This is a genomic window from uncultured Polaribacter sp., assembly GCF_947495205.1.
Taxonomy (GTDB): Bacteria; Bacteroidota; Bacteroidia; order Flavobacteriales; family Flavobacteriaceae; genus Polaribacter.
Genome location: NZ_CANLXV010000004.1, coordinates 115,343 through 230,685, shown reverse-complemented (window position 1 = coordinate 230,685; position 115,343 = coordinate 115,343). Strand labels below are relative to the sequence as shown.

The 115,343-nt window shown below is 28.7% G+C and carries 105 protein-coding genes, 1 other RNA gene and 1 pseudogene (1 of these 107 cut by a window edge); 67 read left to right on the top strand and 40 right to left on the bottom strand.

The annotated features are described in order from the left end of the window. Positions 1 to 140 precede the first annotated feature (140 nt). From Q0762_RS05650 to Q0762_RS05585, 14 genes are all read left to right on the top strand, one after another. Entirely contained in the window at positions 141 to 1,253 is a 1,113-nt protein-coding gene (locus Q0762_RS05650) for an AI-2E family transporter (protein ID WP_298764650.1), read from the top strand. A 56-nt stretch (positions 1,254 to 1,309) separates the two neighbouring features. Further along, positions 1,310 to 1,864, top strand: coding sequence for an AraC family transcriptional regulator (locus Q0762_RS05645; RefSeq protein WP_298764646.1), 555 nt, complete (start codon positions 1,310 to 1,312; stop codon positions 1,862 to 1,864). 5 nt (positions 1,865 to 1,869) lie between these two features. Beyond that, positions 1,870 to 2,316 carry a response regulator gene (locus tag Q0762_RS05640; RefSeq protein WP_298764644.1) on the top strand — a complete coding sequence of 149 codons (447 nt, stop codon included), beginning with the start codon at positions 1,870 to 1,872 and terminating at the stop codon, positions 2,314 to 2,316. Between the two features lie 2 nt (positions 2,317 to 2,318). Then, positions 2,319 to 4,097, top strand: coding sequence for a CHASE3 domain-containing protein (locus Q0762_RS05635; RefSeq protein WP_298764642.1), 1,779 nt, complete (start codon positions 2,319 to 2,321; stop codon positions 4,095 to 4,097). Positions 4,098 to 4,375: 278 nt separating this feature from the next. Continuing rightward, positions 4,376 to 4,900, top strand: coding sequence for a hypothetical protein (locus tag Q0762_RS05630; RefSeq protein WP_298764640.1), 525 nt, complete (start codon positions 4,376 to 4,378; stop codon positions 4,898 to 4,900). 22 nt (positions 4,901 to 4,922) lie between these two features. Beyond that, entirely contained in the window at positions 4,923 to 5,069 is a 147-nt protein-coding gene (locus Q0762_RS05625) for a lmo0937 family membrane protein (protein WP_298764637.1), read from the top strand. A 36-nt stretch (positions 5,070 to 5,105) separates the two neighbouring features. Further along, positions 5,106 to 5,372 carry a YtxH domain-containing protein gene (locus tag Q0762_RS05620; protein ID WP_298764636.1) on the top strand — a complete coding sequence of 89 codons (267 nt, stop codon included), beginning with the start codon at positions 5,106 to 5,108 and terminating at the stop codon, positions 5,370 to 5,372. A gap of 10 nt (positions 5,373 to 5,382) precedes the next feature. Further along, the gene (locus Q0762_RS05615) at positions 5,383 to 5,769 is read left to right on the top strand and encodes a hypothetical protein (protein ID WP_298764633.1); all 387 of its coding nucleotides are present in this window, start codon (positions 5,383 to 5,385) and stop codon (positions 5,767 to 5,769) included. Further along, a complete protein-coding gene (locus Q0762_RS05610; protein WP_298764630.1) occupies positions 5,753 to 6,073 on the top strand; it encodes a hypothetical protein in 321 nt (106 codons plus the stop codon). The genes Q0762_RS05615 and Q0762_RS05610 overlap by 17 nt, the downstream gene beginning before the upstream one ends. A 12-nt stretch (positions 6,074 to 6,085) precedes the next feature. Further along, on the top strand, positions 6,086 to 6,985 hold the full coding sequence (locus tag Q0762_RS05605; RefSeq protein WP_298764628.1) for a mechanosensitive ion channel family protein: 900 nt from the start codon (positions 6,086 to 6,088) through the stop codon (positions 6,983 to 6,985). Positions 6,986 to 7,002: 17 nt separating this feature from the next. Continuing rightward, positions 7,003 to 7,509 carry a Dps family protein gene (locus Q0762_RS05600; RefSeq protein WP_298764626.1) on the top strand — a complete coding sequence of 169 codons (507 nt, stop codon included), beginning with the start codon at positions 7,003 to 7,005 and terminating at the stop codon, positions 7,507 to 7,509. A 216-nt stretch (positions 7,510 to 7,725) separates the two neighbouring features. After that, the gene (locus Q0762_RS05595) at positions 7,726 to 9,078 is read left to right on the top strand and encodes a potassium transporter TrkG (protein ID WP_298764625.1); all 1,353 of its coding nucleotides are present in this window, start codon (positions 7,726 to 7,728) and stop codon (positions 9,076 to 9,078) included. A 355-nt stretch (positions 9,079 to 9,433) separates the two neighbouring features. Further along, positions 9,434 to 9,904, top strand: coding sequence for a hypothetical protein (locus tag Q0762_RS05590; RefSeq protein WP_298764624.1), 471 nt, complete (start codon positions 9,434 to 9,436; stop codon positions 9,902 to 9,904). A gap of 137 nt (positions 9,905 to 10,041) precedes the next feature. After that, a complete protein-coding gene (locus Q0762_RS05585) occupies positions 10,042 to 10,491 on the top strand; it encodes a PA2169 family four-helix-bundle protein (protein WP_298764620.1) in 450 nt (149 codons plus the stop codon). 101 nt (positions 10,492 to 10,592) lie between these two features. Here the strand turns inward: Q0762_RS05585 and Q0762_RS05580 are convergent, their stop codons facing one another. After that, on the bottom strand, positions 10,593 to 11,096 hold the full coding sequence (locus Q0762_RS05580) for a hypothetical protein (protein ID WP_298764618.1): 504 nt from the start codon (positions 11,094 to 11,096) through the stop codon (positions 10,593 to 10,595). 71 nt (positions 11,097 to 11,167) lie between these two features. Between Q0762_RS05580 and Q0762_RS05575 the strand changes: the two genes are divergently transcribed. Both Q0762_RS05575 and Q0762_RS05570 read left to right on the top strand, forming a co-directional pair. Further along, positions 11,168 to 11,590, top strand: coding sequence for a PaaI family thioesterase (locus Q0762_RS05575; RefSeq protein WP_298764616.1), 423 nt, complete (start codon positions 11,168 to 11,170; stop codon positions 11,588 to 11,590). 8 nt (positions 11,591 to 11,598) lie between these two features. Continuing rightward, complete coding sequence (locus Q0762_RS05570; RefSeq protein ID WP_298764613.1) at positions 11,599 to 12,669, top strand: chorismate-binding protein; 1,071 nt, start codon at positions 11,599 to 11,601, stop codon at positions 12,667 to 12,669. Positions 12,670 to 12,802: 133 nt separating this feature from the next. On the opposite strand, the gene Q0762_RS05565 is transcribed toward Q0762_RS05570, so the two are convergent. After that, positions 12,803 to 13,171 (bottom strand): PUR family DNA/RNA-binding protein, encoded by a 369-nt coding sequence (locus Q0762_RS05565; RefSeq protein ID WP_298764612.1) that lies wholly within the window; start codon positions 13,169 to 13,171, stop codon positions 12,803 to 12,805. A gap of 73 nt (positions 13,172 to 13,244) precedes the next feature. Further along, positions 13,245 to 14,999, bottom strand: a complete 1,755-nt coding sequence (locus Q0762_RS05560; RefSeq protein ID WP_298764609.1) for an ABC transporter ATP-binding protein — start codon at positions 14,997 to 14,999, stop codon at positions 13,245 to 13,247. Positions 15,000 to 15,197: 198 nt separating this feature from the next. Here Q0762_RS05560 and nusB point away from each other — a divergent pair, with 198 nt between their 5' ends. From nusB to Q0762_RS05515, 9 genes are all read left to right on the top strand, one after another. Beyond that, complete coding sequence (gene nusB, locus Q0762_RS05555; protein WP_298764607.1) at positions 15,198 to 16,136, top strand: transcription antitermination factor NusB; 939 nt, start codon at positions 15,198 to 15,200, stop codon at positions 16,134 to 16,136. Positions 16,137 to 16,191: 55 nt separating this feature from the next. Next, the gene (locus tag Q0762_RS05550) at positions 16,192 to 16,656 is read left to right on the top strand and encodes a DUF1573 domain-containing protein (RefSeq protein WP_298764603.1); all 465 of its coding nucleotides are present in this window, start codon (positions 16,192 to 16,194) and stop codon (positions 16,654 to 16,656) included. A gap of 5 nt (positions 16,657 to 16,661) precedes the next feature. Next, positions 16,662 to 16,979, top strand: a complete 318-nt coding sequence (gene yajC / locus Q0762_RS05545; protein ID WP_298764601.1) for a preprotein translocase subunit YajC — start codon at positions 16,662 to 16,664, stop codon at positions 16,977 to 16,979. Positions 16,980 to 17,083: 104 nt separating this feature from the next. Next, a complete protein-coding gene (locus Q0762_RS05540) occupies positions 17,084 to 18,022 on the top strand; it encodes a hypothetical protein (RefSeq protein ID WP_298764598.1) in 939 nt (312 codons plus the stop codon). 1 nt (position 18,023) lies between these two features. Next, positions 18,024 to 18,614, top strand: coding sequence for a dephospho-CoA kinase (gene coaE / locus Q0762_RS05535; protein ID WP_298764595.1), 591 nt, complete (start codon positions 18,024 to 18,026; stop codon positions 18,612 to 18,614). A 120-nt stretch (positions 18,615 to 18,734) separates the two neighbouring features. Then, the gene (locus tag Q0762_RS05530; protein ID WP_366940984.1) at positions 18,735 to 20,294 is read left to right on the top strand and encodes a HAMP domain-containing sensor histidine kinase; all 1,560 of its coding nucleotides are present in this window, start codon (positions 18,735 to 18,737) and stop codon (positions 20,292 to 20,294) included. An 11-nt stretch (positions 20,295 to 20,305) separates the two neighbouring features. After that, positions 20,306 to 21,007 (top strand): response regulator transcription factor, encoded by a 702-nt coding sequence (locus tag Q0762_RS05525; protein ID WP_298764588.1) that lies wholly within the window; start codon positions 20,306 to 20,308, stop codon positions 21,005 to 21,007. A 96-nt stretch (positions 21,008 to 21,103) separates the two neighbouring features. Then, positions 21,104 to 21,721: an L-threonylcarbamoyladenylate synthase gene (locus tag Q0762_RS05520; RefSeq protein ID WP_298764586.1), complete on the top strand. Its 618-nt coding sequence runs from the start codon at positions 21,104 to 21,106 to the stop codon at positions 21,719 to 21,721. An 18-nt stretch (positions 21,722 to 21,739) separates the two neighbouring features. Then, positions 21,740 to 22,222, top strand: coding sequence for an SRPBCC family protein (locus tag Q0762_RS05515; protein ID WP_298764584.1), 483 nt, complete (start codon positions 21,740 to 21,742; stop codon positions 22,220 to 22,222). On the opposite strand, the gene Q0762_RS05510 is transcribed toward Q0762_RS05515, so the two are convergent. Together Q0762_RS05510 and fumC are read right to left on the bottom strand one after the other, a co-directional pair. Continuing rightward, positions 22,219 to 23,217: a glycosyltransferase family 2 protein gene (locus Q0762_RS05510; RefSeq protein ID WP_298764582.1), complete on the bottom strand. Its 999-nt coding sequence runs from the start codon at positions 23,215 to 23,217 to the stop codon at positions 22,219 to 22,221. The genes Q0762_RS05515 and Q0762_RS05510 overlap by 4 nt on opposite strands. 118 nt (positions 23,218 to 23,335) lie before the next feature. Continuing rightward, the gene (gene fumC, locus Q0762_RS05505; protein ID WP_298764580.1) at positions 23,336 to 24,736 is read right to left on the bottom strand and encodes a class II fumarate hydratase; all 1,401 of its coding nucleotides are present in this window, start codon (positions 24,734 to 24,736) and stop codon (positions 23,336 to 23,338) included. A 152-nt stretch (positions 24,737 to 24,888) separates the two neighbouring features. Between fumC and Q0762_RS05500 the strand changes: the two genes are divergently transcribed. Further along, entirely contained in the window at positions 24,889 to 25,062 is a 174-nt protein-coding gene (locus Q0762_RS05500; protein ID WP_298764578.1) for a hypothetical protein, read from the top strand. A 159-nt stretch (positions 25,063 to 25,221) separates the two neighbouring features. Here Q0762_RS05500 and Q0762_RS05495 read toward each other — a convergent pair whose 3' ends face one another. From Q0762_RS05495 to prfB, 3 genes are all read right to left on the bottom strand, one after another. Beyond that, entirely contained in the window at positions 25,222 to 27,684 is a 2,463-nt protein-coding gene (locus Q0762_RS05495; protein ID WP_298764576.1) for an outer membrane beta-barrel protein, read from the bottom strand. Between the two features lie 92 nt (positions 27,685 to 27,776). After that, a complete protein-coding gene (gene arsC, locus Q0762_RS05490; protein ID WP_298764574.1) occupies positions 27,777 to 28,118 on the bottom strand; it encodes an arsenate reductase (glutaredoxin) in 342 nt (113 codons plus the stop codon). Positions 28,119 to 28,270: 152 nt separating this feature from the next. Beyond that, a complete protein-coding gene (prfB, locus tag Q0762_RS05485) occupies positions 28,271 to 29,362 on the bottom strand; it encodes a peptide chain release factor 2 (RefSeq protein ID WP_298764571.1) in 1,092 nt (363 codons plus the stop codon). A gap of 86 nt (positions 29,363 to 29,448) precedes the next feature. On the opposite strand from prfB, the gene Q0762_RS05480 reads away from it, so the two are divergent. Next, on the top strand, positions 29,449 to 31,866 hold the full coding sequence (locus Q0762_RS05480) for a zinc-dependent metalloprotease (protein ID WP_298764568.1): 2,418 nt from the start codon (positions 29,449 to 29,451) through the stop codon (positions 31,864 to 31,866). A 30-nt stretch (positions 31,867 to 31,896) separates the two neighbouring features. On the opposite strand, the gene Q0762_RS05475 is transcribed toward Q0762_RS05480, so the two are convergent. Continuing rightward, positions 31,897 to 34,356: a hypothetical protein gene (locus Q0762_RS05475; protein ID WP_298764566.1), complete on the bottom strand. Its 2,460-nt coding sequence runs from the start codon at positions 34,354 to 34,356 to the stop codon at positions 31,897 to 31,899. A 133-nt stretch (positions 34,357 to 34,489) separates the two neighbouring features. On the opposite strand from Q0762_RS05475, the gene Q0762_RS05470 reads away from it, so the two are divergent. Further along, the gene (locus Q0762_RS05470) at positions 34,490 to 35,515 is read left to right on the top strand and encodes a GntG family PLP-dependent aldolase (protein WP_298764565.1); all 1,026 of its coding nucleotides are present in this window, start codon (positions 34,490 to 34,492) and stop codon (positions 35,513 to 35,515) included. Here Q0762_RS05470 and Q0762_RS05465 read toward each other — a convergent pair. Genes Q0762_RS05465 through Q0762_RS05455 form a run of 3 tightly spaced genes read right to left on the bottom strand, consistent with a single transcriptional unit; the run spans position 35,506 to position 37,113 of the window. Beyond that, positions 35,506 to 35,991, bottom strand: a complete 486-nt coding sequence (locus Q0762_RS05465) for a hypothetical protein (protein ID WP_298764564.1) — start codon at positions 35,989 to 35,991, stop codon at positions 35,506 to 35,508. The genes Q0762_RS05470 and Q0762_RS05465 overlap by 10 nt on opposite strands. Positions 35,992 to 36,001: 10 nt before the next feature. Continuing rightward, positions 36,002 to 36,616, bottom strand: a complete 615-nt coding sequence (locus Q0762_RS05460; protein WP_298764562.1) for a hypothetical protein — start codon at positions 36,614 to 36,616, stop codon at positions 36,002 to 36,004. A 2-nt stretch (positions 36,617 to 36,618) separates the two neighbouring features. Further along, complete coding sequence (locus Q0762_RS05455; protein ID WP_298764560.1) at positions 36,619 to 37,113, bottom strand: RNA polymerase sigma factor; 495 nt, start codon at positions 37,111 to 37,113, stop codon at positions 36,619 to 36,621. A gap of 118 nt (positions 37,114 to 37,231) precedes the next feature. Between Q0762_RS05455 and Q0762_RS05450 the strand changes: the two genes are divergently transcribed. From Q0762_RS05450 to Q0762_RS05420, 7 genes are all read left to right on the top strand, one after another. Next, positions 37,232 to 38,125 (top strand): MerR family transcriptional regulator, encoded by an 894-nt coding sequence (locus Q0762_RS05450; RefSeq protein ID WP_298764558.1) that lies wholly within the window; start codon positions 37,232 to 37,234, stop codon positions 38,123 to 38,125. 62 nt (positions 38,126 to 38,187) lie between these two features. Next, a complete protein-coding gene (gene crtI / locus Q0762_RS05445; RefSeq protein ID WP_298764556.1) occupies positions 38,188 to 39,654 on the top strand; it encodes an NAD(P)/FAD-dependent oxidoreductase in 1,467 nt (488 codons plus the stop codon). Position 39,655: 1 nt separating this feature from the next. Next, entirely contained in the window at positions 39,656 to 40,498 is an 843-nt protein-coding gene (locus Q0762_RS05440) for a phytoene/squalene synthase family protein (RefSeq protein WP_298764554.1), read from the top strand. A gap of 2 nt (positions 40,499 to 40,500) precedes the next feature. After that, entirely contained in the window at positions 40,501 to 40,953 is a 453-nt protein-coding gene (locus tag Q0762_RS05435; protein ID WP_298764551.1) for a sterol desaturase family protein, read from the top strand. Positions 40,954 to 41,048: 95 nt separating this feature from the next. Then, positions 41,049 to 42,527, top strand: a complete 1,479-nt coding sequence (gene crtD / locus Q0762_RS05430) for a 1-hydroxycarotenoid 3,4-desaturase CrtD (RefSeq protein WP_298764548.1) — start codon at positions 41,049 to 41,051, stop codon at positions 42,525 to 42,527. 1 nt (position 42,528) lies between these two features. Further along, complete coding sequence (locus Q0762_RS05425; protein WP_298764546.1) at positions 42,529 to 43,158, top strand: carotenoid biosynthesis protein; 630 nt, start codon at positions 42,529 to 42,531, stop codon at positions 43,156 to 43,158. Beyond that, positions 43,158 to 44,297, top strand: a complete 1,140-nt coding sequence (locus tag Q0762_RS05420; RefSeq protein ID WP_298764543.1) for a lycopene cyclase family protein — start codon at positions 43,158 to 43,160, stop codon at positions 44,295 to 44,297. Before Q0762_RS05425 ends, Q0762_RS05420 begins: the two co-directional genes overlap by 1 nt. A 70-nt stretch (positions 44,298 to 44,367) precedes the next feature. On the opposite strand, the gene argH is transcribed toward Q0762_RS05420, so the two are convergent. From argH to Q0762_RS05365, 11 genes are all read right to left on the bottom strand, one after another. Further along, positions 44,368 to 45,642 carry an argininosuccinate lyase gene (argH, locus tag Q0762_RS05415; protein WP_298764540.1) on the bottom strand — a complete coding sequence of 425 codons (1,275 nt, stop codon included), beginning with the start codon at positions 45,640 to 45,642 and terminating at the stop codon, positions 44,368 to 44,370. Positions 45,643 to 45,783: 141 nt separating this feature from the next. Then, a complete protein-coding gene (locus Q0762_RS05410) occupies positions 45,784 to 46,851 on the bottom strand; it encodes a M20 family metallo-hydrolase (RefSeq protein ID WP_298764537.1) in 1,068 nt (355 codons plus the stop codon). Then, positions 46,852 to 47,628, bottom strand: coding sequence for an acetylglutamate kinase (gene argB / locus Q0762_RS05405; protein WP_298764534.1), 777 nt, complete (start codon positions 47,626 to 47,628; stop codon positions 46,852 to 46,854). A gap of 34 nt (positions 47,629 to 47,662) precedes the next feature. Then, positions 47,663 to 48,604: an acetylornithine carbamoyltransferase gene (locus tag Q0762_RS05400; protein ID WP_298764532.1), complete on the bottom strand. Its 942-nt coding sequence runs from the start codon at positions 48,602 to 48,604 to the stop codon at positions 47,663 to 47,665. Positions 48,605 to 48,644: 40 nt separating this feature from the next. After that, a complete protein-coding gene (gene proB, locus Q0762_RS05395; RefSeq protein ID WP_298764529.1) occupies positions 48,645 to 49,421 on the bottom strand; it encodes a glutamate 5-kinase in 777 nt (258 codons plus the stop codon). A gap of 53 nt (positions 49,422 to 49,474) precedes the next feature. Further along, positions 49,475 to 50,644 (bottom strand): glutamate-5-semialdehyde dehydrogenase, encoded by a 1,170-nt coding sequence (locus tag Q0762_RS05390; RefSeq protein WP_298764526.1) that lies wholly within the window; start codon positions 50,642 to 50,644, stop codon positions 49,475 to 49,477. Positions 50,645 to 50,661: 17 nt separating this feature from the next. Continuing rightward, positions 50,662 to 51,807, bottom strand: coding sequence for an aminotransferase class III-fold pyridoxal phosphate-dependent enzyme (locus Q0762_RS05385; RefSeq protein ID WP_298764523.1), 1,146 nt, complete (start codon positions 51,805 to 51,807; stop codon positions 50,662 to 50,664). Between the two features lie 63 nt (positions 51,808 to 51,870). Beyond that, a complete protein-coding gene (gene proC / locus Q0762_RS05380; protein ID WP_298764520.1) occupies positions 51,871 to 52,665 on the bottom strand; it encodes a pyrroline-5-carboxylate reductase in 795 nt (264 codons plus the stop codon). Positions 52,666 to 52,765: 100 nt separating this feature from the next. Continuing rightward, entirely contained in the window at positions 52,766 to 53,746 is a 981-nt protein-coding gene (argC, locus tag Q0762_RS05375; RefSeq protein ID WP_298764517.1) for an N-acetyl-gamma-glutamyl-phosphate reductase, read from the bottom strand. Positions 53,747 to 53,815: 69 nt separating this feature from the next. Beyond that, positions 53,816 to 54,994, bottom strand: coding sequence for an argininosuccinate synthase domain-containing protein (locus tag Q0762_RS05370; RefSeq protein ID WP_298764514.1), 1,179 nt, complete (start codon positions 54,992 to 54,994; stop codon positions 53,816 to 53,818). Positions 54,995 to 55,033: 39 nt separating this feature from the next. Next, a complete protein-coding gene (locus Q0762_RS05365) occupies positions 55,034 to 55,645 on the bottom strand; it encodes a GNAT family N-acetyltransferase (RefSeq protein ID WP_298764510.1) in 612 nt (203 codons plus the stop codon). Between the two features lie 499 nt (positions 55,646 to 56,144). Between Q0762_RS05365 and Q0762_RS05360 the strand changes: the two genes are divergently transcribed. The 8 genes from Q0762_RS05360 to Q0762_RS05325 all read left to right on the top strand — a co-directional run bounded on the left by Q0762_RS05360 (position 56,145) and on the right by Q0762_RS05325 (position 63,116). Then, positions 56,145 to 56,558, top strand: a complete 414-nt coding sequence (locus tag Q0762_RS05360) for a DUF2141 domain-containing protein (RefSeq protein ID WP_298764508.1) — start codon at positions 56,145 to 56,147, stop codon at positions 56,556 to 56,558. 39 nt (positions 56,559 to 56,597) lie between these two features. After that, the gene (locus Q0762_RS05355) at positions 56,598 to 57,959 is read left to right on the top strand and encodes a 2TM domain-containing protein (RefSeq protein WP_298764505.1); all 1,362 of its coding nucleotides are present in this window, start codon (positions 56,598 to 56,600) and stop codon (positions 57,957 to 57,959) included. After that, on the top strand, positions 57,959 to 58,276 hold the full coding sequence (locus Q0762_RS05350) for a 2TM domain-containing protein (protein WP_298764503.1): 318 nt from the start codon (positions 57,959 to 57,961) through the stop codon (positions 58,274 to 58,276). The genes Q0762_RS05355 and Q0762_RS05350 overlap by 1 nt, the downstream gene beginning before the upstream one ends. 2 nt (positions 58,277 to 58,278) lie before the next feature. Next, positions 58,279 to 58,851 (top strand): 2TM domain-containing protein, encoded by a 573-nt coding sequence (locus Q0762_RS05345; protein WP_298764501.1) that lies wholly within the window; start codon positions 58,279 to 58,281, stop codon positions 58,849 to 58,851. 2 nt (positions 58,852 to 58,853) lie between these two features. Further along, entirely contained in the window at positions 58,854 to 59,168 is a 315-nt protein-coding gene (locus Q0762_RS05340; protein WP_298764498.1) for a 2TM domain-containing protein, read from the top strand. A gap of 87 nt (positions 59,169 to 59,255) precedes the next feature. Further along, positions 59,256 to 60,011, top strand: coding sequence for a LytTR family DNA-binding domain-containing protein (locus tag Q0762_RS05335; protein ID WP_298764495.1), 756 nt, complete (start codon positions 59,256 to 59,258; stop codon positions 60,009 to 60,011). A 197-nt stretch (positions 60,012 to 60,208) separates the two neighbouring features. After that, on the top strand, positions 60,209 to 62,089 hold the full coding sequence (locus tag Q0762_RS05330) for a sodium:solute symporter (RefSeq protein ID WP_298764492.1): 1,881 nt from the start codon (positions 60,209 to 60,211) through the stop codon (positions 62,087 to 62,089). A gap of 61 nt (positions 62,090 to 62,150) precedes the next feature. After that, positions 62,151 to 63,116 carry a Gfo/Idh/MocA family oxidoreductase gene (locus Q0762_RS05325; RefSeq protein WP_298764490.1) on the top strand — a complete coding sequence of 322 codons (966 nt, stop codon included), beginning with the start codon at positions 62,151 to 62,153 and terminating at the stop codon, positions 63,114 to 63,116. Between the two features lie 94 nt (positions 63,117 to 63,210). Here the strand turns inward: Q0762_RS05325 and Q0762_RS05320 are convergent, their stop codons facing one another. From Q0762_RS05320 to Q0762_RS05305, 4 genes are all read right to left on the bottom strand, one after another. Continuing rightward, positions 63,211 to 65,409 carry a DNA mismatch repair protein MutS gene (locus Q0762_RS05320; RefSeq protein WP_298764487.1) on the bottom strand — a complete coding sequence of 733 codons (2,199 nt, stop codon included), beginning with the start codon at positions 65,407 to 65,409 and terminating at the stop codon, positions 63,211 to 63,213. Between the two features lie 60 nt (positions 65,410 to 65,469). Beyond that, positions 65,470 to 66,210 carry a LytTR family DNA-binding domain-containing protein gene (locus Q0762_RS05315; RefSeq protein ID WP_298764484.1) on the bottom strand — a complete coding sequence of 247 codons (741 nt, stop codon included), beginning with the start codon at positions 66,208 to 66,210 and terminating at the stop codon, positions 65,470 to 65,472. Then, positions 66,207 to 69,014: a histidine kinase gene (locus Q0762_RS05310; protein ID WP_298764481.1), complete on the bottom strand. Its 2,808-nt coding sequence runs from the start codon at positions 69,012 to 69,014 to the stop codon at positions 66,207 to 66,209. Before Q0762_RS05310 ends, Q0762_RS05315 begins: the two co-directional genes overlap by 4 nt. A 132-nt stretch (positions 69,015 to 69,146) precedes the next feature. Beyond that, positions 69,147 to 73,838: an MBG domain-containing protein gene (locus Q0762_RS05305; protein WP_298764478.1), complete on the bottom strand. Its 4,692-nt coding sequence runs from the start codon at positions 73,836 to 73,838 to the stop codon at positions 69,147 to 69,149. Between the two features lie 213 nt (positions 73,839 to 74,051). Here Q0762_RS05305 and Q0762_RS05300 point away from each other — a divergent pair, with 213 nt between their 5' ends. From Q0762_RS05300 to Q0762_RS05280, 5 genes are all read left to right on the top strand, one after another. Continuing rightward, positions 74,052 to 74,717, top strand: coding sequence for a uracil-DNA glycosylase (locus Q0762_RS05300; protein ID WP_298764476.1), 666 nt, complete (start codon positions 74,052 to 74,054; stop codon positions 74,715 to 74,717). A gap of 230 nt (positions 74,718 to 74,947) precedes the next feature. Beyond that, a complete protein-coding gene (locus Q0762_RS05295; RefSeq protein ID WP_298764475.1) occupies positions 74,948 to 75,928 on the top strand; it encodes a glycosyltransferase in 981 nt (326 codons plus the stop codon). A 128-nt stretch (positions 75,929 to 76,056) separates the two neighbouring features. Next, positions 76,057 to 77,724 (top strand): MFS transporter, encoded by a 1,668-nt coding sequence (locus Q0762_RS05290; RefSeq protein WP_298764473.1) that lies wholly within the window; start codon positions 76,057 to 76,059, stop codon positions 77,722 to 77,724. Positions 77,725 to 77,733: 9 nt separating this feature from the next. Further along, positions 77,734 to 78,741, top strand: a complete 1,008-nt coding sequence (locus Q0762_RS05285; RefSeq protein ID WP_298764471.1) for a N(4)-(beta-N-acetylglucosaminyl)-L-asparaginase — start codon at positions 77,734 to 77,736, stop codon at positions 78,739 to 78,741. An 815-nt stretch (positions 78,742 to 79,556) separates the two neighbouring features. Further along, entirely contained in the window at positions 79,557 to 80,687 is a 1,131-nt protein-coding gene (locus Q0762_RS05280) for a LytTR family DNA-binding domain-containing protein (RefSeq protein ID WP_298764469.1), read from the top strand. A gap of 29 nt (positions 80,688 to 80,716) precedes the next feature. Here the strand turns inward: Q0762_RS05280 and Q0762_RS05275 are convergent. Continuing rightward, a pseudogene (locus Q0762_RS05275) lies at positions 80,717 to 81,013 on the bottom strand (IS982 family transposase); the annotation flags it as partial. A gap of 509 nt (positions 81,014 to 81,522) precedes the next feature. Between Q0762_RS05275 and Q0762_RS05270 the strand changes: the two are divergent. Both Q0762_RS05270 and Q0762_RS05265 read left to right on the top strand, forming a co-directional pair. Then, on the top strand, positions 81,523 to 81,777 hold the full coding sequence (locus Q0762_RS05270) for a DUF6364 family protein (protein WP_298764461.1): 255 nt from the start codon (positions 81,523 to 81,525) through the stop codon (positions 81,775 to 81,777). After that, entirely contained in the window at positions 81,767 to 82,189 is a 423-nt protein-coding gene (locus Q0762_RS05265) for a PIN domain-containing protein (protein ID WP_298764460.1), read from the top strand. Before Q0762_RS05270 ends, Q0762_RS05265 begins: the two co-directional genes overlap by 11 nt. A 29-nt stretch (positions 82,190 to 82,218) precedes the next feature. On the opposite strand, the gene rlmD is transcribed toward Q0762_RS05265, so the two are convergent. From rlmD to Q0762_RS05250, 3 genes are all read right to left on the bottom strand, one after another. Then, entirely contained in the window at positions 82,219 to 83,673 is a 1,455-nt protein-coding gene (gene rlmD / locus Q0762_RS05260; protein WP_298764457.1) for a 23S rRNA (uracil(1939)-C(5))-methyltransferase RlmD, read from the bottom strand. Positions 83,674 to 83,956: 283 nt separating this feature from the next. Next, positions 83,957 to 85,111 carry a mechanosensitive ion channel gene (locus Q0762_RS05255; protein ID WP_298764454.1) on the bottom strand — a complete coding sequence of 385 codons (1,155 nt, stop codon included), beginning with the start codon at positions 85,109 to 85,111 and terminating at the stop codon, positions 83,957 to 83,959. Positions 85,112 to 85,353: 242 nt separating this feature from the next. Further along, positions 85,354 to 87,732, bottom strand: a complete 2,379-nt coding sequence (locus Q0762_RS05250) for a type IA DNA topoisomerase (RefSeq protein ID WP_298764452.1) — start codon at positions 87,730 to 87,732, stop codon at positions 85,354 to 85,356. Between the two features lie 127 nt (positions 87,733 to 87,859). On the opposite strand from Q0762_RS05250, the gene Q0762_RS05245 reads away from it, so the two are divergent. Then, complete coding sequence (locus Q0762_RS05245) at positions 87,860 to 89,962, top strand: prolyl oligopeptidase family serine peptidase (protein ID WP_298764449.1); 2,103 nt, start codon at positions 87,860 to 87,862, stop codon at positions 89,960 to 89,962. 2 nt (positions 89,963 to 89,964) lie between these two features. Here the strand turns inward: Q0762_RS05245 and Q0762_RS05240 are convergent, their stop codons facing one another. The 5 genes from Q0762_RS05240 to lysA all read right to left on the bottom strand — a co-directional run bounded on the left by Q0762_RS05240 (position 89,965) and on the right by lysA (position 95,103). Then, positions 89,965 to 90,108 carry a hypothetical protein gene (locus Q0762_RS05240; RefSeq protein ID WP_298764446.1) on the bottom strand — a complete coding sequence of 48 codons (144 nt, stop codon included), beginning with the start codon at positions 90,106 to 90,108 and terminating at the stop codon, positions 89,965 to 89,967. Positions 90,109 to 90,126: 18 nt separating this feature from the next. Beyond that, positions 90,127 to 92,250 (bottom strand): Tex family protein, encoded by a 2,124-nt coding sequence (locus tag Q0762_RS05235; protein WP_298764443.1) that lies wholly within the window; start codon positions 92,248 to 92,250, stop codon positions 90,127 to 90,129. Between the two features lie 382 nt (positions 92,251 to 92,632). After that, positions 92,633 to 93,148: a GNAT family N-acetyltransferase gene (locus Q0762_RS05230; RefSeq protein ID WP_298764440.1), complete on the bottom strand. Its 516-nt coding sequence runs from the start codon at positions 93,146 to 93,148 to the stop codon at positions 92,633 to 92,635. Between the two features lie 9 nt (positions 93,149 to 93,157). Further along, the gene (locus tag Q0762_RS05225) at positions 93,158 to 93,769 is read right to left on the bottom strand and encodes a fumarylacetoacetate hydrolase family protein (RefSeq protein ID WP_298764438.1); all 612 of its coding nucleotides are present in this window, start codon (positions 93,767 to 93,769) and stop codon (positions 93,158 to 93,160) included. A gap of 95 nt (positions 93,770 to 93,864) precedes the next feature. Beyond that, positions 93,865 to 95,103, bottom strand: coding sequence for a diaminopimelate decarboxylase (gene lysA / locus Q0762_RS05220; protein ID WP_298764436.1), 1,239 nt, complete (start codon positions 95,101 to 95,103; stop codon positions 93,865 to 93,867). Between the two features lie 269 nt (positions 95,104 to 95,372). On the opposite strand from lysA, the gene Q0762_RS05215 reads away from it, so the two are divergent. The 4 genes from Q0762_RS05215 (at position 95,373) to Q0762_RS05200 (ending at position 101,232) form a co-directional block, all read left to right on the top strand. Beyond that, on the top strand, positions 95,373 to 97,232 hold the full coding sequence (locus Q0762_RS05215) for a DNA topoisomerase IV subunit B (protein WP_298764434.1): 1,860 nt from the start codon (positions 95,373 to 95,375) through the stop codon (positions 97,230 to 97,232). Between the two features lie 81 nt (positions 97,233 to 97,313). Then, positions 97,314 to 97,694, top strand: coding sequence for an ORF6N domain-containing protein (locus Q0762_RS05210; RefSeq protein WP_298764430.1), 381 nt, complete (start codon positions 97,314 to 97,316; stop codon positions 97,692 to 97,694). A 240-nt stretch (positions 97,695 to 97,934) separates the two neighbouring features. Beyond that, complete coding sequence (locus Q0762_RS05205; protein ID WP_298764428.1) at positions 97,935 to 100,673, top strand: DNA gyrase/topoisomerase IV subunit A; 2,739 nt, start codon at positions 97,935 to 97,937, stop codon at positions 100,671 to 100,673. A gap of 226 nt (positions 100,674 to 100,899) precedes the next feature. Then, a complete protein-coding gene (locus Q0762_RS05200; RefSeq protein WP_298764425.1) occupies positions 100,900 to 101,232 on the top strand; it encodes a DUF2834 domain-containing protein in 333 nt (110 codons plus the stop codon). Positions 101,233 to 101,264: 32 nt separating this feature from the next. Here Q0762_RS05200 and Q0762_RS05195 read toward each other — a convergent pair whose 3' ends face one another. Both Q0762_RS05195 and Q0762_RS05190 read right to left on the bottom strand, forming a co-directional pair. Next, positions 101,265 to 103,712 (bottom strand): carboxypeptidase-like regulatory domain-containing protein, encoded by a 2,448-nt coding sequence (locus tag Q0762_RS05195; RefSeq protein ID WP_298764423.1) that lies wholly within the window; start codon positions 103,710 to 103,712, stop codon positions 101,265 to 101,267. Between the two features lie 14 nt (positions 103,713 to 103,726). Further along, positions 103,727 to 105,439, bottom strand: a complete 1,713-nt coding sequence (locus Q0762_RS05190; protein ID WP_298764421.1) for a M23 family metallopeptidase — start codon at positions 105,437 to 105,439, stop codon at positions 103,727 to 103,729. A gap of 145 nt (positions 105,440 to 105,584) precedes the next feature. Between Q0762_RS05190 and Q0762_RS05185 the strand changes: the two genes are divergently transcribed. From Q0762_RS05185 to Q0762_RS05160, 6 genes are all read left to right on the top strand, one after another. After that, positions 105,585 to 105,875 (top strand): hypothetical protein, encoded by a 291-nt coding sequence (locus tag Q0762_RS05185; RefSeq protein WP_298764419.1) that lies wholly within the window; start codon positions 105,585 to 105,587, stop codon positions 105,873 to 105,875. Between the two features lie 16 nt (positions 105,876 to 105,891). Continuing rightward, entirely contained in the window at positions 105,892 to 106,182 is a 291-nt protein-coding gene (locus Q0762_RS05180; protein WP_298764416.1) for a cell division protein ZapA, read from the top strand. A gap of 54 nt (positions 106,183 to 106,236) precedes the next feature. Further along, a non-coding RNA gene (gene ssrS / locus Q0762_RS05175) (6S RNA) lies at positions 106,237 to 106,366 on the top strand. A gap of 48 nt (positions 106,367 to 106,414) precedes the next feature. Beyond that, entirely contained in the window at positions 106,415 to 107,980 is a 1,566-nt protein-coding gene (gene rny, locus Q0762_RS05170) for a ribonuclease Y (RefSeq protein WP_298764414.1), read from the top strand. A gap of 313 nt (positions 107,981 to 108,293) precedes the next feature. Then, positions 108,294 to 108,881, top strand: a complete 588-nt coding sequence (locus tag Q0762_RS05165) for a zeta toxin family protein (protein ID WP_298764409.1) — start codon at positions 108,294 to 108,296, stop codon at positions 108,879 to 108,881. Continuing rightward, complete coding sequence (locus tag Q0762_RS05160) at positions 108,865 to 109,017, top strand: hypothetical protein (RefSeq protein WP_298764406.1); 153 nt, start codon at positions 108,865 to 108,867, stop codon at positions 109,015 to 109,017. The genes Q0762_RS05165 and Q0762_RS05160 overlap by 17 nt, the downstream gene beginning before the upstream one ends. 223 nt (positions 109,018 to 109,240) lie before the next feature. On the opposite strand, the gene xerD is transcribed toward Q0762_RS05160, so the two are convergent. After that, the gene (xerD, locus tag Q0762_RS05155; RefSeq protein WP_298764403.1) at positions 109,241 to 110,146 is read right to left on the bottom strand and encodes a site-specific tyrosine recombinase XerD; all 906 of its coding nucleotides are present in this window, start codon (positions 110,144 to 110,146) and stop codon (positions 109,241 to 109,243) included. Positions 110,147 to 110,189: 43 nt separating this feature from the next. Between xerD and aroQ the strand changes: the two genes are divergently transcribed. From aroQ to Q0762_RS05140, 3 genes are all read left to right on the top strand, one after another. Continuing rightward, positions 110,190 to 110,603 (top strand): type II 3-dehydroquinate dehydratase, encoded by a 414-nt coding sequence (aroQ, locus tag Q0762_RS05150; protein ID WP_298764401.1) that lies wholly within the window; start codon positions 110,190 to 110,192, stop codon positions 110,601 to 110,603. Positions 110,604 to 111,064: 461 nt separating this feature from the next. Next, positions 111,065 to 111,235: a PIN domain-containing protein gene (locus Q0762_RS05145; RefSeq protein ID WP_298764398.1), complete on the top strand. Its 171-nt coding sequence runs from the start codon at positions 111,065 to 111,067 to the stop codon at positions 111,233 to 111,235. A 338-nt stretch (positions 111,236 to 111,573) separates the two neighbouring features. Beyond that, positions 111,574 to 112,647 (top strand): Fic/DOC family N-terminal domain-containing protein, encoded by a 1,074-nt coding sequence (locus tag Q0762_RS05140; RefSeq protein ID WP_298764396.1) that lies wholly within the window; start codon positions 111,574 to 111,576, stop codon positions 112,645 to 112,647. Positions 112,648 to 112,673: 26 nt separating this feature from the next. Here the strand turns inward: Q0762_RS05140 and Q0762_RS05135 are convergent, their stop codons facing one another. Further along, complete coding sequence (locus Q0762_RS05135) at positions 112,674 to 112,937, bottom strand: hypothetical protein (protein WP_298764395.1); 264 nt, start codon at positions 112,935 to 112,937, stop codon at positions 112,674 to 112,676. A 113-nt stretch (positions 112,938 to 113,050) separates the two neighbouring features. Between Q0762_RS05135 and Q0762_RS05130 the strand changes: the two genes are divergently transcribed. The 3 genes from Q0762_RS05130 to Q0762_RS05120 all read left to right on the top strand — a co-directional run. Further along, positions 113,051 to 113,923: an ABC transporter permease gene (locus tag Q0762_RS05130; protein WP_298764392.1), complete on the top strand. Its 873-nt coding sequence runs from the start codon at positions 113,051 to 113,053 to the stop codon at positions 113,921 to 113,923. A 72-nt stretch (positions 113,924 to 113,995) separates the two neighbouring features. After that, on the top strand, positions 113,996 to 114,343 hold the full coding sequence (locus Q0762_RS05125; RefSeq protein WP_298764390.1) for a four helix bundle protein: 348 nt from the start codon (positions 113,996 to 113,998) through the stop codon (positions 114,341 to 114,343). A gap of 57 nt (positions 114,344 to 114,400) precedes the next feature. Then, positions 114,401 to 115,343, top strand: the 5' portion of a protein-coding gene (locus Q0762_RS05120; protein WP_298764387.1) for an ABC transporter ATP-binding protein. It continues 335 nt past the right edge of the window; 943 of the gene's 1,278 nt are visible here — the first part of the coding sequence; the start codon lies at positions 114,401 to 114,403; its stop codon lies off the right edge, out of view.

Below are 115,343 nucleotides of genomic sequence, written 5' to 3'. Positions count from 1 at the left end.
GACGATTACTTTGCAATTTTGTTACGTTAAATAGCTGCATTTATAAAGATTAAAAATTGTATAAATAATTAAGAAAATTATGTAACAAAAAATATTGTTGTTGCAGTTAACTTTGTTGCACTAATCTGCCAATAAAACAAATGAATACACACTTGAAATCAAACAAATTATCTTCTCTAATAACATTAATAGCAACTGTTTTTATTTTATTTATCTTAAAATCTTTAATAGTGCCACTGGTTTTAGCTATTATTTTTGCAATAATGATTTTTCCAATACAGAAAAAATTAGAAAAGAAAATGAAATGCAACAGACTTTTAGCAACCATTATTTCTATAATTATAATTTTTGTAATTACTACCATTTTACTTTTTGTTATTGGTACGCAATTGTATTTTTTTGTTGATAATAGTGAAGTTTACATTTCTAAATTAGATGATTTATATACAAGAACAATTCTTTTTTTTGAGGATATAATGGGTGTAAAAAGAAATGCATCTTTATTAAATGATGAAATAAATTTTGGCGCATTAATAAAAGGTAATTTTGATAAATTGTCTTCTTTTATAGCGGGTTGGGGAACTTTAATGACCGATTTAGTTTTAATACCTATTTACATGTTTTTCTTTTTATATTACAGAAGATTTTTTAGGAATTTTAGTTACAAACTATTTAAAAATGAAACCAAAAGTTTCTTAAACTCAATAATAAGTAAGATTTACAATGTGCAAAGAAATTATCTTTTAGGATTAATAAAGGTAATTTTAATTGTAGGTACACTTAATAGTATTGGTTTGTTAATTTTAGGAATTAATAATGCTATTTTCTTCGGTTTTTTTGGTGCGTTTTTAATTATTATACCCTATGTTGGTGTTTTTATTGGCTCTATTTTACCAGCAGTTGTAGCTTTGGCAACTAAAGATTCTTATTGGTATGCTGTTGGTGTTATCTCAATGTTTGCAGCCATTCAGTTTATAGAAGGGTATTTTATTACGCCCAAAGTAATAGGCGCTGGAGTTAGTGTTAATGCATTTATTGCTATAGTAAGTCTTATTGTTTTTGCAATGCTTTGGGGCGTTTCTGGTATGGTTGTAGCTTTGCCAATAACAGCAACTTTAAAAGTTTTGTTTGATAATTCTAAAGATCATAAGGCATTAGGTTTTTTAATAGGTGAACCAGAAGATAAGTTTTTAAAAAGTACAGCTAGAGCGAGATTAAAAAAATGGAAACTGATTAGAAGCAAAAATAAATAGAGATAAAATTACCTTCTTAAGAAGATTAAAATTAAATTTACTGAAAATATGTAGTAATGAAAATTTTTGTAAAATTTAATTTTAATAAGGTTTGTTCCGCTGTTTTAACAGAACAATTAAATAAATTAGGTCTTAAATACAATATCGCTAATTTTGGTGAAGTAGATTTTTTAGAGCCCTTATCATCAGAACAAAAAAAAATGTTTAGTGAAGCTTTAGATGCTTATGATATAGAAATTGTAGAGGATCAAAAAACCATTTTAGTTCAAAAAATTAAAGATACAATTATAGATATGATTTATAATTTAGATACAGAAATTCAAACTAAAAGTTCCGTTTATTTATCCGAAAAATTAGAACACAGTTATCATTATTTGGCAAGCTTATTTTCTGAAGTTACCTACACTTCCATAGAAAATTTTATCATTTTGCAAAAAATAGAATATACCAAACATTTAATTTTAAATGAAAATTTAAGCTTAACAGAAATTGCGTTTAAATTAAATTATTCTAGTGTAGCACACTTAAGCACTCAATTTAAAAATACAACAGGCATTACACCATCTGCCTTTCAAAGAATTATAGCAAAAAGAAAATTACTAAATAATTAATACTTATGGCAAAAGATTACACACATATTATTTTGGCAGATGATGATGAGGATGATAGACTTTTTTTTACAGATGCTTTTGATGAGTTAAAAATTACAACTAAGGTTAGTACTTATAATGATGGTGCTTATTTAATGGAATATTTGTTAAGTGAAGATGCTGTTATTCCAGAAATTCTTTTTTTAGATTTAAATATGCCAAGGAAATCTGGTAAAGAGTGTTTGCATGAAATAAAAGCAAATTCTCGCTTTAAAAATATGGTTATTGCTATTTATTCTACATCTGCCTCTGAAGAAGATATAGAAGATACTTTTGTAAAAGGAGCAAATATTTATATAAAAAAACCAGATAGTTTTAAAAAACTAAAAAAAATATTAAACAATGTAGTAACTACAAATTGGCAATACCAAGCCAATGGTCTTAACAAAAACAACTTTCTTTTAAGACTTTAAGTATGAAACAGAATTACAAAAAATCTTGGTTTGTAAAAATTATATTTGTGGTAAGTCTTTTTGTAATCTTGTTTATTACTGGGGTAACTTACAAGCATATATCTGAGTTATCTAAAACACAACAAGAAGTTATACAAACGTATAAATTAAATGTAGAGTTAGAGCAAATTTTATCTTATTTAAAAGATGCAGAAACTGGGCAGAGAGGCTTTATAATTACGCAAGATTCTTTGTATTTAGAGCCTTTTTTTAAAAGTAGAAGTAAAATTAATAACACTTTTGCAGAATTAAAAGCATTAACAAAAAAGAATTCCAAACATCAACAAAGTTTAAAAGATTTAAATGGTTTAATTGAAGCACGCTTGCATAATTTTGAAGTAGCCAGTAAAATGGCGTTAAGAGATCAAACAGATGTAGAAAAGTTTAAACAAGTTTTTTTTGAAGGTAAAGCATATATGGATGCAATTCGAAAGAAACTAAATGGCATGTTAGCTTTAGAAAATAATCTTTTGGCAGAACGTAAAGAAAGTTATGAAAACACTATAAAATTTACACCAATATTTTTATATGGTTTAATCATATTAACTTTAGTATTGTTATACATAGCTTATGCAAAAATAAGTTCAGATTTAGACAAACTGCGCAAAACAAATCAACAATTAGAAACCTTTAAAGAAGCTACAAATCAAGCAGAAATTATAAATAAACATGGTAGTTGGAGGTGGAATGTTGAAGATGATAAATTTTATTTTTCAGATAATTTGTACAGATTATTAGGAGAAAAACCAAATGCTTTTAAAGCTACAATAGCTAACTTTAATAGCTATGTACATCCAGAAGATCGTAAAAAGTTAGAAGAGCAAGTTGCTCAAATGAAAATTGAAAAAGATTTACCTTTTATAAATTACAGAGTAGTGCATAAAAATGGTAACATTAAATATTTAAAAGCTTACGGAAAAAGTATTAGTAATTTAGAAGGTAAAGAACAATTAATTGGCACTACTACAGATATTACAGATGAAATTGATTATGCGAACACTTTAGAAACAAGAAATAAAGAGCTGGAATTAAACAATAAAGAATTACAAGCCTTTAATTATGTTGCCAGTCATGATTTGCAAGAACCTTTAAGAAAAATACAAACGTTTTTATCTCGATTAGAAGATAAAGAATCAGATAATTTTTCTGAATCTGGAAAAAAATACATGGAACGTATAAATTTTTCTGCAAAAAGAATGCGTAATTTAATTGATGATTTATTGCAGTTTTCTAGAACAAATAAATCTGACGAAATTCTTGTTGTTAAAGATTTAAATGAGTTGTTAGAAGACGCAAAACAAGAGCTGTCTGAAATTATAACCAAAGAAAATGCAATAATTACAGCAGATATTTTACCTAAAGTAAAAGTAATTCCATTTCAAATTGAGCAATTGTTTACAAATTTACTAAGTAATTCCTTAAAATATAAGGCAATAGATAAGCGTCCGCAAATAAAGATATCTTACGAACTAGTAGCTAAAAATAATGATTTTAGACTAAAAAATGGAACACATAAAAAATACCATTGTTTTGTTTTCAAAGATAATGGTATTGGTTTTGATGCACAGTACACCGAAAAAATATTTGAATTATTTAGCAGATTACATAATAAAAACGAATATTCTGGAACAGGAATAGGTTTGTCTATTTGTAAAAAAATAACAGACAATCATAGTGGTTTTATTTTCGCAAATGGAACGCCAAACCAAGGCGCTAATTTTACTGTGTTTTTACCAGCATAATTTCTTAAATCGCATTTATTAAAAAGCGTTATTAACTTAGTTAATAGCGTTTTTTTTATATCCAAAATTTTTAAATATTAAAATTATGTAACAATATATAAAAATGTTGTAACACAAATAATGCAATCCTGTTGCATCTTTGAAGTGTAATTACAAAAACCTATTTAAGTAAAAAAAAAATCAACTTAAAATTGTGTAATTATTTGTAAAAATGATGTAAGACAAATGCATGTAATTCTTTGCAACTTTGTAAAACAAAACAAAAAATAATTAAAATTTTGAAAAATATATACATTCTAATTGCGGCAATGCTATTTGTTTCTTGTGATTTAATTATCGTAAAAAAAGAAGAAAAAGATGTTTTGAGAGAAAGCATTATCAACGATAAAATAGAAGCATCTTTATTATCTAAAGCAACTCAAAAAAATTTAAATATTATAGAATTATGCAATCAGGTAGAAGATACCAACTTGAATTCAGAAATTATAACAGTAGCAAAAAAAATTAAAAAAGAGCAGCTAGAAATTTTAGAGAACTTGCAGAATATAGCAAAAGAAAATATGATACTAGTTGCCAATTCAACAAAAATAAAGCCCTTAAAGAATGATCTTTCTAGAGAGGAAAATGTCAGAAAAATCTTAATTCATCAAATTAAAGAAAATTTAGACATACAAAAAGAAGTTTTAGATTCTCTTTTAGAAAAGTCGGATAATAAAGACATTACGTTAGTAGCAGAAGAAAGTATTCAAAAATTAAAAGGGAATATAGATACAACGTTTAACACTTTAAAGCTACTAAAGTAAGTCAAATTAAAAGATAAGAAACATGAAAAATATTTTATACTTAGTAGCTGTAATATTAGTAATAGGTTGGGCATTTGGCTTTTTTGTATACAACACAAAAGGTATTGTGCATGTATTATTAGTATTCGCAGCAATTGCAATTTTGCTTAGATTAATAAGAGGTAAATAGTAAAAATTAAATAATAATTAATAATAAAAACAAATTATGAGTAAACAAAACACAATTTTAGGAATTTTAGGAGGAGCAATAGTAGGAGGAATAGCAGGAATTTTATTGGCACCAGATAAAGGAGAAAAAACAAGAGAAAAAATTGCAGGAAAAGCAAAGGAAACTAAAGAAGATGTAGTTGAAAATGTAGAAGCTGTTTTAGAAAACTTATCTAAAAAATATGATGTTGTTAAAAAGGCAAGTTCAGAAATTATAGATAAAAGTAAAAAAGAGCTTTCTAAAGTAAAAAAAGAAATAGCCTAAAAAGAATAAGATGCAAAACGTAGGAGAAAAATTAGAAAATTTATTTTCTAAAACAAAAAATTATGTAGAAACTAGTTTAGAATTATATAAACTACAAGCTATAGATTTTACGGCAGATATTATTTCTAATGTTATTAGTAAAACTGTTTTAATACTTATTTTTTCTATGTTTTTGCTTTTTCTTAATCTAGGGTTTGGCTTTTATTTTGCCAATAAATTTGGTTCATATGCATTAGGGTTTATTGTAGTTGCTGGTATGTATTTATTATTTGGGATTTTATTTTATCTATTTAGAAAAAAATTAATCGTTACGCTAATAAGTAATTTAATAATTACAGAATTAAATAGAGAACGAGAAATTATTGTAAACAACAAATTTAATGAAAATGAACACTAAGCCAACAACAAAAGAAGAACTACATCAACAGATTTATATCTTAAAAAATAAGCAACGGTATTTAGCAGAAGATGTAATAGTTGATTACCAAAATACGGTAACAGATTTTAGTTTTTCTAACATAGTTTCTTCAACTATTCAAAATCTTTTTAAAGAATTAGATTATACCAAACCAATACTTACTGTATTATCTGGTGTATTACTTAAAAAACTTAAATTAAGTAAATCTAACACGTTATTAAATTTAGTTTTAGGAGTCTTAACCCAATATTTCACAAAAAAAATAGTAACCCCAAAAAAATAGATAAATTTAAATATGACAATTAATACAGCAGATTTTAATGAAGCTTTTCAAGAAATGTATGTAAAGTTAAATACTTGGCTAGATACTTTTATACTTAACATACCCAACATAATAATAGCTATTGTTGTATTTTTATTTACGCTATTAATTGCTAAATATTTTAGCAAATTATTGCAAAAATTACTTAGAAAAACTAGCATACAAATTTCTATGAGAAGGGTGCTAGGAAGAGCAATTGCAATGGTAATTGTTGCTATAGGTTTGTTTTTAATTTTAGGAATTTTAGATTTAGACAAAACCTTAAAAACAATTTTAGCAGGTGCTGGTGTTGCAGGTTTAGCAGTTGGTTTGGCACTACAAGGGGCATTAACAAATACTTTTTCTGGGGTTGTTCTTTCTTACATTAAAAATGTAAAAAATGGCGATTGGATTAAAACCAATGGATATGAAGGTGCAATTGTAGATGTAGATTTTAGAGCGCTAACATTAAGGCAAAAAGATAATAACTTAGTGTATATACCAAATAAATTGGTAATTGAAAACCCTATTAAAAACTTTTCTGCAACAGAAAAATCAAGAGTAATTTTAGAAAATGGCGTAGCATATGGTTCTAATTTAGAAAAAGTAAAAGAATTAACTACACAAATTATTATAGATAATTTTGATGTTCCAGAAACACCAGAAGATGTATTGTTTTTATACAGAGGTTTTGGTAATAGTGCCATAACTTATGAAATCCGTTTTTGGATTAACTCCTCATCTGCCTTAGAAGTTGCTAAAGCAAAAAGTGAAGCAATTATGCTTATCAAAAAAGCATATGATAAAGAAGGAATTGGAATTCCTTTTCCAATTAGAACCTTAGATTTTGGGAATCAGTTGGATAAATATTTTCCACAACAACAAGAAGTATAACCTTAAAAATTAAAAAAATGAATTATTTAAATATAGATCAAAATAAAGTAAAACCAGTAGTAAATCAGTTAAACATATTATTAGCAGATTATCACTTATATTATCAAAACTTAAGAACTTTTCATTGGAATATTCTAGGAAAAAATTTCTTTGAATTGCACCAAAAGTTTGAAAACTTATACAATGATGCGCGCACAAAAATAGATGATGTTGCAGAACGTATTTTAACATTAAAATATCACCCAATTAGTAAGGCAAGCCAATATTTAGAAATTAGTAATATTAAAGAAGAAGAAATTTCTTTGGATGATGCTAAAATGATTACCTCAATATTAGAAAATCATAAACAAATTTTAAGTCAAATGGGTAATGTTATGCAAGCGGCAAGTAAAATTGAAGATGAAGGTACTATGGATATGATGGGAAGCTTTATAAACGAATTAGAAAAAGAAAGTTGGATGTTAAATGCATGGAGTCATAACACAGATGAAGAATTAATGTTAAGTGAAATGCCAATTCAATAAAACCTCATTGTAAGTAGTATACAATAATATATCAGAATTAAATTATACAAACAAACCTTAATTTATATTGAGGTTTTTTTACTTAAAAACAATTGTAACTAATGTAATAATTAAAATTTTGTAAGCTTTTTTAAAAATTATGTAATTTAAAATGAAGTGTACTATTCTAATTTTGTTGTGTAAAATAAGTTAATCACTATATAGAAACTCAAACTAATGAAAAACAATAGCATTCATAGATTTTTAATTTGGTATAAAAAATTTCAGTTAAGTAAATCTCCACAAATGAATTTAGTTTGGGGCTTTTTTCTTTATACGATAATAGGTTTTTTATTATTATCACTTCCAATATTTCATAAAGTAGAAATATCATTTATAGATAATCTTTTTATTTCTACATCGGCAATTTCTACAACGGGTTTAGTTACCATTAGTATTATAGATTCTTATACCTTTTTTGGGCAGTTTATTGTGATGCTTTTATTTCAAATAGGAGGAATTGGTTATATGACGCTAACCACATATTTTTTGTTATTTACAACAAAAAAAATTACACATTGGCATAAAAAAATTATTGGGGCAGAATTTACAATGCCAAAAACCATCAAAATAAACGATTTTTTAAAAAGTGTAATATTATTTACCATTGTTATGGAAACTTTAGGCGCAATTTGTTTTTACATAGCCTTTAAAGACACGGGTATGCAAACACTAGAAGCATTGTGGTATAGTGTTTTTCATAGTGTATCTGCTTTTTGTACAGCAGGTTTTGGTTTACTTAACAATAGTTTCGAAAACTTTCAAGATCATACTTTTATAAATACAATTATAGCTGTTTTAGCCATTGCAGGTTCTTTAGGTTTTATAGTAATTACAGATTTGTGGTATCGTATTTCTAGAAAATCTAACAAGTTATCTTTCACATCAAAAATTGTTATTTACGGTTTTATTGTGTTACTTACTTTGGGTACTGCTGTAACATATTTTACAGAACCTTTAGTAAATGAAACTGGTCAAAATGTTTTAATGAAATCATTTTTTCAAACCATGTCTGCTATGACAACTGTTGGTTTTAACACAATAGCAACAAGTAACTTATCTTTACCAACAATGTTATTAGTTATTTTTTTAATGTACGTTGGTGCTTCTCCATCTGGTACAGCAGGTGGAATGAAAATAACTACATTAACCGCTATGATTTCAGTTTTAAAGAGTAGGGTTTTAGGACAAAAGAAAATAACGTTTTTAAATAGAAAAATTCCTTTTGAAAGACTTTATGTTGCCACTTCTACCTTTATTTTATACACAGTTCTCATTTTTTTATTTAGTTTTTTAATGACTTATAGTGAAAACGCAAGTTATGAAGATATTCTTTTTGAAGTTGCCTCTTCTTTAGGAACAGTGGGTTTAAGTAGAGGTATTACTGGAGATTTAAGCAATGTGGGTAAATTTTTAATTATTATTTTAATGTTCATTGGTCGTGTTGGGGTTTTAACGTTTGGTTTTGCACTTTTAGCAAGAAAATTAGATGATAAGGCAATTCTTATAGAAGATGATTTGGCAGTCTAAAAAAATACTTCGATTTTATTTACCATTGAAAATAATGGTTAAAACAATATTTTTAATACATAAAATATGTATACAAATGGCAACGTTATAGTTGCCATTTTTTTTTTTTTTTCAATAATTTTAGTGGCCTTTTAAATTATATAAAATTCAATAAAAATTCTGTAATAGAATATATAAGTTACCTGCTTAAATTTGTAGTGTTTGTAAAGGGTTGCATTAAAACTTGCTTTTTAAATTATATAAGATTCTCTAAAAATTGTATAACGTATAACCTAGCAATAATTAAGACCTTTGTATTAAACAAATAAAAATAATAATTAAAATAAATAGGAACACAGTAAAACACAGAAACATTATGAAAAATTTATTTAAAATAACAGTATTTGTATTCGCAACAACATTTTCTTTAAATGCCCAAAGCTTAAAAAATATTAAAGAAACAATTTCTTATGAAACCTACATGAAGCCAGATGGTGAGGTTATGAAGGTAAAAACAATTGTTACAGAAACGCAACCAATTATTCTTAACAAAAAAGATCGATTTAAATTAAATCAAACCATTATAGAATCTCCTGTTACTGTAGCGAAAGTAATTTTAATGGATACAAATAACGATAAAATTTACGATAAAGAATTAAACATGTCTTTTCTAAAAGATTTTAACAAAAAAATGAACTATAAACTGAATTCAAATGGAGCGTCTATTGTAACAAGTTCTGATGAAACAAAGCTAATTACCAATGAAGGAACGTATGAATTTGATACAGAAAATACAGATAATTTAACGATTACTGTAGAAGATGTGTTCTTGCCTTTAGAGAAATAGTATAATACATTGCTGAAAAAGAATAAGGTTAAATTTAAATTGAAACGCTTTAAAACTTCGTTTTTAAATTAAATTTTCAAAAGATGAAATGTAATTGACATCAGAAAAAAAATAATTACTCATTAAAAAACAACTGAATGCAAAATTTTCCAATAGCAATAGAAAGTAAATTAAATAACTTATTAACAAGAACTTATGATGCAGAAAAAGGCTTTAATAAAGCAGCGGAACATACAGAGAGTTTGCCTTTAAAAGCATATTTTAAAGAAAGAGCACAAGAAAGAGAGCAGTTTAGTAAAGAACTAAAGAAAGAATTAAATCTTTTTAATGCAGCTGCAACAGAAGAAGGAAGTTTATTAGCCAATGCACATAGAAATTGGATGGATGTAAAAGCACTTTTTTCTTCTGATAATGAAGAGGCTATGCTGCAAGAAGCAATTAGGGGAGAAAAAACCTCAATAGAAGATTATAATGAAGTTTTAACGGAAAGTACTTTACCAAAAACAACGGCAACTCTTTTAACCCAGCAAAAAAACAAAATTGCAACAGATTTATCTAGAATAAGAAAGTTAGAGGATATCAAATAAGTTGATATAATTAAAGTCCCTCACGAGAGAACGACAACGGTTAAGTTGTCGTTCTTTTATTGTTTTAATAAGATTTTTTGTTGCCTATATTTCCTATAAGTTTAATACTCGTTAAAATCAAAATCATCATCAAAGTGCCCAAAATCATCATCAATATCACCTTCATCTCCAAATAATTGTTCTGGGTTTTCTGCTACAAATGTTTTATCAGGTGCTTCTTCAGGAATTTCACCAACCGTTAAAATAATAGCAGGTAAATCTGCTTTGGTTGCATTAGAAATTTCAATTACTTCCACATAAAAAGTCCACATTTTTAAAAAATCGTAAACATAAATAAGTTTACTGTTTTCTTCTGGTAAAGTTTCTACCAATTTACAGGTTTGCATAGAAAGACCTTCACCCGCTTCAGCCATATTAAAAAGCGGAATCTCTTCACCTTGTATCCATTCTTCATCGGTTTTGTAAAATGATGCCATCTCTTGCCCAACAAAGCCAAAAGATTTGGCAATGGTAAAATGTAAGTCTTCTAAGTTAAAGGAGTCTTCAACTAAAATAGTTCGAATTACGTCTGTTTTGGTATCTAAAATTACGCGTATTTTGTACATAGAATGGTTTAACTTTTCTGCAACAAAAATACAATTTTTTATATGTATTTTTACATAATAAATAATTAGATATGGATAAAACTATCATTTTAAAAAAATTTAATGAGCATTCTAAAAACACGCTAATGGAAACTCTTGATATAGAATATATTAATGTGGGTGACGGTTTTTTAACGGCAAAAATGCCGGTAAACAATAAAGTGCATCAACCTTATGGGCAGTTGCATGGTGGTGCCACTGCAGCTTTAGCAGAAAGTGTTGGCAGTGCAGCATCTAATTTTTTTATTGATCGTAAAAATCAATTTGTAAACGGCATACAGCTTTCTATTAATCATATTAAAAGTAAAAAAGAAGGTGTTGTATTTGCTACTGCAAAAAATATTCATAAAGGTAAAAGCACACACTTGTGGGAGGTTACCATTGTAGATGAAAATGATCAATTAATTTCTGTAGCAAAAATGACTAATATTGTTTTAGATCTTCCAAAAAAATAATTTTTCTATTGAATAGTTTACTCCCAAAAATAGCTCAACATTACCAAAATAAACTTCCATTTGTGGCTTATAGAAAGCCTAATAAAAAAGAAGTTTCTGGTATTTTTATGCAAGATGATATTTTAAAATTTATTCATAATTTTAAAGAGCAAGGTTTTGTGTTTGCTCCATTTACAAAAGAAGAAAAAGCAGTTTTTTTTCCTATAAAAAATGCTTTGCGTATTTCAGAAAAACTAGCGCTAGAGCAGGAGTTTTACAAAAACACAAACAGTATATCTGCAAAAGGTAATAAAGTAAAACATATAAGCATTGTAGAAAAAGCAATTGATACAATTAAAAATTCTCTATTACAAAAAGTAGTAATTTCTAGAGAAGAAATTGTTAATTTATCTGAAGTAGCTGTTGTAGAAATTTACAAAAGATTATTGGCTACCTATACAAATGCTTTTGTTTATGTTTGGTATCATCCAAAAGTGGGGTTATGGTTTGGTGCTACGCCAGAAACATTGTTATTTACTAAAGGTAATACGTTTAAAACAATGTCTTTGGCAGGTACACAGCTTTACAATTCAAATGAAAGTATACAGCGTACTATTTGGAAATCCAAAGAATTGGAAGAGCAGCAATTGGTAACAGATTTTATAGAAAACCAGTTAAAAGATATTGGCAAAGAACTGCATGTAGATAAAACAGAAACTGTTAGAGCAGGCAACTTATTGCATTTAAAAACAAAAGTTACAGGTGTTTTAAAAGAGAATTCTAATTTAGAAACGTTGATTAGAGCATTACACCCAACACCTGCAGTTTGCGGTTTGCCTAGAGATTTGGCTAATGATTTTATTGTAAATAATGAAAATTATAAACGTACTTTTTATACTGGTTTTTTAGGAGAATTAAATTTAAACAGTTCAAATTCAGAAACTAAAAATAGTCAACTATTTGTAAATTTAAGGTGCATGCGCATAGAAAATCAAAAGGCTACAATTTATGTTGGTGGTGGCATTACAAAAGATAGCAATGCAGCAAAAGAGTGGGAAGAAACTGTTTCTAAGGCATTAACCATGAAGCAAGTTTTGTAATTACAAACCTATGTTGTTTTAAAAGTAAAAAAAACCATAAATAGTAAATTTATGGTTTTTTTAATTAAGTGTAAATTGAATTTGAATTGAAATTTTTTGTAATTACATATTACAATACTGTTTTAAGGAACAGTTAAATATCATCAAAAGAAACGTCTGTAAAACTTTCTGCAGATTTTGGTTCTGCTGTATCTGTTTTAGGCTCTTCTTTTTTAAAGTCTTTTTGGTGGCGTTCACTAATTACTTCATCTCCTTTTTCTGTAATAATATAGTCTGTTGCCTTTTTTAGCATTTCATGAAAATCTGTAAAATCTTCTTTATACAAATAAATTTTGTGTTTTTGATAATGAAAAGTACCATCATCATGTGTAAATTTTTTACTTTCTGTAACAGTCAAATAATAATCATTTGCCTTTGTTGCTCTTACATCAAAAAAATAGGTTCTTCTTCCGGCTCTTAATACCTGCGAAAAAATTTCTTCTTGTTCAACTCTCTCTGCCATGTTATTTGTAAATAATAATTAAATAATTGAAGTAACAAATCTAACAAAATAATTTACTTGGCAATGTTAAAGATTAATTTTCTTTTTCTAAAAGTTGTTGTTCATACAAATCTTTATAATATCCTTTTTCTGTTATAAGCTGATTATGAGAGCCTTCCTGAATAATATTTCCATTATCAAGTACTAATATTTTATCTGCATTTTTAGCAGAAGATACTCTATGGCTTATAATAAAAGTGGTTTTATCTTTAGAAACTTGTTTTAAATTTGCTAAAATTTGTTCTTCTGTTTCTGTATCTACAGCAGATAAACAATCGTCAAAAATTAATATTTTAGGCTTTTTTATAATTGCTCTAGCAATAGAAACGCGCTGTTTTTGGCCACCAGAAAGTGTTACACCTCTTTCGCCCAAAACGGTATCATATCCTTTAGGAAAATCTATAATATTATTATGTACAACCGCATTTTTAGCAGCTTGTATTATTTCTTGTTCAGTTGCATCTTCTTTACCAAACTTAATATTATTGCCTATACTTTCAGAAAACAAAAAAGGGTCTTGTGGTACAAAACCAATTTGATCTCTTATGCTATCTAAATTTGCATTTTCAATAGGTTTATCATCAATTAAAATAACACCTTTTTTAGTATCGTATAAACGAACAATTAATTCAATTATAGTAGATTTTCCAGAACCTGTTTTTCCTAAAATTGCTATTGTTTCACCAGCTTTTGCTGTAAAAGAAATGTTTTTTAAAGCGGTAATATTGGTGTCATCATACGTAAAAGTTACGTTTTTAAAGGTAACTTTACCTATTATATGTGTTGGTTTGTTTGTGTTGTTTTTAATTTCTGGAACTTCATTTAAAAACTCATTAATTCTTAATTGAGATGCCTCTGCTTGTTGTATCATAGAAGTTACCCAACCAATAACAGCTACTGGCCAGGTTAAAATATTTACGTACAACATAAATTCTATAATGGTTCCTATTTGAATTTCATTATTTATATATAATTTACCACCTATATAAACTACAATTAAATTGCTTAAACCAATTAATAAAATCATTAAAGGAAAAAATAAAGCATTTGCTTGTTGTAAATGAATGTTTTTTTGCTTGCTTTCATCTGCAATAGCATCAAAATCTTTAATAATTTGGTTTTCTATACCATACGATTTTACAACGCTTATTCCTGAGAAAAACTCTTGATTAAATGTTGTTAATTTAGACAAATATTCTTGTACAATACTGCTTCTTTTATGAATTACTTTGCTTAAAAGAAAAATAGAAATAGATAAAACAGGAAAAGGTAAAAGTGTATATAAGGTAAGTTTTACATCAATATTTATCATTTGAGTAAAACCAACAGCAATTAAAACCAGCATGTTCATAGTATACATTACAGCAGGTCCAACATACATTCTTACTTTAGAAACATCTTCAGAAATTCTATTCATTAAATCTCCCGTTCTATTTTTTTTGTAAAAATTTAAAGAGAGTCTTTGGTATTGTTGATAAATTTCATTTTTTAAATCGAACTCTATTAAACGAGAAGTTACAATAATGGTTTGCCTCATTAAAAAAGTAAAAAAACCAGCAAGTAAAGCAACACCTACAATTACAAGTACATTGTTTAATAATTCTTGTTTTACAAAGGTTAAATTGGTTTCTGTACCATTTACATAATCTTCAACAATATTTAAAGAATCGCCAACAATTTGCGGCACTTTAAGTGCTAGCAGTTTAGATAAAATGGTAATAAAAAGTCCAATTAAAATACGCCACTTGTATTTTACAAAGTATTTGTTAATGTATTTTAAAGCCTTCAATAGTTTGTTTCTAGATACGTTTTTTGTGTGCGACGAAGATACATCAATAAAAATAAAAAAGGAGCTTATTTGCCTTTTTGAAAGGTTAAAAAAAATGAAAAAAAGAAATGAATTTACTATATATTTAGAATTAAATTAATACTACTTTTGCAGTGTTAATTAGACCAAAATTAAAGCAAAAAATTAAAGTTTTTAGTAATGATTAATAGAAGACATATTAGAGTTAAAGTAATGCAGTCTGTTTATGCAATGACGCAATCTCATAATGATGATATTGTTAGAGAAGAAAAGTTTTTAAAACATAGTATTTTAAAAATGTTAGATCTGTATGTTTTAAATCTTTTATTATTGGTTGAAGTTCAAAAATTAGCTTCAAAAAAAATAGCGCTTTCTAAGAAGAAAATTTTAGCTACAGAAGAAGATTTAGCACCTAATACTAAATTTATTCAGAACCGTTTAATTAATGCAATTGCAGAAAGTGTAAGTGTAGAAGGTTATGTAGAATTGAATAAATTAGACAATTGGCAAGAAAATGATGAGTATGTGAAAATTATTTTTGATGAATTGCAAAAAAGCGATTTGTACAAAAAATATTTAGCATCTTCAGAAGATTCATTTAAAGAAGACAAAGAATTTGTAGTAAACTTTTTTAAACAAATTATAGCGCCAAATGAAAAATTGGCAGATTATTATGAGGATGCTTTAATTTCTTGGGTAGATGATATTCCTTTTATAAATACTTGGGTTTCTAAATCTTTAAGTAAGCAAAAAGAAAATAAAATATTTACTGTAGGTGCGCTTTATAAAGATAAAGATGATGAAGATTTTGTAGGGAATCTGTTTAGAAAAACGGTTTTAAAACAAGCCGATTACGAGAAAGATATCGAAGAGAAAACCCCAAATTGGGAAACAGATAGAATTGCAGATATTGATATGATTTTGATTAAAATGGCAATTACAGAATTTATAAACTTTGCATCTATACCAACAAGAGTAACTATTAATGAGTATATAGAAATTTCTAAAGATTATTCAACTACAAAAAGTAGTTATTTTATAAACGGAGTTTTAGATAAAATTTCAAAAGAATTTATAGCAAACAAAAAAATAGTTAAAATAGGTAGAGGCTTAATCTAATTTTTTTTAAACCAAAAAATATTTATTATTTTTACAAAAATAAAACTTTTATACAATGAAAAATATAACATTATCAATAGCTTTAGTAGCTACAACTTTATTTATGGTTTCTTGTGGAGATGCTAGTAATGCGTCAACAAAAATTAATAAAGAAAATGTAGAAACGGCAAAATCTAGAGATGCAGAAATTGAAAAAGGTGTGGCCTCTATTTCTGTAGATAAAAAAGAATATGATTTTGGTACAGTTACTGAAGGAGAAATTGTAGAAACTACATTTAAAGTAACAAATTCTGGTAAAACAGATTTGGTAATTACAGATGCAAAAGTTACTTGTGGTTGTACAGTACCTGTTTGGCCTAAAGCACCTATAAAACCAGGAGAAACTAAAGATATAGAAGTAAGATTTAATACAAACGGTAAGAAAAACAGACAACAAAAAAACATAACTTTAGTAACCAATACAGCATCTGGTAGAGAAATTTTAACTCTAAAAGGAATGGTAACTCCGAAAGCAAAATAAATTAGATGTTTTATACAATAATATTACAATCAGGCGCTGGAAGTTTAATGAGTATGTTGCCTTTTGCAGCAATGATTTTGGTTTTATATTTTTTTATGATAAGACCACAAATGACGCGTCAGAAAAAAGAAAAAGCTTTTCAAGCAGAAATTAAAACAGGAGTTAAAGTGGTTACTTCTAGTGGTATGCATGGTAAAATTACCGAGGTGAACACTACAGATAACACAATTACCATAGAAACAGGAGCAGGTAGAATTAAATTTGAACGTTCTGCAATATCTATGGAATTAAGTAAAAAGTATACTACGCCAGCAAAAAAATAAGACTTTATAAAGTTTTTATAAAGAGTGAGTTTTATCTTTTTAGATAAAACTCACTTTTTTTATAAACGCGTTTTGCGTAGATTGCATCATATAAAAACAATGTTTTGAAATCAAAAAGGAAAATATCCAAGACTTTTATTGGCTTTTTATTTGCAGCTATAGCCATTTGGCTTTTAATAACACTTTCTAAAGAATATGTTATTACAATAAATTTTCCATTAAAATATGTAGGTATAGCCCAAGATAAAATTTTACAAACAAAACCCAGAAAAGATATTGATTTGCTTGTTAAGGCCTCTGGTTTTAAAATACTAAAAACTAGAATTAATGCCAAAATTTTAAAAATTAACGCAAATATTGTTGATAGAAAAGTAGGAACTACCTATTATGTGCTAACTAAAAACCAACAAAATAAATTAAAAAAGCAACTGCCAAAAGGTTTAGAGCTTTTAGAAATTGCACAAGACACTTTGTTTTTAGATTTGGGAAGTTTAGTTACCAAAAAAGTACCGGTAAAAGCAAATCTAAATATCAAATATCATTTAGGTTATGATTTAGCAGCACCCATAAATATAGCACCAGATAGTATTTTAGTTTATGGCCCAGAAACCTATATACAAAAGTTAAAATATTTAGAACTTTTGCCGTTAACTTTAGATAATGTAATGGCAAATTTTAAAGCAGATGTAGGTATAAAAAAATCTAAAAAAGTTAATAATTTAAAATTAGGTAAAGATAAAGTTCAGATAACTGGTATAGTAGAAAATTTTACAGAAGGTAATTTAGAAGTACCTTATAAACTTGTTAATGTACCCGAAAATACAACAGTTAACACGCTCACAAAAAAGGTTTCTGTTTCTTTTATTGTAAGTTTAAAACATTTTAACAAAATCAATCAAAATTCTTTTCAGATTGTTTGCGATTATGCATTAGCAAAAAAAAATAATGCCAGTTATTTTGTACCTCAGTTAGTTTATAAATCTAATTTGGTAAAAAGTTATAAAATAACGCCAAACAAGGTAGATTTTTTAATAGAAAAATAAAATGGTTGTAGGTTTAACAGGTGGCATTGGTAGTGGAAAATCAACCGTAGCAAATTTTTTTAAAGCATTTAATAATGTAGCTGTTTATATTGCAGATAAAGAGGCTAAAAAATTAATGGCAAACTCCCAAACCATAAAAACTGAACTAATTGCACTTTTTGGAGAAAAAGCCTATGTCAATAACGTTTTAAATAGAGACTTTATAAGTGCCATAGTTTTTAAAGACAAACAAAAATTAAAACAGCTAAACGCCATTGTGCACCCAGAGGTTAAAAAGCATTTTAAAATATTTGTAACCCAAAATAAAAATAAAGCCTACATCATCTATGAAAGTGCTATTCTTTTTGAAAGTAATTCTCAAGATCAGTTTGATGTGGTAATTTCTGTTTGTTTAGATTTAGAAAGCAGAATTAAACGTGTTATAGCAAGAGATAATACTTCTAGAAAAAAAGTGCTGGCACGCATTAATAACCAATGGCAAGATGCAAAAAAAACACTTTTATCTAATTATTTAATTACCAATACTGTATTAGAAGATACAAAAACACAAGTAAATAGTATCCATAAAATTTTAACAAAAAGAAGAGCTTAAATTTATATAAATTTAGTCTTTTTGTTAAAAAACACTTAAAATTTCATTTTATCCGTTAATTTAGGTTAAAAAACGCAATTTCAATTTTTGAATGTAGTAACTTTGATTATGCGTAAAAAAATGTTTATTCTTATTGTTGTTTTAATGACTATTTCTTTGATAGGAATAATAGCCGTACAACTATATTGGATTAACAATGCTTTAGAAAGTAAGCAAGAACAGTTTGAGAATGATGTTTTAAAATCTTTAGGAAGAGCTGCAGAAAGAATTAATGAGAAAGAAACTACAGTTTTTAGAACTAAGGTTAGAAATTTTATCAATAAAAAAGGAAATCCTGATAGTGCAGAAATTAAGCAATTTTTAATTCAAGAAATAGATACCACTACACAGCAAAAATTTACATACGGATCTACATTTTTAGAAGAAAATTTTAATTTACCTACAGAATTTTTAGATAACGATTCTATTATATTTAAAAGATTCACAGGGAAAAAAGATTATTTTAAAGCAAAAATTAATACAGGTATTGATGGTTTGTTTTCTTCATCTGATGAGACTAGATATTCGTTTACAAAAGACTTTTTAAATTTAGAAGAAATTCAAATTACAGAAATCTTTAAAGATTATAATTCTAGAAAACCAATTCATCAAAGAGTTAGTAATACAGAGTTAAATAATACAATTAAAGATGAACTTTCTAAGAAAAATATACATTTAGATTTTAAGTATGGTGTTTATACCAAAGAAGGTTTGGCTACTAAACTAAAATCTGGTTATTACACAATTAATACAAAAGATTCTTATAAATATCCGTTGTTTTATGATGCACAAGGTGCCATTGTAGGTTACGATTTATACGTTACTTTTCCTGGTAAAAATGAATTGATATTGTCTGGTATTTCAAGTATTCTTTTGCTATCATTATTTTTTATATTTATAATTATTGTGGCTTTTTCTAGTTCTTTATACCAATTAATTAGACAAAAGAAAATTTCTGAAATTAAGACAGATTTTATTAATAATATGACGCATGAATTTAAAACACCTATAGCTACTATAAATTTAGCTATAGACTCCATTAGAAACCCTAAAATATTGGGAGATAATGAAAAGGTTTTGCGCTATATTCAAATGATTAAGGACGAAAATAAAAGAATGCATTCTCAAGTAGAAAACGTTTTAAGAATATCTAGATTAGAAAAAAATCAAATAGATTTAAGTAAGGAAACTATAGATTTACACGACATTATAGAAGATGCAATTTCTCATGTGAGTTTGCTTGCACAAGATAGAAAAGGAAAAATAAATGTGCATTTTAAAGCAGTGGTTTCTGAATTTCCAGGAAACCAATTTCACTTAACTAACGTTGTTGTAAATATGCTAGAAAATGCTATAAAATATTCTAACGGAGCACCAATAATAAACGTTTATACAGAAAGTACCAATAAATTTTTGGTTTTTAAGATAAAAGACAACGGTATTGGTATGAGTAAAACAGTGCAAAAACAAGTTTTTGATAAATTTTATAGAGAGCAGAAAGGAAACATTCATGATGTTAAAGGCCATGGTTTAGGCTTAGCTTACGTAAAAGAAATTGTAGAAAAACATCATGGAACAGTATTTGTAGAAAGTGAAAAAGGAGAAGGAAGTATATTCACAGTGAAATTACCTTTAATTTAATAATATAAAAAATGGGAAGTAAAAAAATTTTATTAGTAGAAGATGATCCAAATTTTGGAACAGTTTTAAAAGATTATTTAGCGTTAAATGATTACAATGTAACACACGCAAAAGACGGTATAGAAGGTCTTATTATGTTTAAAAATAGCGATTATGATTTGTGTATCTTAGACGTAATGATGCCAAGAAAAGATGGTTTTTCATTAGCACAAGATATTAGAAGCACAAACAAAGAAGTGCCAATTATTTTTTTAACAGCCAAAACGTTAAAAGAAGATGTTTTAAAAGGCTACGCTGTTGGTGCAGATGATTATTTAAATAAACCTTTTGATTCTGAAGTATTATTGCATAAAATTAAGGCAATTTTACAGAGAAAAGAGTCTGATACAACAGCAGATTCTGAACAATTTGAATTTGTTATCGGTAATTTCTTCTTTAATTCTAAATTGCGCCATTTAGCTGTTGGTGAAACGGGTGAACCTGTAAAATTATCGCCCAAAGAAAGTAAATTATTACGCATGTTAGCCATTCATAAAAACGATTTAATGCCAAGAGAATTGGCATTAACTAAAATCTGGAGAGATGATAACTATTTTACCTCTAGAAGTATGGATGTTTACATTGCCAAATTAAGAAAGTATTTAAAGTTAGATGAAAATGTAGAGATTTTAAATATTCATGGAGAAGGTTTTAGATTAGTAGATAAAACTTAAAATAAAAAATTTTCCCATATATGAAATCACTCAATCTAATTTTTTTAGACTGAGTGATTTTGTTTTGTACTATCTTAAATTAAGAACTGTAAATTTATGGCACAATTTATTACCATTTATAATGAGAATCCTAATCCAAGGCAAATTGCTAAAGTTGTTCAGGTTTTAAAGTCTGGTGGTTTGGTAATTTACCCTACAGACACGGTTTATGGTTTAGGCTGCGACATTACAAACACAAAAGCTGTAGAAAAAATTGCTAAAATAAAAGGTGTTAAATTAGAAAAAGCTAACTTTTCTTTTATTTGTAATGATTTAAGCCATCTTTCAGATTATGTAAAACAAATAGATTCATCTACTTTTAAAATTTTAAAAAGAGCATTACCAGGGCCATATACATTTATTTTACCAGGTAGTAAAAACCTTCCTAAAGTCTTTAAGAAAAAGAAAACAGTAGGTATAAGAATACCCAATAATAATATTATAAGAACACTGGTAGAAGAGTTGGGAAACCCTATAATTTCTACTTCTATTAGAGATGAAGATGATGTATTAGAATACACAACAGATCCAGAATTAATATTTGAAAAATGGCAAGCTATAGTAGATGTTGTTATAAATGGTGGTTATGGAGATAATGAAGCATCTACAGTAATAGATTTAACAGAAGAACCAACTTTGGTTAGAGAAGGCAAAGGAAGTTTAGATATCTTGTAATATTTTAGTTGAAATATTATGCCAATAATACATTTAACAACAGTTATAAATACAAATAATATAGCACTTGTTTTTAACTTAATTAGAAGTATAGATTTACATATAATATCTACAAATAAAACAAACGAAAAAGCAATAGCTGGTAAAACTTCTGGATTAATAGGGTTAAATGAAACCGTAACTTGGCAAGCAAAACACTTAGGAATTACCCAAAAATTAACTTCTAAAGTTACAGACTACACTTTTCCTACTTTTTTTGCTGATGAAATGGTAAAAGGAGCTTTTAAGAGTTTTAGACACGAACATTATCTAGAACAAAAAGAAGGTGTAGTAATTATAAAAGATGTGTTTAAATATAGATCACCATTAGGCTATTTAGGCAAACTGGCCGATTTTTTATTTTTGAAAAAATACATGACCAACTTTTTGAAAGACAGAAATATTACCATTAAAAACTTTGCCGAGACAGAAAAGTGGAAATTAATACTGAAAGAGAACTAATTTAGTTCTTCAAACGTTTTTCTACCTCTAAAAAAATACTGCCAAACAATACTGGTATGTATGTAATAATCTTGGTTTTTATGAAGTTTTTTACGTTTCCTTAAAAATTTATAAAAGTTGCTATAAAAACTAAAATGTGCTTTTAAAATAGCTAAAGTGTGCACAGGTCTTAATTCTAATAAAAATTTAATTCCAGCAATTCCGTCTAAAATTAATCTTGAAAAAATTACGATTAAAAACCATTTTTTAGGCACATTTTTAACTACGTTTAATAAACTATTTCTAAAATTTAAATACGTTTTTTGCGGATTGGTTTCTAACAAAGTAGCACCACCAATATGGTAAACAGTACTTTGCCCAACATATTTAATAGTTTTGCCAATATTTTTAACGCGCCAACAAAGGTCTATTTCTTCTTGGTGCGCAAAATAATCTTCATCTAAACCACCAACCTCATGGTAGGTTTTAGCACGTATAAATAAACAAGCTCCAGATGCCCAAAAAATTTCTGTATTGTTATTAAACTGATTTTTATCTTCTTCTAAAGTTTCAAAAAGACGGCCTCTACAATACGGGTAACCCAATAAATCTATAAAACCACCAGCAGCACCTGCATACTCAAACTTGGTTTTGTTGTTATAGTCTAAAATTTTAGGTTGAATAATAGCCGTATTTTTTTCCTCTTTAAACGTTTTTAAAATAGGAGTTAACCAATTTTTGGTTACTGCTATGTCTGAATTTAATAAACAATAAATATCGGCATCAACTTTTTGTAAAGCATCATTATAACCTTTTGCGTAACCACCATTTACAGAATTTTCTATAATTTTTACAGAAGGAAAAAACTCTTGAATATAGGAAATAGAATTATCTGTAGACGCATTATCTGCAACGTAAATTGTTGCTAAATTATGGCTAAATTCAATAATAGAAGGTAAAAACTGCGCTAACAGTTTTTGTCCATTCCAGTTTAATATAACAATTGCTATTTTCACGATTGCGAATTTACGTTTTAAAATGAATTAATTTTTTATTATTTTTAAAATAGGCAAAAACCACAAAAAAAAGCCGAAGTTTTAAACTTCGACTTTTATATTAATCTAGATTTAAAATTTATTTTAAACTACCGGTCATTTCTTCTGGTTTTACCCAGGCATCATATTCGTCTTCTGTAACATAACCTAAACGTACAGCTTCTGTTTTTAAAGTTGTTCCATTTTTATGAGCTGTGTTTGCAATTTCTGCTGCTTTATAATACCCAATTTTAGTATTTAAAGCGGTTACAAGCATTAAAGAATTGTTTACCAATTCTGTAATTCTGCCGTGGTTTGGTTCTATACCAGCTGCACAATGTTCATCAAAAGACTTACAAGCATCACCAATTAATTGCGCAGATTGTAACACGTTTGCGGCCATCATTGGTTTAAAAACATTAAGTTCATAATGCCCTTGTGTGCCCCCAACTGTTACAGCAACATCATTACCCATAACTTGTGCACAAACCATGGTCATGGCTTCTGCTTGTGTTGGGTTTACTTTACCTGGCATTATAGATGAACCTGGCTCGTTTGCAGGAATTATAATTTCGCCTATTCCAGAACGTGGGCCAGAAGCCATTAAACGAATATCATTTGCAATTTTATTTAAAGAAACTGCAATTTGCTTTAAAGCACCATGTGTTTCTACTAAAGCATCATGTGCTGCTAATGCCTCAAATTTATTTTCTGCAGTTACAAAAGGTAATCCTGTAAATTTTGCAATATATTTTGCAACTAAAACATCATAACCTTTTGGTGTATTTAAACCTGTACCTACAGCTGTACCACCTAAAGCCAATTGAGATAAGTGTGCTAATGTACTGTGTAATGCTTTTAAACCAAAATTTAATTGTGCTACATAACCAGAAAATTCTTGTCCTAAGGTTAGGGGAGTGGCATCCATTAAATGGGTTCTACCAATTTTTACAACGTCTGCAAATGCTTCTGATTTGGCTTGTAATGTATCTCTTAATTGTGTAATTCCAGGAATGGTAGTTTCTACTATTTTTTTGTAAGCAGCAATGTGCATTCCTGTAGGAAAAGTATCGTTAGAAGATTGTGATTTGTTTACATCATCATTAGGTTGTATGGTTTTGTCTCCTTCTCCAATAACTTTTCCTGCAATTTCATGTGCTCTGTTGGCAATAACTTCATTAACATTCATGTTAGATTGTGTACCAGAACCTGTTTGCCAAATTACCAATGGAAATTGATTGTTGTGTTTTCCTTCTAAAATTTCATCACAAACTTGTGCTATTAAATCTCTTTTTTCTGCTGCTAAAACACCCAATTCTGCGTTTGTAAAAGCGGCTGCTTTTTTAAGATAAGCAAAACCATAAACAATCTCTAAGGGCATAGAGGCTGGTGCGCCAATTTTAAAATTATTTCTAGAACGTTCTGTTTGTGCGCCCCAATATTTATCTGCGGGAACTTCTACATTTCCCATAGTATCTTTTTCGATTCTAAACTTTGTCATTTTGTTTGAAATTTTAGTGAAACAAATTTACAAAAACCAAGTTATATTTAATGGACAATAGCTTTAAAATACTCTGGAAAAAAATGTTTTTTTCAGTTGATTTTTTAAAAATATGTATTATTTTTGTATCATAATTATTCAATTTAAAACAAATGTTAGATTTTTCTCAGTTTTCAGGTTTAATTTTATTCATGTTTATTTTTACAGCTGGTTTTTGGTTGTTGATATTCTTGTTAACTTTTGTAGTGCCATATTGGATTGGTGGTACAATTTGGGAAAACTTTATTTTAAAGAAAGAAGCTAGAGAAGCTGCTGAAGGAAAGTAGTATTTCTTAAATATATATATAAAAAAACTCATAATGTTAATAACATTATGAGTTTTTTTGTGCGGTTGAGTAAGTGCGTTAGGGATTGCAGTGGAAATCCTTTTGTGAAGTATGAGCAAAAGATTGCAACGTAAAGCCCGTTAAAACGCCCAAAAAATATTAGCCTTCAAAATCTTCTCTACCACCATTATCTCTATTTCCTATGTTTGGTTTTTTCTTTTGATTAAAACGATATACAAAGCTTACTCTAAATTGTGGTTCTCTCCATTGAAATTCTGCAATTTGGTTTAAAACATTGGGTATATTTGTAATTCTTCTGCTAATTCTGCTATTAAAAACATCGCTAAAATTTAAACTTAATGAAGCTTTTTCATTGAAAAAATCTTTACTTGCTGCAAGGTTTAGACTAAAAATACCTTCTCTTGTAGATTGGGCATTTTGTGATGGCCCAAAATAATTGGTGTTAATTTGTAAATCTGTTTTACCAGGCAATGTGATTTTTTGGTTTAAACGAATAAAATAAGAGGTATTTACAAAATCGAAATTGGTAACTTGATTGGTTTTTGGGTTTGTGTAATCTCCTGTGCTTGTAACGTTAAAGAGATTAAAATCGCTATTAATATTCCATATTTTAAAAGGTTTATAATTTAAAGTAAATTCTAAACCAACTCTTTCTTCTGTAGATAAATTTATAGGGAATCTTCTAATTATAGGATCTCCATTGTCTGTAATTTCGCCAGTGTCTTCTTGTATTCTTTCCCAATTATCATTGCTAATGTTGTAGTAAATAGAGGTGCTTAAAGTAAATTTGCTCCATCTTTTAAGGTAACCTAAATCTATTGCATTTGTAATTACTGGGTTTAAAGCTACATTACCTGTGTAAATATTAGATTCACTTGATCTGCTAGGAAAAGGATTTAAGCTTCTGCCTCTTGGTCTTCTTATTCTTTTGTTATAGCCTAAAGTAATATTTTCGCCATCTTTAATTTCATAACCTAAATTTATGGTAGGAAATAGGTTACCGTAATTTTGACTATTTGTGGTTGTTGCCGTTTGTTGTATAATTTCTATAAAAGTATATTCGTAACGCAAACCTGCTAATAAAGAAATATTATTAAATTTTTGACCATATTGAAAGTATGCAGCATTTACAAATTCTTCATAATTAAAGGCATTGTTTAAGCCGGCATCTGGCACTAAAGGTCCGTTTGGAAAATCTAGTCTTTCTGCTAAAAAAAAGCTATTAAAAATGTCTCTATAATTACCTCTATAACCTATTTCATATTGTATGTTTTCTCCAACAGGATGCACATAATCTATTTGTACTAATGCACGATTTTCATCTTGGTCTTCTATTACTTGTTCTAAATCGTTTAGCAGATTTACTTGGGTATCTATTTCTGTAATTCCGTTGTTTATTTCTTCTGTTTCTGTAGAGTATTGTAAATTTACAGTTAGTTTTTTACCGGTTTCATTAAAATTATTTACATAGTCTAATGTATATTGAATTCTGGCTTCATCTTCCGCCTCTTTTTCTCTTCTAAAAGTGGCTTCGTTTAAATTATTGTTACTATCAAACCTGTCTATTGTGTTTGAGTTTACATCATCATCATTACCACCATTGTAAACAATGTTACCAATTATGCTAGAGTTTTCTGTTAGATAATATTCTGCTCCAAAACTAGTAAAAATAGATCTTCCTAAACGATCGAATTTTCTACGTTCTATTACTTTTGCATTTTGTGCAGAAGTAGAAAAGAAGTCTGAATCTGTTGTTGCATTTCCTGGCGTTTCATTATATCTAAAACCTGTATTTGTAAATAAATTCCATTTTTTTGTGCGCCAATTGGCATTAAAAGCGGTTCCTAAACGTTCTGGTATTCCTAAATCTAATTGTAAAGAACCATTAAAGCCTGTAAGTTTATTTTTTCTTAAAATGATGTTTAAAATTCCTGCTGTTCCTTCAGCATCATATCTAGAAGATGGAGATGTAATTACTTCTACCTTTTCTATGGCTTCTGCAGGAATTTGCCTTAATGCTTCTGCGCCATTTAAACCAACTAATGCACTTGGTCTGCCATTAATTAAAATGGTTACGTTTTCATTACCACGTAAACTTACAGCGCCTTCCACATCTACTTGTACAGAAGGTACATTGCCTAAAACATCACTTGCATTACCACCTCTTATAGATAAATCCTTACCAATATTAAAAATCTTTTTGTCTAAACGAATGTCTACCGTAGTTTTTTCTGCAACTAGCACAATTTCATTTAAACTATTTGCATCTTCAGACAATTTAATAGTACCAAAATTTTTATCTGCAGATAAGGTTTGTGCAGGAAATTTTACGGGTTTAAAAGAAATAAATTCTACACTTATTAAATAATTTGCTTTTGGAGTTTCTATGTTAAATTTACCCTTTGCATCTGTAATTCCGCCAGAAACTACATTTGTTTTGGTGTTTTTTAAAATGATGGTGGCATACTCTAAAGGTTGATTCGTTTTTAAATCAACAACAACACCTGTGAGTTTGATATTTTTTTTTGATGATGTTCTCTGAGCAGATAAAAGGTTAATTGAAAAAACTATAATTATAAATAAAAGTATTTTTATTTTCAAAACTTAAAACTTTAATTAGTTACGTACAAAGTTCTATTTAAGTATAGTTTTATTGGGTTAAAAAAAAGTTAAACAAAAAGCCGTTTTCTAATTTAGATTATTTTTAAAATAGCACCAGAAGGTCTGCCAATTGTGGCTTTATTGCCATTTATTACAATAGGGCGTTCTATTAATTTAGGGTTTTTTAACATTGCCTTAATAATTTCTGAATCTGTTAACACTTTTCCTTTGTAATTTTCTTTCCAAATTTTTTCTGTTTTTCTAACCAGTTGTATTGGAGAGATGCCTAACATTTCTATGATATTTGTAAGTTCTTGCTCATTAGGTATATTTTCTAAATATTTAACAACTTCAAATTCTTTACCTGATTCTTGCAGAATAGTTACTCCTTCTCTAGATTTTCTACAACGTGGATTATGGTATATTTTTATCATTTTTTATGTTTTTTAAATTTTAAAAGTTTGTAAAGATTCAAGGTTGAAAAAAGAAAGATAAATTTATTTGTTTAAAAGAATTCAATTTTTTAAAATTGGTTAACCAACAACCAACAACCAACAACCAACAACCAACAACCAACAACCAACAACTAACCCTTTTGTCCGTTTAACATTAAATAGGCTTTTAAAAATGCATTAATATTTCCATCCATAACAGCATCTACATTACCAGTTTCATGAGCAGTTCTTACATCTTTTACTAGTTTATAAGGGTGCATTACATAATTTCTAATTTGGCTACCCCATTCATTTTTCATTTTATTGGCTTCAATATCATCTCTTGCAGCTTGCTGTTTTTGCAGTTCAATTTCATACAATTGAGATTTAAGCATTTGCATTGCAGTTGCTCTATTATCATGTTGTGAGCGTGAGTTTGAACAAGAAATTTGTATGCCAGATGGCTTATGTGTAAGTTGTACTTTAGTTTCTACTTTATTTACATTTTGCCCACCTGCACCACTAGAACGTGCTGTGGTAATTTCTATATCTGCAGGATTTATATCAATTTCAATAGAATCATCTGCAACAGGATATACATAAACAGAAGCAAAACTTGTATGGCGTTTGGCATTAGAGTCAAAAGGAGAAATTCTTACCAACCTATGCACGCCGTTTTCACCTTTAAGCCAACCAAATGCGTAATCTCCAGAAACTTCAAAAGTTACGGTTTTTATACCTGCAGCATCTCCTGCTTGGTAATTTAATGTTTTTTGTTTAAAGCCTTGTTTTTCAGACCACATAGAGTACATTCTAAACAGCATTTCTGCCCAGTCGCAACTTTCTGTGCCACCCGCGCCTGCAGTAATTTGTACCGTTGCAGAAAGTGCATCGCCTTCTTCAGAAAGCATGTTTTTAAATTCTATATCTTCTAAAAAAGTACTTAAAACTTCAAACTGATTTGTTATTTCTTCCTCTTCAACTTCGCCTTCTTTGTAGAATTCATACAATACGTTTACGTCTTCGTTTAAAGAAATGGCTTTGTTGTAATCTTCTACCCATTTTTTTTTGATCCGCAATTCTTTCATTACCAATTCTGCAGCTTTTGGATTGTTCCAAAAATCTGGATTTGCCGTTTTTTCTTCTTCATTGGCAATTTCAATCAGTTTTTTATCGATTTCTAAATAATCTTTTAGCTTATCAATTCTAACTTCAATGTTTTTTAATTGGTCTTGTGTAATCATAGTTAAAACAAAAATAAATTAAATTTTAGGATTTCTTCTTTTATTCACCGTAGTTATTTTATAGTTTTATAGAAAATATTTTTATCATGAAAAAAATACTCTTTATTCTTGTTTTAATTGCTTGCTGTTCAAAAGGATTTTCTCAGTTTTTTATTGAAAAATCATCTAAAAAATTACAAAAAGGTATTAAAAAATACCAAGGATATTTTACGTTTTATTACGATGAAAATGAAGATAAAATTTACCTAGAAATAGATAAATTAAATACAGATTTTTTATATGTAAATGCACTTTCTGAAGGAATTGGTTCTAACGATATTGGTTTAGATAGAGGGCAGTTAGGTGGCGGAGTAGTAGTGCATTTTAAAAAAGCTGGGAATAAAATTTTGTTGGTACAACCCAATTTAAAGTATAGAGCAATTACACAAAACATTGAAGAACAAAAATCTGTAAAGGAGGCGTTTGCAAAATCTATATTGCATGGCTTTGTAATTAAAGAGATAAAAAACAATACCTATTTGGTAGATGCTTCTTTATTTTTTATGAGAGATGCTCATGGTGTGGCAAATACTTTGGCAAGAAATAATCAAGGAAACTACAGTTTAGATAAAAGTAGAAGTGCTTTTAATTTAGAACGCACCAAAGCATTTCCTAAAAATGTTGAGTTTGATGTTTTACTTACTTTTAAAGGAAAACCTAAAGGTTATAACATAAGAAGTGTAACTCCAGATGCAACAGCAGTTTCTGTAAATCAGCACCATAGTTTTGTAAAATTACCAGACAATAACTACAAACCTAGAAGTTTTGATACACGTTCTGGTGGTTATGCCATGTCTTATTTAGATTATGCCACACCTGTAAATGAAGCTATTACCAAACGATTTATTTACAGACATCGTTTAGAAAAGAAAAACCCAAATGCTAAAATTTCTGAAGCCAAAAAACCTATTATTTATTATTTAGACAGAGGAACTCCAGAGCCAGTAAGATCTGCTTTGTTAGATGGTGGTCTTTGGTGGAACCAAGCTTTTGAAGCCATTGGTTACAAAGATGCTTTTCAGTTTAAAATGTTACCAGAAAATGCAGATCCTTTAGATGTGCGTTATAATGTGGTACAATGGGTGCATAGATCTACAAGAGGGTGGAGTTATGGTGCAAGTATTTCTGATCCTAGAACAGGAGAAATTATTAAAGGTCATGTAAGTTTGGGGAGTTTAAGAATTCGTCAAGATTTTTTAATTGCACAAGCTTTGCAAGCACCTTATGCTAATAATAATTCAAATGATGATTTTGCTTTACAAATGGCTTTGGCAAGAATAAGACAATTATCTGCACATGAAATTGGGCATACTTTAGGTTTTGCCCATAATTTTGCTGCAAGTACCAATAATAGAAGCTCTGTTATGGATTATCCACATCCAAAATTTAGTTTAAAAGAAGATGGAAGTATTAATTTTTCTGATGCTTATGATACCAAAATTGGTGCTTGGGATAAGGTAACTGTTGCGTATTTTTATCAAGATTTTCCTAAAGATAAAAATGAAGCAAAAGAATTGAATCTTATTCTGAAAAATGCTGCAAAAAAAGGTTTAAAATATTTATCTGATCAAGATGCTAGGTCTAAAGGAAGTGCAAATTCTGCAGCACATTTATGGGATAATGGAGGCAATATTCATGATGAATTGTACAATGTTTTAAAAATTAGAAAAAAGGCAATTGCAAATTTTTCTGCAGATAATATAAAAACAAACCAGCCGTATTCTGTATTAGAAGATGTTTTTGTGCCTCTTTATTTTTTTCATAGATATCAAACAGAAGCTACTTCAAAATTAATTGGTGGTTTAGAGTATAGTTATGCTGTAAAAGGCGATAATCAAACCATAGTAAAAAGAGTTTCTGGAACTACAGAACGCATTGCATTGCAAGCAGTTTTACAAACTTTACATGTTAATGAAATTGCAATTCCAGAAGAAAAGTTGGGTTTATTTCCGCCAAGGGCGATGGGTTTTGGGAGAACAAGAGAATCTTTTAAAAGCAAATTAGGTGTAGCATTTGATGCTTTTAGTGCAGTAGAAACAGCTTCTGAAATGACATTAAGTTTATTGTTAAATTCACAAAGAATGTCGCGTTTAATTGCGCATAAAAGTTTGAATAAGAATCAATTAGGTTTAGAGGAGTTAATTGACGAATTGATCTCAAAAACCATTAAAAAAACATACAACATTAATTATTATAAAGAATTGCAAAACGTTATAAATATTAAGGTTTTAGAGCAATTGTTTTATTTAGGCGCAAACAAAAATCAATACCAACAAGTAAATGCTATTGTTTTGTATAAGTTAAATGAAATTAAAGAAATTCTTCAGAATAAAAAAAGCAAAGGAACACAAAAAATTTATAATGATGCTATGGTTAAGATGATTAAAGATTATTTAAAAAATCCAAAATCACATAAAAAAACACTGGCACCACAAATTCCTGATGGATCACCAATTGGGAATTAAAACAAAATAAATAGCTACTTAACTATCGTTTTATTCAACAAAAAATTTAGAGGTTTTATAAATTGGTTTGCCTGTTACAGAAATTCCTTCAATTTCTATAATGTATTCACTTTTAATATCAGAAGTAAAAAAAGAAATCTCCACAGGTTTATCTTTCATTACAATAATATTAGGTGCCCAATGTAGCGTTGTTCTCACATCTGGTTTTGTTTGTTCTTCTATGCCATTAATATGGTCTGGTGCATAAAATTCTTTAGCAGTATAAAAACCAGCTGCTTTGTAATTTGTAATTCCTGGTTCTCTCTCTATAAATCTGCCAGAACTACTTTTAGAGTATATAGAAATTACAGGAACACTACTACTAAAAATAGCAATTTCAGGGCCAACCAAAACATCTACAAAAGAAACTTCATTAGCTGGTATGCCACTCAATTCAATAGCTTCAATAGGAAGTTCGTTGTATAAAATTAAAGGTTCTGCATCTCTTTGTCTGTTTACCCTTACTTGATCACCATTAATTGTTAAGCCACCAATTGTAGCTAATAAATTAAAAATGTCTCCAAAAGACTTACCAATTTCATTTAAGTCGGTTCTATTAAAAGCATTTCCATAAGAGGTTCTTTTATTCATTTCTCTATTTCTTTCATCCTCTTCTTTTTTTAATTTAGCTTTTACAACCACTTCGTTTAGTACATTTTCAGTTTGTGTAAATTTATTTTTAAGTTTTTGTAATTTTTTTTGTTGTTCTGTGTAAGGTTTTACAAGAATTTTGGATTGTATATTATCTTTAGTGTTTTTTTTAGAAATAATTTTCGATTCTTTTTTTCCTAGTTTAGGTGTAATAATTACTTTTTTATCTTCTTTTCTTTTAGATTTAAAGTTATTAAGCCTAGCTTCTACAATTACAGGAATACTATCAAAAAAAACAAAAGGACCGTAAGAATAATTACCAATACTATCTGTTTTTGTTATGGGTTCTTGTTTAAACAAACCTCCTGCTGGGAAGGTTAGTCTTGTGTATTTTGGTAATGAATTTTTAGAAGATCTTATTGAATTTACAGTTCCTTGAAGCATAAAACCTTTTTCGGGTTTGTGTTGTAAGTTGTTTAATTTATTTGCTAAAACCTCTTGCCATGTAAATTTTCTCCAACCGTTTGTAAGCATAATTAAGTCTAACAGATACTTGCTTTTTCTTTTTTCTTTATTATTAAAAAAATAAGAAGGATTTTTAATTTTGCCTCTTAAATCAGAATTTAACAGCAACCAACTTTTTATATTTTCAGCAAACTTTTCTTTAGGTAAAGTATTTATATCTTTAACAGACAAAGAAAGTTTACTTGGTATTACAATGTCTTGATTGTTCTTTACATTTATTTTTAAATTTACTTTTTTTCTAATTCCATAATATTCTTTTTCTTTTTCAATAGATATTTTAGGAGTATTATCTTCTTTATAAACAAACACTAAACGTTCACAAACAGGGTGTAAGTCGCTGTTAAATAGTGTAATGTGAATAATGCCATTGTTAAGTTGATTTACTGGGATTTGTAGTGTTTTTTTATGAACAACTTCTTTAATTTTTTGGTTATACATTAATTTTCCTCTTTTATGAATTAAAAGAGAACTCCCTAATAAGCCATTTTTAGAATTTGTATTTAGAGAGATGTATATTTTTTTATCTGAGTTTACAACATTCAAAACAAAGCCTTTATTTAAAGCTGCAGGCAGTTTATATTTAAAATCATTATTGTTATGTGTTAGTATTGCAAAGTATTTTTTTCCTTTTTTAGGAATTATAGAAAATTCGCCTAATCCAAATTTGGTAGAAGTAAAACTAGTTATTATTTCGTTATTTTGGTCAACTATATTCCCCTTAACCTGCAAAGTATCGTAAATTTTGTTCTTCAGTTTAATAACCACCTTATTCATTAAACTATTTACTAAATAGCCACCTTGTGGATAAAAATGTAAATCTGGTTTACTTGCTGTTTCTTTATTAGCAATCGTTGTGCTAACTTCTTTAACTTGGTTATTTATAATTTCATTGTTGTAAGACCAAATTGTTATTTTTTTTTCAAAGAAATAAGAACTGCTCTGATTTTTCATGTGGTTAGTATAGGCTCTTATTTTATAGTTACCAGGTTTTATACTTTTAGATAATGTAAAATTTCCAGCGGTACTTAAATTATTTATGAATAGCTTTTTTTGGTTTATAATGTCATTTTTTTCGTTTAGCAATTCAACATATGCTAACATACTTTTATTAGATTTTTTGTGTGTAACTCCATTAATTAAATATAAAGTAAACCAAATGTCATCTTCATTGTTGTAGATCGTTTTATCAGAATGAACGTAAACTTTTTCTGAATAATTTTTTAAACTATATTTTTCTAATACTTCAACAGGACTGTGGTAAATATTAGTTTGTGCATTTGAAATAAAAGAAATAGTCACAAAAAAAATAAGCAATACAAATTTTAAAATATTCATTTAAGGTTTATAAGTAATTAATATCATAAAGTAGCATTATTTAACAATAAAAACAAATTAAAGGTTTAAAATAAGCTATTTTTTTTGAGTAAAACTTTAAAAATGCTATTTTAGTTTTTAAAGTTTTCTTTAGATGACCATAGACCTAATTTCAGATACAGTAACCAAACCTACAAAAGGCATGTTAGATGCTATGATGCAAGCAAAAGTGGGCGATGATGTTTTTCAAATGGACCCAACTGTAAACCAACTTCAAGAAAAAGCAGCAAAAATGTTTGGTATGGAAGCTGCACTTTTTTTTCCATCGGGCACAATGGCAAATCAAACTGCTATAAAATTACATACACAACCAGGAGATTTGGTAATTGCAGATAAATATGCACATATTTATAATTACGAAAGTGGTGGAGTTGCCTTTAATTCTGGAGTTACTTGTAAATTAATAGACGGAGAAAGAGGTATGTTTACTGCAAGTCAAATTGAGGAGTTTGCAGCAGTAAAACCACAAATATACTTGCCATTTACAAAGTTAATTTGTGTAGAAAATACCACGAATAAAGGAGGTGGCGCATGTTGGGATTTTTCTGAATTGGAAAAAATACAGAAAGTAGCACAAAAAAATAATTTAGTTTATCATTTAGATGGTGCACGTTTATTTAATGCTTTGGTGGCTAAAAAGGAAAACCCCAAACAGTATGGGCAACTTTTTGATACGATTTCGATTTGCCTGTCTAAAGGTTTAGGCGCACCTATTGGTTCATTATTATTAGGTTCTAAAGCAAACATTGTAAAAGCATTGCGATTGCGTAAATTATTAGGTGGTGGCATGAGACAAGTTGGTTTTTTAGCTGCCGCTGGTATTTACGCACTAGAAAATAATATAGAACGTTTGGCAGAAGATCATAGAAAAGCCAAGGAAATTGCCACGGTTTTAGAAACTTGCAGTTACATTACTAAAATAGAACCTGTAGAAACCAATATTCTTATTTTTTATGTGAATGAAAAAATTGGTGCAGATAATTTTATCAATAAAATGAAAGAAAAAAACATTTTATTAACACCTATGGGAGAAGGTAAAATAAGAATTGTTACACATTTAAATTATACCAATCAAATGCACGAAATTTTATTAAAAGAATTGAAAAATTATCAGAAATAAAAACGAACAACTGGCGATATTGGAGAAGCAAAAACGCTTTTATTTTCGTCATATAAAACATCATACCTTATACCTACAGCAAACCTGCCTTGATTGTAAGCAATACCTAAATGCAAAGCAGGAAAATTGGTGTTTACAGATCCGCCAGAAAGTAAAGATTGTCTTGCAAAATTATAATCAAATTCACCAGAAAGTTGTACGCCAATTTTGGTTTGATATAAAGAGATTAAACTTGCTCCATAAAGATTTGTGGTAAAATCGTTTATTCTTGAGTGAAGATAAGTAACACTTGTTCCCAATGCAAAACCATTATCAAAATTATAAATTGCACTTGGAGATATACCTACATTAGTTTGGTTATTACCAAAACCAAGCGTAAAACCACCACCATATTGTACACGGCTCCAAAAGTCTGATTTTTGAGAAAAAGTAGCTAGTGAAAGTCCTAAAAATAAGAATAAGATCTGTTTTTTCATTGATAAGGTGTTAGTTAAAGTCGTCTAATTTAGCCAATTCTTTATAATTACGCTTTAATTTTTTTAATAAAAAGCCATAAAGTAATTGATAAAAAAGTAATAAACAACCAAGTGCTAGTAAACAAACCACTAAACTTAACAAAATTACAAGCAACATTTGATTTAGATTTATATCATCAATTTTTAAATTAATTTCTGCTATAATTACAATAAGCATAATTAAAGCCATGTACCCCAAATTAAAAATCACATAATTTTTTACAGATCTACGAGTTTTTATAATTTTTTTCATGAGTACTTTTGTGGAATCTGACACAGAAATTTTCTTATAATTATTGTAAAACTGAAACAGGAAATAAATAATAATTGCATAGGCAAAAAATTGAGAATAAAATACAAAATTGTACAAACCAAGTTTTTGATATTCTAAGTAAGCAGCTTCCATATCAACAAAAAAATAGGCAGAATTTAAAATAATAAATTCTAAAATGCCAATAATAAAAATCCATTTTACAATAGATGAAGATTTAGATTTGGCTAATTTGTAGATTGCTGCACTACTTAGCTTATTGGTGTCTTTGGGTTGGTTTTCCCAAGCTTTTTTATAATTTTCTAATAAATCCATTATTATGGGTTTAAAATGTTTTTTAATTTTTCTTTGGCTCTATTCATTTTAACTCTAGCATTTACACTAGAAATACCTAAAGTCTCAGAAATTTCTTTATAAGGTTTGTCTTCTAGGTATAAAAAAATGAGTGCCTTTTCAATATCATTTAATTGATGCACAGCTTTATACAATGCTTTCAATTGCAATTCTTCTGTATCATCATAATCTGTAGCTTTTATTTTAAAAGAGACCGCATCAAAATCTTGAGTTTTAATTTGTCTTGTAGATTTTCTATATAATGATATTGCCGTATTTAAAGCTACTCTATACATCCATGTACTAAATTTAGAATCGCCCCTAAATTTTGGGTAGTTTTTCCAAACTTGTATGGTAATTTCTTGAAACAAATCATTATGAGCACTTTGGTTTGTAGTGTAAAGTCTACAGATTTTATGTGCTATATTTTGGTTTGCATCAAAGTCAGCTAAAAAATTAGTTTCTAAATCTTTTTGCACTTTTTCTTTTGGTTAGTTAATTATTAGAAGTCTAAAGTTAAAGTTTGTTACAATTTACACAAAAAAAAATATGTTAAATCAAAAACCCCTATATTTGTCTAACTTAAATGCTATAAAGTTGAACAATATAAAGCAAGAATTTACAATTAAAGACCTCGAAAATATATCGGGCATAAAGGCACATACCATACGTATTTGGGAAAAACGTTACAATTTATTGGTACCAAGAAGAACGGATACCAATATTAGATATTATTCTCATGAAAATTTACAAAAATTATTAAATACGGTAATGCTTAGTAAAAATGGCTTTAAAATTTCTAAAATAGCAAAAATGTCTGAGGAAGAGTTAAAAACTCAAGCAAGACAAGTGGCATTTTCTACTGCTATAAATGATGAAGCCATCAATTCATTTAAATTGTCTATGTTGCAATTTGATAAGGTTTTGTTTAACAATACTTATGAAAAATTATTGCATAAAAAACCATTCAGAGAAATCTTTAAAGAAGTTTTTATTCCCTTTTTAGAACATATAGGCATGTTGTGGCAAACGGATACTTTAATGCCTGCTCATGAGCATTTTATATCTAATCTTATAGCACAAAAAATACACATTAATATAGAAAATTTGCAATATAGTATTGCAGATTCTAATAAGACATACGTACTTTTTCTCCCGGAAAATGAAATACACGAATTGGGATTATTGTATCTCAATTACGAATTGGTGTTAAGAGGACATCATACCATATATCTTGGGCAAAGTTTACCGTTAAACAATTTAAGTTATTTTTTCGAGAATAAGAGAGATTTATGTTTTGTAACGTCTTTAACAGTAATGCCTTATGATGATAAAGTAGCGCCATACTTTGAAGAAATTAACTACATTCTTAAAGAAACCAATCATAAATTTATAGCTATTGGTAGGCAAACCGCTTTCGTTAAAGAAAATCAATACGATTTTGATATTACTTTTTATGATACTGTAACCGATTTGTTAAAAGTATTATAATATTAATACGCATCATTTTTTTTGTTTAATTTTTGAATATATTTGTTAGACAATCAACAAAAATGAGTAAAGATATATACATAATAGGTTCTGGTTTTTCCGCTTTATCCGCTTCTTGCTACCTATCAAAAGAAGGATACAAAGTTACCGTTTTAGAAAAAAATGACACTTTAGGCGGCAGAGCTAGACAGTTTAAAAAAGAAGGATTTACATTTGATCTAGGACCTTCTTGGTATTGGATGCCAGATGTATTTGAAAAATTCTTTGCAGATTTTGGTAAAAAGCCATCAGATTATTACACCTTAGACAAATTAAGTCCTGGATATGAGGTTTATTTTGGAAAGCAAGATTCTCTTGAAATTTCTGATAAGTTAGAGAACATTTATACCATGTTTGAAAACGAGGAAAAAGGAAGTGCTAAACATTTAAAATCTTTTTTAGATTCTGCAAAATCTAATTATAACACGGCCATAAAAGATTTGGTTTACAGACCAGGAATTTCTCCATTAGAATTGGTTACCACAACAACTGTTGCCCGTGTTTCTCAATTTTTTTCTACTATTAGAAAACAAGTACGTAAAAATATTAAAAGTAATAAGTTAATTCAAATTTTAGAATTTCCCGTATTGTTTTTAGGAGCAAAACCAAGTAATACACCAGCATTTTATAATTTTATGAACTATGCAGATTTTGGTTTGGGTACGTGGCACCCAAGAGGAGGTATGTATAAAGTTGTAGAAGGAATGGTAAATTTAGCAACTTCTTTAGGTGTTAAATTTCAAGTGAATGCTAACGTAGAAAAAATACTAACAGATAAACAAAATAATGTATCTGGCTTAATTGTAAATGGTAAAACTATTGAAACAGATTTGGTTTTAAGTGGTGCAGATTATCATCATACAGAAACGTTATTAGATCAAAATGAAAGACAATATTCAGAGAATTTTTGGAGCAAGAAAACTTTTGCACCTTCATCTTTATTGTTTTATGTTGGGTTTGATAAGAAAATAAAAAATGCAAGTCATCATACTTTATTTTTTGATACCGATTTTGATAAACATGCAGAAGAAATTTATGATGAACCAAAATGGCCATCAGATCCTTTGTTTTATGCCAATTTTACATCAATGACAGATAAAACATCTGCGCCAGAAGGTAAAGAAGCAGGTTTTTTCTTAATTCCCTTAGCACCAGGTATAGAAGATACAGAAGAATTAAGAGAACAGTATTTTCATAAAATAATTAACAGGTTTGAGAAATTAACCAATCAAGAAGTTAAAAATAGTGTTATCTTTAAAAAATCTTTTTGTGTAAAAGACTTTAAAAAAGAATACAATTCTTATAAAGGTAATGCTTATGGTATGGCAAACACACTTTTACAAACAGCATTTTTAAGACCTAAAATAAAAAGTAGTAAAGTAAATAATTTATATTTTACTGGGCAATTAACAGTTCCTGGGCCAGGTGTGCCACCCGCTTTAATTTCAGGTAAAATAGCATCAGAATTAATTAATAAAAACAATCACTAATATGAAAGAATTATTTGATACCGTTTCTAACGGTTGCAGTAAATTAGTTACTAAAAAATACAGCACTTCTTTTTCATTAGCTGTAAACATGTTATCACCTTCTATAAGAACAGATATTTATAACATTTACGGATTTGTAAGATTCGCAGATGAAATTGTAGATACTTTTCATGATTATAATAAAGAAGAATTAATGGCGCATTTTGAGCGCGATTATTACATTGCAAAAGCACAAGGTATTAGTTTAAATCCTATTTTAAATTCTTTTCAACAAACTGTAAATCGTTATAATATTCCAGATGAAATGGTAGTTGCTTTCTTAAAAAGTATGAAGGCAGATTTACATAAAACACAATATACTACTAAAGCAGAGTATGATGAGTATATTTATGGCTCTGCAGATGTGGTTGGTTTAATGTGTTTAAAAGTTTTTGTTAATGGAGATGATGCACAATATGAACAATTAAAAGATGCAGCAATGCGCTTAGGTTCTGCTTTTCAAAAAGTAAACTTTTTAAGAGATTTAAAAGATGATTTTGAGTTATTAAATAGGTCTTATTTTCCAAATGTAGATCTAAATCAATTAGATGCCAATTCTAAACAATTAATTATAAATGAAATTGAAGCAGATTTTGATTATGCATTTAAAAACGGAATTTTAAAATTACCTGTAGAAGCCAAATTTGGCGTATATATGGCTTATAGATACTACAGAAGATTGCTTAAAAAATTAAACAATGTACCTTCAGAAAAAATTATGGATACAAGAATACGTATTTCAGACCCAATGAAAATAAATTTATTGGCAAGAAGTTATGTAAAGTATAAATTAAACATGATTTAAAAATGTTGTTCGCTTTAATTACCTTTACTGTTTTTTGCACTATGGAAGGCATTACTTGGTTAACACACAAGTATGTAATGCATGGCTTTGGTTGGTATTTACATGAAGATCATCACCAACCTAAATACCAAAACGTATTTGAGAAAAACGATTTGTTTTTTGTAATATTTGCTGTACCTAGTTCATTAAGTATCTATTTTGGTCTTGGAAATCAACTTTTTTGGCTCGCAGCAATTGGTTTTGGAATTTTATTTTACGGTTTGGCTTATTTTTTAGTGCACGATGTTTTAATACATCAACGTTTTAAATGGTTTAAACATACTAAAAATAGATATTTATTAGGTTTGCGTAAAGCGCATAAAATTCATCATAAAAATATGGGTAAAGATGATAGCGAATGCTTTGGAATGTTATTTGTACCTTTTAAATATTTTAAAAAGCCTAAATTAACTTAATAAAATCTGTGTTCAGAAATTTGCTTAAACGATGCAAACCTTTATTGTAAGTAGACACCCTTTTTCTTCTTAAACCAAATTTATAGATAAAGTCAATGACAAAAAATATTAAAAAAGCAATTGTTGTTGGTGCAGGTATTGGTGGTTTAGCTACTGCAATTCGTTTGCAATCTTCTGGTTTTGCTGTAACTGTTTTTGAATCAAATACTTACTTTGGTGGAAAATTAACTGCATTTGAAGAAAGTGGATATCGTTTTGATATGGGACCTTCTTTATTTACAATGCCTCAGTTTATTGAAGATTTATTTAAAACTGCGGATAGAAATATAGAAGATTATTTCCAATATCAAAAAAAAGAAACCGTTTGTAATTATTTCTATGAAGATGGTACGCGTTTTTCTGCTAAAGCAGATGTAAAACAGTTTGCAGAAAATGCAGAAAAAGCTTTTAATGTAGATGAAGTAGCTATTATAAATTACTTAGAAAGAAGTAAAAAAAAGTACGATTTAACGGCATCACTTTTTTTAGAGAAATCGCTACATAAGTTTCAAACTTATTTATCTAAAGATACTATAAAAGCTATTTTTCAAATAAATAGCTTAGATATTAATACCACATTGCATGCTTATAATGCAGCTGTTTTTAAAGATGATAAATTAGTGCAATTGTTTGATCGTTTTGCAACGTATAATGGCTCATCACCTTATCAAACGCCAGGAATTATGTCTATGATTCCACATTTAGAGCAGTATTTTGGCACTTATTTTCCAAAAGGAGGTATGCATTCTATTACACAAAGCATGTATAAGTTAGCTGAAGATATTGGTGTAAAATTTCAATTTAATACCTTAGTTACAGAGATTTTAGTCGAAAATAAAACAGCCATTGGTATTTTAGAAAATGGTAACAAACATTTTGCAGATGTTGTAATTTCTAATGCAGATGTTGTGCCCACATATCGCAAATTACTAAGTAAACAAAAGGCGCCCGAAAAAACATTACAACAACCACGCTCAAGTTCTGCTTTAATTTTTTATTGGGGTATAACAAAAGAATTTCCAGATTTAGATTTGCATAATATTTTCTTTTCAGAAGATTATAAAACAGAGTTTGATTATATTTTTAACAAAAAAGATGTTTTTGAAGACCCTACAATTTATGTAAATATTACTTCAAAAGAAGAAAAAACAGACGCGCCAAAAGGAAATGAAAATTGGTTTGTAATGGTAAATGTACCTTCTAATACAGGCCAAAATTGGGATGAAATTATACAGAAAACCAAAAAAAATATAATAGCAAAACTTTCTAGAGTTTTAAATGTAGATTTTCAAAATTTAATTAATTTTGAGTCTGTTTTAGATCCTAGAAAAATAGAATCGAATACACAATCTTATCAAGGTGCTTTGTATGGCGCTTCTAGCAATAATAAATTTGCAGCATTTTTAAGACATCCTAATTTTAGTCAGCATATTAAAAACCTTTATTTTTGTGGCGGAAGTGTGCATCCAGGAGGTGGAATTCCGTTGTGTTTACTTTCTGGTAAAATTGTTTCAGAACTAATTTTAAATGATTAAAATGATTTCAAAATATAAAGTTTACATTTCTATTTTTACCATTTGGTTGTTTAATGTTTCTGGTATTTTGGGTATTTTATCATCTAAATCAGATTGGTTTTTAAGTTTAACACCATTAAATTTAATGCTGAATTTGGTATTTATCTTATGGAATTTAGAAAAAATAAATCTTCGTTTTTTTATTGCATTTTCAATTCCATTTTTTATTGGTTTTTTAGTAGAATTTCTTGGTGTAAACTACAGTTTGTTTTTTGGTACCTATGAATATGGAGAAAATTTAGGATATAAAATAGGTGGTGTTCCAATTATGATTTGTATTAATTGGGGAGTTTTAACGGTAATTACATCAGATTTAGCCCAAAAAATATCAAAAAATACAATTCTAAAATTTTTATTGGGAGGTTTGTTAATGATGTTACTCGATTTAATTATTGAAGTAACTGCGCCTCGTTTTGATTTCTGGGAATTTGAAAATGGAGTAGTACCTCTAAAAAATTATATCGCCTGGTTTGTAATTGCAGCTATTGCTCATTTTTTTTACAATCGTTTTCAAATCAAGTCCAATAAAACAGTTTCTATTCAAATACTTATTGCCATTACTTTATTTTTCTCAACTTTTTTATTTTTCTAATGAAAAACTATGATTACATAATATTGGGTGCAGGCGCTGCTGGTCTTATGATGGCTTATAGAATGGCTAATGATGCTTTTTTTGATAATAAAAGTATTTTAATTTTAGATAAAGAAAGGAAAACTCAGAATGATAGAACTTGGTGCTATTGGGAAAACGGAGTTGGTGAATGGGATACTATTTTACATACTTTATGGAAAGAAATAATTTTTGAGAGTGAACTTTATTCAACTAAAGAAAATCTAAAACCTTATCAATATAAAATGATAAGAAGTAGTAGTTTTTACGATAAAATTTGGAATTTTATAGCAGCTAAAAAGAATTTTCACTTTACACCTGTAACCGTAAAATCCATAGAACAGAAAGAGGATTTTGCAAATATTGTTACCAACAAAGAAAACTTTCAAACAAAGTATCTTCTAAACAGTATTGTTTTTGAAAAAAGCTATTTAAAACAAACAAAATACCCGGTTTTAAATCAGCATTTTGTAGGTTGGTTTATAGAAGTAGAAGAAGCTATTTTTGATGATAGTGTTGCTACTTTTATGGATTTTAAAATTCCTCAAAAAGGAAACACTCGTTTTATGTATATTTTGCCAATAAGTAAAAAGGTTGCGCTTTTTGAATATACCTTATTTTCTGAAGAATTATTAGCGTATGAAACCTATGAAAAAGCGATACAAAATTATTTAAAGGAAAAAGGCATTACGAAATATAAAATAATTGAGAAAGAAGATGGTATTATACCAATGACCTCCTTTAAATTTTGGAAAAGTAATTCTAAAAACATTATACATATTGGTACAGCAGGTGGTTGGTCTAAGGCAAGTACAGGTTTTACGTTTAAAAATACTACAAAAAATACACAAAAGTTAGTGGCTTTTTTAAAAACTGAAAAACCGCTTTCTAAATTCCATAAAAAAAACAAGTTTTGGTTTTACGATTTGTTATTTCTAGATGTTTTAGCCAATGAAAATCATTTAGGAGCCAATTTGTTTGCGAGATTATTTCAAAAAAATAAAACACAACAAATACTAAAGTTTTTAGATAATGAAACTACTTTTTTAGAAGACTTAAAAATTATGGCTACTATGCCAAGCTTTAAGTTTATGAAAGTACTCTTTAAAAGAGTTTTTTAATGGATTTATGCGATAAATTAAAACATAAAAAACCCTTTAGCTTTTTATAAATCTAAAGGGTTTTCTGTTTTTAAGAAGGATATTTATCTCTAATTTTATCTAGTCCTAAATTATGAATACTACCTAAATGGGTGTGTTCTTTACCTAAATCTGGTTTGTAAGTACCTTTTTGCACTTGACCACCAATTTTTTGATAGGCTTCTCTAAAAGACATGCCTTCTACAACTAGGTTATTAATAGAATCTACAGTAAATAAATATTGGTATTTTTCATCATTCAAATCAATATCTTTAACAATTACTTGTTGTATAGAATAATTAAAAATATCTAAAATATCTTTTACATCTTCAAAAGCAGCAATTATATTTTCTTTTAACAATTGAAAATCTCTATGATAACCTGTTGGTAAGTTATTGGTAATTAATAACATTTCACTGTGTAAAGCTTGGATTTTATTACATTTTCCACGAATTAACTCAAATACATCTGGATTTTTTTTGTGTGGCATAATACTACTTCCTGTAGTTAATTCATCTGGAAAGGTAATAAAGCCAAAATTCTGACTCATATACAAGCAAACATCCATTGCAAAACGAGCCATTGTATTGCACAAACCGCCTAAGGCAGATGCTATAGAACGTTCACTTTTTCCTCTACTTAACTGTGCAGCAACAACGTTATATTTTAAGGTAGCAAAATTTAATTCTTTGGTAGTTAATTCTCTATCAATAGGGAAGGAGCTACCATAACCTGCAGCAGAGCCTAAAGGATTTTGATCTACTACTTTAGAAACTGCATTTAAAACGTAAACATCATCAATTAACAATTCTGCATACGCAGAAAACCACAAGCCAAAAGAAGATGGCATTGCCACTTGTAAATGTGTGTAGCCAGGTAATAAACTAGCTTTATGAGTTTCTGCAAGGTTTAATAAGGTATCAAAAAGTGTTTTTGTTTTTTTATTAATAACCTCTAAATTTTCTTTGTAATACAATTGTAAAGCCACTAAAACTTGGTCGTTTCTAGAACGAGCAGTATGAATTTTTTTACCAACTTCGCCAAGTTTGTTCGTCAATTCCCATTCAATTTTAGAATGAACATCTTCAAAAGAAGGTTCAATTACAAATGTTCCGTTTTCTATATCTGTGGCTAATTCTTGTAAACCTCTTTTTAAGTCAGTTAATTCATCAGCATTTATAATACCAATAGATTCTAGCATAATTGCGTGCGCTAAAGAAGCTTGTACGTCATATTTTGCAATATGTATGTCAATTTCTCTATCATTACCCACTGTGAAATTTTCTATTTGTTGGTCTATTGAAAATCCTTTATCCCAAAGTTTCATATTTTTAAATTTTAATTTTTAAAATTTAGAATCAAGAAAAAAGACCGTTTCACTTTTAGAAAAAAGACAAAACTTACCTGTCTTAATTCATTTTATTTGTCTTTGTTCTTTTCTCTCTTTTCTCTCTTTTCTTTAATCTTTTTATACAATAACTCTATTCAACAATTCTACATAAATTTCAATGCCTTCTTCAATTTCAGCAAGATAAATGAACTCATCTGCAGAGTGAGATCTTGTACTATCTCCAGGGCCTAATTTTAAAGACTGGCAAGTTAAACATGCCTGGTCAGATAAGGTAGGTGAGCCATAAGTGCTTCTTCCCATTGCAATTCCTGCTTTTACCAAATCATGATTGGTATTTATAGATGACGAATTTAATCGTAAACTTCTTGGTGTTATTTTAGTACATGGCGATTCCTTTTGTAAAATAGCTGCAATTTCTTGATTAGAATAAGCATCATTTACACGAACATCAATTACCAAATCTACATGCGCAGGAACAACGTTGTGTTGTGTGCCTGCGTTTATTTGTGTTACTGTCATTTTTACATCACCTAAAGCCTTAGAAGATTTGTTAAATTTAAAATCTTTAAACCATTGTAAAACATTTATAGTATTGTAAATAGCGTTGTTGTTATTTGGGTGTGCAGCATGGCTTGGTGTACCTTCTATAACTGCATCAAAAACTACTAAACCTTTTTCTGCAACTGCTAAATTCATTAAAGTAGGCTCACCAACAATGGCAACATCTATTTTAGGAATAATAGCCAACATAGAGTTTAAACCATTTGGTCCAGAACTTTCTTCTTCTGCAGAAGCCACAATTACTAAATTATATTTTAAGTTTTCTAATGCGTAAAAATGTGTAAAAGTTGCCATTAATGAAACCAAACAACCACCAGCATCATTACTACCTAAACCATATAATTTACCATCTTTTACAAAAGCTTCAAAAGGGTTATTGGTATAAGCAGAATTTGGTTTTACAGTATCGTGATGAGAATTTAATAATAATGTTGGTTTATTTTCATCAAAATATTTGTTAGTTGCCCAAATATTATTTTTTGTTCTTTGGAATGGAATTTTATACGTTGTAAACCAAGCTTCAATTAATAAAGCGGTGTTTTCTTCTTCTGATGAGAATGATTGCGTTTCAATTAAATTTTTTAAAAGTTTAATTGCATTTTCTGTTAATTTTGCTAAACTCATTTATAAGGTAATTGTAGTAAAATTATCGTTTTCTTTTGTAAACATAGCGGCATTTCCAATGTGTACTTTTTGCACTCCATTATTTAAGGCATCAAAACAATTGTCTATTTTAGGTATCATGCCGTCTGTAATTATTTTTTGTGCTAATAATTCTTTGTAAGTAGCTGTATTTATATGTTTTACAACAGAGTTTTTATCATTAAAATCTTGTAAAACACCATTAAATTCAAAACAATAATAAATAGAAACATCATAAAGTTTACTCATACCAACTGCAATTGTACTTGCAATTGTATCTGCATTTGTGTTTAATAACTGTCCGTTTCCATCATGTGTAATGGCACAAAAAACGGGTGTAAAATCAGCTTTAATTAATTTATCTATAGAATTAGATGCTACAGTTTTAACATCACCAACAAAACCAAAATCAATTTCTTTAACAGGTCTTTTTTCTGATTTTATGCTATTGATATCTGCACCAGTTAAGCCAATTGCATCTGTTTGTAAAGCTTGTAGTTTTGCAACAACATTTTTGTTTACCAAACCGCCATAAACCATGGTAATTACTTTTAGCGTTTCTGCATCTGTAATTCTTCTACCATTTACCATTTTAGATTCAATTCCTAATTTTGAAGCAATATGAGTGGCACGTTTTCCACCTCCATGAACCAAAATTTTATGACCTTTTATATCAGAAAATAGTTTTAAAAATGCGTTTAGTGAAGTTTCATCTTCTATAATATTTCCGCCAATTTTTATAATTGATAGTTTTTCCATGATTTCATTTTAAACAAGTGGATTAACAAGAGGTTTAAGCCTCTTGCATAAGTATTTTTTTTAATACTAATTGTGCTGCAAAAGTTCTATTATTTGCTTGTTCTATAACCAAAGAATTTTCAGAATCTAAAACGGCATCTTCTACCACAACATTTCTTCTTACTGGTAGACAGTGCATAAATTTTGCTGCACCAATTTTGTCTTTAGTAATCAGCCAATCTTCATTTCCGCCTAAATTTTCTCCGTAAGTTTCATAAGAACTCCAATTTTTGGTATACACAAAATCGGCATCTTTAAAAGCTTCCTCTTGATTGTGATAAATAGGTGTATTTTTTGTGATTTCAGGATTTAAATTGTAACCTTTAGGGTTTGCAATTACAAATTCTACATCCATTTTTTGCATTGCTTGTGTAAAACTATTGGCAACAGCATGTGGCAATGCTTTTATATGTGGTGCCCAACTTAGTACCACTTTTGGTTTCTTTTTGGTGCTATTTTCTGAAATGGTAATAGCATCTGTTAAGCCTTGTAAAGGATGCCCTGTTGCACTTTCCATACTTACAATTGGTACAGAAGCGTGTTTTGTAAAAGCGGTTAAAACCTGTTCAGATTCATCTTTTTCTTTGTCTGTTAATGTAGGAAAAGCTCTTACTGCAATAATATTACAATATTGAGAAACTACTTGGGCGGCTTCTTTAATATGTTCTGCAGTATTTCCATTCATTATAGTGCCATCTCCAAATTCAATTCCCCAAGCATCACCAGAAACATTCATAACAATAGGGTCTAAACCTAAATTTAAAGCGGCTTTTTGAGTGCTCAAACGGGTACGTAAACTAGAATTAAAAAAAAGTAAACCAATTGTTTTATTTTTACCTAATTCTTTGTTTTTTAGCGGTTCTTGTTTGATTTCTTTCGCTTCTTCAATCCAAGCATTAATATTGTCTATATCGTTTATTGATGTGTAATTTTTCATTTTTTTATTTTTGAAAAAGAGATTTTAACGTCTTATATATTTACCCTTTTTGTACATTTATTTTAGTAAATGGCACTTTTTTGTTAAAAGCATTCGTAATAAAATTATCTTCTAGTCCGTTAACAATCCAAGTTTCTATATTTGTTTTTGTAGCCACTTGTGCAGCTTCAATTTTAGATTGCATACCACCACTTCCATGAGACGATTTAGAATCTACAACTTCTGCTTTAAGACTTTTAAAATTATCTACAATTTCTATAGTTTTTGGTACTTTATTTTTTATAGATTCTTTGGTGTAAATTCCATTGGTATTGGTGGCAATAATTAACAAATCTACTTCTAATAAAGATGCTGTTAAGGCTGCCAATTTATCATTATCACCAAACTGAATTTCATCTGTAGCTACTGTATCATTTTCATTAATGATAGGAATGTAATTGTTTTGTACCAATACGTTAATTGTATTTACAATATTGGTTTTGCTTTCTTGTTTTTCAAAGTCTGAGTAGGAGAGCAGGCATTGAGAACTCAACAAGCCATATTCTCTAAAAATTTCTTGATAAATTCTAATTAAATGTGGCTGACCAATGGAGGCTAAAGCTTGTTTTACAAAAACATCTTCTTGTTTGCTTTCTAATTTAACAAATTGTTTTGCTACAGCAATAGCACCAGAACTTACCAAAATAAACTCACAAGTATCCTTTAATTTTGCAATTTGATTTGCAATATCTTCTATTTTACCTCTAGAGATATTATTGGTTTCTTTGGTTAAAGTATTAGAACCAATTTTTAATAGTATGCGTTTCTTTTTTTGCAAAATATGTATTTATAACTAATAAATTTTAAACTTTTTATCTTAACAACCAACTACTAATCTCTAACTTGGCCTTCTCCATGAATGTACCATTTGTTGGTAACTAAATGCTGTAAACCAATTGGTCCACGTTGGTGTAATTTATCTGTACTTATGGCAAGCTCGCCACCTAAACCTAACTGCCCACCATCTGTAAAACGTGTAGAAGCATTATGATAAACAGCAGCTGTATCTATGTTTTCCATAAATAATTTTGCTTCTGTTTCCTCTTTAGTGATGATAACAGAGGAGTGCCCTCCAGAATATTTATTGATTTTTGCAATCGCGTTTTCTGTGGATTCAATTTTACCAATTAAAATTTTATAATCTAAAAACTCTTCGTACCAAATTTCATCAGAAGTAAAATCTTTAGCTTTTAAAACCTCGATATTTAAAGCTTTTAATTTTGCCATTAATTCATTCACAAAATCAATTCTATTGGGTAAATTTTCATCAATTAAAACTTTATCTACAGCATTGCATGCAGAAATTTTAGACTTTCCATTAATTATAATATCTAAAGCCATGTTGGTATCTGCATCTTTATGCACAAACACAAAATTATTACCACGACCACTAATAATAACAGGACATGTAGCGTGTTGTTTTACAAAAGCAATTAAACGTTCGCCACCTCTAGGTACAATTAAGTCTACCTTTTGCGTTGGCTTTTCTAAAAATGCTTGTGTTTCTGTTCTATTAAATTGTAAATATTCTACCCAATCAGTTGAGGCATTTTCTTCCTTTAGTGCTTGGTGCCAAAGCGCAACAATTTTTAAATTAGAGCGTAAAGATTCTTTACCACCTTTTAAAAGTATTTTGTTGCCAGATTTAAAAGCAATTCCTGCAGCTTCTACTGTTACATCTGGTCTAGATTCGTAAATAATTAAAACGGTACCAAAAGAAGCCGTTTTATTGTATACTTGCATACCATTATCGTGTTTAAAACTAAAACGCTCTACACCAACAGGGTCTTCTTGAGATGCCAAATGTGTTACAGAAGCAATCATTTCATCTACTTTTGCATCGTTTACTTTTAAACGGTCAAACATAGAAATATCATTACCTTTATAAGCTTCTAAATCTTCTTTGTTAATAGCTATTATCGCTTTACGTTCTTGTTCTAAAAGCTTAGCCATTTTTAATAAAACGGCATTTCTTTTTGCTATGGACAATAATGTATTCATTATTTTTATTTCTATTTTTAAACGGTTTCTTGCATTGCAACTAAAGCCTTTTTTAAAGCTTCAAAAAACTGATTTATATGTTTTTTTTCTATATTTAATGGTGGTAAAATTCTTAAAACGTGTTTGTCTTTTGCGCCTCCTGTAAATATTTTATGGTTGTAAATTAAATCTTTTCTTAATTGCCCAACTTCAAAATCAAATGCCAAACCAATCATTAAACCTTTACCTTTTACCTCTTTAACAGCTGGAATTGTTTTTGCTATTTCCATAAAATAAGCAGACATTTCTTGGGTGTTTTCCATTAAGTTTTCTTCTTCTATGGTATTTAATACCGCTAAACCAGCTGCACATGCCAAATGATTTCCACCAAAAGTAGTACCCAACATACCATATTTAGATTTTATATTGGGATGAATTAAAATACCACCAATTGGAAAGCCATTACCCATACCTTTTGCAATAGGAATAATATCTGGTGTTACATTATAGTGCTGAAAAGCAAAAAACTTTCCAGAACGCCCATAACCAGATTGTACTTCATCTGCAATAAAAAGTGTATTGTTGGCTTTACATAATTTATCTACTTCTTCAAAAAACTTTGTAGAACCTTGGTCTAAACCACCAACACCTTGTATAAACTCTACTATTACCGCACAAACATCACCTTTTTCTAACTCTCTTTTTACACCTTCAATATCATTTAAAGGTAAAATAGTTACCGCTTGTTGTGCATTAATTGGGGCTATAATATTTTTATTATCGGTTGCAGCAACAGCTGCAGAAGTTCTACCATGAAAACCATTGCTAAAAGCAACAACACGCGCTTTACCTGTTTGAAAAGAGGCTAATTTTAAAGCATTTTCATTGGCTTCTGCACCAGAATTACATAAAAATAATTCATAACCTTTACAATTAGAAAGTGTTTCTATTTTATCTGCTAACTGCTTTTGTAACGGATTTTGTACGGCATTAGAATAAAATCCTAAATTATGTACTTGGTTTGTAACTGCATTTACGTAATTGGGGTGTGCGTGCCCAATAGAAATTACGGCATGTCCGCCATAAAGATCTAAATATTCAGTGTTATTTTCGTCGTAAACATGTATGCCTTTTCCTTTAACAGGCGTTACATTATACAGTGGATAAACGTCAAATAATGGCATAATTTTGGTGTTTTCTTGTTAATTTTATAGTGCACTACAATTTCTAATGGGTTAAAATTGTAATTAATTCTTTTTTAATTGATTTATTTTTTCGAAAGAAGCTACAACTCCTTGTATTAATGCAGAGCTTAAACCTTGGTGTTCCATTTCATTTAAACCTTCTATGGTACAACCACTTGGTGTGGTAACTCTATCTATTTCTTGCTCTGGGTGTTTGCCAGATTCCTTTAACAAACTCGCAGAACTAAAACAAGTTTGTACTGCCAACTCATGTGCTTGATCTGCTTCAAAACCTAGTTGAATGGCAGCTTGGGTAGTTGCACGTATCAAACGCATCCAAAAAGCAATACCACTTCCACAAATAACTGTAGCAGCTTGCATTAAATCTTCAGAAATTACCATTGTTGTTCCCAATTGATTGAAAATATCTTCTGCTAAGGTAATTTTATCTTTTCCAGTATCATTTGCAGCAATACAAGTCATAGATTTTCGGATAGAAATTGCCGTGTTTGGCATAATTCTAATTATGTTTTTATCGCTTCCTAAAATATTTTCTATTCTATCTATACCAACGCCAGCAGCAACAGACATTACAATATGATTTTTAGAAATTTTTGGTTGCACACTTTTTAAAACACCATCAATATGTTTAGGTTGTAAGGCAAAAAGAATAATATCAGAATTTTCTACGGCCAATTCATTATCATCAGTTAAAAAAACATTGGCTAAAGTTGCAAACTCTTTTACAGCTTTTGTGTTTCTATCACTTAAATATAAAGAAGTAAACGATTCGTTTTTTATCAATCCTTTTGCAATTGAGCTTCCTAAATTACCTGTTCCTATAATTGCTATTTTCATTTTTTTAGTTTCAAAGTTTCAAATTTTGAATGTTTCAAAAGTTAAAACTGTTTATAATTTGATACTGAAACAAGTTCAGTATTTAAAGCCCTTGCAAGGCTTAAAAATAATTCGCTTTTAAATTTAAACCTAATGTTTCTTCAAAACCATACATTAAATTCATGTTTTGAATTGCTTGTCCAGATGCACCTTTTAGTAAATTATCAATTGTACTTGTAATTAACAATTTATTGCCGTGTTTTTCTACACCAATAATACATTTATTGGTATTAACTACTTGTTTCATATGTACAGCTTCATCAGAAACAAACGTAAATTTAGCATTTTTGTAATAGTTTTTATACAATTGAATACCTTCTTCAAGCGTTCCGTTAAAAGTGGTATATACTGTAGCAAAAATTCCCCTTGAAAAATTACCACGATTTGGCATAAAAAAAACTTCACTTTTACAACTACTTTGTAATTGTTGTATGGTTTGGTTTATTTCTCCCAAATGCTGATGATTGAATGCTTTGTAATGCGAAAAATTATTATCTCTCCACGTAAAATGCGTGGTTTTAGATAACGAAGTTCCTGCGCCTGTTGCACCAGTTACTGCATTTATATGAATATCATCTTTTAATAAACCATTTGCAGCTAAAGGTAAAATTGCCAATTGTAAAGCGGTTGCAAAACAACCCGGATTTGCAATATAATTTGCTGTTTTTATAATTTCTTTATCCAATTCTGGTAAACCATACACAAAATCTTTACCATCTAAATTTTTGTTTGCAAGCAATCTAAAATCATTACTTAAATCGATGATTTTTGTTGCCTTAGAAAAATTATTTTCTTTTAAAAAAGCAGTTGAGTTTCCATGACCTAAACACAAAAATAAAACATCTACATTAGAATTAATATCTTGGGTAAAAGAAATTTCTGTACTACCAATTAAATCTTGGTGTACTTTATACAATTTATTGCCAGCATTAGAAGTGCTGTACACAAAGTTAATATTTGTTTCTGGGTGATTTAGCAACAATCTAATTAATTCTCCTGCTGTATAACCAGCACCACCAATAATTCCTACTTCTAAACTCATTGTTTTATTGTGTAAATGTTTTATTGATAAATTGTACAGTTACAAAATTTATCAATTTAACAGTGAAACTTAAATTTTATTTACTTGTTGATATATTTTGTTCTGATTTCCTATAATCTTAATAAAACCTTTGGCATCATCTGCGGTCCATGCTTTATTTTCTTCGCCATAAGTACTAAAAGCACTAGACATTAAATCGTGTTTAGAAACAATACCGTCTAAAGAAAAATGATATGGTTTTAAAGTTACCGTTACATCACCAGAAACCATTTTTTGAGAACTTTGTAAAAAAGCTTCTGTATCTCGCATTACAGGATCTAAATATTGGCCTTCATGCAAATGCATTCCATAAAAACTAGACAGGTATTCTTTATGCTGTAGTTGCCATTTTGTAAGTGTATGCTTTTCTAATAAATGATGTGCTTTTACGGTAATTAAAGCAGCGGCAGCCTCAAAACCAACTCTACCTTTTGTACCAACAATGGTATCACCAACATGAATGTCTCTACCAATAGCATACTTAGAAGCCATTGTATTTAGGTTTTCTATATTAACTTCTGGTGCATTTTCTATACCATTTAAGGCAACAAATTCACCATTTTTAAAAGTTAAAGTAACTTTTTCTTCGCCTTCTTTTTCTAATTGAGAAGGGTAAGCTTGGTTTGGTAAAGGTTTTTCAGATTTTAAGGTTTCTACACCACCAACACTTGTACCCCAAAGTCCTTTATTTACAGAATATTTAGATTTTTCCCAAGGCATATCAATTCCTTCAGACTTTAAATAATCTATTTCTTCTTGTCTTGTTAGTTTTTGGTCTCTAATTGGTGTAATAATTTTTATACCAGGCGCTAGAGTTTGAAAAATCATATCAAAACGTACTTGGTCATTTCCAGCTCCTGTGCTACCATGAGCTATATATTCTGCATTAATACTTTTTGCATATTCTATAATTTCTATAGCTTGTATAATACGTTCTGCACTTACAGAAAGTGGGTAAGTAGCATTTTTTAAAACATTACCAAATATTAAATACTTTACCACTTTATTATAAAAAGTTGCAACAGCATCTATGTTTTTATATGTTGTAACGCCCATTTTGTAGGCATTACTTTCTATATTTTTAATTTCTTCGGTTGTAAAACCACCTGTATTTACACTTACTGCATGTACATCAAATTCTTTTGATAAGCTTACTGCGCAATAAGAAGTGTCTAAGCCTCCACTATATGCAATTACTAATTTTTTCATTTTTTATGGGTATATTTTATCATCCGCTTTAGCGAAAAATTATTTTTTATCTTTTTTTAAGAATAACGCTTCTTTAATATTTTTAAGTCTTTTAAAAGTGCCTTCTTTTACTTTTTTATCTTGTTCTTTTGCTTTTGGATCGTATAACATTCCTGTACACAAACACATTTTTCTGTTTGTACGTGTTAAAACATCAAAATTTTTGCAAGTTTGGCAACCATCCCAAAAAGATTGGTCGTCTGTAAGTTCAGAAAATGTTACGGGTTTGTAACCTAAATCGCTATTTAACTTCATTACAGCTAAACCTGTGGTAATGCTAAATACCTTGGCATCTGGAAATTTTGTTCTGGAGTGTTTAAAAACAACTTCTTTTATTTTTTTTGCCAATCCTAAATTTCTAAAATCTGGATGTACAATTAAACCAGAGTTGGCTACAAACTTGCCATGACCCCAAGCTTCTATATAACAAAATCCAGCAAATTTGCCATTACTTAAAGCAATTACAGCATTACCATTTTCCATTTTGGCAGCTATATATTCTGGTTTACGTTTAGCAATACCTGTTCCTCTAACTTTAGAAGCTTCTTCTATAGTTTTACAGATGGTTTCTGCGTAAATTATATGTGATTTATCTGCAATTACAATTTGCATTGTATTGTTTTTTAAATTTATTTTGAATGTTTTTGAAATGTAATTTTGAAGCGGAATTGGACTCACCTAATTCCATAAATAATAACACACCCTAAGGGCGACGAAAAGAAAAGCGGCGAATAGGAGCAATTCCAGTATTTGGAAACAGCGTATTCGATATGTAGTTCTGTGCTTTCATCTTTATTTTTACTTTGTAAAAGTATATTAAATTTTTGTTTGATACGTAAAAATGAATACTTTTTTGTAATTTTTATTAATTTAATAATATTACTTCTTTTAAATGGTAATTTTTTTAGGTTTTAACCAATATGCTGATTAAAATTTAAAATTTAGCGAGTTGTAATTTATGGTAAACACACGTAATACTCCTTTATATTGATAAATATTATAGGCAAATTTACAATTCAACCTAAAAAAAATACAGTTGGGTAAACTATAATTTAAAAAACTGAACTTGTACTGCATCTTTGTACTATAATTAATCATAAAAAACAATATCATGAAAATTTTATTAGCAATTGCAGTAGTAACTTTATTAAGCATTACAAATAGCTTAACGGCGCAAAACAAAACAATTACAGTAACCATAGAAAATATTACTTCTAATAAAGGTAATGTAAAGTTTGCTTTGTACACCAAAGATAATTTCAAAAAAAAACCAATACAAGGTAGTTTAGGAGAAATTAATAATGGTAAAACCAAAGTTGTTTTTAAAGGTTTAGATTCTGGTGAATATTCCGTAATCTGTTATCATGATAAAAATAATAATGGTAAGCTAGATTTTTCTTCAAGAGGAATTCCTTTAGAAGATTATGGCGCATCTAATAATAATATGTCTTTTGCACCACCAACGTTTGAAGATTCTAAATTTATCCTTGGAAAAGAAAATGTAGATTTAAAAATTAAATTTTAGAAATTACTTAAATTTAGCACAAGTTAAAACCATAATAAAATGCAAACCCAAGAAGTATACACCATTAGAAATGTAAAAGAGGCAGCAATACTTTGTCTAAAAATGACACTTATTTTTGGCGTTATTTTCGGAATTATCTTTGGGCAAAGAACAATAGAAGGTATTTTATGGTCTTTAGCAATTTCTGGCATGTATTCTTTTGGTTTGGGTTTTGGTAATGGTCTTATTAATAATTATTTAAGTAGTAAGTGGAGTTGGATTACACAAACCAATACTAGAGTTTGGGCTGGTATTATAACTGCCATTTTATATACAATACCTGTAGTACTTTTAATAGATTATGTTGTATTTGTAATTATTAATGGTAGCAATCCCAACCTGTTTTTTAAAGGAAATTATTTTTGGGCACATCTGTTTTATATTATTTTAGGTTTAGGAGTTTCTACTTTTTTGCACGCCAGAAGTTTTATGAAAAACTGGAAAGCTGCCATGTCTAAAGAAACTACAAAACAAGAAATTGTAGCTAAAACAGAAACTGCAAAGTTTGAATCTTTAAAAAATCAATTAGATCCGCATTTTTTATTTAATAGTTTAAATGTATTAACTAGCTTAATTGGCGAAAACCCCAATTTGGCAGAAAAGTTTACAACCAAATTATCTAAAGTATATCGATATGTTTTAGAACAAAGAAATAAAGATTTAGTGCCTATTGAAGAAGAATTAAGGTTTGCAAAAACGTATATGGAATTGTTAGGAATGCGTTTTGAAGATGCTGTAAAATTTAATATTCCAGATGGTATTAGCAATAACGATCTTAAAATTGTGCCACTTTCTTTGCAACTCTTGTTAGAAAATGCAGTGAAACACAATGTGGTTTCTTCATCTAAACCATTACAAATTACTATTTACGAAGAAGAAAATCATTTAATCATAGAAAACAACATAAACCCAAAAGAAGCTATTGGTAAAAGTACCAAAGTTGGTTTGCAAAATATTGCAGATAGGTATGGCTTAATTACAGATAGGGTTGTAAAAATAGAAAATAATAATAAAACTTTTAAGGTGAGTTTACCACTCCTTTATAAAATGAACAATATAATGTATACAGAAGATTTAGAAAATAGCAAATACGCAAAAGCAATAGAAAAAGTAGAAAGATTAAAAGAGTTTTATCAGAATTTGGTTTCTTATTGTTTGGTAATTCCTTTTTTAATTTTTATTAATTTACGATTCTCACCAGGATTTTACTGGTTTTGGTTTCCTTTATTTGGATGGGGAATTGGTTTAACTTTTCACTTTTTAGAAATAAATAATTACAACTTATTCTTGGGTAAAAATTGGGAAGATAGAAAGATTAGAGAATTGATGGAAGAAGAAAATAAACAAAAAAGATTAAGATAATGCAGATACAAAACCAAGAATACAAATATATTTTAGCAAAAAACAGGGTAGTAAAAATTGCTAAATTTTATAAGCATTTGTCAATTTATCTTTTAATAAATACGGTATTAACTACTATATTTATAATTGGAGATCTTAATGAAGGTGCAACTTTAAACGATGCCTTTTTGAATTATGGAAATTATAAAATTTGGTTTTTTTGGGGAATCGCTATCGCTTTTAAAGCATTTAATGTGTTTGGTTTCAACCTAATTTTATCTAAAGATTGGGAAGAAAGAAAATTAAAAGAATATGTAAACATAGCATACAAAAAGTAATTATGGAACTAAAGGAAATAAACGAAAAAGAAGGCCATAAAATACAACAAAGAATTACAGATTTAAAAGGATTTTACACGCACATAATAGCAAGTTTTATAATACCACCTTTTTTAATTTTTGTAAATTTAAAAACAGTACCCAATTTTCATTGGTTTTGGTTTGCTTTGTCTGTATGGTTTTTAGGTTTGCTAATACATTGGTTTGTTGTTTTTGGGTTTGATCAATTAAAGCTTTCTAAAAAATGGGAACAAAATCAAATGGATAATTTATTTAAATCAGCTGCAACAGAACCATCAGCATTTATTAAGGAGCAATATGTAACACAAATTAAAAAGAAGGTAGCGCAGATAAAAGATTTTTATATTCACTTAATAGTTACTTTGTTTTTCTGTGTTGTTGTAATTTTTGTGAATATAAAGTTTGTGCCTAATTTTAATTTTTACGGGTTTGCTATTGAGGCCTTATGTTTATCACTATTTTTAAATTGGCTTGGTGTTTTTGGGCTAGACTTATTAGGATTTGGAAAAAAATGGGAAATTAAAAAAATTAAAGAAATTACAAAAAAACAATAAAAATGGAACAAGATATTATAAAAGGACAAAGTTATATACGTGCTAAAAAGCGAGTTAAAGAAATGAAAGCTTTTTATATTCACCTTACTGTATATGTTTTAGTTAATTTATTTTTAAGTGGTATTATTATTTTTGGGTTGATAAAAAGTGGTGATTCATTTACAGAAGCAATTACCAATTTTGGTACATATTCTACTTGGTTATTTTGGGGAATTGGTATCTTTTTTCATTGGATGGGGGTTTTTGGATTTAAATCTATTGGTTTGGGAAAAGATTGGGAAGAGAAAAAGATTAGAGAAATGATGGACAAGGATTAGTTTTAAAATTGAAAACATTTTAAACTACCAAAAACCACAAACCATAAACCATAAACCATAAACCAGCAACCAAAACCAAAACCCAACATGAAAATATTAATTATAGAAGACGAAAAACCAGCAGCAAGAAGGTTAAATAGAATGCTAACTGCTTTAGATTTAGAAGTTACCCAAATGTTACATTCTGTAGAAGAATCTTTAAACTGGTTGCAAAATAATGAACATCCAGATTTAATTTTTTTAGATATTCAATTATCAGACGGTTTATCTTTTGAGATTTTTGAAGAATTGGAAGTAAAATCCGCCATAATTTTTACAACAGCTTATGATGAGTATGCCTTAAAGGCTTTTAAATTAAATAGTATAGATTATTTATTAAAACCTTTAGATGAAGATGAATTGAAAATTGCGGTAGATAAGTTTAAAGAACATCAACCAAAACAAACCAATGTACAGGTAAATTTAGACGATATTAGAAAATTATTAATAAATCCTGTAGATAGAAAATTCAAAAAACGAATTTCTATAAAAGTTGGCCAACACATTAAAATAATTAATACAGAAGATATTGAGTGTTTTTATAGCGAAAACAAAGCTACCTATATTCATACTTTAGAAAACAGAAACTTTTTACTAGACAACTCACTAGAGCAATGGGAAGCACAATTAAATCCAGAAATATACTTTAGAGTAAACAGAACTTTTATTGTAAATATAAATGCTATTAAAGATATAATTGCGTATTCTAATTCTCGTTTAAAATTAATTTTAAAATCATTTTCTGAAGCTGAAATTATTGTTAGTAGAGAAAGGGTAAAAGACTTTAAAAACTTTATAGCATAATGTTTTAAAAGTATAACTTCTTGTTAAATTTATTAAAAACTCATTTATTTAAATGGGTTTTTTTATCTTCCTCAAAATTTATGAAATGAGTTCAAAAAAACACGTTTGGAGTAAAGAATACACTTTAGTTTTAGTGGCTAATGTGGTCTACATAATTGCGTTTTATTTTATTACTAAATATTTTACAATTTAAAATTATGGATGTTGCAAGTAAATTACACCTTGTAGATTGGTTAGTACTTTCTCTTACTTTAATTTTTATTGTTGCCTATGGTACTTATGTTACTAGAAAAAATACCAATGTAACAGATTTTATAAAAGGTGGCAATGATACAAAATGGTGGACAATTGGTTTGTCTGTTATGGCAACACAAGCAAGTGCAATTACATTTTTATCTACACCAGGACAAGCCTTTCATAGTGGTATGGGTTTTGTGCAATTTTATTTTGGATTGCCAATTGCCATGGTTATTATTTGTTTAGTATTTATTCCCATATATCATAAACTAAAAGTATATACAGCCTATGAGTTTTTAGAAGGAAGATTCGATTTAAAAACCAGAAGTTTAACTGCAATTTTGTTTTTAGTTCAGCGAGGTTTGGCAGCAGGAATTACCATTTTTGCACCAGCTATAATTTTAAGTGCAGTTTTAGGTTGGGATTTATTAACGTTAAATATTATTATAGGTTTTTTAGTAATTATTTATACCGTTTCTGGCGGTACAAAAGCGGTTAACGTAACACAAAAACAGCAAATGGTTATCATTTTTATAGGAATGTTAAGTGCATTTTTTATGATTATGAGCCAACTTCCAGAAAATATAACTTTTACAAATGCATTAGAAATTGCTGGCGCAAATGATAAAATGCAAGTTTTAGATTTTTCTTTTGATTTAAGCAATAGATACACAGTTTGGACAGGTATTTTAGGCGGCACTTTTTTAATGCTTTCTTATTTTGGGACAGATCAAAGTCAAGTGCAACGTTATTTGTCTGGTAAATCTGTTCGTGAAAGTCAGTTGGGTTTAATTTTTAATGGACTTTTAAAAGTGCCAATGCAGTTTTTTATTTTGTTAATTGGTGTTATGGTTTTTGTGTTTTATCAATTTAATCCTGCTCCGTTAAACTTTAATCCAGGAGCTAATGAAGCCATAAAAAAATCTGATTATGCCAATGCATATGCAGCTCTTGAATTTAGACATCGGGAAATAGAAAAAACAAAAACAGCTATTTTTGCAGATGGTTTTCAAAAGAGTGAAAAAGAAATGATTCAGCTTTTAAATGCAGAAGATGCAAAAGTAAAAGCACAATCTAAAGAAATTATAGACAAGATTGATGAAGAAAATGAATTGAAAAAAATAGAGTCTAATGACAAAGATTATGTATTTATCCATTTCATTTTAAATAATTTACCAAGAGGTTTAATTGGTTTATTGTTGGCAGTAATTTTATCTGCAGCAATGTCTTCAACAGCATCAGAATTAAATGCTTTGGCAAGTACAACTGCCATAGATTTGTATAAACGAAATGTAAAAGGAGAAAAAAACGAAGCTCATTTTGTAAAAGCCTCTAAATGGTTCACGCTTTTATGGGGTTTAATTGCCATTTCTGTGGCTTGCGTTGCCAATTTGTTTGATAATTTAATTCAGCTAGTAAATATTATTGGTTCTATTTTCTACGGAAATGTTTTGGGTATTTTCTTATTGGCTTTTTTCTTTAAAAAAGTAAAAGGTAATTCCGTTTTTATAGCAGCTGTAGTTACACAATTATTAATATTTGCCATCTTTTATTTTGGTATTTATGTACCAGAATTAAATGGTTTGTCACCTGTAATTAGTTATTTATGGTTGAATTTTATTGGTTGCATACTCGTTTTATTTTTCGCTTTAGCGCTCGTATTTAAATCAATTAACATACAAAGTAAAATAACATTGTTAATAACAGCTGTAGCTATTTTTAAAATATCTTTTGATATTTTAAATGATGTTTCTTTAAGTATAATTCATGTAATTACATTAATAATTTTATTTTTGAGCTTAGGCTTTTTTAATGTAAATAAACAAGTTTTAAATAAATAAATTTTAATACAGCTTTCACAGGCTTTTAAAACCTGTGAGGTTCTTTTTAATATAATAAAAAATGAAAACTATCAATTGGGGAATTATTGGATGTGGTAAAATTGCTAATAAATTTGCCACAGATTTAGCAACAATTAAAAATGCAAAGTTGGTTGCAGTTGCCTCTAGAAGTCAAGAAAATGCCAATGCTTTTGCTACAAAATACAATGCAGAAAAAGCCTATAATTCCTATTCAGATTTAGCAAAAGATGCCAATGTAGATGCTGTTTATATTGCAACACCACACAGTTTTCATAAAGAACACAGTATGCTTTGTTTAAAACATAAAAAAGCGGTTTTATGTGAAAAACCTTTTGCTATGAACAGGGAAGAGGTAGAAGAAATGATTGCTGTTGCAAAAGAAAATAATGTGCTTTTAATGGAAGCTTTATGGACGTATTTTTTGCCACATTACAAGTTTGTTTTAGATATTTTTAAAAGTAAAAAATATGGCGATTTAAAAGAATTAACTGCAGATTTTGGTTTTAAAGCAACCTATAATTTAGAAAGTAGATTGATTAAAAAAGAAGTAGGAGGAGGTTCTCTTTTAGATATTGGTATTTATCCCATTTTTGCAGCATTATCAACTTTAGGAATGCCAAATTCTAAAGAAGCAAAAGCTACTTTTTTTGAAACAGGTGCAGATTCTGAGTGTACAATGGTTTTTAACTACAATAATGCAACAGCAAATTTAAAATCTACTTTATTAGAAGACACAAAAACAGAAGCTATATTTACTTTTGAAAAGGCTATTGTAACCATAAATACAATGTTTCATGAACCTACAACGGTTACTATTTTTAAAGACAATAAAAAAGAAATTATAGATTTTAATTACACAACTATAGGCTATAATTTTGAGGCAGAACATTTTAACCAACTTTTAAGAGAAGGTAAAAAAGAAAGCGATGTAATGACTTTTGATTTCTCTAGAAACTTAATAAAAACGCTAGATCTTGTGAGAAAAGAAATTAACTTGGAGTATTAGTTTTTCTAATTTTAAAATTACAAAACTGAAAAGATAATTTAAGTAATAAGTTAATTGATGTTAAATTTGATAAATTTTAACCAACTACCAAAACTTATTTCCCTTTTTGTACCAATTCAATTTTATCAACTGTGGTTTTGGTGGTGAAAATACCGTAATTTATGGTAATGTTTTTACGATCTATTTTATCAATAGTTCCAACAGAATTAGAGTCTATAATTCTAACTTTATCGTTTAATTTATAAACGTAAGCAGCTTTTTCTTTAGCAACAGTTGCTGCTTTAATTTCCTTTTCTTTACGCACTTCAACAACCTTTTCTAAAACCTCTTTTTCTACTTTTTTAATTACATTTTGCAATTGTTTTTCTACAACTTTCGCTTTTTGTTTCTGAGATTTTGTTTTTAGTTTTATTGGGTTCTTCTTGGCATATTTTACTTTTTCATCTGCAACCCATTTGTTGAATTTTTGATTCAACTCTTTTTTATTATTAGTTTGAAAGTACTTGTTTAAAAGTTCGTTAGTTTTTCTACCTAAAGAAAGCATTTTTTGGTTTTGATCATATAATTCTTGAAAACCAGCCAATTTTGCTTGTATTTTTTCTTCTTTTTCTTGTAAACTTTCTAAATGTTCTTTTCCTTTTGTTTTTTGTTTTTCTAAATTATCAGAGTTTTTCTGAAGACGATTGCGTTCTTTCTGTAGTTTAGAAATGGTTTTATCTAAACGTATTTTTTCGTTTTCTACACGCTTTTTAGCTTGGTTTATTAAACGATATGGAATTCCGTTTTTTTGAGCCACTTCAAAAGTAAAAGAACTACCTGCTTGCCCAACAAATAATTTGTATAAAGGTTCTAAAGAACGCTCATCAAACTGCATATTTGCATTGGTTACATTTTCTAGTTCTGCAGCTAAAACTTTAAGGTTAGAGTAGTGTGTGGTAATAATTCCAAAGGCTTTTTTATTGTAAAAATCTTCTAAAAATATCTCTGCTAAAGCACCACCCAATTCAGGATCTGATCCTGTACCAAACTCATCAATTAAAAACAACGTGTTTTCGTTACATTTTCTTAAAAAATAGCGCATATTTTTAAGACGATAACTATACGTACTTAATTGATTTTCTATAGATTGGTTGTCTCCAATATCGGTTAAAATTGTATCAAAAATATAGGTGCTACTTTTTTCTTCCACAGGAATTAAAATCCCACTTTGTACCATTATTTGCAACAAACCAATGGTTTTTAGGGTAATGGATTTTCCACCAGCATTTGGCCCAGAAATAACAATTATTTGTTGTTTTTCATTTAACTCTATGCTTTGAGAAATTGTTTTTATATTACTTTCTTTATTTTTTTTCCATAAAATAGGATGATATGCATCTCTAAAAAATATCTTTTTCTCTTTGGTTATTTTTGGTAATAAACCATCTATTTCCTTGGCATATTTTGCTTTTGCACCAACAACATCAACATGAATTACGTAGGCTAAATACTCTTTAATAATTTCTAAAACAGGGCGTAAAGTATCTGCTAAATTTCTAAGAATTCTAACAATTTCTTGTTTTTCTTCATACAATAAATTTTGATATTCTCTAGAATAGGTAAGGGTTGCTTGTGGTGCAATGTAAACAATGTTACCAGATTTAGAAGAGCCCATTAAACTACCTGCAACTTTTCTTCTATGCATTGCCAATACCGCTAAAACACGCTGATTTTCTATAACAGATTCTTTAATATCGTCTAAATAACCAGCAGACATGGCTTTGCTTAATGCACTAGAAAAACTAGCACCAATTTTACCACGAACATTATTAATATCTCTCCTGATTTGTTTTAGAGCAGAAGAGGCATTGTTTTTTACGATGCCACTAATTTCTATAATTTTTTTAACTTCATCATCTACAAAAGTGGTAAATTCTAACTTTTGAGTAGTTTCATAAAAAGTAGGAAATTGCTCTTTAAATTTCTTAAAGAATTTAATATGTTCAATAACAGTTAAAGAAATGCTCGCAATTTTTAGATAGGCTTCTGGCTCTAAAAAACTGTTTTCTATGCCTAATCTGTGTATGTCATTTGTAACATTATCAAAACCATGATTTGGTATTCTATTTTCGCTAGCAAAAGATTTTAAATATTCATCTACCAGATTTAATTCTGTAAATAATAATTTTCTGTTTTGAATTGGTAAAATTTCTCGAACACTTTCTTTGCCTAAACCAGAAATACAAAATTCAGAGATGTGTTGTAAAACGGTAGAAAATTCTAAATCTTGTAATGTTTTTTCGGAGATATTCAAAGTTTATTTTTGTAAATGAGCACAAAAGTAATAAAGAATTTTTCTAATAAATAACTATTATTAGTTAAATAAATTTAAAAATAGTTTTTTGTTAGCTTTAGAAATAGGTACCACTATTTCGTTGTCTAAAATTAAATAACCTTCATTTTCTAGGTGACGTACTTTTTGTAAATTTATAATATGAGATTTATGACATTTAAAAAATTTAGGACCAATTGTTTTTTCAAACTTACCTAAATTATAAGAACTGGTTAAAATAGTATTGTTTTGTAAATGAATTTTGGTATAACCTTGGTAGCCTTCTAAATGCAAAACTTCATCTTCGTTTAAAAACGAAATTCCATTTTGAGTCGGAACAATAATTTTATTGTTTTGAGCCATGTTTTCGCTTATTAATTTTGATAGTTTATCGAAATTATTTTGCTCTTTTTGTAATTTTAAATTTTCTAACGCTTTGTTTACAGCTGCTTTCAGTTCGTTGTTGTCTACGGGTTTTAAAATGTAATCTATGGCATTATTTTTAAAAGCATCTAAGGCAAATTCACTATAAGCAGTAACAAAAATAATTTGAAAGTTAATGTTCTTTATAGCAGATAAAAGCTCAAAACCATTAATTCTTGGCATTTGAATATCTAAAAACAGTATATCAATTACAGTGCTATTTAATTTTTTTATGGCAGCCTCAGGTTCTTGAAATTTTTCTAATATAATAATATCAGGAAATAAGGTGTGTAATTTTTTTTCTAAGCCTTTTAAATTAGAAATTTCATCATCTACTAAGATTGCTTTTATGTGTTTCATTCGCTTAATTTAGTAATTGTAAAGGTGCTTTTATTTCCCTTTTCTGTTTTATGGCTGTAAAGTTCTTTATTTTTTAAAGTGATGTTCCAAACACCAGTTTTATTTAAAAAATCTAATCGGTCTTTTATAATATTAGAAGAGTTGTGTTTTTTGTTTTTCTTAATGGTGTTTACAAAGCCAACACCATCGTCGGAAATGTCAACTTTATAGGTTTTTGCATTGATATAGTTGAAATTTATATGAATGTTTCCGTTGCCTATTTTATTAAAAACGCCATGATTTACAGCATTTTCTACCACAGGTTGCAATAACATTGTTGGTATTTTTATGGTATTTGTTTTTAGGTTTTTATCAATATAAATTTTAAAATTTAGTTTTTCTTTAAATCTTAATTGTTCTAATTCTAAGTAGCTTTGTATTAATTTTATTTCTTCTGAAAGTGAAATTTTATCTTCTTTAGAAAGGTTAAAGAAATGACGAATTAGTCTAGAAAATTTAACCAGATACATTTCAGAAACTTCTAAATTATTTTCATTGATATAATATTGAATAGCTGATAATGAATTGAATACAAAATGAGGATTCATTTGAGAACGTAATGCTTTTAACTGAATTTCGCTTAGTTTTTTGTCTTGTAATAATTTTTGATTTTTTCTTTTTTGAGATTTTTTACCGATTTGTTTTGTGGCATAAAAAACAATTAAAATTATTAAAAAAACCGCTAAAAATTGAAACCATGATGTTTGCCAAATAAGAGGATTAATGGTAAAGTGCAATTCTTTTTGTTTTCCTTCAATATTTATTGTAAAAATGTAGTTGTTAGGCGCCAAGTTATTGGTACTAAAAATAGTGCTTGTAGTATTTTGCCATTCTTTATTAATAGGCTCTAATTTGTAAGAAAAGTTGGTGTTATTAAAAGTATTAAAATCTATTTTTCCAATAATAATTTGCAACTTGTTATTCGCTTTGTATGCAAATTCACTCTGAAGATTGCTAATTGGTTTGTCGTTAAACGTTGCACTTTCAAAATAAATATCTAGTAGAGTAGTAGCTTTATTGTTTTGGTTTGGTAAAATTGCAATTCCGTTTGTGGTTCCTGCAATTATGTTTTTATCATTTACATATAGCGTATTTACTTGGTTTGTTGGCAAACCATCTTTTCTTGTATAATTGTAACTTCTATTTTTAGTTTTATAGAGATCAATTTTTAAAATGCCTTTATTTGTGGCTAACCAAAGTATATTTTGCTTAATGCAAGCATCGTTAACAATTAAAAATTTGGTTTCAGGAATATGTTTTATAGTTTTTAAATTGGTTGTGTAAGATCCAAAACCATCCGTATTAATTACTAAATTATCATTATTTATTTGATGAATATTTAAAATTGGCTTTTTAAAAGTACCATCAGAAAAATTAAAATTTAAAATACGATCATTTTGTAACGCAAATACACCATTTGTAGAAGCAATTAACAATTTATCTTTAAAAACAACAATATCATTAATACCTTCTTTTAAATATTCTTTTAAAATAATGTTGGTTTTAGGATCTATTTTAATAATTCCAAAATTATTTATAGCATAAAGATATTTTCTAAAATAGATAAGTTTAGAAACCGCGAGCCTAGTTTTGTAATTGTTGTTTAAATAAAAGTCAACTTTTTTTTGAATATTGTTTTGTGACTTTATATTGTTTTCTACGGAATGAAAAAATGAAGCATTTAATTCTTTAATATAATCTGCTCCATATGTATAATTCGTATTTTTAATATATGGAGTAAAGTTTTTAGCAATGCTATCATAATTATAAAATCCCTTATTATTAATTGTTGCAATAATTTTACCATTTACCTTAGCGATATTTTTAATATCATTTCCTTTATAAAAATAATTTACATTTTTATTAGTTTTAGGTATTTTGTACATACCATTATTAAACGTTGTCAACCAAATATTTTTATTGATATCTATAAAACCAAAATGAGAAGCGATGTTTTTAGGAAAATAAAATGTTTCTTTTATGTGAAATTCCTTATCTAAAATACCAACAAAACCTTTACCTGATATTTGTAATTGATTGTTTACTAAATTTATACGTGTATGTTTAGAAGTTTTTATATTAATTTCTTCTTTTAATGTGCGCTCTGTTAGCTGTAGTGTATTTAGGTTTAATATTTTATAGCTATCTTTTGAAACCCAATAGTATAAACTATCTGTAAGTTGCCCTCTTTTGTAATTATTTATAAGGATATCTTTAATATTAAATTGTTTTATTTTATAATTATTATGGTCTATTAAAACTAATGAGTCTTGGTCTACATTTATTTGTAGGTGATTAATTTTGTTATGCTGAATGAAATTTTTAAAGAGCTTTACTCTTCTTGATTTTTTGCCAAATGGACGCCATTTTTTTTGGATTAGTTTGTGAAACCGATTACTATTAGATAACACAATTTCATTACCAATTTGGTTGGTATATCTAGAACTTAAAATTTCTCCTTTTTTTTCACTTTCAAAAGTAAAAACACTGTCATTTTCTATGTAACCAACTTTAATAGCTTTAGATTGAAACCAAACTTTACCATCTGGTGTAACATTTAGTCCCCAAACATCATTGGTTGCTAAACCGTTTTTTGTAGTAAATGTTTTAATTTTTGTGCCATTGTATTTTGCTAAGCCTTTGTCTGTAGCTATCCAAATAAAGCCTTTAGCATCTTGTAAAACCTTATAAATATGGTTGCTTGGTAAACCTGTTTCTGTAGTATAATTGGTTTGTTTTTGGGCAAAAGAAAAACTCCATATCAATAGAAAATAACTTACGATATGGAGTTTAACAGATTTCAATTTTAAATTCTCTTTTTCAAATATACTATTTAATGTTTTTAGATTAAAAAAAACCTTGCCTTAGAATTATAAAGGCAAGGTCTGAAATTAATTTTACTCAATTACAATTTTAGAAGTTTTGCTAAAATTACTACCTACTGTTTTTAGTATATAAATCCCTTTTGGTAGGTTATTGGTGTCTATTTTATTTTCTCCAATATTAATATTAAATTCTTTTAATTGTTTTCCATTAATATCGTACAAAATAGTTTTTGCAGATTCTTCTGTAAAAATAGTAAAACGTTCTTTTGCTGGGTTTGGATATATTTTATACTTACTTGACAATACATTAGAGGTTACGTTAGCCGTTGTAGAAATTGTAAAAACACCTTCGATAAAATTTTCATTATAATTACTACCTCCTGTTAAATTTCCAATTTGAATTTTATATGTACCAATTGATTCTCCTGACTCTCTGTTTAAACCTCCTGAGAAACTATCACCATTTACTAAACTACCGCTAGTAATTTGATATGTAAGTATAGGATCTGTGTCTCCAAAGTTTTTAACAATATCATCAGCAGTAATTGTGATTGCTTTTTTATTTATAGAGAGTGTACCATTTGTTAAAGAGAAAGAGTAGTTATTGTCCATTCCATTTGCCAAAGTAATATCATATTGTCCTGCATCAGAATTTTGTGTTGCAATAGAAGCGATATCTGGTTGTGCATCTATCTGAGCAACAGTATCACCATTAACAAATCCATCATAAGTCATGGTAAAAGTAGGATTTACATCACCATAAACTTTAGAAAGATCATCAGCAGTAATTGTGATTGCTTTTTTATTTATAGAGAGTGTACCATTTGTTAAAGAGAAAGAGTAGTTATTGTCCATTCCATTTGCCAAAGTAATATCATATTGTCCTGCATCAGAATTTTGTGTTGCAATTGAAGTGATATCTGGTTGTGCATCTATTTCAGCAGCAGTGTCTCCATTAACAAATCCATCATAAGTCATTGTAAAAGTAGGATTTGCATCACCATAAACTTTAGAAAGATCATCAGCAGTAATTGTGATTGCTTTTTTATTTACAGAGAGTGTACCATTTGTTAAAGAGAAAGAGTAGTTATTGTCCATTCCATTTGCCAAAGTAATATCATATTGTCCTGCATCAGAATTTTGTGTTGCAATAGAAGCGATATCTGGTTGTGCATCTATCTGAGCAACAGTATCACCATTAACAAATCCATCATAAGTCATGGTAAAAGTAGGATTTACATCACCATAAACTTTAGAAAGATCATCAGCAGTAATTGTGATTGCTTTTTTATTTACAGAGAGTGTACCATTTGTTAAAGAGAAAGAGTAGTTATTGTCCATTCCATTTGCCAAAGTAATATCATATTGTCCTGCATCAGAATTTTGTGTTGCAATTGAAGTGATATTTGGTTGTGCATCTATTTGAGCAGCAGTATCACCATTAACAAATCCATCATAAGTCATGGTAAAAGTAGGATTTACATCACCATAAACTTTAGAAAGATCATCAGCAGTAATTGTGATTGCTTTTTTATTTACAGAGAGTGTACCATTTGTTAAAGAGAAAGAGTAGTTATTGTCCATTCCATTTGCCAAAGTAATATCATATTGTCCTGCATCAGAATTTTGTGTTGCAATTGAAGTGATATCTGGTTGTGTATCTATCTGAGCAGCAGTATCTCCATTAACAAATCCATTATAAGTCATTGTAAAAGTAGGATTTACATCACCATAAACTTTAGAAATATCATCAGCAGTAATTGTGATTGCTTTTTTATTTACAGAGAGTGTAATATCTTTTGTATTACTGCTGTAATTGTCATGTTCCGCTATGTTTACTCTAATGGTTACGTTGCCAGCTTCTCCAATATTTATAAAATCGTTATTAGTTCCTACAAGGGTTGTTCCATTAGCATTACCTTGAATAGAATAACTTATTTGACCTGCAGAGTCTGAAGTTGCTAACAATTGAAAATCGTCGTCTCCGTATGTTTTTGAAATATCTGTGAAATTTATAGACGGCATTAAAAGCGAATTTGTAGTAAAACTTTCTAAATTTCCATAGCTAGTACCCGCTGAATTTATAGCATAAGATTTAAAAGAATATTGTGTATTAGGAATAAGATTTGTTAAAGAATTTGTAAACATTCCTGTGCCAGTTCCATTAATTATTTTAATAACATCTGTACCACCAATTTCTGGATTGTTATTTTCGCTTGATAATGCATAAACAATTCCTCTTTCAGAGATTGTTGCTCCACCATTTGAAGTTATATCTCCTGCTAAATCTGCACTTGTTTGTGTAATGTTATTTGCAGTAGTTGTTGATAGTGTTGCAACTCTTGTTAATTGTGTACTTGCAGTGTTCGTAATTATTGGTGCATTATAATCAAAATAAATATAAGAAGTATTTTCAATAATATCATTTAAGCTAAGCGTGCTTTTTGGTTTAATTTTAAAGAAAACCCAGCCATGACTTTCAGGTTCATTTGAAAGACTGTCTGCTAAGTGTATATTTTCGAAAATAAATTCTAGTTTATTTCCATCTGAAATAGAAGGTCTGTAACTATGACTCGCAGATATTGGTGTAAAAGTATCCCAATCTAGATCTTCATCTAATTCATTTCTTACAACTATATTTATTGCAGAGGCAGTTCCAGTATTTTGAAAACGAACTCTATAATTTAAAAAATTAGGTATTTCTACTGCATCTATATAATCTCCTTCAAAGCAGGTAATATCATTCGGATCGTAAGAATTTACAACTAATTCTGTTGCAGTACTTATATTATCTGCCAAATTAACGTCAGTATTAGTGCTTGTAATTGTACTTGTATATGTAATTTGGTCACCTCCATTTACGGGGTTAATAGGGTCTACAGGAGTATTAATATTGAAATCGACATCAATATATTTTTTTTCAAAAGGATTTAAATTTGTGTAGTTCCAAGTTAACAATGTGCTTGTTTGCGTATCTGGTGTTACAGTAGCATTTAAAAAATTTAACTGTGTATCTAAGAATGCCAAATCTACAGTACCAGATAGAATACTAGAACCAATATTTTCATAATAAACCCTTACAGAAGTGTCAAATCCAGGTCTTGCTTCAAAAGTTGGTATTACAGTTACTTTAACATCATTTACAATTTGATTTGCAGTTATACAAAAATCAATTACTTCTGTTTCTCCAGAGCTAGTAAAAGTTTTAGACTGACTTGTTGGAGTAGCAGAGAAAAAAGGAGGTAAATTTAATTCAATTTCTACAGTATTTGTGGCTTCTTGGGTATATATTAAATATTCTCCGTTAGTACCAGTAAATGTATTATTAGAAGTGTTATTACTACTATTTTTTAATTTTGTATTAATAGATTTTGTATCAGAGTTATCACAACCATTATTATTAAAATCAAAGGAAACTGTACCAGTAATTGTGTTTGAATTTGTAGGTATAAACGAACAAATATCTGAATAAAAAGATTGAACATCTTTTCTTAAAAAATAAGTATTAGCGTATGTTATATTGTCAACACAAATTAAATTTAAATTAGGGTTATTTAATACATTAAATCTAATATTGTTTATTGCATTATTATTTCCATTTTTTATATTTAAACTATTTAACTGATTATTGTTAATAATTAAACTATTTAAATTTGATTGTCTAGATGCATCTAAACTTGTTATTTGATTTCTAGCGCAATAAATTTTAGATAAGAGAATGTTATTTGTTATGTCTAAATCTGTTAATAGTGCATCATTACAATATAATATTTCTAGTGCGCTATTTTCTGTTAAACTTAAGTTTGTTAATGGATTATTACTGCAAGATAGGTGAGTTAAACCAATATTACTAGAAATATCTAAATTTGGTAATTGATTATTAGAACACTCTAAAGTAGTGAAGGTATTAGTATTTGGTAGTGTTAGTGAGCTTATAGTATTATTATTACATTTCAAATTTATTAAAGAAGTGCTAGCAGATATATCTAGAGTAGAGAGTTCATTATGTCTACAATCTACAATAGCTAGTGGACCTGAACTGGGTAATATTATTGTGCTAATTTTATTATTACTACAATCTAAATTTGTTAAATTTAGAAATGGAGATAAATTTAATGTTGTTAATTTATTATTGTTAATACTTAAATTTGTTAAAATATTTGTAGTTGGAAAGTTAATTGTTGATATGCGATTATAATTACTGCTTAGAACTTCCAAAGAATTTTGTTGAGATAAATCTAAATTCACTAAATTATTTGAGCTAGATATAAGCGTTTCTAAACTGCTAGAACTTGGTAAAATTAAAGAACTAATTCCCAAAAAAGTCTGGCTTGTAGTATTATAATTGATATTATTTGAACAATCTAAATATATTAAGTTTGAAAGAGTAGAAACATCTAAACTACTTAGTTCATTGCCACTACAGGTTAATGAGGTTAAGTTTGTAAATGCCTCAATACCAGTAAAATCTGAAATCCCATAAGATAAAAATACACCAGTAGGTCCAAAACCGCCTCCACCACAAAACGGATCATTTGGGTCTGGACAGAATCCTCCTAAGTCTTCTACACTCTGATAATTAGAGATATTTAAAGTTGTTACAGCTTGGGCTTCTTGCACAGAAATTTGATTATCATTATTGGTGTCTATGCTTGGCGAATAATTTAAAAGTGCCTGTTTAAATTCGTTATCTGGTATGTTAACAATTTGACTGAAAACTCCAAGAGAAGTAAAAAGAATAAGGTAAAGTAATTTATTTTTCATAGTTTTTGTTTTTAAGTTTGTCAAAGGTTGAATATTTCTTAATTCTTTTTACTAGGAAAATCCCCTTTTTTAAACCAAGAATTTCCTTCAAAACTAAATTTATTTAACTGTTTTTAACATGCTCATTTAATGAAGCAAGACTTTCATTCAATGAACTGCATTTTTGGTTTATTTTTATTGATAAACTATCTTTGAGGTTTAGAAATAAAAAAAATGAATGTGGAACTACCCAATAGCTGGAAAAATATTTTACAGCAAGAATTTAATAAACCCTACTTTATAGAATTAACAAATTTTGTAGAAAAAGAATATGCTAAACAGGTTTGTTATCCTCTAAAAAAAGACATTTTTGCTGCTTTTAAGTATTGTAATTTAAAAGATTTAAAAGTGGTAATTATAGGTCAAGATCCTTATCATGGGCCAAACCAAGCCAATGGTTTGTGTTTTTCTGTTCAAGATAAAATTCCACATCCACCTTCATTAATTAATATTTTTAAAGAAATTGCTACAGATTTAGAACAAGAATATCCACAAAGTGGCAATTTAGAAAAATGGGCAAAACAAGGCGTTTTACTATTAAATGCAACCTTAACAGTAAGAGCAAAAGAAGCAGGTAGTCACCAAAAAAAAGGATGGGAAACCTTTACAGATAAAGTCATAAAAACAATATCTGAAGAGAAAAATAATGTGGTTTTTTTACTTTGGGGCGGTTTTGCTAAGAAAAAAGCAAAGTTGATAAACAAAAAGAAGCATTTTATTCTAGAAAGTGGGCACCCAAGCCCTTTAAGCGCCAATAGAGGCTATTGGTTTGGTAACAAACATTTCTCTAAAACCAATAAAATTTTATATAAAATAGCAGAAAAACCAATTGATTGGTAATTTTTTTTGAAGCTTAATCGGGCTTTCCATTATATCTTTTTATGAATGTAGAATTTATAATAACATTTGTTTTAGTAAAAGAAACAGTTTCTTAAAAAGCAATATTTTATAAGGAGACTCATAAAAAGGATGCCATTTCAATCCCGGCTACACTTGTTTGCTAACTTTTAGGAGTAACAAAATATAAAGTTACATTTTTAAATACTTTCTATTTTTTTTATTGCTTACATTTGAAGTCATCATTTATAATTAGAATTATCAAACTACAATTTTCCATAATAATTCCAGTTTACAATCGTCCAAAAGAAATAGACGATTTATTGACTAGTTTCTTAAAGCAAAATTTTAAAGAAGATTACGAAATTTTAATTGTAGAAGACGGTTCAACAAAAAAAAGTGATGTTATTTTAAAAAAATACACATCAAAATTAAATATTAAATATTTCTATAAAGAAAATTCTGGGGCAGGAGCAAGTAGAAATTTTGGAATGCAAAAAGCTACCGGAAACTATTTTATTATTTTAGATTCAGACGTTGTTTTACCTTCCCATTATTTAACCCAAGTAAATAAAGCTTTACAAAACAAATATACAGACGCTTTTGGCGGGCCAGATACTGCGCACAAAAGTTTTACCCCCATGCAAAAAGCTATTAATTATGCCATGACTAGTTTTTTAACCACAGGCGGAATTAGAGGTAAAAAGAAAGGTGTAGGTAAATTTCAATTAAGAAGTTTTAATTTAGGCATTTCTAAAAAAGCATTTTTAGTAACCCAAGGTTTCTCTAACATGAAAACAGGAGAAGATATAGATCTAACCTTTAGATTATGGAAACAAGGGTTTCAAACACAATTAATTACACCAGCTTTTGTCTATCATAAAAGAAGAAGTACATTACAACAGTTTTTTAAACAAACTTTTAGTTTTGGTATTGCAAGACCAATTTTAAACAGAAGATATCCTGAAAGCAAAAAAATAACATTTTGGTTTCCAACCCTTTTTATGCTAGGTTTTTTAAGTAGTTTATTATTTAAGGTTTTTGGTTTTCAATATTTATTATACGTTTACTATTTTTATTTCATTGTATTGTTTGTTGATGCTACAATTCAAAATAAAAGTATAAAAATAGCTTTGTATAGCATTGTAACAACATTTATACAGTTTTTAGGCTACGGAAGTGGTTTCTTTAAAAGTCAGTTTTTAAGAAAATAATTAATTTTAAAGGAGTTTTTCATTTTTTTAATTTTTACTTTTAACACTATTTTTAATGATATTAGCTATAAAAAATCTAATATTTTTAAAAGTAAATAACAATAAGTAATACTCAATTATAACTAAAAATGAACAATAAAAATAACAAATCTGCACTAACCACATTAGTTACAGTCTTCTTTTTTTGGGGCTTTATAGCCGCTTCAAATGGCGTTTTCATTCCGTTTTGCAAAACCTATTTTAATATAGATCAGTTTCAATCTCAATTGGTAGATTTTGCTTTTTATGGAGCTTATTATATTGGTGCTTTATTACTTTTTATTTTATCAAGTACAATAAATAAAGATATTTTAAACAATTGGGGTTACAAATCTGGTATTGTATACGGCTTAGTTTTATCTGCATTAGGGGCATTTGTAATGTATTTTGTAATTAATGGCGCACAACAAGGCCAAACCGAAGTTTTTTACTTGGTTTTAATAGCATTATTTATTGTAGGTTTAGGTTTTTCTTTGCAACAAACAGCAGCCAATCCTTTTACAGTAGAGTTGGGCGAACCTAGTAAAGGCTCTCATCGTTTAAATTTAGCTGGTGGTGTAAATTCTTTAGGAACCACAATTGGCCCTATAGTTATTGCACTAATAATATTTGGTTCCACGCCACTTTCTGGTGACGAATTGGCAACAATGATAGCGAATAACCAAATAAAACTAACCACTTTACAAATGTTATATTTAGGAGTAGGTATTTCGTTTTTATTGGCAGCAGCTTTGTTTCATTTTTCTAAAAAATTACCTCAAGGAAAATCTGATGCTACTTTTGAAAAAGCAAATAAAGCCAGAAATATATTAATTTTATTATCTGTAATTATAGCCATTTGTTTCACCATGATTTTTGTGACGTATACAGAAGAAGTAATTTCACTAGAAGCTATAGAAAACAAGCGTTTGGTTTTACTTTTTATAGCATTGTTAGGTGTTGTTGGTTGTATTTGGTTTGCAAATGCTAGTGCCTCTAAAAATGCAAAAGGTTGGGGCGCAATGAAATACCCACAATTGGTTTTAGGTATGTTGGCTATATTTATGTACGTAGGCGCAGAAGTAACCATACAAAGTAACTTGGGCGAATTGTTAAAGTTTGTTACGGATAAAGCCAATAATTTAAACGCTTTAAATTTACCTGCACTAACAGATGCAGCAATTGCACCATTTATTTCTTTGTATTGGGGTGGTTTAATGATTGGACGTTGGATTGGAGCAATTACAGTATTTAATCCAACCAAAGGTTTAAAAAAGTGGTTGTTAGTAATTGTACCTTTTGTTGCTTTTGCAGTAATTCTGGTTGTTAACTTTGGTAAATATTCAATTAATGAAATTGTATTGTTTTCCGTTTGTATTGGCGTTCAAATTATTGGTTTCTTTTTGGCTAAAGATAATCCTGTAAAAACATTAAAAATATTTAGTTTATTAGGTGTAATTGGTATGTTGTTAGGTGTTTTTACATCGGGTAATTTGGCATTATTTTCACTTTTATCTGGTGGTTTGTGTTGCAGTATCATGTGGCCTTGTATTTTTACATTAAGTATAGCTGGTTTAGGGAAGTATACATCTCAAGGCTCTGCTTTTTTAGTAATGATGATTTTAGGTGGTGCTATTATACCACCATTGCAGGGTAAAATGGCAGATATATTTAGCATTCAAAGTTCTTATGTATTGCCCGTTTTATGTTTTGCATATTTATTATTTTATGCATTTAGAGCAAAAATGGTTTTAGATAAACAAGGCGTTACTTATTAATTTCTAATAATGAAAAGAAGAAATTTTTTAAAAAAAGCATCGGTTTCTTGTGCTGGAGTTGTTGCCTCTAGTGCAATTGGAAGTTGTAACTTATCAACTTCAGAAAAAAGTATTGTTTTCTCTAATTTAAAACAAGTAACAAGACCAATTGTAATAGCAACTTGGCGGGTTGCTAAGGCAACAGAAAAAGCATGGGAAATTTTGCAAAATAATGGTACAGCTTTAGATGCTGTGGAGCAAGGTTGTAGAGTAGAAGAGGCAGATGTTAAAAATCAATCTGTAGGTAAAGGAGGGCTGCCAGATAGAGATGGTAATGTAACTTTAGATGCCTGTATTATGGATAAATTTGGAAATTATGGTGCTGTTACAGCAGTACAAAATATAACACATGTAATTTCTGTAGCAAGAAAAGTTATGGAAGAAACCCCACATGTTATTTTAACTGGTGAAGGTGCAAAGAAATTTGCGTTATCAAAAGGCTTTAAAGAGGAAGATTTGCTTACAGAAAGTTCTAAAAAGGCTTGGTTAAAATGGAAAGAAACATCTTTATACAAACCTATTATTAATATTGAAAATCATGATACTATTGGGATGCTAGCCATAGATAAAAAAGGTGATATTTCTGGAGCATGCACAACCAGTGGACTTTCTTATAAAATGGCGGGCAGAGTGGGAGATTCTGCAATTATTGGCTCAGGATTATTCATAGATAATGAAATTGGTGGCGCAACAGCAACAGGAATGGGAGAGGAAGTTTTAAAAACTGTAGGTAGTTTTTTAATTGTAGAATTAATGCGACAAGGTAAAAGTCCGCAAAAAGCTTGTGAAGAAGCAGTAAAAAGAGTGGTAAAAAAATCTGGAGAACGCTATAAAAATTTTCAAGTAGGATTTATTGCTTTAAATAAAGCTGGCGAAACTGGTGCATATTGCATACATGAGTGGTTTAATTATCAAGTATATGCAAAAGGGGAAAACAAAAATTATAAATCAAATTATTACAATAAACCTAAAAATTAATAATTACAAGGTTTATAGAAGTTAGATTTTTTTTATGCGTAATGTTAGTTTCGTAAAAAAAAATAGTATGCATAAATAAAGGATTTACTTCTATTCTTAATTTTTACCAATTTTATTAAACTCATTTATCATGAAATATGCCCAAATTATTACGCATATGCCCACAAAAATGGAAAGATATAAGATAATATTATCTGCGCTCACGGCTTATTAGTTTTATGTAAATCATTACGCCTAATAAAGTAGGAGCCCAAAGTCCTAGAAAAATTCCGTGTAATTTATCACCTGTTAAAAAAAGATATTCTGATACTATAATTATTAGAACACATAAAGCCAACATTAAGAAGTTAGCGATTCCTATATTCTTTATAAAATTCATTCGCTTGTTAAATTTTTCATAAAAGTAAAGAAATAAAATTGTTTTGTATATAATAAGAGCTAAAATTTACCAAATTAATTTTTTTAGAGAAAAATACCCCCAATTCTAACAATTTAGACTACAATATGTAATTTTTTATTTTCATTCTAAAACAATTTTCTTCACCTAAAAAAACCAACTCCAAATTGTTATTGACTTTTGTTGATGAGACATTTGGCTAAAATTCTGCTACTTTCATTAAAAGATATAAAAATTGCGCCTATATAAGTGTTATCAGAATTGTTTTATACCTACTTATTTTTTATCAAATTTTATGTAGCTTAAATCAAAAATGTCCGATTTTTACCTTTTTTCTGTTTTTTTATTATAGAATATCATACTGTTTTCTTATAAGTTTACATTACTATTGCATATAAAAAGTATATTTAAAATAATAATGGGAAAAGATAGATTGTATTTTTTAACTTTCATTTCAATTTGCATTGTATTTATTTTTACTGCGTTAATTGGTGTTAATTACAGCGTAAAAATTAGTATAAACCTTTTGTTAGAATCGGAGATTAAGTCTGCTGAAATAGAGGTACATAAAATTCATGAAATTTTATCTAGACAAACTACCGTATTTGAAGATAAAAAGTTACAGGATGACATGCAAGATTTACTAGAAGTTGTTGCTTCAGGAAAGTCTTACATGGCTATTTTAGATTCAGAAAATAAAATTATTTATCATCCTAAAATCAATAATGTTAGTGAAAATAGTTTGATAAGCACACAGATACAAAACGCTGTTAACAAAGGTTTAAAAATAAGTGCTACTTATAATGTTTTAATGAGTTATAAGAAAGACTTATATGAGAATAACGAGATAAATATTTTAGAAATACTTTATGAAAAACCAATAGAAAACTCAAGTTTTAAAATCGTTTCTTTATTAAATATAGATAATTTATTATTGAATATTAGTAAGTTAGAGAGACGTTTACACACTATTTTTATATTGATGGGTTTTCTTATTATAATTATTTCTTTTTTTGCAGTGAGATTTATTGGTAGTTTTTATGAAAAGAAATTAGAATCTAAAGCTATAGATTTAGAAAATGATATTATTAGTATTACTAAGTTAAATTTAGATTTGTTAATGTATCAACAAAAAAATGAAAAGAAAACAATAGAAAAACAAGAAACAACACCTTTAAAAAAAGAAGCTGTAACAGCATCTAATAGTAATAATAATAAATTAAGAATTCTCTCTTACAAAGGAGATGAAATTATACCAATTCCCTTAAATAATATAGCATACATTTATACAGAAAATACAATTACATACATCGTTGATGATTCAGAAAAAAAATCTTTTAGCAATGCTAGTTTAGATGAAATTTATAGTGATTTAGACGACAGAATATTTTTTAGAGCTAACCGTCAATTTATTATTCATATCGCTAAAATCGAAAAAATAATAAAATATGGTAAAAGTCAACTTAAAATTGTAATTGTTAATTCTGATGTAGAAATTTTAATTCGAAAAAATAAAGTAGCCAAATTTAAGCAATGGTTAAATATTTAAACAATTATTAAAACCACCCGTTGTGCATTTTAAATTATGCTAATTTTAGTATTACTGATATTTCTATTAAAAATAAATTTGTTGATATATTGTATAATTGCTAAAAAGGCTTCTTTGGATAATACCTTTGTTTTAAATCTGTCAAAAGATTTCGCATAATTTCTTTTAAACATAAATTGGTCACAGAGTTGTGAGTATAAAGTTTCTATTCGTTTTCTTCTAAAAATTTAAGGCTGTTTTTTATAATTATTTTGATTGTTTTTCATTTGAGTATTCAATTTTATATTACAGGTTTCAAATAAGTTTAGCTGCATTTGTTCAATTAAATGGTTTTGGAGCAAACATTAATACATTTTAACAAGGAATTATTTTGTACGAAATAAGAATTAAAAATAACTTAAAACTAAATGAATATTGTGGTTTGCATAATTTTTTCAAAGCTCTTCCTTTTCCGGCACAAAATATTATTTTTGAAATAACAAATAATCTATATAATCCAGATTTTATTGATTTTTTAAATGATAAATAATTAAACACTAGGCTCGTTAAAAAACCTTTAGTAGTATCTTTGTTTTTATCTCTTAAACAAAACCATATTCTCAATATGGCTTGTATATGGAAATTGATCTACCAAACTAATTTTTTTATTTGGTAACGCGCTGCAGCTAATAATTCTGTATATTTTTCTTGTACTGCAGGGTTGCAAGAAACATACATCATATTGTTTTAATTTAGGTTAATTATAAAAAACTTTTCTAATAAAATTTATAACATAAAAGTAAAGCACGTGTAAATAATTTAGTAAAAAACACGTATATTTACAATAAAAAATAAAATGAACACGAAATTAACGTTAACTTTAGAAAAAGAAGTCATAGAAATTGCAAAAAAATATGCAAAAGAAAAGGGGCAAAGTTTGTCTGAAATGGTTGAGAATTATTTTAAGTTTATTACCACAAATAATACTATAGTTGAAGAAAAAGAACTTTCTTATAAAGTAAATAAATTAAGAGGAATTATAAAAACAGATGCAGATATCGATTACAAGAAAACGTTAACAGAAGAATTGTCAAAAAAATATGGTGCATAAATTATTTATAGATTCTGATGTTGTTATTGATTTTTTCACAGACAGAACACCCTTTGCAAACGCCGCAAGCGAAATTTTTGAGTTAAGTGAAAACGGAAGTGTAATTATATATCTATCTGCAGTAAGTATTAATAACATTTATTACATTGTTAGAAAATATTTAGGCCATAAAAAAACACTGGAAATTATAGGTCTTTTAACAGAAATGACAGAATTAGTAGGAACCAATAAAAAAGAAATTTTACAAGCTTTAAAAAATAATTTTAAAGACTTTGAAGATTCTATTCAATATTCTTCTGCGTTAAATATTAATGGTTTAGATGCTATTATAACTCGAAATATTAAAGATTATAAAAACTCTAAAATTGCAGTTATGACGCCAACTAATTTTTTAAAATTGAAAGACCTGTAAGGTTTTTAAAACCTTACAGGTCTTAATAATTATACTTTCTCAAACAAAACCACAGTCTCAATATGGCTAGTGTGTGGAAATTGGTCTACCAAACTAATTTTTTTCATTTGGTAACCAGCAGCTGCCAACAATTCTGTATCTCTTGCTTGTGTTGCAGGATTACAAGAAACATACACCATTCTATCTGCATTTAAATTGATGATTTTTTGCAAGGTTTTTGGAGCTATTCCTGCTCTTGCAGGATCTAAAATAATGGTTTTTATTTTATTTTGATATTCTGGATGCGCAATTAAAAACTTACCAACATCTGCCGCATAAAATTTTAAACCTTCTATGTTATTTCTTTTGGCATTCTTTTTTGCATCTTCAATAGCAGAAGCTACAATATCTACACCCACAATTTTTGCGTTATCAGATTTAGAAGCCACAATTTGTCCAATAGTTCCTGTTCCACAGAATAAATCCATAACAACAGTATTATCTACTTTGGTTTTGTCTTCTAAAACATAATCAACTACTTTATTATAGAGTTTTTCTGCACATTTTGGGTTGGTTTGAAAAAAGCTTTTCATGCTAATTTCGAAGTTTAAACCCAATAATTCTTCTACAATTTTGTCTTTACCGTAAATTAAATCTATGCTACCAGAAGTTGCAATGGTTCTGTCTCCAGTTTCATCGTTAATGGTGTGTAAAAGTCCGGCTAAACGATCTCCTAAAATATCTTTAAGGAAATTGGCGAATTTATTTAAATCAAATTTGTTTAAATCTGGAGAAGTAGTTACTAAATTACACAACAACTCATTTGTTTTAAACGATTTTCTAACTACAAAATAACGAAAAAAACCTTCTCTTTTTGGTCCATGCCAAGGAGCTAAACCTGTGTTTTCGCAATATTCTTTTATCGTTTTTATATGATCTTCTAATTGTTTGTCAAACAAACCAGAATCTTTTTCTAAATTATCTCCCATCCACCAGACACCACGTCTTTTAAAACCTAGTGTAAACATGTCTTTATCGGTTTTGTTTACACGGTCGTAGCCAATGGCAGAAAAACCATATTCCATTTTATTTCTGTAATGAAACACGTTTGGCGAGGTTACAAATTCGTCAAATATATCTTCTATATTTTCTACTTTACCAATTCTTTTAAATAAAGATAAAGTACTTTCTTTTTTATATTGATGTTGTAAATTAATTGGTAATTGTATGTAAGGCGCACCAGGAATATCTTGATAAGGTACTTCAATTTCGTCTTTAGAAGGTTCTAAAACATCTATTAATTTTGCTTCTGCATATTTTTTGCTGGATTTGCTAATGCTAGCTTTTACAAGTTGCCCAGGCAAAGTATTGGGAACAAAAACTACAAAACTACCATCTTCTGAGTGTATTCTTGCAATTCCTTTTCCGCCAAAGGCATAATCTTCAATTTTTAATTCTAAAACTTGATTTTTCTTAACAAATTTATTGCGTTCTCTACGTGGCATTTCTAGTGTAATTTGGTTTGCAAAATTAGCGAAAACTTAAAGATAATTTGGGCAATCTTTAAAAAACCTTTAAGCTGTATTTAAGCCATAAATATTTTTTTAGCAATGGCTTTTGGGTAAGCCGTTTGCGTTAGCGATTGAACGGTTTGTTTGAGCTCTTGCGCTTTTGGGCGCAAAGCGAGTAGTGAAAGCGCGACCCTTGGGTAACGCCCAAAAAAAATTAGGACAAAAAAAAACCTCAGAAAAAAATATTTTCTGAGGTTTTAAAGGTAAATTTTATGTTTTACTTTTTATTAAATTTATCTAATATTTTACCCATTTGTTTTCCTGCAGCTTCTCTACCGCCTAAACCAAAAGATAAAACTACTGTTAAGGCTACTGCACCTAAAGTAATACCAAAAGCAAGGTTTATAATATCGTCTGCAATACCCATTGTTCTTAAGCCGATTGCTAAAAATATTGCTAAAACTGCTATTTTTATAATGTTACCTACAAAAATATTATCGCCAGATTTCATAAAGCTTTTAGAGGCAATTGTTGCTACCCAATTTCCTATGGCTAGTATAACTAAACCGAATAAAATATTACCACCAAGGTTTACAACAGTGTTTATTATTTCTGATAATTTAGTGAATTCTAATTTTTCTATAGCTGTAATAATACCAAATAAAACAATAAATGCATATACAATGTTTGCTATTAATTTCTCGATATTAACTTTGCCTAAAATACCATCTAAATTTGCCGTTTTTGACAATTCATTTAAGTTTAAGCTGTCTAATAAATCTTTTATTAATGCGCTTAAAAAACGACCACCAACTACAAAAATTATAAGAATTATAGTAGCTACTAATACTTTAGGAATTGCTTCGAAAAAGCTTTGTAACATGTCTGTTGCTGGTTCTGAAACTGCTTTTAAATTTAAAATATTTAATGCCGAAATTAATAACGGAATAAAGATAAAAATAAAGACTACTTTTTTTAAGATAGTTACCAAATTAATGTTTTCTGGTAATTTTAATTTTGGTGCAAATTTTTGAATGGTTTTGCCAGAAAGCCCTACTAATTCTGATACGATAGTGGCTAGCATGTAACCAATATAACCTACTAAGCCTGCACCAATAATGTTAGGTATAAAGCCTGTAAAGCCATTTAATAAGTTTTTAACGGGTTCTAAAACGCTTGTCATGCCTAACTTTTCTAGTGCTAGCATAAATACAAACATCATTACTAAGAAATAAATAATTTTAGAGATAATATCGCTAATTTTTACTTTACTTGATAGTTTGTTGTCTATTCCCGATTTTTGAAGTAATTTTTTTACTACTTTTTTAAGTATGCCTGCAATAATCCATCCTAAAATAATTATGATTAATGCTGCAATTGGTGCCCCAAAGCTGCCTGTAATTTGATTGAAAGTTTCTAATACTTGATCCATGTGATTTTTTGTTTAATTAGTTTTTGTTATTTCTTACGACACAAAAAAAAATGGAATGTCACTTTAATAGCTCATAAAACTTGTTTTATTTATGATTTAAATAGTACAAATTGTTGCTGCTGTATATTTTACAAGTTGAATTTATTGGAATAGTTTTCTAAGATTTGCAATAGAAGTAGTAAATTAAGTTAGCAACTCTAAACCTTAACATAGGTAAATAAGTAAAATTAAGCTTTTGCAGTTTAGCTTGCTATAATTTGCAATACCAATTCTTTGGTTAAGGGTTGGCCGTTTGCTATTTTTTTAATGTTTTCAAAAGTAAAAACAAAATCGCAACCATTTTTGTAATTAGAACATCCATAAGCAGTTTTACCCTTTAAAATGTTTCCTGTTGCGCATTTTGGGCAACTAATTTTAGCTGTTTTGTTATTGCGATTTTGAGAGGACGAAATTTTATTATTAGAATTAGTTTGTTTTACGTTGTTCGCACGAGTTTTTGGTTCTAATTTTAAGTTGAAATCATCATCAAAACGAATTAAACCTTCTATTTTCTGATGATTACTTACAAAGCCTTTTAAATTGGTTGTACAACCTTTATCTATAAGACGAATAATTTGATTTTCTGAAACTTTTTTGTCGTAGATTTTAAAAGGTAATTTAAAATTGCAATTATTTTTATATTCTGAACAACCAAAAGCAGATGAGCCTTTTAACAATTTTCCTTTTTTACATTTTGGACAGGTTTTTCCTGCTACTTGTTTGTTTTTAGGAGAAGTTGAGGATGAAGTAATCTGTTTGTTGCTAGTGGATTGCTTCATTTCTTTGTCATTCGCAATGACAGATGAAATCCTTTTTTTAACAGTATTAGAACGTACTTCATACACCAATTCATCTACCATTTTTTTCATATTGTTGATAAATGTGCCTGCATTAAATTCTCCACGTTCAATTTCTTTCAACCGTTTTTCCCATCTTCCAGTCAATTCAGCAGATTTTAACAATTCGTTATCAATAATATGAATTAAATCGATGCCTGTTTGTGTGGGTAAAACCAATTTCTTTTTACGTTCTATATATTTTCTACGGAATAAAGTTTCTATAATACTGGCTCTTGTAGATGGTCTTCCAATTCCGTTTTCTTTCATTAACTCGCGCATTTCATCATCATCTACCTGTTTTCCTGCGGTTTCCATAGCTCGTAAAAGTGATGCTTCTGTAAAATTTCTTGGTGGTTTTGTTTCTTTTTCTAAAAATGAAGGTTCATGTGCACCTTTTTCTCCTTTTACAAAAGAAGGTAAAGTCAATTTTTCTGAAAGTTCTTTTTTTGTAGCAGATTCTTTAGCTTCAAAAACCACTTTCCAACCTTTATTTATAATTTCTTTACCGGTTGTTTTAAAAGGAACTTCTGCAGCTTTACCAATTACGGAAGTGTTGGAAACATCTGCATCTGGATAAAAAACAGCAATAAAACGTTTGGTTATAATATCATATACTTGTTGCTGATTGTATTGTAAGTTTCCTTGAATTCCTGTAGGAATAATTGCGTGGTGATCGGTTACTTTTTTATCATCAAAAACACGTTTCGTTTTCTTTATTTTCTTCCCTAAAAGCGGTTGTGTAAGTTCGCTATAATTGGTTAATTTAGATAGAATTCCGTGTACTTTTGGATACAAATCATTGGGTAAAAAAGTAGTATCTACTCTTGGGTAAGTAACCACTTTCATTTCATATAATTTCTGCACCATTTTTAGCGTTTCATCTGCAGAAAATCCAAATTTATTATTACAATATACTTGTAAACCTGTTAAATCGAACAGTTTAGGTGCATATTCTTTTCCTTTCTTTTTGGTTACAGAAACAATTTCAAAATTAGATTCTGCAACTTTGTCTGCTAAAACTTGGCCATCTTCTTGTTTTAAAAACCGACCATCTTCATAATTAAAAAGTGTGTTTCTGTACGTAGTTTGTAATTCCCAATACGGTTGTGGTTTAAAATTTTGAATTTCTTCAAAACGATTTACCAGCATGGCTAGGGTAGGAGTTTGCACTCTACCAACAGACAATACTTGTTTGTAGCCACCAAATTTTACAGTGTACAAACGGGTTGCATTTAAACCCAAAAGCCAGTCTCCAATGGCTCTAGAATAGCCTGCATAATACAAATTATCATACTTTTCTGAAGATTCTAAATTTTTAAAACCTTCTTTTATGGCTTCTTCTGTAAGTGAAGAAATCCATAAACGTTGCACTTTGCCTTTATAATTGCATTGATTAATTACCCAACGTTGAATGAGTTCTCCTTCTGTACCAGCATCTCCACAATTAATAACTACTTCTGCTTTTTCAAATAAAGATTTTACAATATCAAATTGTTTTTTTATGCCAGAATCTCCTGTAACCTTGGTGTCAAAACGTTCTGGTAACATGGGTAAGTTGTTTAAATCCCAGCTTTTCCAGTGTGGTTTGTAATCTTTTGGTTCTAGCAAAGTGCACAAATGCCCAAAAGTATAGGTTACAGCATAGCCATTGCCTTCGTAGAAACCATCTCGTTTTGTTTTGGCTCCTAGAATGTTAGCAATTTCTCTTGCTACAGATGGTTTTTCGGCGATGCAGACTTTCATTAATTATTTTTGTGTGGTCGAAAGTAAGAAAATAATAAATGAATTTGCAATAAAAATTTAAGGTTAAGTATAAATTTAATACTTAATTTGAAAAATAGTTTGTCTACTTTTGTTTGAAAAGAAAACTATGAAATTTATTATAAGAATACACCTTGTTCTTACATTATTACTTTCTAATTCAATTTTATCTCAAATAGCATATCCAGCAACAAAAAAAGTACCTGTTATAGATATTTATCATACTACAAAAATTACAGATAATTATCAGTGGTTAGAAGCTAAAAATAATGAAGATGTAAAACAATGGGTGGACAATCAAAACAGAATTTCAAGAAAATACTTAAAGAAAATTTCAAGAAAATATAGCTCAGAAACAAAAATGAGAGCCTATGGATGGTATGAAATGGATTATGATAAAAAACTTAAATATGAATTAAATAATAAAATGCGTTTTAAAATACGACATTTAAAAAATAATTCTTTGCCTTCTATTTATTATGCAAAAGGTAGTAAATCTGAATATAAAAATTTGGTAGCACCTAATAGTATATCTACAAAAGATAGAATAATTTTTACAGGTTTTAAACCTTCTAGAAATGATGAATATTTAGCTTATCATTATAATAGAAATGGAAGTGATTGGAAAGAAATTAAAATAATAGGAATTAAAAAAAGACGTTATTTTAAAGAGGTTTTAAAAAATATTTTAAACCCAAGCATTTATTGGCTTGGTAGTGGTTTTTATTATATTAAAAGCGCACCAAATGTAGAGAACTCTAATTTATATACTACAGCAGTAATGTATCATAATTTAGGTACGCCACAAGTTGATGATGAATTGATATTTAGAGTGAGTTCTAAAGAGGAGCAACTATATATTATAGGTGCAAAAGATGAAAGTATTTATATTATATTAAAAAAGAACAGTTTTAAAAACGAGTTTAGTTATTATTTTTTAGAGCCCAAAGATGATAAAAAAGCGTTTAAACCTTTTTACGAAAAAATAAAATACAACCTAAATTTAGCTAAAATTAAAGCAGATACAGCAGTGGTTTTGACTAAAATTAAAGGAGAAAAATTTCTAGTTAGAATCCCTATAAAAAAGCCTAATAATTGGGTTTTGTTAAGTCCTTCTTATAATGATGCCGTGTTTACAGGTTATGAATTTGTTGATGATAAAATTGCCAGTTCTTATCAATCTAAAGAGTCTTCTTTTATAGCAATTACAGATTTTAATGGAAAGATTTTAGGTGAGGTTACTACACCAAAGGGATTAAGTATTTCTAATATGCATTACAATGCCCAAAAAAAAGTGTTCACATTTAAATTATCTTCATATACTGTGCCGCCTGTAAGTTGTGTTTTAGATTTAAAAACTTTTCAATTTAAATACTTAGGAAAAGCTGATGTTTATTTTAATTCGAAAAATTATCGTTTTATGAGAAAGGAGTTTATATCTCATGATGGTAAAAAAGTGCCAATGTTTATTGTGTATAAAGATTCAATTTCTAAAGATGCTAAAACACCTTTTTTACTTAAAACCTATGGTGGATATGGTAAAATTGAGAAACCAAAATTTAATAGTGGAATTATTTATTTTATAGAAAACGGAGGCGCTTTTGCTTATGTAAATATTAGAGGAGGAGGTGAGTTAGGAGAAAAATGGTGGAAAGATGGTAAAAAACTTAAAAAGAAAAACGGAATTTTAGATTTTACTTATGCAGCAAAGTATTTAATAAACCAAGGTTACACAAAGCCAAAAAAAATAGGTGTTATTGGTACATCTCATGGAGGATTAATTGCAGCATCTGCATTAATAGAAAGTCCTGAAATTTATGGAGCTGCAGTTATTAATGTAGCACCAACAGATATGCTTCGCATGGAAAAATCTAGAACAGGATCTGCCTTTATAAATTTATCTGAATATGGTACCGTAAAAAAAGAAAATGAGTTTAGAAATTTACTTTCTTATTCTCCTTTTCATAATATAAAAGAAGGCGTAAATTATCCTTCAACATTAATAATTACGGGTTCAAATGATACTCGAGTTCCTTCTTATAATTCCTATAAATTTGCAGGGAAATTACAAAATAGAGGGGCTCAAAAGAATCCTATTTTATTATGGACTCAAGATAAATATGGGCATTTTGGAGCAATTAAATACAATGATTTCATAGAAGAAAAGGCTTTTATTTATTCTTTTTTAATAAATGAATTAAAAAAGAACTAAGTTTATTTCAGTTTAGAAAGCTCTTTTTTAAGATCTTCCCAAGTTGATTTTTTCTTTTTATTAGAATCACTAACTTCTTGTTGTATTGCTTTTTTTTGAGAATCCGATAATTCATCCCATAAAGCTGTTTTTTCTTTTTTGCTCATATTTTAATCCTAAAAATGTTATTTCACCAAAGCCAATTGAATTCTCTTTCTTACCACATCAACCTCTAAAACTTTAACCACAATTTGCTGTTGCAAAGCTACAATAGCATTTACATCTTTTACAAAAGTATCCGATAAATTAGAAACATGAATTAAACCACTTTCTTTAATTCCGATATTTACAAAACAACCAAAATTGGTGATGTTGTTTACAATTCCTGGTAAAAGTTGCCCGATTCTTAAATCTGAAATTGTTTTAATATTGGCATCAAAAGAAAACACTTTTGCTTTTGCTCTTGGGTCTAAACCTGGTTTTTCTAATTCTTTAATAATATCTTTTAAAGTAGGTAAACCAATATTTGCAGAAACATAATTTTGTAAATTTATTTGTTGAAGAATTTCTTTATTTCCAATAATATCTGATATATTTTTACCTGTATCTTTCGTAATTTTATCAACTAAAACATAACTTTCTGGATGTACTCCAGAATTATCTAAAGGATTCTTCCCATTTTTAATTCTCAAAAAACCAGCAGCTTGTTCAAAGGCTTTTCCTCCCAAACGTGGTACTTTTTTAATTTCAGTTCTAGTTGAAAAAGAACCATTATTATTTCTATAATTTACAATGTTTTCTGCTAATTTTGGACCAATTCCAGCAACATAACTTAACAAAGCTTCACTGGCTGTATTTATATTTACACCAACAGTATTTACACCATTTTCTACGGTTTGATCTAATGCTTTTTTAAGTTTATTTTGATCTACATCATGCTGGTATTGCCCAACACCAATAGATTTGGCATCTATTTTAACCAATTCTGCTAACGGATCTTGCAAACGTCTTCCAATAGAAACAGATCCGCGAACAGTAACATCATAATTAGGAAATTCTTCCCTAGCAATTTTAGATGCAGAATAAATAGACGCGCCAGCTTCACTTACCACAAAAACGTTAACTTTATTTTTAAACTGAATTTTCTTTACAAATTGTTCTGTTTCTCTAGATGCTGTGCCGTTTCCTATGGCAATTGCCTCAATTTTATGAGCATCTACTAAAAAACTAATTTTTTTAATGGCATCTGTTTTTTTGTTTTGCGATTCGTGCGGAAAAATAGTTTCATTATGTTCTAAATCTCCTTGAGCACTTAAACAAACCACTTTACAACCCGATCTAAAACCAGGATCTATGGCTAAAACTCTTTTTTCACCCAAAGGAGCACCTAAAAGCAATTGTTTTAAGTTTTTAGCAAATACTAAAATAGCTTCATCATCTGCTTTTTCTTTGGCTATTGTTAGTCTTTCATTTACTAAAGAAGGATACAATAAACGTTTAAAAGCATCTTTTATAGCAGCTATTATTTGTGGCGCACATTCGTTTTGAGATTTAATAATTCTATTTTCAATTCTTTGTAAAATTCGGTCTGTGTCTATTGTTATTTTTACACGAATAAAACCTTCGCTTTCTGCTCTTAAAATGGCTAGTAATCTGTGTGAAGGAATGGTATTTAAAGATTCACTCCAATCAAAATAATCTTTAAATTTTTGTGCTTTTTCCTCTTCAGCTTTTGTTTTAATTATTTTTGAAGAAATCGTGGCAAATTTTTCCAATTCTCTTCTAATTGTACCTCTTATATCCGTTCTTTCATTAATCCATTCTGCAATAATAAAACGGGCGCCTTCTAGAGCATTTTCTATGGTTTCAACTTTGTTTGATGTATATTTTGAAGCAGTATGTTCTAAATCGCTAACATGCTGACTCATAATTATTTTCGCCAAAGGTTCTAAGCCTTGTAAACGGGCAGTTTCTGCTTTGGTTTTTCGTTTTTTCTTAAATGGTAAATACAAATCTTCTAAAGCAATTAAACCTTTAGCATGCTTTATTTTATCGGTTAAATCTGTAGTTAAAACTTGCTGTTCTTCTAGCGCTTTTACAATTGCTTTTTTTCGTTTTTCTAAGCTTTCAAAAATTTCTTTAAACTTTACAATTTCACCAATTTCTACTTCATCTAAATTACCCGTCATTTCTTTTCTATATCGAGATATAAAAGGAATGGTTGCATCCTCATTTAAAAGAGAAATGGTGTTTTTAACCGATTTTTCTGATAATTGTGTTTGTTGAATTATATATTGAAGTAATTGCATTTTTGTTTTGAATTTAAGCTAAAAAAAACCTCATAAAAATAAATTTTATGAGGTTGTAAATATACTTTTATTTTGTGTTTTAAGTTGAAAAACTTCTTGATACAATTCCGCAAAAAACCTAATTATTTGAAGTGATATGGTGTTGTAACTGTTGTGAACTGTAATTCAGGAATTTTAATAGATTCTCTTTGGTAAATTATACTAAAATCTTGTAATACTTACTGATAGTGAGTTTGTTATTCTGAAAGAATCCCACATAATTTTGTAAATATTAAATAAGGAATTAATTCATAGTGAAAAAATATATGCTTTCTTTTTTGTGTGAGACGCTTACAGCGTGACAAACTATACTTTTTCAATATGATTAAACGCTATTTTTTCATTATGAAATCACTTTCTCAAAAGCCATTCTTTTGGCACCATAAGACGTGTAAATAATGCCACAATAAGTGTAACCTAATTTTTTTATTAAAGATTGCATTCCAATATTTTCTTCATGCGTATCAATCTTTAAACTTTGTATGTTTTGGTCTTTTAATTGTTGATGAAATTCCTGGAATAAAAAAAGCGCCAATCCTTCTTTTCGATGTTCTTTTTTTACTGCCATTCTATGAATTACTCCATATGCTTCATCTTCACTTACAACCCAATTACCAGCGATTACTTTTTTGTAAGTAGGTTCTTTTCTTGCAGTAAACATAGCGGTTGCTACAATCTTACCATCATCATTAAAAACAACATAACTTTCTTTGTTATGTATATCGTTTTCTACTTGTGCTGCATTAGGATACCCATTTTGCCATTGGTCTATTTGTAAAGATTTTAGCAATGCTTTGGCATCTTTAATAATTTCCATTATTTCAGGAATATCTGTAATTTTAGAAAGCCTTATCTTCATCAATAAAAATTATATCATTTTAAAATCAAGCAATAATTCGCCATTTATAGAACATTGTAAATGATCTCCTTTAAAAATTTCTCCTTTTCCAAGAGCAGGAGTTCCTGTAAAAATTAAATCTCCAGGTTGCAAAGTCATGTATTTAGAAATAAAAACAATAATATCTGCAAAATCGTGAATCATGTAAGCTGTGTTGCTTTCTTGTTTTAATTCGCCATTTATTTTTAAATCGAAATTAATATCACCTAAATTATAATTAGAAATCGGTTTAAAATTAGACATTGGTGCAGCACCATCAAAACCTTTGGCAAACTCCCAAGGGTGTTTGGTTTCTCTTGCATCTGCTAAAATATCTTTTGCTGTATAATCTATTCCTACAGCAATTTCAGAAATATAAGCATTGGCATTTTCTTTGGTTATGTTTTTGCCTTCTTTACCAATTTTTATTACTAATTCTACTTCATAAATAAGTTGGTTTGTAATTTCAGATGGGTAAACCACATCACAATTAACAGCCAAACTACTTTCTGGTTTAGAAAATATAAATTTTTTGTTTTTTTTCTTTTCTGGAATTTCTTTTAAATCGGTTACATAATTACTTCCTATGCCTAATATTTTCATGTTGTATTACTTTTGATTGTTGGGTAAATGTAAATAAAAAATCCACTAAAAAGAATACTTTAAAGTGGATTTATTAATTTGTTATTTTTAAAACTTTAAGCAGAAACAGACGCTTCTTTACTTGATGGTTTCAATTCTATAACTTCTTGATTGTGCAAGATATCTTGAATGGTTTGACGTTTTCTAATCAAATAATCTTTCCCTTCATGCACCATTACTTCTGCAGGTAAATACCTAGAGTTGTAGTTAGACGCCATAGAGAAACAATACGCGCCAGCATTGTGAAAACAAAGAATATCTTCTTCAGAAATTTCTGCAATTCTACGGTTAGAACCAAAAGTATCGGTTTCACAAATATAACCCACAACAGAATAATACCTATCTCTACCTGTTTCATTAGAAATATTGCTAATTCTGTGGTAAGAATCATACATCATTGGTCTTACCAAATGGTTAAAACCAGAATCTACGTGCGCAAAAACGGTAGATGTAGTTTGTTTTACAACGTTAACTTTTGCTAAGAAAACACCAGCTTCAGAAACTAAAAATTTACCAGGTTCAAACATTAATGTAATTTCTTTACCATATTCTTTACAAAACTGATTGAAACGTGTTGATAATTGTACACCTAATTGCTCTATATCTGTAGAAATATCTCCTTCTTTGTAAGGCACTTTAAAGCCACTACCAAAATCTATAAAATCTATATTTTTAAATTGTTTGGCAACATCAAATAAAATTTCAGATGCACGTAAAAAAGTATCAATATCTAAAATATCAGATCCTGTGTGCATGTGTATTCCATTAATATTCATTCCTGTATTTTCTACAACTCTTTGTATATGTGGTACTTGGTGAATAGAAATGCCAAACTTAGAATCTATATGACCTACAGAGATTTTAGAATTACCACCAGCCATAATGTGCGGATTGATACGCACACAAACAGGAATATTTGGGTGTTTTTGACCAAATTGTTCTAAAATAGACAAGTTATCTATATTAATTTGCACCCCTAATTTTGCAACCTCTTCAATTTCTTGTAAAGAAACGCCGTTTGGTGTATAAATAATGTTTTTAGGATCAATTCCTGTAGTTAAACCTAATTGCACTTCTTGATGCGAAACCGTGTCTAAACCAGCGCCTAAGTTTTTTAAAACCTTTAAAATATTTATATTAGAAAGTGCTTTTACAGCATAATTTAATTTTAAATTTTTAACGCCTTTAAAAGCGCCTGTTAAGCGGTTATATTGTGATGCTATTTTTGCAGTATCATAAACATACAAAGGACTGCCGTACTTGTTTGCTAATTCTAAAAGTTGTGCGTTTTCCACGATTGTTCTATTTAATTTTTATCAAAAGTAATTAAAAAATTAGCTTTAAAATTATTTGTTTAAAAATATAACATATTGTTTTTTATTGTGATTTTCTTTGGCTTTTAGTAATTCCATTTTTGCCTTTAGCCTATTGCGAAAAACAAAAAGACAAAGGCTTAAAAAACGTTGAAATCCTGTTGATAACTAATTGCTTTAATTGTTTCTTTTTTTGATGTGAAACCCTATTTTTACAAGTACTGCAAACCTAACTATAGTAACGATTTTTTATGGCTCAAGAAACAAAATATACAGAAGATAATATTAGATCTTTAGACTGGAAAGAGCATATTAGAATGCGACCAGGAATGTACATTGGTAAGTTAGGAGATGGTTCTTCTGCAGACGATGGAATTTATATTTTGGTAAAGGAAGTTTTAGACAACTCGATTGATGAGTATGTAATGGGCGCTGGTAAAACTATAGAAATTTCTATTCAAGGTAGTAAAGTTACGGTTAGAGATTATGGTCGTGGAATTCCGCTTGGAAAAGTAGTAGACGTAGTTTCTAAAATGAATACTGGTGGAAAGTACGATTCTAAAGCTTTTAAAAAATCGGTTGGTTTAAATGGTGTAGGTACCAAAGCCGTAAACGCATTGTCTTCTTATTTTAGGGTAGAATCTTCTAGAGAAGGAAAATCTGCTTCTGCAGAATTTAGCCAAGGAAATTTAGAAAATCAAGAGTTTTTAGAAGAATCTTCCAGAAGAAAAGGTACAAAAGTACAGTTTATACCAGACGAAACTATTTTCAAAAACTTCAAATTCAGAAATGAATATGTAGCAAAAATGTTAAAGAATTATGTGTACTTAAACCCAGGTTTAACCATAATTTTTAACGGAGAAAAGTTTTTCTCAAAAAACGGATTAAAAGATTTATTGGAAGATAATAACAACAAAGAAGACATGTTGTACCCAATAATTCATTTAAAAGGAGATGATATTGAAGTAGCCATTACACACAGTAAAACGCAGTATTCAGAAGAATACCATTCTTTTGTAAATGGGCAACACACCACACAAGGTGGTACACACCAATCTGCATTTAGAGAAGCCGTTGTAAAAACAATAAGAGAGTTTTATGGTAAAAGCTTTGAAGCATCAGATATTAGAAAATCTATTATTTCTGCCATTGCAATTAAAGTTATGGAACCTGTTTTTGAGAGTCAGACCAAAACAAAATTAGGTTCTACAGACATGGGGGGAGATTTACCAACGGTAAGAACTTACATAAATGATTTTCTAAAAACAAAATTAGATAATTTTCTGCATAAAAATACAGTTGTAGCAGATACACTTCAGAAAAAAATAATTCAGGCAGAAAAAGAACGAAAAGAACTTTCTGGAATACGAAAATTAGCAAAAGACAGAGCTAAAAAAGCAAGTTTACACAACAAGAAATTACGCGATTGTAGAATTCATTTAGGCGATGTTAAAAAGGACAATTATTTAGATACTACTTTATTTATAACAGAGGGAGATTCTGCCTCTGGTTCCATTACAAAATCTAGAAATGTAAATACACAAGCTGTTTTTAGTTTAAAAGGAAAACCATTAAATTCTTACGGATTAACTAAAAAAATTGTTTACGAAAATGAAGAGTTTAATTTATTGCAAGCCGCTTTAAATATAGAAGATGGTTTAGAAGATTTACGCTATAATAACATTGTAATTGCTACAGATGCAGATGTAGATGGTATGCATATTCGTTTGTTGTTAATTACCTTTTTCTTACAGTTTTTTCCAGAATTGATAAAAGAAGGGCATTTGTATATTTTAGAAACACCTTTGTTTAGAGTTAGAAATAAAAAACAAACTTTTTATTGTTATTCTGATGAAGAAAAGCGTGAAGCGATAGAAAAATTAAGAGGAAAGCCAGAAATAACACGATTTAAAGGTTTGGGAGAAATCTCGCCTAATGAATTTGTGCATTTTATTGGTGATGATATTCGTTTAGATCCTGTAATGTTAGATAAGGACATGACCATAGACCAAATGTTACAGTTTTATATGGGTAAAAATACGCCTGATAGGCAGAAGTTTATTATAGAAAATTTAAAAGTGGAGTTGGATTATGTGGAAGAAGAAATCTAGACCTCACAGGTTTTTAAAACCTGTGAGGTTTTGCAATCATAAAATTTGAGGTAGAAATTTGCTACCTTAGGAGTATAAAAAATGAAAGATAAAGAAAACTTAATAATTCCAGATGAAATAATTACTAACAAAATCTATTTGATACGTGATCAAAAAGTAATGTTAGATAGAGATTTAGCAGAATTGTATGAAGTAGAAACAAGAGTTTTAAAACAAGCAGTAAAAAGAAAACTAAATCGTTTTCCAGAAGATTTTATGTTTGAATTAAATAAAATTGAGTTTGAAAATTGGAGATCACAATTTGTGACCTCCAATTCTGATAAAATGGGTTTACGATATGCTCCAATGGTTTTTACAGAACAAGGAGTTGCCATGTTATCGAGCGTATTAAATAGTGACAGAGCCATTGCTGTAAATATTAATCATGAAAATGTAATTGCGAAGAACGACGCAATCTGTTAAAATGATTAAGAGATTGCCACAGAAAGTGAAAAACTTTCTTCGCAATGACAAAAAGGAAAGAACAAAAATTGGGTATAAAAACCATAAAAATTAAAGCAAATAGTGGGCAAGTAAGCCTGCGTTAGGGATTGAACGGTTTGTTTGAGCTCTTGCGCTTTTTTGCGCAAAGCGAGTAGTGAAAGCCCGTTAAAACGCCCAAAATAATAAACAATTACACAATTAAACGATTGAACGTTTTTTATGAGTGAAGAAATAAACGACAACGAACACGAAGAGGAATTAACAAATGAAGGAGCACAATTAGATGATCCTAAAGAAGAAACCATTACCAAAGTTACAGGAATGTATAAGGAATGGTTTTTGGATTATGCTTCGTATGTAATTTTAGAAAGAGCGGTTCCATCATTAGAAGACGGTTTAAAACCTGTGCAACGTAGAATTATGCATTCTATGAAAGATTTAGATGATGGACGTTACAATAAAGTGGCAAATATTGTTGGGCATACGATGCAATATCACCCTCATGGAGATGCTTCTATTGCAGATGCAATGGTGCAAATTGGGCAAAAAGAATTGCTGATTGATATGCAAGGAAACTGGGGAAATATCTTAACAGGAGATAGAGCTGCAGCGTCTAGATATATTGAAGCTAGACTTTCTAAATTTGCTTTAGATGTGGTTTTTAACCCAAAAACTACAGAGTGGAAATTGTCTTATGATGGGCGTAGAAAAGAGCCTATAGATTTGCCTGTAAAGTTTCCATTATTATTGGCACAAGGTGCAGAGGGAATTGCTGTAGGTTTGTCCACAAAAATATTGCCGCACAATTTTATTGAATTGATAGATGCTTCTATAAAATATTTAAAAGGGAGAAGTTTTAAAATTGTACCTGATTTTTTAACCGGCGGAATTGCAGATTTTACCAATTATAATGATGGCAAAAGAGGAGGAAAGGTAAGAATTAGAGCTAAAATTTCTCAACTAGATAAAAAAACGTTGGTAATTAATGAAATTCCGTTTTCTACTACAACATCTTCTTTAATAGATTCTATTTTAAAAGCCAATGATAAAGGTAAAATAAAGATAAAAAAGATTGAAGATAACACGGCTGCAGAAGTAGAAATTTTGGTGCATTTGCCACCAAATGTATCGCCAGATAAAAGTATTGATGCTTTATATGCTTTTACAAATTGTGAAACTTCCATATCGCCTTTAGCGTGTACAATTCAAAACAATACACCTGTTTTTGTTGGCGTTTCAGACATGTTAAAACATTCTACAGATTTAACTGTAGAATTGTTGAAAAAAGAATTAGAAATTCAGTTAAATGAATTGGAAGAACAATGGCATTTTTCTTCTTTAGAACGCATTTTTATAGAAAATAGAATTTATAGGGATATAGAAGAAGAAGAAACTTGGGAAGGTGTAATTGAAGCCATAGATAAAGGTTTAAAACCACATATTAAACATTTAAAACGTGCAATTACTGTTGAAGATATTACGCGTTTAACGGAAATTAGAATTAAAAAAATATCAAAATTTGATATAGACAAAGCCAAGCAATTTATAGAAAGTTTAGAGGATAAAATTGCAGTTGTAAAAAATCATTTAGCAAATCTAATAGAATTTGCAATTGATTATTTTAAGCGTTTAAAAGAAACCTATGGTAAAGGAAAAGAACGCAAAACAGAAATTAGAATTTTTGATGATATTGTAGCATCTAAAGTTGCTATGAACAATACAAAACTTTATGTAAATAGAGCAGAAGGTTTTATTGGAACTTCTTTAAAAAGAGACGAATTTGTTTGTGATTGTTCTGATATTGATGATATTATTATCTTTAGAAAAGATGGTGTAATGTCTGTAACTAAAATAGATTCTAAAACCTTTGTTGGTAAAGATATTATACATGTTGCTGTCTTTAAAAAGAAAGACAAAAGAACTGTGTATAATTTTATGTATAGAGATGGCACAAAAGGTGCTTCTTACATGAAACGTTTTAATGTAACGTCTGTAACTAGAGATAAAGAATACGATTTAACCAACGGTAGTAAAGGTTCTGTAGTACATTATTTTTCTGCAAACCCAAATGGAGAAGCAGAAACGGTTACTGTAACCTTAAAACTAGTTAGTCGTTTAAAAAAGCCTAAATTAGATATAAATTTTGCAGACTTATCTATAAAGGGTAGAGCTGTAAAAGGAAATGTAATTACAAAATATCTTATTAAAAGCGTAGATTTTAAAGCTGCCGGAGTTTCTACTTTAAAGCCACGTAAAATTTGGTTTGATGATGCTGTGCAACGTTTAAATGTAGATGATAGAGGCGAATTATTAGGAGAATTTAAAGCAGAAGATAAATTATTAATTATCACACAAAGTGGAAAAGCAAAAGCGGTTAAACCAGATTTAGCAATGCATTTTGAAGATGATATGATTGTTTTAGAAAAATGGAAACCAAATAAACCCATTTCTGCTATTTATTTTGATGGAGAAAAAGAGCGCTATTATGTAAAACGTTTTTTAATAGAAACTCCAGATAAGGAAGAAGAGTTTATTTCTGATCATGTGAAGTCTCAGTTAGAAATTGTTGCTACAGATTACAGACCTTTAGCAGAAGTGCAATTTTCTAAACGAAGTTTAGAGAACATAAGTGTTAATTTTGAAGAGTTTATAGCTGTTAAAGGTATTAAAGCGCAAGGAAATCAGTTAACTACAGATAAAATTAAAAATGTAAATCTTTTAAATCCTTTGCCTTATGAAGAGGAAGAGCCAGAGCCAGAGCAGGAGGAACCAACAAATACTGAAACTGAAGAAGAAACGGCTTTAGAAGAGAAATTACCTTTAGAAATACCAGTTGTTAAAAAAACAGCGGTAGTAGAAAAAGAAGATAAAGAGCATAAAAAGAAAGATTTGTTAAAGAAAGCGATAAAAAAGAAAAAAGAGAAAACAGATGATGAAAATCAGCAGACTTTGTTTTAAAATAAGTGCAAAATTGAGGATTAATTACATTTTAAATGTATAAATTTAAAAGGTAGGTTTTTAATTTTATTATTGATGTTTTTGAGATACTTGGCTAAAATTATGATACGTTAGGATTTATTCAGTATGCTTTTTCTATAAATAAGGTTTAATAATTAAGTGTTTTTTGCGGTTGGTTATATTGTGAAACCTTATTTACAGTAATAATGATTTTTATTTTTTAAGTATGAAACTAAAACACCTTTATTTAACATTAGCAATTCTAGGAATTTGTTATACTTGGTATTATAACATTCTTTACTTTAATACGGTAGAAAATGCGTCTTTCATTGGTTTTTTTAAAGATACACAACAAAATTTTGCAGGCAAATCTTTAAGCGCAGATTTAACTGTGGTTTGCCTTACTTTTTTTGCTTTTTTAATACCAGAATCTTTACGATTAAAAATTAAGTTCTGGTGGATTTTGATTCCGCTTACTTTTTTAGTAGCAGTTGCCTTTACCTTGCCTTTGTTTTTGTATTTGAGAGCAAATGCTTTAGAAAAAAAGCACGCTTTATAAGCGCATAATAATTTTATAAATGCAATTTTTTATTAAAATTTCATAGCAAGTTTAACATTAAGAACTCTACCAGTCATAAAATTTGGAATACCAAATTGGTTTTTCGTATTAACATCTCTAACCCAAGTATTGGTTATGGCGTTTTGAATATCAAACATATTAAAGAGCTCTAAACCAGCGGTAAGTTCTTTAAAGTTAGAAAGCCAACCCGTTTTATATTGCTTATTCGCGTCTGTAAAAACGTAAGATACACCCAAATCTGCTCGCCTGTAATCTCTTAAACGCTCTTGAAAATCGTAAACATCTGCATATGCAGGAGCACCACCAGGAACACCAGTATTGTAAACTAAATTTAAATAGGCTTTTAAATTGGGTAGGTTAGGTACATAATCTTGAAATAGAATTGCAAATTTTAAGCGTTGATCAGAAGGTCTAGAAATTTCGCCTCTATTATCTATATTTTCTTTGGTTTTTAAGTAACCAAAACTCACCCAACTTTCGCTACCAGGAACAAATTCTCCGTTTAAACGTGCATCAAAACCATGAGCAAATGCTGTAGTTACATTATCTGCCCTGTATCTAATTCTAACATTATCTACAGAATAGGCATTTACATTAGTTAAATCTTTGTAATAAATTTCTGTTGTTAATTTAAAAGGTCTTTCCCATAAATCAAAACTGTAATCCATACCAGCCACAGCATGAATTGATTTTTGTGCTTCAACATTTACATTTATTTGACCGTTAAAATCTTTTAATTCTCTATAAGACGGTGGTTGAGAATACCAGCCACCAGAAAGTCTAAACAACATGTCTCTAGACCAGTTGGGTTTAATTGCAAATTGAGCTCTTGGGCTAATAGTAGTTTTGTTTGTTGAAGAAATACCATTAGCAACCACTGTAAAATTTTGTGCTCTTACACCAATGTTGTACCAAATTTCATGGTTTCCAGAAAACAAACGTTCATTAAATTGTAAAAAACCAGAAAGTCTGTGAATATTTACTTGATGATCTTCTCTAATACTCTGAAAAGGAATTACATCGCCATTAAAAGGTTCAAAAGGTTGGTTGTTTGCTTGACTGTTTGGAGGTCTTATAGAAAAACCTAAAGAATCAATAACTTCCCATTCTCTAATGCGTTCTCTAATATCTTCATTTTGATATTTTACACCAAAATTCCATTGTTGCTGTTCATTTTTAATTGTTCCTCTAATTTGAATGTTGTTGAATAAAGCGTCCAAATCGTTTCTAGCATGATTTAATTGAGAGCCAATTCCTTCAGAAAAACTAACTTCACCAAAATTATCAGAACCAATATTAGCATCTACAGCACCTAAATTATAAGAAGCTGCAATATCAAAATACTCTTCTTCTTGTGTATTGTAACTAGAAATAGTAGTGGTTAATTTAAAATCTTCATTTACTTTAAATTCTCCTGAAAGTGCATTAAAAATAGTAAGGTAATTATTTTCTTCTTTACCGTTGTAAAAAACAACTAGCTCTAAAGGATCTGCAACTGTACCAAAACGTGTTCTTCTAGAAATGGGTTGGTAATTGTAACTATTCAAAGAAAAATTACCGAGATAATTTAAAGAAAATCGTTCCGAAAATTTATAAGTTAAGAATGTTTGAAAATCTGTAAAACGAGGTCTAAAATTAGTTTCAATTTGTTGACTATTTACAAATAAACTATTGTCTCTATAACGTAAACTTGCAATTGCCGTGAATTTGTTGTCTAAAGCATTGGTTTCAAAAGTAGCACTTCCACCAAGTAGACTAAAATCTATAGTGGTTGCTGTTTCTTTTGGTTTTCTGTACGTTATATCTAATACAGACGAAAGCTTATCGCCATATTTGGCTTGAAAACCACCAGCAGAAAAATTAATATTCTGCACCATGTTTGCATTTATAAAACTTAAACCTTCTTGTTGCCCAGAACGAATTAAGAATGGTCTATAAATCTCAATGCCATTTACGTAGACTAAGTTTTCATCAAAATTACCACCTCTTACATTATATTGTGTGCTTAACTCGTTATTATTATTTACACCAGGCAAGGTCATTAAAATATTTTCTACACCTGCATTTGCACCAATAATAGTTTTTGCTTTTAAAGGATCTATTTTTACAAGTCCACGTGCCTCTTTATTGTTATTTTTTATAACAATTTCTTCTAATTTTTCTGATTTTGAAATTAGCGTAGGAGAGTAGCGTACCAAATCCCTACTTTTTGCTGTGATTTTATGATAGAAAGTATGGTAAGAAATGTGACTAAATTTTAATTCAATTTCTTTTTTTACGGGTATTCTTAAAGAATAATTTCCATTTTTGTCTGTTATTGTTCCTGTTTTGTCAAAAATAACAGAAACATTCTCAATACCTACTTTCTCTTTATTTTTAACGGTTCCTTTTAATAATGTTGTTTTTTGTGCAACCAATATTGTAGGTAATAGTAATAAAATTAGTAACTTTTTTTTCATTAGTTTTTTAAAAATTATCTTTTTATATCGGTTTCTTTTCTAAAGAACGTTTTAGAAAGCGTTGTAGTATTACCTACGTTGTCTGAGACTACAATTTTAAAGATATGTTTGCTACCCAACAACTTTTTATCTTTAAAATTATACATTAATATGCCTTTTTTATGATTGTATTGCATTAATACCCAATTGCCGTCTATTGTTGCGTACCAATTTTTTATACCAGAACCGATATCTGTAATTTTAACTTGTAATGTTTTTAAGTTCGTAATCCACTGCTGATCTTTAAAATACAAAATTCTTGCAGTTGGTTTTTTTACATCTTTTTTTAAAGTATAAGATCCTAAAGATTTTGTTGTTGTAAAAAATGTACTATCTCTTTTTCTTGTATGTTGGTATCTTGGGTATTTTTTGTAATCTACATTAGCTATGTACAACTGTTTTCTTTCTTCTGGTGTATATTTATTTACATTAAAAGTTAAGGTATAATTCTTATCTAGAGGTACAGACGGCGTATGTATTTTAGCGACTCCATCTTCAACTTTAAAATCTAAAAAAATATCTTCGTAAAACGTATTTTTTGGAAAGGCAACAGTTACATCTTCCAAAGAAAATTTATGAAACGCTTTTGCATTAATTTTAAAAGCTGTGGTATCTTTTTGTTTTTTAAAAATAGCATTGGTATTTGCACCCATTACCGGTATTTTTAAAATACTTTTATTTCCGTTAAAATCTTTAGCTATAATTTCTACAGTATAATTTAGGCCTTTTTCTATAGACAACTTACCATTATTTATAAGATCTTTATAAATAGATAGTTTATTTGCCTCCTTTTTAAACGTTCTTTGCAATCTACTTTTATATTTTTTAAAATATTGATAATCAATAAGTAAGTTTAGGTATTTGGTTTCTGCAAATGAAAACGTTTCTAAATTATGGTAATAATGTCTTTTACCGTTTACGCGCATTTCTAAACTAAAAATACCGTTTTTATTGGGTGCTTTATTCAATCTGTCAAAAGCATTGATACTAAAGCCAATAGTACCATTTGCTATTATTTTATCTGCTTTATAAACCCCATTACCAATATTTTTTATGTTAACTTTAAAACTGTTGTATTGTTGATTTATTCTTGTGTTTTCTGTTAATGGATATACATGTAATGCTTGAAAAGTGGGTTTTTTTGTATCTGGCGTAGTAATGCCAAAATACATTGGGTTAATTACATGTTCTGTTTTTGTGTTTCTAATTTCAAAATGAAGATGTGGGCCTCCAGAACCACCTGTATCACCAGAAAAAGCTATGATTTCTCCTTTTTTTAATAGGAATTTATTCTTTTTTGGAAAAATATTTCCGGTTTCATAATTTTCTTTTTTGTATTGAATGGCTTTTACATAAGCCTCTATTTCTTTAGAAAACTTTTTAAGGTGCCCATATACGCTGGTGTAACCATTTGGGTGTGTTACATAAATGGCTTTACCATAACCCCATTGTTGTACTTTAATACGAGATACATAACCTTCTGCAACGGCAAAAACAGGCAAACCCTCTTTACCTTGTGTTTTAATGTCTAAGCCAGAGTGAAAGTGATTGCTGCGCAATTCTCCAAAAGTACCAGACAATACAATGGGTATGTCTAACGGACTTCTAAAGTAATTTTTAGGATATTTTTCTTGAGAAAAGAGAATTTGTGCAAATAAAAGGAGAAATAAAAATATTGTATTTTTCAAGCGTAAAATTTTAGGTAAAAATAGTAAAAAATACCGTGTTTTATAAATTGTTTAGTATCAGGTATTTATTAATATGTCAATTAAATGTTGTAAAATTTAAAAGAGATTGCTAAATTTGTTTTTATAGTTTTATTCTAATATTTTTATGAGTAATACCCTAGAAGCAATTCATTTATTGGAAGATAGGTTAAAAAGTTTACTTTTTAATTACAATTTTTTAAAGGAGGAAAATGAAATATTGCTGAAAAGGAATACGATTTTACAAAAAGAACTATTAGAAAAGGAGGAACTTTTAGCGCATCAAACAGAAAAAATGAATACGTTAAAAATTGCAAAAACTATAGAAGGCAGTATTCAAAATAAAAGAGAAACAAAACTCAAAATAAATGCATTAATTAGAGAAATCGATAAATGCATAATTCAGTTACAAGAATAAAGTTCATTTTAAAATAGTGGAGAAATTAAAAATTAATATCATAATTGCTGGTAGAAACTATCCTTTAAGTGTAAACAACACTAAAGAAGAAGAGGGTATGCGTAAAGCTGCAATAGCTATTAATAAACTAATTGCAAGATTTGAGCAAAATTATGCAGTTAGTGATAAACAAGATGTTTTAGCAATGTGCGCCTTGCAATTTGCATCTAAATTAGAAATTTCATCATTAGAAAAAAATGCAACGCAAACTGAAGCAATAAACAAAATTAAAGAGTTAACCAATTTGGTACAAGCTCATTTAAAATAAGTTCTTTAAAATACATTAACAACACACTGCCTACGTTAGTAAATTGTTTGATAAACTCAACAAATACCTATTATGAAGGATGAGTCTTAGTTGCTAAAGCACGCCATTATTGCTAAATTTATTTTTAGTTTTTAGATGGATTCTTGATCAGCTAGTTAGTCCTAAACTTGTCATAATGGAGTTTATAAAAACCAAACTATCGTAGGCTTTTTTTATATATTAAATTTAAATTATGGATGGAATGTTACTTCCCGTTATTGTGGGAATTATTGGAATATTAATTGGGTTTTTTATTGCGAAAACAATAGAAAAATCTAAGGGCACAAAATTATTAAATAGCACAAAAAAAGAGGCTTCTGCAATTATTAAAGAAGCTAAAATTGATGCGGATTCTATTAAAAAAGAGAAAATTTTACAGGCAAAAGAAAAATTTATAGAATTAAAATCTGAGCATGAAAAAGTAATTTTATCTCGAGAAAAAAAGATTTCTGATGTAGAAAAAAGAATTCGAGATAGAGAGTCTAAAGTTGCCTCTGAAGTTGATAAAAACAAAAGGTTAAACCAATCTTTAGAAGCTAAAAATAAAGATTACGATTTTAAACTAGACTTTTTAGAAAAGAAAGAAAGCGAGCTGGAAAAAATGCACAAAAGGCATGTAGATATGCTAGAACAAATATCTGGTTTATCTGCAGAAGAAGCTAAAAAGGAGCTGGTATCTTCTTTAAAAGACGAAGCCAAAACAGAAGCAATGGCTTTTATTCAAACCTCTGTAGAAGAAGCAAAACTAACCGCAGAACAAGAAGCAAGAAAAGTAGTTTTAGGAACCATACAAAGAGTAGGTGTAGAGCAAGCTGTAGAAAATTGTGTGTCTGTATTTAATTTAGAGTCAGATGATGTTAAAGGAAGAATAATTGGTAGAGAAGGACGTAACATTAGAGCAATTGAATCGGCTACAGGTGTAGAGATTATTGTAGATGATACGCCAGATGCTATTATTTTATCTTGTTTTGATCCAATTCGTAGAGAAATTGCTCGTTTATCGCTACACAAGTTGGTTACAGATGGTAGAATTCACCCTGCTAGAATAGAAGAAGTAGTTGGGAAAACAGAAAAACAAATTACCCAAGAAATTATAGAAGTTGGTAAAAGAACGGTTATTGATTTAGGAATTCATGGTTTACACCCAGAATTAATAAAAGCTGTGGGTAGAATGAAATACAGATCTTCTTACGGTCAAAACCTTTTACAACACTCTAGAGAGGTTGCCAATTTATGTGGTATTATGGCTTCTGAAATGGGTTTAAATGCTAAGGTTGCCAAAAGAGCAGGTTTACTGCATGATATTGGTAAAGTACCTAATGAAGAAAGTGAATTACCACATGCATTGTTAGGAATGCAATGGGCAGAAAAATATGGTGAAAAACCAGATGTTTGTAATGCCATTGGTGCGCACCATGATGAAATTGAAATGAAATCTCTAATTTCTCCAATAGTACAAGTTTGTGACGCCATTTCTGGTGCAAGACCAGGTGCAAGACGTCAAGTTTTAGATTCTTATATACAACGTTTAAAAGATTTAGAAGATATTGCCTTTGGTTTTTCTGGTGTACAGAAAGCTTATGCAATACAAGCAGGTAGAGAGTTGCGTGTTATGGTAGAAAGTACCAAGGTAAATGATACAAAAGCTTCTGAATTATCTTTTAGTATTTCTCAAAAAATACAAAATGATATGACCTATCCTGGACAAGTAAAAGTTACAGTTATTAGAGAAACTAGAGCTGTTAATGTAGCGAAATAGAATCCTATCTTAATCTTATCAAAGGGAAGAAACACTCTTATGAATAAAATATTGAAATCCTAACTTCTTTAAAGTTAGGATTTTTTTTTGTTAGAAAAAAAAATAACTTAGAAGTACTATCTTTTAGACAACGTTATTTTGTGCTAAAAATCGTGTTTTTTGTTAATGCTATTTTTATTAGTAAACGTTTATTTTACAAAAAGCAACAGACATAATCAATTTAAAATTAAGTAATTTAATTAAACATTGGGCATAATGCAAAATAAATTTGTAATTTATACGTATTAATTGAAAAACAATTAAATTTGTAAAGGTGGATGAAAAAAATCTTTATATAATAGCAGGTTGCAATGGAGCTGGAAAAACAACAGCTTCTTTTACGATTCTTCCAGAAATTATAGAATGTAAAGAATTTGTAAATGCAGATGAAATTGCGAGAGGACTTTCTCCTTTTCAACCAGAAAAAGTGTCTTTTGAATCTGGTAGAATAATGATTAATCGAATTAATGAACTTTTGAAAGATAATGAAAGTTTTGCTTTTGAAACAACACTATCAACAAGAAGTTACAAGAATAAAATATTACAAGCAAAAAAACAAGGCTATACAGTAACGCTTTTGTTTTTTTGGTTAAACAATATTGAATTAGCAAAAGAACGTGTAAGAATACGAGTAATTGAAGGCGGGCATAATATTCCTCCAAATATAATTGAAAGACGATATTTAAAAGGAATTTATAACTTGTTCGAAATTTATTTGTCAATTATTGACGGAGCGTTAATATTTGACAACTCTTTTGGTAAACACGAATTAATAGCTGAAAAATTAAGTGAAGAAAATTTAACTGTAATTGACCAACTAAAGTTCAATAAATTAAAAAAATTTTATGAAAACAAAAGATAAACAAATCGTTTTTAAAGAAAAAGTATTAAAAGGACTTGAAAAAGTATACGAAAAAATGGTTGAATTTAAGAAAGAGAAAAATTCAGAAATTGTTATAATGGAGGGAAATGAAATTGTTAAAATAAAACCTGAATAAACGTAACGCCCAAGCGCTATAAATTTTATCGCTGTTAATGCCTTATTTTAGTAAATTCTCACACATTTTTAATTCAATATATATTTATTCATTTTAAGTTTAATTAACGTATCAAGCTATATACAACAACTAATTTCAAACTTTTATTCAGCTAATATTTGCTACTTATTTAAAGCTATAAAACCACTATTTTCAGCTTTACTCAATTTACATAATGGTTCACTTAAGATAGGCTTTTTCTAGGATGAAAAGTTTCTACAACTTCTTTTAAATAAGAATTGTCTACATGTACATAAACTTCTGTTGTAGTAATACTTTCATGACCTAACATTTGTTGAATAGCCCTTAAATCGGCACCATTTTGTAGTAAATGTGTTGCAAAAGAATGTCTTAATGTATGTGGACTTATTTTCTTTTTCAGGTTGATTTTTATTGCCAAATCTTTTAAGATTAGAAAAATCATTTGTCTAGTCAAACCTTTTCCTCTTCGATTTAAAAACAAAGTATCTTCATAATTTTTCTGAGGATTTATATGAGTTCTTATTTCATGAATATATAAAGAAATGTATTTTTGAGCTGTGGGATGAATCGGTACAAAACGCTCTTTATTTCCCTTACCCAAAACACGAATAAAACCTTCTTCAAAGAACAAATCAGAAATTTTTAGTGTTGTAATTTCACTTACACGCAAACCACAGCTATACATTGTTTCTAAAATAGTTCTGTTTCGTTCTCCTTGTGAATGGGTTAAATCTATGGCAGCAATTAAAGCATCTATTTCTGTTTGCGATAAGGTGTCTGGTAATTTTCTGCCAATTTTAGGAGTTTCCAACAAATCTGTTGGGTTGGTTTCTCTATAATCTTCAAAAACCAAATAATCAAAAAAACTGCGCAAACCAGATATTATTCTTGCCTGACTTCTTGGGTTTACTTGTTTTGCTGTATGATAAATAAATTGTTTTACGGTTTCTTTATCAATTGAAATTGGAGTGGGCGTAAGTTGATGTTCATCTAAAAATAAAAGCAATTTTTCTAAATCTTTAGAATAACTATCTATGGTGTTTTTAGCCAGTCCTCTTTCTAATTTTAGATAGATTTGGTAATCTTTAATTGCATTTTGCCATTTCATTTGTTAAAAATAAAATATATTTACACAATAAAAATAGATTACTTTGAAAATTATTATAATTAACGGTCCAAATTTAAATCTCTTAGGCAAAAGAGAACCAGAAATTTATGGTTCTGCAACTTTTGAAGATTATTTTAAACAATTGCAAATTTCTTTTAAAGAAGTAGAATTATCTTATTTTCAGTCTAATATAGAAGGAGAACTGATAAATAAACTGCACGAAGTTGGTTTTTCTTACGATGGTATTATTTTAAATGCGGCAGCCTATACACATACCTCTGTTGGTTTGGGAGATGCAATTAAAAGTATAGACACGCCAGTTGTAGAAGTGCATATTTCTAACATACATGCAAGAGAAGCGTTTAGACAACACAGTTATATTTCACCTAATGCTAGTGGTGTTTTGTTTGGTTTTGGCTTAAAAGGTTATGATTTGGCTGTACACAGTTTTTTGTAGTCTAAACTTCTTTTAGCAACTGTTTTTAGAATTTTAAAACCATTTTAATGGCTGAACGTTTGTAGTGCACATTTTTTTCTAAAGGAATTTCTGTACACCCTTTTTTGGAGTATCTATAAAATGCAGCCGCTAATATTCTGTGAGCATATAAGATGTTGTAAATAATACAAAAATGAAATTAGGCATTTAAAAATTAAGTATATTGCATTAAAATAAAAAAATGGGAAGTTTAGTTATATCAAATAAAATATTAGATAAGTATTTCGGATATCTTAAAAACTTAGACAATAATGCAAAAAAAACTTGATTATCAAATTAACAAAATCTATTGAAACTAAATCGAAAAAAGCATTTGAAATTAAATCTATTTTCGGGACTTGGGAAGACAATAGAACGTCAGATGAGATAATCAGTGAAATCAAATCTTCAAGAATCGAGAAACGAAATAATCCGAGTTTAGGATGAAATACCTATTAGATACAAATATCTGCATTCATTTATTTCGTGGAAAATATAATCTAATAGAAAAATTTAAAGAAATAAATTTAGACGATTGTGCGATTTCGGAAATTACTCTTGCAGAGCTAATATTCGGAACAGAAAATAGCCCAAATCCTAAAAAAAACTATTAGATTATTGACACGTTTTCCGAACAAATTAAAATCTTACCGATTTTTAATTCAATCCAAATTTACGCAAAGGAAAAAGTCCGATTAAGAAGAAAAGGAATTATGATAAGTGACTTTGACCTTTTAATTGGCTCAACAGCAATTGCAAACGAATTGATAATGGTTACGGAAAATGTAAAGGAATTTAATCGAATTTCTGGAATATATATTGAAAATTGGGTTAAGCGATAAAGTACTATTTACAACAACGTTGTACTTAATGCGGGACAAAAAGTCGCATATCGAATCTAATTGAACTGTTTTTTGTATTTTTGGTACATATATAATTTAATAGAGAGAAAATGTCCCAAATTAATAAACTTGCAAAGCTTCCACCAAAAAGAGAAAAAGTAGAGACTATTGAAATTCTTCGCCAATTAAGTAAATCTTCAAATTCATTAGGAGAATTAAAAGGAATTGCTAAAACTATTCCTAATCAAGAAATGTTAATAAACGCTGTTGTTTTACAAGAAGCTAAAGATAGTTCAGAAATAGAGAATATTATTACAACACAAGATGAATTATATAAAGCGTTAGCTACAAACATAAAACAACCAACTCAAGTTAAAGAAGTTATAAATTATAGAAGTGCTATTTTTTCTGGTTTTGAACTAATTCAGAAACAAGGATTTTTGAAGCTAAAAAACATTGAAACTATTCAAAAAACCATTATCGAAAATAATGCTGGAATTCGTTCAATGGCTGGAACTGTTCTAAAAAACGATAAAACTGGAGAAATTGTCTATACGCCACCACAAGAAAAAGAGGAAATCTTAGATTTATTAGGCAATTTCTTAGAACATTTTAATGTTAAACAAAACGATTTAAATCCGCTAATTAATTTAGCCATACTACACTATCAGTTTGAAAGTATTCATCCTTTTTATGACGGAAATGGAAGAGCAGGAAGAATACTAAATATTTTATACCTAATTATAAACGATCTTTTAGATATTCCTATTTTGTATTTAAGTTCATATATCAACGAAAATAAAGCAGATTATTACCGTTTACTAAATACAGTTAACAATAAAGATGAATGGTCTGAATATATCATTTATATGCTAAAAGCTGTTGAAGTAACATCAAACAGAACCATTGAGAAAATAAATTCAATTAAAGTATTATTGGATAAAACTATAATACATGCACAAGAAAAGGAACCTAAAATTTACAGAAAAGAACTAATTGAATTACTTTTTGAACAACCTTATTCTAAAATAGAATTTGTTGTAGAAAAATTAAACGTAGAAAGAAAGGCCGCTTCACGCTATTTAAAAAAAATGGAAGAAATTGGAATACTAACCTCTCAAAAGATTGGAAGAGAAAGTGTTTATGTGAATACAAAATTGATTGAAATATTGAAAAAGCATTAAGTACAACACACTATAAACTTTATTGCTTATCTTGGTGAAACAGCCATTTTACTGAACTCAACAAAGCTTTTCTGATTTACAAAGGCAAAAGTGCCAACAACTTCAAGATTAATTACAGCAGAAAATATAAAACCACCGGTTTTTATAATGTGGTCTTTAGGGTTACTTAAAACATTTTCATCAAAAGGTGCTACATAAAAATAGTTGGCTAACCAAGCTACATTTAAGTCATAAAAAGTATTCGCAAATTTGTCTTCAAAAGGAATACTTTCAATGATTATAGTTTTCAAAAACCAGTAAATTAAAGATTAGATTACTTTACCCTAAAAATAATACGATTAAACGAAACTTATTATGATATCTAGTAAAATAAATTATATTTGTAGAAATCAACAAAACGTACATGCAAAAAGATAAATGGCTTTTTGAAATTACCCCCAAAAACAATTTATTTGACCTAAATCTTAAAGAAGTTTGGCAATATAGAGATTTGTTATTGTTATTCGTAAAAAGAGATGTTGTTACGTTATACAAACAAACTATTTTAGGGCCACTTTGGTATTTAATTCAGCCATTGTTTACATCTATAATATTTACTTTGGTTTTTAACAATATTGCTGGTATTTCCACTGGAAATATTCCACCTTTTTTATTCAATTTAGCGGGTGTAACCATTTGGAATTATTTTAAAGAATGTTTAACAGCCACATCAGATACATTTAAAAAGAATGAGGCTATTTTTGGTAAAGTATATTTTCCAAGAGTTATAATGCCTATGTCTATCGTGGTTTCTAACTTGTTAAAATTCGGAATTCAGATTTTTATATTTATTTGTTTCTACTTGTATTATTTTTTAAATGGATATGCTGTTTCACCCAATAAATTTATATTGTTTTTTCCTTTATTGGTTGTTGCAATGGGAATGGTAGGTTTAGGTTTAGGCATGATTATTTCGTCTATGGTAACCAAATATAGAGACTTAACTTTTTTGGTAGGTTTTGGGGTGCAATTGTTAATGTACTTGTCTGCAGTAATGTATCCTTTAGATTTAATGAGAGAAAAACTAACAAATTTAGAAGAAGGTTATAATTATGCTTGGGTGGTAGATTTTAATCCCATAGCACATTTGGTAGAATTTGGAAGATATATTTTGTTGAACGATGGAAGTTATTCTAATTTTGGTATGTTATACACCATTTGTTTTACAATCATAATTTTCTTTTTAGGCTTATTAATTTTTAACAAAACAGAAAAATCTTTTATAGATACAATCTAGTGAAAAGGTTTGTTCGTGAATTGTGTGTTATTAGTAAAAAATTAATTTCATAAGTTGATAAACTTAAAAATTATGGAGCATAAAAAACTAGATGTTTGGATAAAAAGTATGGATTTGGTAGAAGAAATCTATATTTTTACTAAAAAATTGCCTGATTCAGAGAGATTTGGTTTGATTTCTCAAATGCGAAGAGCTGTAGTTTCAATACCTTCAAATATTGCAGAAGGCGCTGCAAGAAAAGGAGATAAAGAATTTATTCAATTCATTCACATTGCACTGGGTTCTTTAGCAGAGTTAGAAACACAATATTTAATAATTGTTAGATTAAATTACGCTGATAAGAATATTGATTTAGAAAATTTATTAACAACCACTAAAAAGTTATTGTTAGGTTTCAGAAACTATTTAGTAAAAAAATAAGATATTAATGAAGGTAGAACTATTTACTATTCACAACATACTATTCACCACTTTACTATGAATGATGTTATTTTAAAAGTTGAAAATTTATCGAAACAATACAGACTAGGAACTGTGGGTACAGGAACTATTAGTCATGATTTCAATCGATTTTTAGCAAAAGTTAGAGGGAAAGAAGACCCGTATTTAAAAATTGGTGAATCTAATGATAGATCTAAAAAAGGAGATTCTGAATATGTTTGGGCTTTAAAAGATATTAATTTTGAAGTAAAAAGAGGAGAGGTTCTTGGAATTATTGGTAAAAATGGCGCAGGAAAATCTACTTTATTAAAGATACTTTCTAAAGTTACAGGACCCACAACTGGTGCTATAAAATCTAAAGGTAGAATTGCTTCTTTGTTAGAAGTTGGTACAGGTTTTCATCCAGAAATGACTGGTAAAGAAAATATCTTTTTAAATGGCGCTATTCTTGGGATGACTAAAAAAGAAATAGCTGCTAAATTAGATGAAATTGTATCATTTTCTGGTTGTGAACGTTATATAGATACGCCAGTAAAACGTTATTCAAGTGGAATGAAAGTACGTTTGGCATTTGCTGTAGCTGCGCATTTAGAACCCGATATTCTGGTGGTTGATGAAGTTTTAGCTGTAGGTGACGCCGAGTTTCAAAAGAAAGCCATTGGTAAAATGCAAGATATTTCTGGCGAAAATGGAAGGACTGTTTTGTTTGTAAGTCATAATATGGCGGCTATAGAGTCTTTATGTAGTAGAGCAATTTCTTTAAAAAATGGTTCTATAAAGTTTACGGGAAACACTAATAATGTTGTAAATGATTATTTAAACGATAATTTTTTCAAAAATAGAAAAATTGAATTTCATGATATTGAATATGCCATAGGAAATTCTAATCTTAAAATAATGTATGCAGCAATTGAAAATGCTTCTGATAAAAGGAAAAATGCAATAATTGATGTTAATTCAAGTATAAATTTAAGGTTAA

Coding starts and splice junctions, on each gene's coding strand:
- Q0762_RS05195 (WP_298764423.1), bottom strand. CDS start 103,712: ATGAAAAAAAAGTTACTAATTTTATTACTATTACCTACAATATTGGTT.
- Q0762_RS05565 (WP_298764612.1), bottom strand. CDS start 13,171: ATGGCAGAGAGAGTTGAACAAGAAGAAATTTTTTCGCAGGTATTAAGA.
- Q0762_RS05265 (WP_298764460.1), top strand. CDS start 81,767: ATGGTGCATAAATTATTTATAGATTCTGATGTTGTTATTGATTTTTTC.
- Q0762_RS05225 (WP_298764438.1), bottom strand. CDS start 93,769: ATGAAAATATTAGGCATAGGAAGTAATTATGTAACCGATTTAAAAGAA.
- rny (WP_298764414.1), top strand. CDS start 106,415: ATGGATGGAATGTTACTTCCCGTTATTGTGGGAATTATTGGAATATTA.
- Q0762_RS05400 (WP_298764532.1), bottom strand. CDS start 48,604: ATGAAAAATTACACATCAATAAACGATATAGACAATATTAATGCTTGG.
- Q0762_RS05315 (WP_298764484.1), bottom strand. CDS start 66,210: ATGAAACACATAAAAGCAATCTTAGTAGATGATGAAATTTCTAATTTA.
- Q0762_RS05160 (WP_298764406.1), top strand. CDS start 108,865: ATGAAAACAAAAGATAAACAAATCGTTTTTAAAGAAAAAGTATTAAAA.
- Q0762_RS05600 (WP_298764626.1), top strand. CDS start 7,003: ATGAATTATTTAAATATAGATCAAAATAAAGTAAAACCAGTAGTAAAT.
- Q0762_RS05140 (WP_298764396.1), top strand. CDS start 111,574: ATGTCCCAAATTAATAAACTTGCAAAGCTTCCACCAAAAAGAGAAAAA.
- Q0762_RS05605 (WP_298764628.1), top strand. CDS start 6,086: ATGACAATTAATACAGCAGATTTTAATGAAGCTTTTCAAGAAATGTAT.
- Q0762_RS05355 (WP_298764505.1), top strand. CDS start 56,598: ATGCAAACCCAAGAAGTATACACCATTAGAAATGTAAAAGAGGCAGCA.
- Q0762_RS05640 (WP_298764644.1), top strand. CDS start 1,870: ATGGCAAAAGATTACACACATATTATTTTGGCAGATGATGATGAGGAT.
- xerD (WP_298764403.1), bottom strand. CDS start 110,146: ATGAAATGGCAAAATGCAATTAAAGATTACCAAATCTATCTAAAATTA.
- prfB (WP_298764571.1), bottom strand. CDS start 29,362: ATGATTACACAAGACCAATTAAAAAACATTGAAGTTAGAATTGATAAG.
- Q0762_RS05595 (WP_298764625.1), top strand. CDS start 7,726: ATGAAAAACAATAGCATTCATAGATTTTTAATTTGGTATAAAAAATTT.
- Q0762_RS05330 (WP_298764492.1), top strand. CDS start 60,209: ATGGATGTTGCAAGTAAATTACACCTTGTAGATTGGTTAGTACTTTCT.
- Q0762_RS05460 (WP_298764562.1), bottom strand. CDS start 36,616: ATGGATTTATTAGAAAATTATAAAAAAGCTTGGGAAAACCAACCCAAA.
- Q0762_RS05200 (WP_298764425.1), top strand. CDS start 100,900: ATGAAACTAAAACACCTTTATTTAACATTAGCAATTCTAGGAATTTGT.
- Q0762_RS05370 (WP_298764514.1), bottom strand. CDS start 54,994: ATGAAAAAATTAGTAATTGCATATAGTGGAGGCTTAGACACTTCTTAT.
- Q0762_RS05245 (WP_298764449.1), top strand. CDS start 87,860: ATGAAATTTATTATAAGAATACACCTTGTTCTTACATTATTACTTTCT.
- Q0762_RS05615 (WP_298764633.1), top strand. CDS start 5,383: ATGCAAAACGTAGGAGAAAAATTAGAAAATTTATTTTCTAAAACAAAA.
- Q0762_RS05145 (WP_298764398.1), top strand. CDS start 111,065: ATGAAATACCTATTAGATACAAATATCTGCATTCATTTATTTCGTGGA.
- yajC (WP_298764601.1), top strand. CDS start 16,662: ATGTTTTATACAATAATATTACAATCAGGCGCTGGAAGTTTAATGAGT.
- fumC (WP_298764580.1), bottom strand. CDS start 24,736: ATGACAAAGTTTAGAATCGAAAAAGATACTATGGGAAATGTAGAAGTT.
- Q0762_RS05440 (WP_298764554.1), top strand. CDS start 39,656: ATGAAAGAATTATTTGATACCGTTTCTAACGGTTGCAGTAAATTAGTT.
- crtD (WP_298764548.1), top strand. CDS start 41,049: ATGACAAAAAATATTAAAAAAGCAATTGTTGTTGGTGCAGGTATTGGT.
- Q0762_RS05335 (WP_298764495.1), top strand. CDS start 59,256: ATGAAAATATTAATTATAGAAGACGAAAAACCAGCAGCAAGAAGGTTA.
- Q0762_RS05575 (WP_298764616.1), top strand. CDS start 11,168: ATGGATAAAACTATCATTTTAAAAAAATTTAATGAGCATTCTAAAAAC.
- Q0762_RS05305 (WP_298764478.1), bottom strand. CDS start 73,838: ATGAAAAATAAATTACTTTACCTTATTCTTTTTACTTCTCTTGGAGTT.
- argC (WP_298764517.1), bottom strand. CDS start 53,746: ATGAGTTTAGAAGTAGGAATTATTGGTGGTGCTGGTTATACAGCAGGA.
- Q0762_RS05230 (WP_298764440.1), bottom strand. CDS start 93,148: ATGAAGATAAGGCTTTCTAAAATTACAGATATTCCTGAAATAATGGAA.
- Q0762_RS05325 (WP_298764490.1), top strand. CDS start 62,151: ATGAAAACTATCAATTGGGGAATTATTGGATGTGGTAAAATTGCTAAT.
- Q0762_RS05240 (WP_298764446.1), bottom strand. CDS start 90,108: ATGAGCAAAAAAGAAAAAACAGCTTTATGGGATGAATTATCGGATTCT.
- Q0762_RS05300 (WP_298764476.1), top strand. CDS start 74,052: ATGAATGTGGAACTACCCAATAGCTGGAAAAATATTTTACAGCAAGAA.
- Q0762_RS05590 (WP_298764624.1), top strand. CDS start 9,434: ATGAAAAATTTATTTAAAATAACAGTATTTGTATTCGCAACAACATTT.
- Q0762_RS05465 (WP_298764564.1), bottom strand. CDS start 35,991: ATGAAAAAACAGATCTTATTCTTATTTTTAGGACTTTCACTAGCTACT.
- Q0762_RS05610 (WP_298764630.1), top strand. CDS start 5,753: ATGAAAATGAACACTAAGCCAACAACAAAAGAAGAACTACATCAACAG.
- Q0762_RS05125 (WP_298764390.1), top strand. CDS start 113,996: ATGGAGCATAAAAAACTAGATGTTTGGATAAAAAGTATGGATTTGGTA.
- Q0762_RS05625 (WP_298764637.1), top strand. CDS start 4,923: ATGAAAAATATTTTATACTTAGTAGCTGTAATATTAGTAATAGGTTGG.
- nusB (WP_298764607.1), top strand. CDS start 15,198: ATGATTAATAGAAGACATATTAGAGTTAAAGTAATGCAGTCTGTTTAT.
- Q0762_RS05620 (WP_298764636.1), top strand. CDS start 5,106: ATGAGTAAACAAAACACAATTTTAGGAATTTTAGGAGGAGCAATAGTA.
- Q0762_RS05215 (WP_298764434.1), top strand. CDS start 95,373: ATGGCTCAAGAAACAAAATATACAGAAGATAATATTAGATCTTTAGAC.
- Q0762_RS05530 (WP_366940984.1), top strand. CDS start 18,735: ATGTTTATTCTTATTGTTGTTTTAATGACTATTTCTTTGATAGGAATA.
- Q0762_RS05550 (WP_298764603.1), top strand. CDS start 16,192: ATGAAAAATATAACATTATCAATAGCTTTAGTAGCTACAACTTTATTT.
- Q0762_RS05365 (WP_298764510.1), bottom strand. CDS start 55,645: ATGCAAATTGTAATTGCAGATAAATCACATATAATTTACGCAGAAACC.
- Q0762_RS05205 (WP_298764428.1), top strand. CDS start 97,935: ATGAGTGAAGAAATAAACGACAACGAACACGAAGAGGAATTAACAAAT.
- Q0762_RS05185 (WP_298764419.1), top strand. CDS start 105,585: ATGAGTAATACCCTAGAAGCAATTCATTTATTGGAAGATAGGTTAAAA.
- Q0762_RS05210 (WP_298764430.1), top strand. CDS start 97,314: ATGAAAGATAAAGAAAACTTAATAATTCCAGATGAAATAATTACTAAC.
- Q0762_RS05255 (WP_298764454.1), bottom strand. CDS start 85,111: ATGGATCAAGTATTAGAAACTTTCAATCAAATTACAGGCAGCTTTGGG.
- Q0762_RS05525 (WP_298764588.1), top strand. CDS start 20,306: ATGGGAAGTAAAAAAATTTTATTAGTAGAAGATGATCCAAATTTTGGA.
- Q0762_RS05645 (WP_298764646.1), top strand. CDS start 1,310: ATGAAAATTTTTGTAAAATTTAATTTTAATAAGGTTTGTTCCGCTGTT.
- argH (WP_298764540.1), bottom strand. CDS start 45,642: ATGAAACTTTGGGATAAAGGATTTTCAATAGACCAACAAATAGAAAAT.
- Q0762_RS05390 (WP_298764526.1), bottom strand. CDS start 50,644: ATGAATACATTATTGTCCATAGCAAAAAGAAATGCCGTTTTATTAAAA.
- Q0762_RS05635 (WP_298764642.1), top strand. CDS start 2,319: ATGAAACAGAATTACAAAAAATCTTGGTTTGTAAAAATTATATTTGTG.
- Q0762_RS05520 (WP_298764586.1), top strand. CDS start 21,104: ATGGCACAATTTATTACCATTTATAATGAGAATCCTAATCCAAGGCAA.
- Q0762_RS05420 (WP_298764543.1), top strand. CDS start 43,158: ATGAAAAACTATGATTACATAATATTGGGTGCAGGCGCTGCTGGTCTT.
- rlmD (WP_298764457.1), bottom strand. CDS start 83,673: ATGCCACGTAGAGAACGCAATAAATTTGTTAAGAAAAATCAAGTTTTA.
- Q0762_RS05410 (WP_298764537.1), bottom strand. CDS start 46,851: ATGAGTTTAGCAAAATTAACAGAAAATGCAATTAAACTTTTAAAAAAT.
- Q0762_RS05470 (WP_298764565.1), top strand. CDS start 34,490: ATGACCATAGACCTAATTTCAGATACAGTAACCAAACCTACAAAAGGC.
- Q0762_RS05385 (WP_298764523.1), bottom strand. CDS start 51,807: ATGCCATTATTTGACGTTTATCCACTGTATAATGTAACGCCTGTTAAA.
- Q0762_RS05500 (WP_298764578.1), top strand. CDS start 24,889: ATGTTAGATTTTTCTCAGTTTTCAGGTTTAATTTTATTCATGTTTATT.
- Q0762_RS05360 (WP_298764508.1), top strand. CDS start 56,145: ATGAAAATTTTATTAGCAATTGCAGTAGTAACTTTATTAAGCATTACA.
- Q0762_RS05290 (WP_298764473.1), top strand. CDS start 76,057: ATGAACAATAAAAATAACAAATCTGCACTAACCACATTAGTTACAGTC.
- arsC (WP_298764574.1), bottom strand. CDS start 28,118: ATGATAAAAATATACCATAATCCACGTTGTAGAAAATCTAGAGAAGGA.
- Q0762_RS05270 (WP_298764461.1), top strand. CDS start 81,523: ATGAACACGAAATTAACGTTAACTTTAGAAAAAGAAGTCATAGAAATT.
- argB (WP_298764534.1), bottom strand. CDS start 47,628: ATGGAAAAACTATCAATTATAAAAATTGGCGGAAATATTATAGAAGAT.
- Q0762_RS05650 (WP_298764650.1), top strand. CDS start 141: ATGAATACACACTTGAAATCAAACAAATTATCTTCTCTAATAACATTA.
- coaE (WP_298764595.1), top strand. CDS start 18,024: ATGGTTGTAGGTTTAACAGGTGGCATTGGTAGTGGAAAATCAACCGTA.
- Q0762_RS05435 (WP_298764551.1), top strand. CDS start 40,501: ATGTTGTTCGCTTTAATTACCTTTACTGTTTTTTGCACTATGGAAGGC.
- Q0762_RS05515 (WP_298764584.1), top strand. CDS start 21,740: ATGCCAATAATACATTTAACAACAGTTATAAATACAAATAATATAGCA.
- proC (WP_298764520.1), bottom strand. CDS start 52,665: ATGAAAATAGCAATTATAGGAACAGGTAATTTAGGAAGCTCAATTGCA.
- Q0762_RS05130 (WP_298764392.1), top strand. CDS start 113,051: ATGCAAAAAGATAAATGGCTTTTTGAAATTACCCCCAAAAACAATTTA.
- Q0762_RS05280 (WP_298764469.1), top strand. CDS start 79,557: ATGGGAAAAGATAGATTGTATTTTTTAACTTTCATTTCAATTTGCATT.
- Q0762_RS05285 (WP_298764471.1), top strand. CDS start 77,734: ATGAAAAGAAGAAATTTTTTAAAAAAAGCATCGGTTTCTTGTGCTGGA.
- crtI (WP_298764556.1), top strand. CDS start 38,188: ATGAGTAAAGATATATACATAATAGGTTCTGGTTTTTCCGCTTTATCC.
- Q0762_RS05475 (WP_298764566.1), bottom strand. CDS start 34,356: ATGAATATTTTAAAATTTGTATTGCTTATTTTTTTTGTGACTATTTCT.
- Q0762_RS05250 (WP_298764452.1), bottom strand. CDS start 87,732: ATGAAAGTCTGCATCGCCGAAAAACCATCTGTAGCAAGAGAAATTGCT.
- Q0762_RS05340 (WP_298764498.1), top strand. CDS start 58,854: ATGGAACAAGATATTATAAAAGGACAAAGTTATATACGTGCTAAAAAG.
- Q0762_RS05585 (WP_298764620.1), top strand. CDS start 10,042: ATGCAAAATTTTCCAATAGCAATAGAAAGTAAATTAAATAACTTATTA.
- Q0762_RS05480 (WP_298764568.1), top strand. CDS start 29,449: ATGAAAAAAATACTCTTTATTCTTGTTTTAATTGCTTGCTGTTCAAAA.
- Q0762_RS05580 (WP_298764618.1), bottom strand. CDS start 11,096: ATGTACAAAATACGCGTAATTTTAGATACCAAAACAGACGTAATTCGA.
- Q0762_RS05345 (WP_298764501.1), top strand. CDS start 58,279: ATGGAACTAAAGGAAATAAACGAAAAAGAAGGCCATAAAATACAACAA.
- Q0762_RS05350 (WP_298764503.1), top strand. CDS start 57,959: ATGCAGATACAAAACCAAGAATACAAATATATTTTAGCAAAAAACAGG.
- Q0762_RS05425 (WP_298764546.1), top strand. CDS start 42,529: ATGATTTCAAAATATAAAGTTTACATTTCTATTTTTACCATTTGGTTG.
- Q0762_RS05235 (WP_298764443.1), bottom strand. CDS start 92,250: ATGCAATTACTTCAATATATAATTCAACAAACACAATTATCAGAAAAA.